Source organism: Rhodococcus sp. NPDC055112 (assembly GCF_053607505.1).
In genome coordinates this window covers 26706-142048 of the sequence record NZ_JBSGTR010000003.1, presented here as the reverse complement: position 1 = coordinate 142048, position 115343 = coordinate 26706, and the positions used below count along the sequence as shown (strand labels likewise).

The following is a 115343-nucleotide window of genomic DNA, read 5'->3' as shown; positions in this document are numbered from 1 at the left end:
TCATGACCACGATGGCGCTGGGCGCCGCGCTGAACGCCGGGCTCCGCATGGCGTTGGAGCGCGACCCGAAGGTACTGCTGATGGGCGAGGACATCGGCAAGCTCGGCGGCGTCTTCCGGGTCACCGACAGGCTGCAGAAGGACTTCGGCGCCGCCCGCGTGATCGACACCCCGCTCGCCGAATCCGGCATCATCGGGACCGCGTTCGGGATGGCGCTGCGCGGCTACCGGCCGGTGTGCGAGATCCAGTTCGACGGATTCGTCTACCCGGCCTTCGACCAGATCGTGTCCCAGGTCGCCAGGATCCACTTCCGCACCGGGGGCCGGGTGCGCGCGCCCCTGACGATCCGGGTGCCCTTCGGCGGTGGAATCGGTGCGGTGGAGCATCATTCGGAGTCCCCGGAGGCGCATTTCGCGCACACACCCGGCCTCCGCGTGGTCACCCCGTCCACCCCGGACGACGCCTTCCACATGATCATGCAGGCCATCGCCGCGGACGATCCGGTGGTGTTCTTCGAACCCAAGCGTCGGTACTGGGACAAGGGCGAGGTGGACCTCGACGCACCCGCCGCGCTCGACCTGTACCGGGCCAGGGTGGCGGCCCCCGGCACCGACGTCACCCTTGTCGCGTACGGGGCGATGGTGGCCACCGCGCTGTCGGCGGCCGAAATCGCCAGGCAGGAGGGGCATTCGATCGAGGTGATCGATCTGCGCTCGCTCTCCCCGATCGACTTCGACACCATCGAAGCCTCCGTCCGCAAGACCGGGCGACTGGTCGTCGCGCACGAGGCACCGGTGTTCCTCGGGCTCGGCTCGGAGATCGCCGCCCGGATCACGCAGCGGTGCTTCTATCAGCTCGAGGCGCCGGTGATCAGGGTCGGCGGATTCGCCACGCCGTACCCACCCGCCAGATTGGAGCGGTACTACCTGCCCGACCCGGACCGCATCCTCGACGCGGTCGACCAGACGCTCGCCGCCTGAAGGGACATGCCCGTGCACCCAGCAAACGAGTTCCGGCTGCCCGACCTCGGCGAGGGCCTGACGGACGCGGAACTGGTCCGCTGGTCGGTCGCTGTGGGCGACACCGTCGCACTCGACCAGGTGATCGCGGAAGTGGAGACGGCAAAGGCATTGGTGGAGTTGCCCTCCCCCTTCGCCGGGACGGTGCTGGCCCTGCTCGCCAAACCAGGCACCATCGTCGAGGTCGGGGCACCGCTGATCCGGATCGGCGAGCCCGGCGGGGGCGACTCCCCCGGTGGAGCGGTGACGCCCGCCGCCGAACCGCCGGATCATCCGGCCACGCTGGTGGGGTACGGCCCGACCGCCGCGCCCGCCAGCCGGAGGCGAGGGGCCACCCCCACCGCCACCCCTGCGCCCCAAGGCCTCGAGCCCGCGCGACCCGACGCGAAGCCCTCCGCGCGCAGGCTGGCCCACGAGCTCGGCATCGACCTGAGCGACGTGCAGGGCACCGGGTTCGGTGGGGCGATCACCTCCGAGGACGTACGCGCGCAGGATGTTTCACGAGAATCGGCTCGCCCCCATGACGCGATGTCGCACCGCGAGACCCGCACCCCGATCCGGGGCGTGCGGCAACAGACCGCGGACGCGGTGACGCGCAGCGCGTTCACCGCGCCGCACGTCACCGAATTCGTCACCGTCGATGTGAGCGCGACGATGGACCTGATCGATCGCCTGCGCGCGAGTCCCGCCTTCGCCGGCCTCGAGCCCACCCCCCTCGCCCTGGTGGCCAAGGTCCTGTTGGTGGCGCTGCGCGAACACCCCTCCCTCAACTCGAGCTGGGACGAGGAGCACCAGGAGATCGTCACCAAGCACTACGTCCACCTCGGGATCGCGACCGCCACCTCGCGCGGACTGCTGGTGCCGTCGGTCAAGGACGCGCATCTGATGAGCCTGCTCGAACTCACGCGGGCGATCCACGAGCTCACCGCGACCGCCCGCGCGGGCCGGTGCACGCCCACCGACCTGTCCGGCGGCACCATCACGATCACCAATGTCGGGGTCTTCGGCGTGGACACCGGAACCCCGATCCTGACCCCGGGCGAGGCGGCGATCCTGTGCCTCGGCGCGATTCGGCCACGCCCGTGGGTGGTCGACGACAGGGTCGTCGTCCGCCAGGTCGTCACCCTGGGTCTGTCGTTCGACCACCGACTGGTCGACGGCGAACAGGGCTCGCGCTTCCTGGCCGACCTCGCCGCGACCCTCACCGATCCGCTCACCCTGCTCTGATACCCGGGGCGCGGTCAGACCAGAGCTGTCCTGTCGCCGGAGGCCGCCGCCGGGGGCTCCGGTATCCGCATCATGCGGAACGAGTTGACCACCCCGACGAGACCGGCGAGGAGCGGAACGAGCAGTGCGATCTGCAGCGCGAGCGGTCGGGCGTCGGTGTTGATGCGGATGATCTCGTCCTGAATCTCCTCTGGTTGCCCGACGAGCAGTTGTTCGAGCTGGGTGTTGCTCATGACCTCGGCGTCGTCCTCGAGCACCTGCGCCACCTGCTGCTGATCGGCGGGCGGGAGCACGGTGCTCGATTCCGCCATTGCGGTGAACGTGAAGGACAGCGTTGCCAGCATGACCGCGCCTGCGAACGCGAGACCGAACGACAGCCCGAAGGACCCCGCCGCCGAATTCACGCCGGCGGCCTCGCTGATCCGCTCCTCCTCGATCGGGGCAAGGGTGTAGTTGTTGAGCTGAGAGACCAACAGCCCCAACCCCGACCCCGCGATCACCAGGGGGATCACGAGGCCCCAGCCGAACTCCTCCCGCGGCACGATCGGGATCAGCGCCACGATCCCGATCGTGAGAAGCACGAATCCCCACCGGATGATGCCGCCCGGACGCCGATCGCCTGCCTTCTTCCCCGCGAGCAGCGCCACCGCGAACATGCTGAGCGAGAGTGGGGCCAGGGACAGGCCCGCCTGCATCGCGTTGTACTCGAGCACCATCTGCAGGTAGATCGGCAGCGCAATCATCGTGCCGCCCAGGGCGATCTGCTGGAGCATCTGTCCGGTGATCCCCAGCCTGAAGACCTTGGAACGGAACAGATCCGGGTCCAGCAGCGCCGGCTTTCCTTCACGCTTACGCCGGATCAGCCAGTAGGCCAGCCCTGCCATCGCAATCGCACCGATCGCCAGGAGCGCCCCGACGGCCTCGCCGCCTTCCTGCCACACCAGGATTCCCAGCACGACGCCGCCCATGCCAAGAACAGAGAGCGCCGCACCGACCTCGTCCACACCCCTTGGCCCCGTGTACGACACATCGCGAACGAGTCCGATGCCCGACAGCACGATCCCGATGATGACGACCTCGAGCACGAAACCGAGGCGCCACGACAGATAGGTGGTGATGAAACCTCCGAGCAGCGGACCGACGGCAGCAGCAATCGCGGCCGCCGCCCCGACGAGCGCATAAACCTTCTTCTGCGCGCCGCCCTCGAAGTTGCCGTGGATGAGGGACTGCATGGCGGGAAGCAGGAGCGACGCGCCGATCCCTCCGAGCACGGCCCAGAAGATGATGACCACGGTCAGGCTCTGTGCGAGCGCCATCGCCGATGCCCCGACCGCGTAGCCGAGCAGACCGAGCACGTACGCCCGCTTGCGTCCGATGAGGTCGCCGACCTTGCCGCCGATCAGGATGAACGCCGCGGACACCAGTGCTTCGAGAGCGATCGCCGCCTGAACGCCGCTGACAGTCGTGTCGAGATCCCGCACCACCGACGAGATCGACACGTTCATGAGCGAGGTGTCGACGACGAGCACGAACATCGCCATCGCCAGCAGCACGGCGAGCAACAGTCGGGGGCCCGTCACCCGTTCTGAATCGCCCACGGCCACCTCCTGGACGCCACCCTCTCCGCCCGTCGAGCCGGCACGGGAACAGGGGTAGCCGAGTTCGATGTCCATCTCTCGAACCGAGTGTGACATGAGTCAGGGCGGTACGGTGCAGGGTGCGCTTTTCCGTCACCGATCTCGTCCGGCTGCGCCGGGCCCGTGCCGCGATCTTCGGCATCTTCGCGATCAACGGATTCCTGTTGGCCGCCTGGGTGGTGCACATCCCGGCCATCTCGGAGCGCACCGGCATCAGCCACGCCACCCTCGGCTGGTTGCTCCTGCTGCTGGCGGGCGGCGCCCTGATCGGCATGCAGGTGGCGGGCCCGCTGGCGGATCGCTACGGCAGCCGACTGATGGTGATCCTGGCCGGGGTGTTCATCTCGTTCGGGGTGATCGGGCCGGGGCTGGCGACGGACGCCGTCTGGCTCGGTGTGGCACTGACCGTGTTCGGGTTCGGCAACGGCGCGCTGGACGTGTCGATGAACTCGCAGGCGGTGCACGCGGAACAGCTGTACCGGCGGCCGATCATGTCGGCCTTCCACGCGTTCTTCTCCATCGGCGGCGTCGTCGGGTCGTTGCTCGGGGCCGCGGCGCTTGCCGCGGGGTGGCCGCCGCTGACCTCGCTGGCCGTCGCGTCCGCGATCGGGTTCGTGACGGTCGGCGCGTGCGGTCCGTTCCTGCTGCCGCATGTCGCCCACGACCGCACCGAGCACGCCGCCCCCGACCAGGCCACCCGCAGGCGCGCCGCCGGGGCCCCGCGCAAGGTGCTGGCCCTCGGCGCGCTCGCGTTCGCGCTGTTCCTGTCCGAGGGGGCCGCGAACGACTGGAGCACGCTGCAGGTCAAGGAGCACCTCGGGACCTCCGACGCGACGGCCGCGCTGGCCTTCGGCGCGTTCGCCCTGATGATGACGATCGGCCGGTTCGGCGCCGACCGGGTCAGCGCCGCGCTCGGACCGGTCGCGGTGGTGCGCTACGGCACGCTGATCGCGGCCGCGGGCATCGGGACGGTGATCGTCTCCGGCTGGGTGTGGCTGACGCTGGCCGGCTGGGCGTTGTTCGGGCTCGGGCTGTCCGGCTGCATCCCGCAGATCTTCACCGCGGCGGGCAACCTGAGCGTCGGATCGGCGGGGGTGAACATGTCGCGCGTGGTGGGCATGGGCTACGTCGGGCTGCTCGCCGGGCCTGCGTTGCTCGGCTGGCTGACCAAGCTGATGCCGCTGACCGCGACCATGGTGGTGCCGCTGGTGTTCGTGTTACTGGCGTCGCGGTACGCGGGACTGGTCGGCCGCCCCCGGGTACCGAGTGAGCTCAACCAGTCGGCCTGAGCCCTCGGCGACTTCGGGCGTTTCGACCACCCCGCCACCGGGCTCCTTGTAAGTTCGGGCCGCGCGCGCCGCCATCTCATCGAGCCAAGGAGCCACGCCCCATGGGCAGCATCAACGACGTCGACCCTCTCGCCATGGTGATCGCGATGATCACCACCGCCCTCATCCCGACCGGGAGCATCATCTACTAGACACCGAGAACACCGAAGGCGCCCTTCCCCGATCGACTCGGGGAAGGGCGCCTTCGTCGGCGAACGCGTCGGGCTAGAGGGCCTTGAGCTCCTCGGTGACCGCGGCGACCATTTTCTTGGCGTCGCCGAACAGCATCGAGGTGGTGTCCGCGAAGAACAGCGGGTTGTCGATGCCTGCGTAGCCCGAGGACATCGACCGCTTGAGGACGATGACGGAGCGGGCCTCGTCGACATTGAGGATCGGCATCCCGTGGATCGGGCTGCTCGGATCGTTGCGCGCCGCGGGGTTGGTCACGTCGTTGGCGCCGATCACGATGGCGACGTCGGTGCGCGAGAACTCACCGTTGATGTCGTCCATCTCCTTCATGGCGTCGTACTCGACGTCCGCCTCGGCGAGCAGCACGTTCATGTGACCGGGCATGCGACCCGCGACCGGGTGGATCGCGTACTTGACCTCGACACCCCTGGCCTCGAGCAGCGCGGCCATCTCCTTGACGGCGTGCTGTGCCTGCGCCACGGCGAGTCCGTAGCCGGGGACGACGATGACCTGGTTGGCGTACGCCATCTGGATCGCCGCATCCGAGGCGGAGGTCGCCTTGACGGTGCCGCCGGTCGCGCTCGCGCCGCCCGCCTCCGCGGCGTCGCCACCGAACGAGCCGAAGATGATCGCCGGGATCGACCGGTTCATCGCCTTCGCCATCAGGTTCGTCAGGATGGTGCCCGACGCGCCGACGATCATGCCTGCGACGATCATCGCCTGGTTGTTCAAGGCCAGACCCGCCGCCGCCGCCGACAGACCGGTCAAAGCGTTGAGCAGCGAGATCACCACGGGCATGTCGGCGCCGCCGATCGGCAACACCACGAACAGGCCCATGACACCGGCCGCGACGAGCAACCCGACGATCAGCAGTGAGGACTGCGGGTCACCGTCGGCATTGATGCCGATGAACACGGCCAGCCCGATCGAGACCAGCGCGAGGATCATGTTCGCGACCTGGAACGCCTTCGCGTTCGAGACGAACACCTTCTCCACGTTCTTGTTGAGCAGTTCCTGCAGCTTCGCGAACGCCACCAGCGAGCCCCAGAACGAGACCGAACCGATGATCGCGGCGAACAGCGATCCGACGATGAACGGTGCCGAGGGCACCGCCTCGACGGCGGTGAAGCCGTCGGAGTTGAGGAACTCGGCCCACGCGATGAGCGCAACGGTGCCACCGCCGACACCGTTGAACAGCGCGACCAGCTGCGGCATCGCCGTCATCTTGGTGCGCAGCGCCGGCGGGACGCCGAGGACGACGCCGACCAGCAGGCCACCGGCGATGAGGGCCCAGTTGTCCGTGTCGCGGATGTCGATCAGGACGGCGACCACCGCGATCAGCATGCCCACCGCGGCGATGTAGTTTCCGCGGACCGCGGTCTTCGGGCCGGTGAGGCCGGACAGACCGTAGATGAACATCGAGAACGCGACGATGTAGAGGATCGTGACGAGGTAGCCCATCAGGCGTCAGCCCCCTTCTTCTCGGCCGCCTTCGGGGCGTCCTTCTTGGGCTTGAACATCGCGAGCATGCGGTCGGTGACGACGAAGCCGCCGACGACGTTCAGGGTGCCGAACACCAGCGCGACGAAAAGGATGATCTTGATGCTCCACGGGGCATCGCCGGGCAGGTGACCGAGCACGACCAGCGCGCCGAGCACGACGATGCCGTGGATGGCGTTGGTGCCCGACATCAGCGGCGTGTGCAGGGTGTTGGGCACCTTGGAGATGACCGCGAAGCCCACGAACCCGGCCAGGACCAGGATCGCGATGTTCGCAAGAAGTTCGTTGTACATCAGGGGGTTGCCTCCTTGCGGGTGACGCACGCGGCGGCGAGCACCTCGTCGTCGAAGTCCGGCGCGAGCGCGCCACTCTCGTCGAGCATCAGCTCGATGAGGGCGTACAGGTTCTTCGAGTACAGCTCGCTCGAGTGCTCCGGCATGGTGGCCGGGAGGTTCAGCGGGGAGCAGATGGTCACGCCGTGCTTGACGACGGTCTGACCGGGCTCGGTGATCTCGCAGTTGCCGCCGGTCTCACCCGCCAGGTCGACGATGACGCTGCCGGGCTTCATGCCCTCGACGGCGGCGGCGGTGACCAGGCGTGGGGCCGGACGGCCGGGCACAAGCGCGGTGGTGATGACCACGTCGAAGCCCTTGATCGCGTCCTCGAGCGCCTGCTGCTGCTGGGCCCGCTCGTCCTCGGTCAGCTCGCGGGCGTAGCCGCCCTCACCGGCCGCGTCGATGCCCAGGTCCAGCCACTGCGCACCGACGGAACGGACCTGGTCCGCCACCTCGGGTCGCACGTCGTAACCGGTGACGCGGCCGCCGAGACGCTTGGCCGTGGCAAGCGCCTGCAGGCCAGCAACGCCGACGCCGAGCACCAGCACGGTGGCCGGCTTGACGGTGCCCGCGGCCGTGGTGAGCATCGGGAAGTACCGGGTGGACTCCGACGCGGCCAGCACGACGGACTTGTAGCCCGCGACGTTGGCCTGTGAGGACAGCGCGTCCATCACCTGGGCGCGGGAGATACGCGGGATCGCCTCGACGGCATACGCCTCGACCCCGGCGTCCGCGAGCGCGGCGATGCCGGTCTCGTTGGTGCGCGGGGCCAGGAAGCCGATCAGCTTCTGGCCGGCGCGCAACCGGGCGGTCTCCTCGGCGTTCGGGGCCGCGACCTTGAGGACGACGTCCGCGGACCATGCGTCGCCGATGGTCGCACCCGCCTCCTCGTACAACTCGTCGGGCATCAGGGCGCCCAGCCCCGCACCGGACTCGACGATGACGTCGAGGCCCTTGCCGCGAAGCGTTGCGACGACCTTGGGTACCAACGCGACCCGGCGCTCGCCGTCGTTCGTTTCCCGAACGACGCCGACCGTTGGGCGCGGCTGCTTAGAGCTCTGCGATGTATCCAACTGCCTATTTACTTCCTGCGGTAGGTGGTTTGGAACCGCGGCGGACGGCGGCACCCGTGCGACTTGCGGATGATGACCCAGCTGGCACGAAGTTCACAACACTAGCCAGAGTGGCGCCACGATAGGGGAATCTCATCCCAGCGGGTGGAAACTGAATCGAATCCGAACAGGACCAATCGCCCAACTCGGACACCGATATGTGGCGCCGATCACACGCGTAGTCTGGGATTCCGACCGCATCGGAGGTGCCGATGAGCAGGCAGACCAAGCCGACCGTCACGATCGAGCGCGTCTACGACCACCCCGAACCCGAGCCGGGTGCACGGATTTTCGTCGACCGGCTCTGGCCACGGGGCATCCGCAAGGACGCATTCCACTACGACGATTGGGCCAAGGACCTCGCGCCGTCGACCGAACTGCGGCGGTGGTACAGCCACGAGGAGGCGCACTTCCGGGAATTCCGGGCGCGCTACCGCGCGGAGCTCGAGTCCGATTTCGGCCAAGAGGCGATCGCCCGCGTCGAGAAGCTCGCGCACGGTCGTCCACTGGTCCTGCTCACCGCCACCAGGGACCTCGAGCACAGCCACGCCGAGGTGCTCGCCGAGTTCCTGCGGGAGTCGGACTCGTGAGCTCCGACGACAACGGCGGCGACCCGGCGTGCTGGCTCGACCGGGTGTGCCCCGAGTGCGGGGCGTTCCGGCCCGACGGGACCGAGGACGGCTGCCCACGGTGCGCGGGCGAGCCACATATCCCCGCGACCGACCTGCCCAGCACCTAGAGTGGCGCCGGTGAGCGATGCGAAGCAGCCGACGCTGATCGACCGTGAGCCGTTGACCGCCGCCCTGTTCGAGGAATGGGACATCCTCGACGGCCTGCTCGCCGGGCTCACCGACGAGCAGTGGTCGAGCCCCACCCCGCTGCCGGGCTGGACGGTGCACGACGTCGTCGCCCACCTGATCGGCATCGAGTCGATGCTGGGCGGCGTCGAGCCGCCGCTCACCGCGGACGAGGTGCCCGCCTCCCCCCACGTGCACAACGCGATCGGCGCCTTCAACGAACGCTGGGTGGCCGGCCTGCGCTCGCACAGCCACGCCGAGGTGCTGTCCGGGTTCCGCGACATCATCCGCACGCGCCGCCAGGCGCTGTCCGCGATGACCCAGGACGACTTCGACGCCCCGTCGATGACGCCGGTCGGTCCCGACAGCTACGGCCGGTTCATGCGCACCCGGCTGTTCGACTGCTGGTTCCACGAGCACGACATCCGGGACGCCATCGGCCTGCCCGGCGAGGAGGGCGGGCCGCGGGCCGAGTACTCGTTCGCGGAATTGGTCGGAGGCCTCGGCTTCGCGGTCGGCAAGAAGGGCGGTGCGCCGGACGGCTCGACCGTGACGTTCGCGCTGACCGGCCCGCTCGCCCGCGACATCCACGTCGCCGTCCGCGGCCGCGCCGCCGTCGTCCCCGCCCTGGACGCCCCGGCGACCACGACGCTGCGGCTCGATTCGCGGCTGTTCACGCGGCTGTGCGGCGGACGGGCGTCCGCCGCGGATCATGCAGGGGAGATCGAGGTGCTCGGCGACGAGGCCCTCGGCCGCCAGATCGCGGCCAACCTCGCCTTCACCATCTGATGCGGCTGTTCCTGTCCTCGTACAGGTTCGGGGCCGACCCCGATCGACTGCTGAGCCTGCTCGGCGAGCCCGGTCCCGTTGCCGTGATCGCGAACGCCGCGGACGCGTGGGAGGTGGGCCGCGACTCGGCGGTGGTCAGCGACGTGACGCCGCTGCGCCGGATGGGCTTCGACGCACGGGAGCTGGACCTGCGCGAGTTCATCGGCGACCGGGAATCCCTGCGCGCGGAGCTGGCGAAGCAGTCGATGGTGTGGGTGCGCGGCGGCAACACCTTCGTCCTGCGCGCCCAGTTCGCGCGCAGCGGCGCCGACGTGGTGCTGCCGGACTTGCTGCGTTCCGACGCGCTGGTCTACGCCGGGTACAGCGCGGGGGCCTGTGTGATGTCGCCGTCGCTGCGGGGGCTCGAACTGCTCGACGATCCGGCGGAGGTCGGGCCGGCCTGCGGGACGTCGGTGATCTGGGAGGGACTCGGCCTGATCGATCAGGCGATCGTGCCGCACTTCCGCTCGCCGGGATACGGGAGCGAGGAGACGGCTCTGATCGACGAGGTCGCGGAGCGCTACCGGCTGGCGGGCACCCCGTATCGGACCCTGTCGGACGACGACGCGATCGTCATCGACACGCGGATATGAGTGGTAGCCGGGCCCGCGGGCCCGGCCACCACTGAGCCGTTGGTCAGCCGAATCCGACGATCCGGTCGGCCGGGATGTGGACCGGCAGGAGGGAGGGACGGCGCATCGTCTTGAGCCTGCGGCGCGAGACCTCATCCGCCCCGTCGAGCAGGGCGTCGACGAGGAGCTCCGGATCCCGCCCCCAGGCCGAACCGATCACCTCCACCGCATTGTCGGTGAACAAACCCGAATCGGTCAGGGCGTCGCGCCACTGCGCGAACTCTCCCCCGCGCACCAGATCGATCGCCCAGGCGTCGATCTCGCCGCCGTCGAACTCGTACGACAGCACTGCGCTGACGAGGTCTTTTGTGTGGGATCCCAGGTCTCTCATCGTGTCGGTCCCTTCGTCAATACTGACGGCTTCTTCGCTGTAACACTATGTGGCGCTGTGGCGATAACTCACGCTATCGCCGATTCCGTGCCCTGGACCTTCGGCTCGCCAACGATCTGGTAACAGAGTGACTGGCGTGACGAATGTGACTCATGAGGCATGCGATGCCGCTATCCGCCGACCCTCACCCCGTCGAGCAACGCGTCGACGAGCAACTCCGGGTCGCGAGACCAGGCGGTCCCGATGGTGTCGACCACCGAGGGGGTGAACATGCCCGAGGACCCGACCGTGTCGAGGAACTCCCCGAACTCGCCCGACCTGATGGCACCGATCACCACCTCGTCGACCACGGCATGGTCCTCGAACTCATAGGCGAAAATCGCGCGGATGATCCCGTCGACTCCACTGGGCAGCCCGCTCATCGCCCACCTCTTCCCGATCCATATCGGACGCCAACCGAAATTGGTCTGCGTCTACGTGTAACGCATTCGCGCTACCGAGCGATAGGGGGAAACCTAACCCAGCGGGCGGGGAGATTGGGTTGCCGTTGTGAGAACCTTCGGTTACGAACCGACAACTCCGACCGTGCACGGGTACACACGCCGTTATAAGCGGTGTTCCTCCAGCGACCTGCAAGCAGTCGCTAGCGGGCTGACTCTCGAGCTCAGATCCCGAGCGAAGCCGACAGCTGCGGCAGCGACTTGCGCAGGTCTTCCTGCCAGTACCCCCACGAATGGGTCCCGTTCGGCCGGAAATCGACGGTGGCCGGGATGTTCAGCTCGCGCAGTCGGTCGGCCAGCTGACGGGTGCACTGGTTGGTGGCGGCCTCGATCGCGCCGCCGATTACGACCTGATCGGCCAGCGGCGGCGACTTCGGGTTGCGCGGCGCGTTCGGATCCTCGTGCGCACCGGGCAGTCCGTTGCCGGTCGAGATGTAGATGGACAGGCCCCGAAGCTTCTCGGCATTGAGGTACGGGTCGTGCTCGCGCCAGGCCGGCGCGTCGTACGGACCCCACATGTTCGTGGTGTTCGCGCCGCCCATCACCTCGACGACCGTGCGGATGTACGCCTGGCCGACCGGGTCGCTCGTCCGCGCGCAACCGCTATAGGAGGCGACACCCTTGTAGAGCCCGGGCGCCTGGATCGCCAGATCGAGGACCGAACCCGCCGACATCGACAGGCCGCCGATCGAGTTCACCTTGTTCGTACCAAGCGCCTTGTCGATCACCGGCGGCAGTTCCTTGGTGAGGAAGGTCTGCCACATGTGTGCGACGCCCAGCTTGGGGTCGACCTTCTGCCAATCGGTGTAATAGCTGAAGATGCCCGCGGCGGGGATCACGACGTTGACGTTCTTGTCGGCGAAGAGCTCGACGATGTCGGTCTGGTTCTCCCAGTCGGCCCCGTCCTCGCCTCCCCCGGCGCCGTTGAGCAGGTACAGGGTGGGCCGCGGCGCGCTGGTGTCCGCGGGCCTGATCACCTGCAGCGGGATCGCGCGGCCCATCGACGGCGAGTAGACGTTGACGTCCCACTGGCGGTCGGTGTGCTTGTCGATGCCCTCGATGCGCGCGGCGGCGGTGCCCTCGGCCCCCGCCGGGGCAGCGGCCGCCGGAGCGATGACGAAGGGGGCAACTGCCATCAGAACCACGGTCGACAACGTCGCCGCCAGCGTTCGTGCACGCACTTAGCTCCCACTTTCGCTCGAGAATCGACCGCCACCCTAGTTCGCTCCCCCGAATTGGACGTACGCCCATTCGATAGAGTGACGCGCATCACGTTTTCCGGATTGGATGCGCGCACACGGTCGAGAAACAGCCGAGCCCGTCGCCATTCGGTGCCATAGACTCCGGCCGTGCTACCCCGACTGGTGTCCGTCATCATCCCCGCATACAACGGTCTTCCGCTGATCGACGAACAGCTCGACGCATTGGCTGCGCAGGACTACACCGGCGCCTTCGAGGTCGTCGTGAGCGACAACGGATCCAGCGACGGCCTTAGGGAGCATCTGGCCCGCCATCCGCTCGCCGATCGCCTGCAGTTGCGGTGGGTCGACAGTTCCGACAAGCAGGGAACTCCGCACGCCCGCAATGTCGGTATCGCCGCCGCGCATGGCGACTTTCTCGCCTTCACCGATCAGGACGACCGGGTCCATCCGGGTTGGCTGACCGCGCTCACTCTCGCCGCACAGGACTTCGACGCGGTCGGCGGTGCGGTGGAAACGGCGTCGATCAACACGGCCGAGGTGGCCTCGTGGCGCCCGATGCCCGCACCCGACGAGCGGTTCGAGGAGGTCGGCTACCTGCCCTACGCGATCGGCTGCACCTTCGGGATCTGGCGCCCCGTCATCGAAAAGGTCGGCGGCTTCGACGAGTCCTTCACCCGCGGCGGCGAGGACACCGCGCTGTCGTGGACCCTCCAGCTCAACGATTTCACCCTGGGACACGCACCCGACGCCCTGGTGGCATACCGATTCCGCACCACCTACCTGGACACCTGGCGGCAGTTGCGCGGGTACGGAGAGAACTCCGTCAAGCTCTATCTGGCCTTCCGCGAGCACGGGCACCCCCGTCACAGCGTCAGAAATCTCGCGCTCTCCTCGATCGGGGTCGTCCTCCTCAACCCGCTCGTGCCCCGATTCATCGCCCGGATCCCGCGCGGCATGTGGTTCGCCCAGACCGGCTTCCTCGCCGGGAAGATCCGCGCGAACATCAAGCACCGGGTCTTCTATGTCTGAGTCGGTATCCGCGCAGGTCGACCGTGGCTATCATCAGGCCGTGACCGCACCGGGCCGCGCACCCACCTTCGTCTCCGTGATCATCCCCGTGTACAACGCACGGCACCTGATCGACGCACAGTTGTCGGCGCTCGCCACCCAGGACTACCCGGGTGAGTTCGAGGTCATCGTCAGCGACAACGGTTCCACCGACGGGCTGCAGGATCACCTCCTCGACCATCCACTGGGACAGGCACTGAGCCTGACGGTTGTCGACAGTTCCACCGCCCCCGGCGCCGCGCATGCCCGCAACGTCGGCATAGACCGCGCGAAGGGCGACTTCCTCGCGTTCTGCGACGCGGACGATCAGGTTCACCGCGAGTGGCTGTCGGCCCTGGTCGAGGCGGCCCCCGGCAGCGACGCGGTCGCGGGCACCGTGGAAACACACACCCTCAACTCGGCCGAGATCCAGCGGTGGCTGCCGATGCCCGACCCGAGCGAGCAACCCATGTTGTTCGGCTGGAAGCCGTCGATCTTCTCGGGTTCCTTCGGAATGTGGCGGACGACGGCGGAAACCGTCGAGGGATTCGACGAGCGCTATGCGCGTGGCGGCGAGGACAACGACCTGGCGTTGCGCATCCACTTCGCCGGGCTGAGCCTCGCCCACGCGCCCGCCGCGCTCGTCTCGGTTCGGCTGCGCGGCACGATCGGCGATGTGTGGCGGCAGATGGTCAAGTACGGCGAAGCCGATGCGAAGGTCTACGCCGCCTACGTCGACCGCGGCGTTCCGCGCCGGCCCCGGCTCGCTGTCGTCGCCGAGGTCATTCGACTGACGCTGACCAACCCCCTTCTACCGCAGCGCATCTCGGGTACTTCACGCGGACACTGGGTGCAGAGCTGTGCACACCTGGTCGGCCGGGCGATCGGAAGCGTCAAGTATCGGACGTACTTCCTCTAGTCGGCCGTGCACGGGCGCAGAGCGAAGCGGCCCCGCCCGGCCGTAGGATCTGCGGGTGACTCGTGATCAGCCGCGCCTGGTGTCCGTCATCATCCCCGCCTTCAATTGCGCTCACCTCATCGACACGCAGTTGACCGCGCTCGCCGAGCAGGACTACACGGGCAATTTCGAGGTGATCGTGAGCGACAACGGGTCAACGGACAACCTTCCCGCGCTCCTCACGAACCATCCCCTGGCGGCACGTCTGGATCTGCGGTGCGTCGACTCCGCGGGGGTCGTGGGCGCCTCGCACGCCCGCAACATCGGGGTCGAACACGCGCGCGGCGATTTCCTCGCGTTCTGCGACGCCGACGACCGGGCACACCCGAACTGGATCACCGAGATGGTCGCGGTGGCGACGACCTCCGACGCGGTGGGCGGCCCCATCGAGACCACGTCCCTCAACGACCCCGACGTCGCGAAGTGGCTGCCCGCCCCGCCGCCCCACGCGCAGGCCGTCGTCCCGGGGATGTACCCCGTCGCGGGAAGCTGCAACTTCGGATTGTGGCGCAGCGTCTTCGACGCCGTCGGCCCATGGGACGAGTCCTACGTCACCGGCAGTGAGGACGCCGACTACTGCTTGCGGCTGCAGCTGGCCGGGTTCGGCCTCGCGCACGCCCCGAACGCACTGATGGGCTACCGCATCCGAAGCTCGCACTCCGAGTTCCGCAAACAACAGTCGGCGTGGGCTCAGGCGCAGGTCCGGTTGTACGCGCAGTATCGCGACCGTGGCGCCGAACGCCCACCACTGACGATGACGCCGATGCAGCTTCTCTTGCTCGCACTCCACAACCCCGCGCTCCCCCGGCCCATCAGAGGACTGTCGTACGGACAGTGGCTGTTCTATGCGGCAGGCATCGCCGGGCGGATCCGCGGCAGTATCCGGCACCGGGTCTATTTCGTCTGACCCACGGGTGGTCACACGGTGGTCTCGGCGCCTGCCAACCTCCGTGCACCCTGCCGGCGGGCTCGCCGCAGCTCACGCCACGGGGATCCGAGCAGGATTTTCGCGCGCGCTGCTCGATCAGGGCCCCGAACCACCGAGGCCAGGAAAAGGTCCGTCCACACCAGCCACCACCATCCGAATCCGCTCGCGCGCAACGACAACGGCAGGGAACTGTCGGCGACCACCTTGGACAGGATCCGGTAGTGGTCCAACCAGTCCTTGTTCTGCGCGGCATTCACGAAGGACTCCGACGCCCCGTGGTGGAATCGAATCGACAGCTCGTCCGGGGTCCACGCCACCGACGACCGTTGCATGATGCGCATCCACAGGTCCATGTCGACGAGCTGATAGATCCCCTCGTCCAGGCCACCGACATCGAGGGCCGTGCTGCGCCGGACCATCACGCAGGTCGGCTCGCCCACCCAGTTCCCCCGCGCACCGCTGCGGACAAACTGCGACACCAGCGCGGCGCCGTCGTTCGTTGACCCCAGGTCCCGGAAGTTCTGCTCGAGCCGCCCGTACCGCTCGCGCCAGCCCACGTCCTCGGTCTCGATGATCCTCGGCGCGAAGGCGAGCCCGACCGCGGCGTCGTCGAACAGCGGCGAGAGGGTCGAAAGGCAGCGCGGCAGCAGGCGGTCGTCGCCGTGCACGAACTGGACAGCCCTGCCCCTCGCCAGGCTAAGACACCGATTGTGGTTGCCGACGAGACCGAGCCTGACCTCGTTGCGAATGACCCGTGCGTCCTCGCCGACCAGCGACCGGGCGATCTCGAAACTGCCGTCGGTGGAGTCGTCGTCGACGATCAGGAGCTCGAAATCGCGGAAGTCCTGACCGGCGATGCTCTCCAGGCAGCGCGCGATGGTGTCGGCGTTGTTGTACATCGGGATGCAGACGCTGACCGCCGGGGCCGAGCCTTCGGATTCGACTGGCACTTCTCTCCCTCACCTGGCTCACGTATCGATCGACGCTCGCGGGCGCCTCGTCGGCCATTCAACCAGCCCGGCCGACCGCGGGCGGCGCCATCGAGAAGCCATGCGGGATCTGAGAGAGCGCGTTCGAGAACTTTGAAGGACGGTAGCGACGCGAACGGGTTACCCTTTCCCCTGGCCCGCGCAGCGCGGGTGGGGAGATGGGGGTCGACTCGGTGGCGCAGCCGCCGTATGTCGCGAACCGTCGGCAAGGGCGGAGCACATGAATCTATTCCGGTTGCGGCGGACCTCGAGGCTCAAGGACATCGAGAAGGTCCAGCGCCTTGGGCTCGGCACCGTCGGAGTGGGAACCTACGGGAACCCGAGGATCCTCACCTTCACCCACGACCCGACGCGCCTGACGATCGGCTCGTACTGCTCCATCGCGGACGAAACGCTGATCGTGCTCGGCGGTCAACACCCCACCGACGAAGTGACGACCTATCCCTTCCGGATCATGCTCCAGCTCCCCGGGGCGGGCGAGGACCGTCACCCCCTGCCGAAGGGCGACATCGTCATCGGCAGCGACGTGTGGATCGGTGCGCGCGTGACCATCCTCAGCGGTGTCGACATCGGGCACGGCGCGATCCTCGGCGCGGGTGCCGTCGTCTCGAAGGACGTGCCTCCCTACTCCATCGTCGGCGGCAATCCGGCCCGCCTCATCAGGAAGCGGTACGACGAGGAGACGATCGACAAGCTGCTGCAGATCTGCTGGTGGGACTGGCCGCAGCAGAAGATCGTCGAGAATCTGGAACTCCTGTCCGCACGCGACCCGTCCGAGTTCCTCGAGCGCCATCTGCCCGCTGCCGGCCGCGACCGGTCGCGAGCCTGAAGCAAATTCATCATCATGAGTCGTGAGGAACGCATGCCAGCACAAAGCCCTGACCTCGTCTCGGTGATCATCCCCGCCTACAACGCGATGGGTGTCATCGATGTGCAGCTGACCGCACTGGCGGAGCAGGACTACCAGGGCACATTCGAGGTCATCGTCAGTGACAACGGTTCCACCGATGGCCTCGCCGAGCACCTCGACGGCCACCCGCTCAGGGGGGTCCTCGACATCCGCCACATAGATTCGTCCGCCACGAAGGGCGCTCCCCACGCCCGCAACGCAGGAGCGGCGGCTGCCCGCGGCGAGTACCTGGTGTTCTGCGACGCCGACGACATGGTGCACCCGGAATGGCTCGGCGCCTTGGTCGCGGCCGGGCAGAAGTACGACTCGGTGAGTGGGCCCGTCGAGACGACCACCCTCAACACCCCGAAGGTCGCCTCCTGGCGACCCGTGCAGCCGCCGGACAAGCCCGAGGAGACACCGGGTTTCCTCAACTTCGGACTGTCGGGGAACCTCGGGCTGTGGCGCAGCGTGTTCGAAGCTGTCGGCGGGTTCGACGAGTCCCTGAACGTCGGCGAGGATGTCGACATCACCTGGCGAATTCAGCTCGCGGGCTTCACTCTCGGCCACGAGCCGAAGGCGATGGTGGCCTACCGGCTCCGCGACAACTACCGCGCCCTGTGGCGTCAGTCGTTCGCATACGGCGAGGCAGGTCCCGAGCTCTACCGGCACTACCGGTGGTACGGCCTGCGGCCAACCAAACCGTTGCACCTGCTCGTGTTCGCGTTGGGCCTGGTGGTCAGGAATCCGGTGGTTCCCAGGTTCATCTCCCGCCTGTCGACGGGCAACTGGATCTACTACACCGCCTTCGCGGCAGGCCGGATCTCCGGCAGCGTGAAATACCGGATCTGGTTCGTCTAGACGAACCAGACGCGGTGTCTGATGCTGCCGCGGACCCGGCCGACCATACGGGCCAGGTAGGTCAACCACTGTCCCCGGGGAAGTCGGGTGAGAGCCTTGGGCAGCAACGGGTTTCGGATCACGAGCAGCACCGCCACCACCGGGAGCGCGAGCGGGTTCCGCCGGAATCCGTCGGCGCGGTACCGCTCGAACAGCACCGGATCGACCTCCCCGTAGGACACGCTCTGGTCCCACAGCGCCCGATAGCTGGTGCGGAGCCGATACGCGGTCATCGCCTCGGCGGCGTGGCCGAGCGTGTATCCGGCCAGCTGGATGCGCCAGGAGAAGTCCATGTCCTCCCCCGCGCGCAGGAGCGACTCGTCCCATCCCCCGACGGCATCGAAGACGTCCCGCCAGACCCCGCAGTTGCTGCCGCTGGCGAAAGCGAGAAACCCCGGGAACGCGAAGCCGTCCTCAGGCGCCGCCATGTCGACGCGCTCCGCGATCTCCGGAGGGTTGATCGAACCGGTCTCCAGTCCGCCGCTCACCATGTCGAACTCGCGGGCGGCCACCACCAGTGCCGACAGCCACCCCGGGTGCGCGCGATCGTCCGCATCGCAGAAGGCCAGGAACTCGCCGTTCGCCGCCGCGACGCCCGCGTTGCGGGCGTGCGACGCGCACTGCGCATCGGTGGCGTCCACGTGCCGCAGTCTCAGCCGCTCCCGTAGGGGATGGTCGGCCAAGTGATCTCCCAGCCCGTCCGTGGAACGGTTGTCTCCGACCACGACCTCCATCGCGCCTGCATAGTCCTGCGCGGCGAGCGCCTCGAGTTGCTCGTCGATCACCCCGCGCGCGTTGTATGCCGGGATGACGACCGACACCAGCTTCGGTTCCTGCCTCACTCGCTCCCCCTGCTCACAGTCGACAGAATCTCCGTGTAGCGCTTCACGATCAGCTCCCCTGCCGCCGTGTCGAACAGATCGGTCGAATACAGCGCGCCACCGGTGATGCCCGCGGGCGCGCCGTCGTCATCGTAGTGATCGTTGAGACTGAACTCGATGTCATGCTTGGCCACCTCGGTGACGAACGGATGCCCCTCGATCCGGAGCCCGCCGAGGTCCACATCGATGCTGCCGCCGCCGGGCTGCAGGATCAGCTCGACCTGGAACACTCGCTCGCGCGTCCCGAGTGCCTCCTGCAGGCGGGTGTTCGAGACGTCCGGGTGCGCGAAGGCACCCAGCGCGACGTCGCGCACCCGGGCGACCAGCTCCGTGAACGGCTCGCCCTCCTCGACCGTCACCGGCATCAGGACGTCGTCGGAGAAGTTGCCGACGACCTCCGCCAGCGCGGCCTCGTCGCGACCCGCGATCGAGGTGGCCAGCGTGACGTCCGCGACCGACGCGAGGTCGCTGACCAGGACCGCGAACGCGGCCTGCATCACCATGAACAGGCTGGCCCGGCTCTCGTGCGCGAGCGCGAGCAGCGCCGCGTGGGTGGTCGCGTCGATCGACACCGGCGCGGTGGCACCGGCGGTCGTCCGCTTCGCCCGCCCCGCGCCCGCGAGTTCGAGGCGCTGCGACCTGCCCTCCAGCGCCTCCAGCCAGTACTGCAGCTGCCGGTGCGCTTCGCTGTCGGTGTCCGACGCGTCGCCGAGCACCTCGTGCTTCCACATCGTGTAGTCGCCGTACTGCACCTCCAGCGCCGGCCACTGCGGTTCGACACCTGCCGCGCGCGCGGCGTAGGCGATCATCACGTCACGGGTGAGCACGCCCATGCTGGCCCCGTCGGCGGCGATGTGGTGCACGACGATCGCCAGCACGTGATCGTCCTCGCCGAGCGCGAACAACCGCATCCGCAGTGGCAGCTCGCGGGTGACGTCGTAGTCCGCCCACAGGTAGCGCTGCACCTGCTCGTCGAGCTCGGCCGCCGACACCTGCACCCGCCGCAGCTCCGGAACCGCGTCCTCGGCGGGCACCAGCACCTGGACCGGCCCCGCCGGGGTGTCCGGGTACACGGTGCGCAGGGCCTCGTGCCGGGTCACCACGTCGGCCGCGGCGGCGCCGAGGACCTCCACGTCGAGCGGGCCGCGAATCCGCAACGCGACCGGGATGTTCCAGTCCCCGTTGCGGGTTTCGTGGTTCGCGAACCAGATCCGCTCCTGCGCGGGGGCCAGCGGGATCTGTGCGGGCCGCGGCCGGGCCCCGAGCCGGGGCCGGTTCGGGTCCTGCACGTCCACCCGGCGGGCCAGCCCGGCGACCGTTGGATCCTCGAAGAACTCGCGGACGCTGACAGTGGTGTCGAAGGCCTCTCCCATCCGCGCGGTGACCCTCGTCGCGAGCAGCGAGTTGCCGCCGACGTCGAAGAAGTTGTCCTCGGCGCCGATCCGCGGGCGGTCGAGCAGGTCCGCGAAGATGCCAGCGATGATCTGTTCGCTCGGCGTCGCCGGTGCGCGGAACATGCTGGAGCTGAGGAACTCCGGCTCGGGCAGCGCCTTCCGGTCGAGCTTGCCGTTCACGTTGAGCGGTAGCTCGCTCAGGAACACGACGACCGAGGGCACCATGTAGCTCGGCACCCGCTCACCGACGAAGGCCAGCAGGGTCTCCACTGTCGGTCCCTCCCCCTCGACCGGCACCGCGTAGGCCACCAGGTTCTCGGCACCGTGCGGACCGCGGTGCACCAGGACCACGGACGCGTCGACCGCCGGGTGTGCGGTCAGCGCCGACTCGATCTCGCCGAGCTCGATCCGGAATCCGCGCAGCTTGACCTGGAAGTCGCTGCGGCCGACGTAGTCGAGCACGCCGTGTTCGCGGCCCAGCCAACGGACCACGTCGCCGGTGCGGTACATCCGGGACCCGCTCGGGCCGAACGGATTCGCGACGAATCGCTCGGCGGTGAGGTCGGCGCGGCCCGTGTAGCCCTGTGCGAGCTGGGCGCCCGCGATGTACAGCTCGCCTGGCACCCCGACGGGCACCGGGTGCAGCCGCGCGTCGAGCACGTAGACCTGGGTGTTCCACTCGGGCACACCGATCGGCACGGTGCGCTCGTCCTCGGGCCCGCAGCGGTGGTGGGTGACGCTCACCGCCGCCTCGGTGGGGCCGTACAGGTTGAACACCGCGGCGTCGCTGAACTCGGCGAACCGGCGCACCGTTTCGGCGGGCAGCGCCTCACCGATGCAGATCACGCGGCGCAGCGACTCGATCGGCTCGGAACCGACCGACGCCAGGAACGCGGTCAGCAGCGACGGCACGAAATGCATGGTGGTGACGCGGCTCTCGCGCATCAACCGGGCCAGGTACACCGGGTCCTGCTCGCCTCCGGGCTTCGCGATCACCAACCGGGCCCCGGCGGTCAGCGCCCACCAGAACTCCCACACCGACAGGTCGAAGGTGGCCGCGGTCTTCAGCATCACCGCATCGTCGGCGCCCAGCCGGTACTCGGACTGCTTCCACAGCAGCTGGTTCGCGATCGCCCGGTGCGGCACGGCCACACCCTTCGGGCGCCCCGTCGAGCCGGACGTGTAGATCACGTAGGCGGTGTTCTCCGGCCGCAGCGGGGCGATCCGGTCCGCATCGGTGATCGGCGCGGGGCTGTGGTCGCCGAGGACACTGCCGAGGCCATCGACCAGCAGCAGCTCCACTCCCTCGGGCGGCGTGACGGCGATGCCGGTCGTGGTCAGCACCACCACCGGCTGCGCCGAGTCGAGCACGTAGGCGGTGCGCTCGGCCGGGTGGTCTGGGTCGATCGGCACGTACACGCCGCCCGCCTTGGCCACCGCGTACATCGCCACGAGCAGCTCCACCGAACGCCGGATCGCCAGCGCCACGCGGGCTTCCGGGCCGACCCCGCGGGCGATGAGCTCGCGGGCCAGCCTGTTGGCCCGCGCGTCGAACTGCGCGTAGGTCAGCTCCGCGCCCTCGAACACCGTCGCGGTCGCCGCCGGGGTCCGGCCGACCTGCGCGTCGAACAACTCGGCGAGCGTGGTTTCGGGCACCGGGTGGGTGGTCTGGTTCCACGCCGTCACCAGCTCCTCGCGGCGGCTGTCGTCGAGGATCGGGATGTCACCGACGACGGTGTCCCGGTCGGCGACCACCGTCCGCAGGATCCGTTCGAACCGGGCCGCGAACTGCCCGACGGTGTCCCTGTCGAACAGGTCGGTCGCGTAGGTGAACGATGCGGCGATCTCGGCCGGATCCCCCGTCTCGTCGTGGCGGTCCACCAGCGTCAGGTGCAGGTCGAACTTCGCAGGCTCGAACCCGGCGTCGAGCGCCTCGATCTCGAGGTCCGGCAGCGCGAACCGGTTGCGCTCGAGGTTGTGGAAGGACAGCGCCACCTGGAACAGCGGGTGCCTGGCGGTCGAACGGGTCGGGTTGAGCACCTCGACGAGCCGCTCGAACGGCACGTCCGCGTGGCCGAAGGCGGCCAGGTCGTTCGCGCGCGCGAGGTCGAGCACCTCGCTGAACCGCTGCTCCGGGCTGACCCGGGTGCGCAGCACCAGGGTGTTGACGAACATGCCGACCAGATCGTCGAGCGCCTCCTCGCCGCGCCCGGCGATGGGCGAGCCGATCGCGATGTCGGACTCGTTGCTCAGCCTGCTCAGCAGCACCGCCAGCGCGGCGTGCATGACCATGAACAGCGTGGCGTCCTGACTTCGGGCGAGATCCACGAGTGCCCGGTGCGTGCGGGCGTCCAGGGTGAACGCGTAGGTGTCGCCGCGGTAGGACTGCTCGGCGGGCCTCGGCCGGTCGGCCGGCAGGTCGAGCTGCTCGGGCAGGCCCGCCAACTCGGCGGTCCAGTACGCGACCTGCCGCGCGGCCACCGAGTCCGGGTCCTGCTCGTCGCCGAGCACCGCCCGCTGCCAGAGGCTGTAGTCCGCGTACTGCACCTCGAGCGGCGCCCACGTCGGCTGCGCGCCGTGCAGGTGCGCCGAGTAGGCGACCATCACGTCCCGCGCCAGCGGTCCCATCGAGAAGCCATCCGCCGAGATGTGGTGCACCACAAGCGCGAGCACGTGTTCGGTCTCGCTGACCCGCAGCAGCCGCACGTGCAACGGGATCTCGGTCGTGACATCGAAGCCGGTTGAGGCCAGCTCGATCACCCGCGCGAGCACCTCGTCCTCGCCGACCGGGACCGGCACCAGCTCCTGGACCGCCTGGTCCGCGGGCAGGATCACCTGGCACGGCCCGGCGTCGGAATCCGGGTAGACGGTGCGCAGCGACTCGTGCCGCTCGACCGCGGCGGCCACCGCGGCGCGCAGCGCCGACGTGTCGAGCCGGCCGGACAACCGCAGGGCGAGCGGGATGTTGTTCACGGCGGAGGCGGTGTCGAAGCGGTTGAGGAACCACATCCGCTGCTGCGCCAGCGACAGCGGAATGCGGGCCGGCCGTGCCATCTTCGTCAGCGGGATGCGACCGACCTCCCGGGATGCGGACTCGGCGTGCACGGCAAGCTCCGCCACCGTCGGGTGCTCGAACACCGCACGGATCGCCAGCGAGGTGCCCAGTGCGGAGTTCACCCGGGCCACCAGCCTGGTCGCCAGCAGCGAGTTCCCGCCGAGCTCGAAGAAGCTGTCGTCCACCGACACCCGCTCCGCGCCGAGCAGCTCGGCGTAGATCCCGGCGATGGCCTCCTCGACCGGGTTCGTGGGGCCGCGGAACTCGCGGTCGGTCACGAACTCCGGCACCGGCAGCGCGCGCCGGTCCAGCTTGCCGGTCGCGTTGATCGGCAGCGCGTCCAGCACCATCACGGCCGACGGCACCATGTAGGCGGGCAACGCGTCGCCGATCGCGGCGCGCAGCTCCTGCGGGTCCAGCTCGGTACCCACCTCGGCGACCACGTACCCGACCAGGTTCTCCCCTGTGTGCGGGTCGCGGTGCAGCGCGACCACCGACTGGGCGACGCCAGGACGGCCGACGAGCGCCGCCTCGATCTCGCCGAGCTCGATGCGCAGGCCGCGCAGCTGGACCTGGGTGTCGGCGCGGCCGATGAAATCCAATGCCCCGTCGCGGGTCCGGCGCACCAGGTCGCCGGTGCGGTACATCCGCTCGCCATCGCCGTACGGATTCGCCACGAAACTCGCCGCCGTCAGCGCGCCGCGGCGATGGTAGCCGCGGGCGAGACCGGGACCGGACAGGTACAACTCGCCGACCACGCCGACCGGGACGGGGCGCAGGCGGCGGTCGAGCACGACGGCCCCGGCACCCTCGAGCGGTGTCCCGATGGTGATCTGTCCACCCTCGTGCAGCGGCTCCGTCACGGTGATGACGATGGTGCTCTCGGTGGGGCCGTAGCTGTTGAAGAAGTTGCGGCCTGGTGCGAACCGGGCCACCAGCTCGGGCGGGCAGACGTCGCCGCCGACAATCACCGAGCGCAGATCCTCGAGCCCCTCCGCGTCGACCGTGCCGAGCGCGGCCGGGGCGGTGAGGATGTGGCTGACCCGCTCGGAGCGCAGCAGCGCGGCCAGCTCGCCGCCGCCGATGATCCCCGGCGCCGCGATGACCATGGTGGCGCCCGCGCTGAAGCCGACGAGCATCTCGAACACCGACGCGTCGAAACTCGACGACGAGAACCGCAGCACCCGAGACGAACTCGTCACGGCCAGCTCCGTGCGCACGTCCGCACAGAAAGTGGACAGGCCGGTGTGGGTGACCACCACGCCCTTCGGGACGCCGGTGGAGCCGGACGTGTAGATCATGTACGCGGCGCTCGCCGGGTCGATCGGCGCGGCGAGCTCGTCGGCCGACACCGGGCCCGCGGGCAGCGCGGGCAGCTCGCCGGTCAGCTCGGCGTCGTCGAGGGCCAGCCACTCGACCGTGCCGGGGAGCCGATCGCGTTCGGCGGTGACGGTCAGGCCGAGGACCGCGCCGGAGTCGGTGAGCATGTGCCGCGCGCGCTCGGCGGGCAGCGCCGGATCGATCGGCACGAAGGCCGCCCCCGTCTTCGCGACCGCCCATAGTGCGACCACGGATTCGGCAGACCGGGCAAAGGCGGTGGCCACGAACGACTCCGGGCCGATGCCCCGACCGAGCAGCACCCGGGCCAGGCGGTTCGACTCGGCGTCCAGCTCCGCATAGGACACCTCGACGTCGCCTGCGCAGCGCAGCGCCGCCGCGTCGGGGTCGATGCTCGCACCGGCCGCGAGGATCTGCGGCAGCGTGCGCACCGGCGGCGCCGGCAGCGCCGGGCCCGCCTGGGCAGCGAGTCGTTCGGCCTCGTCGAGCACCTCGACCTCGCCGACCGGGGTCGCCGGGTCCGCCGCGACGGACTCGAACACCCGCACCAGGCGCCGCGCGAACGCGTCGATCGTGTCCCGGTCGAACAGGTCGGCCGCGTAGGTCACCGAGGCGGCCATGCCGCCGCCTGCGCCGAGCTCGCGGAAGGTGAGCTCCAGGTCGAACTTCGCGACGTCGACGCCAGGGTCGAGCGCGGCCACCTTCAGGCCCGGTAGCTCGAGCGAACCCACGCCCTGGTTCTGCAGGGACAGCCCCACCTGGAACAGCGGCGAGTGTGCCTGCGAACGAGGCGGATTCGCCGCGTCGACGACCTGTTCGAATGGCACGTCGGCGTGGCCGTACGCGGCCAGATCAGTGCTCCTGGTTGCCGTCAGCAGGTCGGCGAAGGACGTCCCCGGCTCGACCTGGGTGCGCAGCACCAGGGTGTTGACGAACATGCCGACGACGTCGTCGAGCGCCTGCTCGCCGCGGCCGGCGATGGGGGTGCCAACCGAGATGTCGGAGCTCCCACTGAGCCGGGCCAGCAGCACCGACAGCGCAGCGTGCAACACCATGAAGAGGGTCGCGTTGTGTTCGCGTGCCAGTGCATTCAGGGCCGCGGCCAGCTCGGCGCCGATCTCCAGGTCGGCGCGGGCGCCGCGGTAGGAGGCGACAGCGGGCCGGGGCCGATCGGTCGGCAGTTCCAGCACGCCAGGGGTGCCGGCGAGCTGGCCCCGCCAGTACGTGAGCTGCCGGGCGGCAACGGACAGCGGGTCGTCCACATCGCCGAGGACCCGTCGCTGCCAGAGCGCGAAGTCGGCGTACTGCACGGGCAGCGGCCGCCAGGACGGCTCCTCACCGATGGTCCGCGCGGAGTACGCGACCATCAGGTCGCGCGCCAGAGGCATGGTCGACGCGCCGTCGCCGCTGATGTGGTGCACCACCAGCACCAGCACGTGCTCGGTGTCTGCCAGCCGGAACAGACTGCCTCGCACCGGAACCGCCGCGGTGACGTCGAAGCCCTGTGACAGCAGCGTCACCATGGCGGTGCGCAGCTCGTCCCTGTCCGACACCGGGACAGGGGTCAGGTCCAGGTCCACCCGAGCCGCGGGCACGATCATCTGGTGCGGGCCCTGCTCCGAGGCGGGGAAGACCGTGCGCAGCGACTCGTGCCGCTCGATCACGTCGCGCACCGCCGCCGCCAGCCCGGGCACATCCAGGGCACCGGTCAGGCTGACTGCCAGCGGGATGTTGTACGCCGGAGACTCCGGGTCGAACTGGTTGAGGAACCACATCCGCTGCTGCGCGGCGGAGAGCGGCACCCACGCGGGGCGCGCCTCGGCCACCAGGTCGGGGCGGACGATCTCGCGCTGCGCGCCGTCGACGCGGGCGGCCAGCGCGGCGACCGTGGTCGCCTCGAACAGCTCACGCACGCCCAGCCCGGTGCCTGCGATCGCGTTGATGCGGGCCATCGCCCTGGTCGCGCTCAGCGAGTTGCCGCCGACCGCGAAGAAGTCGTCCTCCGCACCGACGCGTTCGACGCCGAGCACCTCGGCGAACACGTCGGCCACCGACGTCTCGGTGCGGGTGCGGGGCGCGACGAACTCGCGGACCGTGAACACGGGCTCCGGCAGCGCCCTGGTGTCTACCTTGCCCGCGGGCGTCAGCGGCAGTTCGTCCAGCACGGTGATCGCCGACGGCACCATGTACACCGGCAGCAACTCCCGCGCGTGCGCGGTGAGCGTGTCCGCGTCGGTGGTCCGGCCCGGCACCGCGAGCACGTAGGACACCACGGACACCACACCGTCGGGACCGGTGTGGCCGACGGTGATCGCCGCCTGCACGCTCGCATGGCCGGCCAGCACGGCGTCGATCTCGCCGAGCTCGACCCGGTGTCCACGAACCTTCACCTGGAAGTCGGTGCGGCCCAGGTACTCCAGCTCGCCTGCCGCGTTGGCGCGGACCAGGTCACCGGTGCGGTACAGCCGCGAGCTCGGCTCACCGAACGGGTTCGCGACGAACCGGTCCGCGGTCAGCCCGGAACGGCCGTGATAGCCGCGCGCCAGACTGCCGCCCGCCACGTACAGCTCACCAGCGACCCCCGCGGGCACCGGGTGCAGCCGCTCGTCGAGCACCACCGCGTCCGTTCCGACCACCGGTGCGCCGATCAACACCGGCTCGCCCGGCTCCAGCGGCCCCTGGTGCGTGGCCATGATGGTCGACTCGGTCGGACCGTACGCGTTGAACATCCGGCGTCCCGGCGCCCACCGGCGGACCAGAGCCTGTTCGCAGGCGTCGCCGCCGACGACGACCACGCCGATCGCGTCCAGCCCGTCCGGGTCAAGGGTGGCGAGCGCGCCGGGGGTGACGAAGGCGTGCGTAACACCGCCTGCCCGGAGCACCTCGGCGAGCTCCTCGCCGCCGTAGACGCCGACCGGCACCACGACCATCGCCGCGCCGCCGCCGACCGCCATCAGCAGTTCGAGGATCGATGCGTCGAAGCTGGGCGACGCGAAATGCAATGTGCGCGAATCCGGTCCGACGGCGTAGTTGCCGCGTTGCTCCGCCACGAAGGAGGCGAGCCCGAGGTGGGTCACGACCACGCCCTTGGGCGTGCCCGTGGAGCCGGAGGTGTAGATCATGTACGCCGGGTGCCCCGGCCGCAGCGGCGCGCGTCGGTCTGCGTCGGCGATGGGACCGGCGAGCGCGAGGGACAGCTCCGCCACCGTGGCCTCGTCGTCGAGCGAGAGCCAGGACACCGCGTCCGGGAGCTCGCCACGGTGCGCGGTCAGGGTGACCCCGATGGCCACCGCCGAATCGGCCACCATGTGCGCGATCCGCTCGGCCGGGTAGGTCGGGTCGATCGGCAGGAACGCCGCGCCCGTCTTGGCCACCGCCCACAGCGCCAGCACCGACTCGACCGAGCGCGGGACCGCGAGCGCGACATACGATTCCGGGCCGACACCGCGCGAGATCAGCAGCCGGGCCAGCCGGTTCGAGCGCTCGTCCAGCTCGCCGTAGCTGAGCTGGGCCTCGCCCTCGATCAGGGCGATGTCGCGCGGGTCCCGGATCGATTCGAGGAGCAGCTCGGGCAGGGTGCGGGTCTCGGCGGGCGCCGGACCTGTGACCGGCACCAGCGTCGCGCGCTCGTCGGCGCTCAGCAGGTCGAGGTCGCCGACGGGCCGGGACGGATCGCCCGTGCCGTCGTGCAGGATGGTCAGGAACCGCGCCGCGAAGCCCTCGATCGTGCGGCGGTCGAACAGGTCCCGCGCGTAGGTGAACGCGGCGACCGCACCGGCCGGGTCGCCGCTGCTGTCGAAGTGCTCGGTCACGGTCAGCTGCAGGTCGAACTTGGCGATCCCGAAATCGATCGGCTCCGAGGCGATCTGCAGTCCGGGCAGGGCGACGGCGTGCTCGCGGGCGTCTTCGAGCGCGAGCACCACCTGGAACAGCGGGTGGTGGGCGGTCGAGCGGGCCGGGCTGATCACCTCGACCAGGCGCTCGAACGGCACGTCGGCGTTGCCGTACGCGGCCAGGTCGGTGGCCCGGACCCGCTCCAGCAACGCGCCGAACGACCGGGCCGGATCCACCTCGGTGCGCAGCACCAGGGTGTTGACGAACATGCCGACGACATCGTCGAGCGCCTGCTCACCTCGGCCGGCCACCGGCGTGCCGACCGCGATGTCGCCGGTGCCGCTCATCCGTGCGAGCAGCACCGCGAGTACGGCGTGCAGGACCATGAACGGCGTCGAGTTCGTCGACCGGGCAAGGGCCTTCACCGCGCCGTAGGCGACGGTGTCGAGCTCGCACTCGACGGTGCCGCCCCGGTAGGAAGGCACGGCGGGTCGCCTGCGGTCGGTCGGCAGGGCCAACACCTCGGGCACCCCGGCCAGTGCCGCGGTCCAGTAGTCGATCTGGCGGGCGGCGGTCGAGTCCGGATCGTCTTCCGACCCGAGCACCGCGCGCTTCCACACCGCGTAGTCCGCGTACTGCACCGGCAGCGGCGTCCACGACGGCGCCTGCCCGCCCGTGCGGGCGGAGTAGGCCTGCACCAGGTCCCGGGCCAGCGCCTGGATCGACCATCCGTCGATGCTGATGTGGTGCACCACGACCACCAGCACGTGGTCGTCGGGCCCGGCCGCCAGCAGGGTGAGGTCGAGCGGGATCTCCGCGGTGACGTCGAAGCCGGAGGCCACCGCCGTCCGGACCCGCTCGGCCAGTTCGTCCGCGCCGAGCCGCTCGTCGTCGTGGAGGGCGTCGAGGGCGAGCTCGTCGAGCGCCTCGGACGTGGGCAGGATCTGCTGATAGGGCCCGGTCGGAGAGTCCGGGTACACCGTCCGCAGCGACTCGTGCCGCTCGAGGATGTCGGCGACGGCCTCCGCGAGCGCGGACACATCGAGCGCGCCGGTCATCCGCAGTGCGGCGGCGACGTTGTACGCGCCGGACGCGGGGTCGAACCGGTTGAGGAACCACATCCGGGACTGCGCCGGGGACAACGGGATCGGGTCGGGGCGCGGGCCCGCGAGCAGGTCCGGGCGGTGCACGTGACCGGTGAGCACATCGTCGACGACGGCGGCCAGCCCGGCGACCGTCGGCGCCTCGAACAGCTCGCGCACGCTCACCCGGGTGCCGAACTCGGCGTTCACCCTGGCCAGCAGCCGCGTCGCGGCCAGGGAGTTGCCGCCGAGGTCGAAGAAGCTGTCCGTCGCGCCGACCGGGTGCGCGGATTCGAGTACGCCGCCGAAGATCTCGGCCAGGGCCAGCTCGGTGGGATTGCCTGCGGCCACGAACTCGGCGGTGCCCGCGAACTCGGGGGCGGGCAGCGCCTTGCGGTCCAGCTTGCCGCTCGGGTTCAGCGGCAGCGCGTCGAGGACAGTCAGCACGGACGGCACCATGTAGCGCGGCAGCACCCCGGCGACGGCGTCCAGCACAGCGCCGGTGTCCAGGGCCTGATCGCCGGCGGGCACCGCGTATGCCGCCAGGTAGTCCCCCGCCGGTCCGTCGTCGCGGACCACCACGACGGCCTGGGCCACGCGGTCGTCGCGCAGCAGCGCGGCCTCGATCTCGCCGAGCTCGATGCGCTGGCCGCGCAGCTTGACCTGGAAGTCGGTCCTGCCGATGTACTCCAGTTCCCCGGTTGCGTTCCAGCGCACCAGGTCACCGGTCCGGTACATCCGCGAGCCGGCCTCACCGAACGGGTTCGCCACGAACCGGTCCGCGGTCAGGTCCGGCCGCGCGACGTATCCGCGGGCGAGCTGGGCACCCGCGAGATAGAGCTCTCCCGCGACACCGACCGGCGCGGGTCGCAGCCCGGCGTCGAGCACGTAGGTCTGGGTGTTCCACACCGGCGCACCGATCGGGACGACCGTCTCGCCCGCCACGGTCCGGTGGTAGGTGACGTCGACGGAGGCCTCGGTTGGCCCGTACAGGTTGTGCAGCTCGGCATCGGTGCGTGCGTGCAGCGCCGCGACGGTGCCGGGCGCGAGCGCCTCGCCGCTGGTGAAGATCCGGCGCAGCGAGCCGCATCGGGCGATGTCGGCGCCCATCAGGAACACCTCGAGCATCGACGGCACGAAATGCATGGTGGTGATGCCGTACTCCCGGATCGCCGTCTCGAGGTAGACGGGATCGCGGTGACCATCCGGCTCCGCGATCACCATCCGGGCACCGGTCTGCAACGGCCAGAACAGTTCCCACACCGAGACGTCGAACGTCGCCGGCGTCTTGAGCAGGACCGCGTCGTCCCCACCGAGCGGGTAGGCCTCCTGCATCCATCTCAGCCGGTTGACGATGCCCCGGTGCGGCACCGCGACGCCCTTGGGCCTGCCGGTCGACCCGGACGTGAAGATCACGTACGCGGTGCCCTGCGGTCGCAGCGGCGCCGACCGGTCGACGTCGCGCACCGCCGATGGAGACAGATCGGCGAGGTCCAGCTCGTCGACCGCGACCGTCGCGACGGACGCGGGCATCGACTCGCGGTCGGCGACGGTGCTGAGCACCAGTACCGGGGCGGACAGCCCCGCGACGTACTCGATCCGCTCGTCCGGCTGCTCGGGATCGATCGGCAGGTACGCGCCGCCCGCCTTGAGCACCGCGTAGATCGCGACCACCATCTCCGCCGACCGGCGCATGGCGATCCCGACCAGCGACTCCGGCCCGACGCCCGCGGCGATCAGGTGACGCGCCAACCGGTTCGCCCTGCCGTCGAACTCCGCGTAGGACAGTGCATCGGTGCCGAACACGACGGCGTTCGCGTCGGGGGTGCAGGCCACCTGCGCCTCGAACAGGTCGACCAGGGTCGCGGGCTCGAGTTCGTGGTCGGTCTCGTTCCATGCCCGCAGCACGAGGTCGCGCTCAGCGGGGCCGAGCACGTCGACACCGGCCGCGGTGGCCTCCGGGTTCTCGGCCATCGCGCCGAGGACCAGCGCCAGCCGGTCCGCGAGCGTGGTGGCCGCCACGAGGTCGAAGAGATCGGTGCGGTAGCGCAGGTGCAGGTGCAGCTGCGGGTCGAGGATCGACATCAACGTCAGCGGGTAGTGCGTCGCGTCGCGGCCCTGCAGCTCGGTGACACGCATGCCGGCGATGTCGGTGTTCTCGTCGAACCCGGCGCGGTCCACCGGGTAGGACTCGAAGACGGTCAGGGTGTCGAACAGCGCTCCCAGACCGGTCCGGGCCTGGATGTCGGCGAGCCCCAGCTGATGGTGCTCGAGCAGCGCGGTCTGCTCGTCCTGCACCCGGCGCAGCAGGTCCGAGACGCTCGCGTGCGGATCTACCCGGACCCGCACCGGCACGGTGTTGATGAACAGGCCGAGGATCTCCTCGACGCCGGGCAGCTGAGCGGGCCGACCGGACACCGTCGCGCCGAACAGGATGTCGTCGCGGGAGAGCAAGCGGGACAACAGCAGTCCCCACGCCGTCTGGATGACGGTGTTGAGGGTGACGCCGTGAGCGCGGGCGAGCTCGCCGAGCGCATCGACCAGGCCTGCGGGCAGCGCGACGTCCACCTCGCCGGGCAGACCGAGCCCGGCGGCGGGGGCCTGCGCCGACGCGATCAGCGTCGGCTCGGTGACCCCCTCGAGGACGTCCGCCCAGGCGCGCGCGGACTCCTCGGAGTCCCAGTGCGCGCGCCACTCCAGGTAGTCCCGGTAGCGGCGGGCGTCGGGCAGGGCGGGGCCCGTGCCGCCCGCGGCGTAGCGGACCAGCAACTCGCGCACCAGCAGCGGCATCGACCAGCCGTCGAGGACGATGTGGTGGTTGGTCAGCGCGAGCACGCACCGATCGGCGGACGTGCGGATCAGCAGCATCCGGAGCAGCGGCGGCCTGTCCATCGCGAACCGGGTGAGCCGCTCCTCGTCCAGCAGGCGCTGGAGTTCGGCCTCGCGGTCGTCCGCCGCGACCTCGGTGAGGTCGACCTCCCGGAACGGCACCTCGACCTGATCGAGCACGAGCTGGGCGGCGATTCCGTTGTCGTCGTAGACGAATGCGGTGCGCAGGTTCGGGTGATGGGCCACCAGCGCGTTCACCGCGCCGCGGAGGCGGGCGGGGTCGACGGTGCCTGCCAGGTCCATCACGAGCTGCGCGGTGTAGACGTCGATCGTCTCCGCGGCCAGGGTGGCGTGGAACAGCAGGCCGGACTGCAGCGGGGACAGCGACCACACGTCGGTCAGCGAGGGGTACCGGTGGTGCCAGCGGTCGATCTCGTGCTGGCTGACGGTCACCAACGGGAGGTCCGACGGGGTCAGTCCGCCCGCGTCGGGCTGCTCGGCGTGCCCCGCCAGGCCCTCGAGCGCGCGGCGCCACAGCGCCGCGAACGCATCGACCTCCTCGGCGGTCAGCAGGCCGGGCGCGAAGGCGAACGACGCCTGCAGGATCGGGCCGTCGGCGCCGTCCACGACCATCGCGTTGATGTCCACGGCGACGGCAGCGGTCATCGCGAGTCCGCTGCCCGCGTTCAGGTCCGGAGCCTCGGGGTCGGGGGTGAAGCCGAGGTGCCGCAGCGCCTCGCCCAGGTGGCCGGTGCCGAGCCTGCCGAGGTAGTTGAAGCTGATCTGCGGCGCGGGCAGCGGCGCCAGTACGGCCCCCGCCTCCGCGTCGAGGTGACGCAGCACGCCGAAACCGACACCGCGCGAAGGCACGTCGAGCAGTTGCTCCTTGACCGCCTTGATCACGGTGCCCGCGGCCTGGCCGCCCGCCAGCACGTCGTCCAGGTCCGCGTCCGGCACCTCGAGCCGCACGGGGAAGGCACTGGTGAACCAGCCGACCGTGCGGGACAGGTCCGCCCCCGCGACGGCCTCCTCCTCGCGGCCGTGACCCTCCAGGGTGAGCAGCACCGACGACTCGGCGATCCCGCGGTCACGGCGCCACGCCGTCAGCGCGACGCCGAGCGCGGACAGCAGTCCGTCGTTGACGCCGCAGCCAAAGGCGGCGGGCAGTGTGGTGAGCAGGCTCTGCGTGGCCGCGGCACCGAGCTCGACGTGCACCCGCTCCGCGTCCCCGACGCGATCACGGGCCGGGTCAAGGGCGCGGCGGCCGAGCAGCGGGTCCGGGCCCTCGAGGATCTCGCGCCAGCGCGGCAGCTCCCCGGCGTGCGCCCCAGCGCGTGCCGAGTCCAGCACGCCCTGCGCCCACCGCCGCAGCGTGGTGGCCACCGGCGCCAGCTCCGGTTCGAGTCCCGCCCCGAGCTGGGTCCAGGCGGTCGCGAGGTCCGGAAGCAGGATCCGCCAGGACACCCCGTCGACGGCGAGGTGGTGGATCACCACGAGCAGTCGGCCTGCGGTCTCCTGCGGGTCGAGCCACACGAGCTGGACCATGACCCCGGCGGCGGGATCCAAACGCGCGGCGGCCGAGGCGCATTCGGCGAGAACCAGCTCGTCGAACTCCGCACTGCCGGGCGCGTTCGGCGCCGCCACCCGGGTGATCACCGCGTCGGCGGCGACCGTTCCCGGCGCGCCGGTCTCGAAGAGCCACTCTCCGTCGGCATCGCGCCGCAGGCGCGAGCGGAGCGCATCGTGCCTGTCCAGGACGGCCTGCATCGCCCGTCCCAGCCGGTCGCCGTCGACCTGCTCGGGCAGGGTCAGCAGGACCGACTGGTAGAAGGCGTCGAAGTCGCCGCGGTCGAGGATCGAAGCCACGATCGGGGTCAGCGCGACGGGCCCGACTCCCCCGCCCTCGAGCTCGGTGAGCGCAGGCGCGGACGCCACGGTCACCGGCACCGCGATCTTGGCGATCTCGGCAACGGTCTTGCGTTCGAACACTTCCCGCGCGGTGAAGCTCAGTCCCAGCGCGCGAGTGCGGGCCACGATCTGCATCGCGATGATGCTGTCCGCACCGACCGCGAACAGCGACTCGTCCACGCTCAGCCGGTCCAGACCGAGTGCCTCCTCCACGACGCCCACGATCAGCCGCTCCGCGTCGGTGCTCGGCGCCCGGTACTGCTGGTCGCGCGAGCCGAAGACCGGCTCCGGCAGCGCCCGCCGGTCCAGCTTGCCCGCCGAGGTGAGCGGCACCTGCTCGAGCGGCATCACCGCGGCCGGCACCATGTGCGCGGGCAGGAACTCCGCCAGTCGCGCGGTGGCGGCGGCCGGGTCGATGTCGACGCCCGGTTCCGGCCGCACATACGACACCAGGGCCGTACTGCCGCTGGCGGTCTCGTAGGCGATGGTCACGGCGAAGTCGATGCCGTCCTGGGCGAGCAGGGCCGCGTCGATCTCGCCGAGTTCGATGCGGAAGCCGCGGATCTTGACCTGGAAATCGGATCTGCCGACGAAGTCGAGTTGGCGATCGGCGGTCCAGCGGACCTCGTCGCCGCTGCGGTACATCCGGGATCCGGGCGCACCGAAGGGGTTGGCCACGAACCGATCCGCGGTCAACTCGGGGCGTCGATGGTAGCCGCGGGCCAGCCCGGCGCCCGCCAGATACAGCTCACCCACGACGCCGACCGGAACCGGCCGCAGCTTGCGGTCCAGCACCATCACCTCGGCGCCCTGGATCGGGCGGCCGATCGTGATCGGTGTGCTGCCGTCCAGCGGATCGCCGGTGGTGATGACGATGGTGGTCTCCGTCGGACCGTAGCTGTTGGTGAAACGGCAGACGTCCGCGAACCGGGCGACCAGGTCGGGGGTGCAGATGTCGCCGCCCACCACCACCGCCTCGAGGTGTTCGAGGCCCTTCGTCTCGACGGTGCTGAGCAGGGTCGGCGCCGACAAGATGTGGGTGACCCGCTGCTCCCGCAACAGTTCGGCGAGTTCGTCGCCACCGAACATCTGCTCGGGCGCGACGACCATGGTCGCGCCCGCGCTGAACGCCTGGATCATCTCGAAGACGGAGGCGTCGAAGCTGGCGGAGGAGAACCGCAGCACCCGCGAGGCGGCGGAGACCCGCAGCTCGTCGCGGGAGCCGGCGGCGAAGTCGACGAGCGCGGCGTGGGTGACGAGCACGCCCTTCGGCACACCGGTGGAGCCGGAGGTGTAGATCATGTACGCGGTGTTCTCCACCACGAGCGGCGACACTCGTTCGGCGTCGGAGATCCGTGCCGCCGAACGCGACTCGCACCGGCGCCGGACGGCGCTGTCGTCGAGAACGATCCAGTCGACGAAATCCGGCAGCAGCGACACCTGGTCGGCGCCGGTGAGTCCGAGCAGCACGCCCGAGTCGTCGAGCATGTGGCGGATCCGGTCGGCGGGCAGCTTCGGATCGATCGGGACGAAGGCCGCCCCGGTCTTCGCGACCGCCCAGCACGCGACCAGCGCGTCGGCCGAGCGCGAGAACGCCAGCGCGACGAAGGTCTCGGGCCCGGCGCCGGCGTCGATCAGCAACCGCGCCAACTGGTTCGACTTGGCCTCGAGCTCCCGGTAGCTGACCTCGGTCTCCGATGTCCAGATCGCGACGCCGTCCGGGTTGGCGGCCACGCCCGCGGTCAGCAGGTCCGGCAGCGTGCGGGCCGGCAGCGCCGCCGGGCCGCGGAACGGCACCAGCTCGGCGTACTCGTCCGGGTGCAGCACCTCGAGGGCCGTGACGGCGGCGTCGGGCTCGGCCGCGGCGAAGGCGGCGAGGAACTCGAGGAAGCGCGCGTGGTGCCCACGCAGTTCCGCCTCCGTGTACAGGTTGGGATTGGCCTCGAAGTCGATGTGCGCGCGGCTGCCTGCGACGCTCGGGTAGATGTTCACCGAGATGTCCTCGACCGGCCCTGTGGTGAGCACGTTGAGGCGGCCGATCAGCCCGCCGAGCCGGATCTCGCTGTGGAACATCATGATGTTGATCGCGGGACCGAAGAAGCCGCGCCTGGCCCCGCCCGATCCGGCGTCACGCCTGATGTCCTCGTGCCGGTACCGCTGATGCCGCAGCGCGCCGGTCAGCTCGAGCGCGACCTCACCGATCAGGTCGGCAGAGGTGGTGTCGTCGGCCACCGCCAGCCGCAACGGCACGACGTTGGACACCATGCCGCCGGAGCGGCGGAGCTTGGCGGTGGTACGCGCGGACACCGGCAGGCTCAGCGCGATGTCGTCCTCGCCGGTGAGCCGGGACAGGTAGGCGGCGACGGCGGCGACGGCGACCGTGGCCAGCGAGGCGCCGAGCTGACGGTCCGCGACGCGGGCCACGGCGGCCTCGGCCGCGGCCGGAAGCGGACCGCTGACCACCAGCGAGGAGGAACCGACAGGGCCGGTGCGGCCGGAGAGGCTGATCGCCGGCGGCAGGTCGCGCGCCCGCTCCGCCCAGTGCTCGCGGTCCTTCTCGAACCGACTGGAGGCGCGGTACGTCGCCTCCTCGGCACTGATGTCCGGCAACGCGCTGGCCTTGAGCTCGGCGGGCTCGCGACCCTCGACGACCGCGGTGTACCGCTCGGCGGTTCGACCCATGAAGGTCATCGCGCCGAAGCCGTCGAGCGCGATGTGGTGGATGCGGGAGTACCAGTAATAGTGGTCGTCGCCGACGCGCAGGGTCGCCGACTCGATCAGCCGGTCCGAGAGCAGGTCCATCGGCGCGCTGTATTCGGCGCGCATCCAGGCCTGGGCCGCGGCGTGCGGATCCGCGGAGCCGCGGAAGTCGACATGCGCCATCCGGTCACGGAGTGAATGGTCGATCTGCTGGAACGGCTCGGCGTCCACCTCGATGATGCGGAGCATGCCGGTGCCCATCTCGCGGGCGGCCGTCGCACCGGCATTCGCGAGGGCCTCGACATCGAGGTCGCCGACGATCTCCACGTACTGTGCAATCGCGATCGGGACGTCCCCGAGCAGGTGCTGCGCAAACCAGATACCGCGCTGAGCTGCAGAAAGAGGAAACAGCTCACCCCCTGAGGCTGAGCGCTCCTCGGTGAATCCAGCGGTACCGTGACCCCCGACGGGTCCGCGTTCCAACGACAAAATCTGACCCCTCAATAGAGCAACAACTCGTGCAGGTTAGGCGATCCGCGTGTCGCCGCGCTGGCGGATCGGATGAACGTCCGACCAACTCAGATGCCGAGCATGTTCGCCCGGGGCCTCCCTGCGCTCCCAAATTTGGGCTTCGTTCACATAATCCCAGGTCACCGTTAGTGTGACGTACGTCACATAGTGTTAAACATGTGGGCAACAGGACCGAACATGCGTGCACTCTTCGTCGCCGGCGGCAGGCTGCTCGGCCGCGGCCACGACTGGCTCGCCGAGCACGGCGTCCGGGTCACGGCACTCGACGACGCCCGGTGCGCCGACATGATGACGCGGTTCATCAGTAAGCGACCCGCGCTGTGGGACGGGGACACCGGGGTCGCCGAATAGCCCACCCGCACCAGTGGCCACCGGGGCCCCGAAACCCTGTGCGTGCCCCACCCGACGGGTCCACACTGGCTTTGTGGGCGCTCCGCCGGGCTCCGCGCCTGGGATCGACGTCCACGGGAGGCTCGACGACCGAGGGAGTGCGGGCATGACCGACGGCGTTCCGCAGATACCACCGAGCGCGGTCGACGTCGACCTGTCCGCCGTCGCGGACGGTTGGGACCGGTCGATGTCCGACCTCGAGACCGGCATGTGGCGGATGGAGGAATCCCAACCGCTCTTGCGCACACCCATCGTCGCGGTCGACCTCCTCGATCGCCCGCCGGACTGGGACCGACTGGTGCGGGCGCACGAGTGGGCCTCGCACATCGTGCCCCGGATCCGGATGCGCGCGGTGGAGCCCGCGCTGGGCCTCGGCAACCCGGTGTGGTCGGTGGACCCCGAGTTCGACCTCGGCTATCACCTGCGGCGCATCCGGCTGCCGGAACCGGCCGACTTCAACCACGCGCTGCGGATCTGCAGGCACCTGGGCACCGAGCCGTTCGACAAGGCCCGGCCGCCGTGGGTGGCGATGCTCATCGAGGGCCTCGACGACGGCCGCGCGGTGTACGTCGTCAAGACGCACCACAGCATGACCGACGGCATGGGCGGCATCCAGATGATGACGCTGCTGCACAGCCGCCGATCCGCGCCAAGCCCCAACAAGCCGGACCGGCTGCCCGCGCCGCCCGAGCACCTGTCCAACTTCGAGGCGCTCGGCCAGGACGTGCTGACGGAGGTGCGCAAGACCCCCAGCCGGATCACCGGGCTCATCGCGGGCGCGGCAAGGGCCGCGGTTGGCGCCGTGGCCGACCCGATCGGCACCGCGAGCGACGCCCTCGGCTACGCCAATTCGCTGCGCCGCATCGTCACCCCTCCCCCTGCGACGGGGCTGCCACTGCTGCGCGGTCGCGGACTCGGGCGCTGGTTCGGCGTGCTCGAGGTGGGCCTGCCCGAGTTCAAGGCCGCCGCCCGCGCCGCACGCGGCTCGCTCAACGACGCGTACGTCGCCGCGCTGCTCGGCGGTTTCCGCCGCTACGCCCAGGCCCACGGCCAGCAGATCGGCCCGATCCCGATGGGCATGCCGGTGAACATGCGATCGGCCTCGGACACCTCGGGCGGCAACCGGTTCGCGGCCGTCCGGTTCGCCGGGCCCGCCGCGGAGGCGGACCCGGTCGAGCGGATCAAGAAGGTGCGCGCCATCGTCCTGGGGCTGCGCGAGGAACCGGCGATCGACGCGATCGACCTCGCCGCGCCGGTGCTCAAACGGCTGCCGAACTGGCTGCTGGCGGACTGGTACCTGTCCCAGTCCACCGGCCTCGACCTGCAGGCCAGCAACGTCGCGGGCGTCCCGGTCCCGGTGTACCTCGCGGGGGCCCGGATCGAGCGGATGTTCCCGTTCGGGCCCGCGCCCGGCTGCGCGGTGATGGCCACCCTGGTCTCGCACGTCGGCACCTGCTGCATCGGGGTCAACCTCGACACCGCCGCGGTCACCGCTCCGAAACTGTTCATGCGCTGTCTACAGGAGAGCCTGGACGAGGTTGTCGCACTGGCCGGCCCGACCGAAGGGACGCAACGATGACGAGCACGCAACACCCTCGGGTCTATCTCACCGAGACCGTGACGGCCGCCGAGGACGACGTGTTGCGGTCGTGGCTCAGCAGGCGCCCCACCGAGACCGGGCAGGCCGCGACCGCGGTGCCGATCGGCAGCCAGTCGCTGGCCGAGCTCACCCGCAGGCAGGACGACCCGATGCTCACCCCCGTGCGCGTGGTGTGGCTGCCACCACCCGACAACGGGCATCGACACGGACTGCGGGAGGCGCTGTCCCCACGGGATCCGCTGCATCCGGGCCGCAACGCACAGCGGCGCGTGCTGCGCAGCGACCCGGCGCGCTGCCAGGTGATCGAAGGCGAGCCCGCCCCCCTCAGCGATCTCAAGCGCAGGCTCGACGAGAGCGGCGGCGGCTCGCTCCCGGAATTCATCCGCAGGCAGGCCGCCCTCGCGCTGGAACGGTCCGAGCGCGCCCTGCTCGGCAACCAGTACAAGGTGTCGCGGTTCGTGGTCGAGGAGATCACCGACACCGCCCGCTTCCACGCCGGCGTCAGCGAACTGTCGTTGCGGCTGAACGTCCCGCTGGCGGAGATCGACAAGCGGTCGAGGGACGCGCTGGGCGAGATGGTGGCCGCGCAGAGCAGGCGCGCGATCGCGCTGTGGGACCGCCTGGGCCGCTACTTCTCCCGCGCCTACCGCCTCGACGTCGACACCACGCGCTTCGAGGAGCTGCGCGCACTGAACCGGGAGCACTCGCTGGTGTTCCTGCCGAGTCACCGCTCGTACCTGGACCCGCTGGTGCTGCGGCCGGCACTGTTGGCCAACGACCTCCCGCTCAACCACGTGATGGGCGGGCTGAACGTCAGCTTCTGGCCGATCGGACCGATCAGCAGGCGCAGCGGCACCGTCTTCATCCGCCGCAAGTTCGACGGCGACGAGGTCTACAAGTGGACGCTGCGCGAGTACATGCGCTACCTGCTCACCAAACGGTTCAACCTCGAGTGGTACATCGAGGGCGGGCGCAGCCGCACCGGAAAGCTGCGGCCGCCGCGCTTCGGGCTGATCACCTACCTGACCAAGGCCTACCAGTCCAGCGGGGTCTCGGACGTCTACCTGGTGCCGGTCTCGCTCACCTACGACGAGCTCTACGAGGTGAGCGCGATGGCCGCCGAGGCGCACGGCGAGGCGAAGACGAAGGAGAGCCTGCTCTGGATGGTCGGGTACGTCCGCGCCCAGGGCAAGCGGCACGGCGTCGCGCACGTGACCGTCGGCAGGCCGCTCTCGCTGGCCGAGTCCCTCGGCGGCGAGCAGGACCTGCGGCTCGCCATCCAGAAGACCGCGTTCGAGGTGTGCCATCGGATCAACGAGGTCACCCCGATCACGGTGTCGTCACTGATCATGCTCGCCTTCCTCGGCATCGAGGAACGCGCGCTCACCGTCGCCGAACTGGCCTTCATCCTCACACCGCTGGTCGACTACATCTCCGCCCGCTCGCTGCCGACCGCGGGCGGGGTGGACCTGCAGAACCCGCAGGTGTACCGCAAGGCCCTGGACACGCACGTGGAATCCGGTCTGCTGCAGTGCTTCGACAAGGGCGGCACCCGCGTCTACTACCTCGGCAAGGACCAACACCTGGTTGCGGCGTTCTACCGCAACAACACCATCCATTTCTTCGTGGTCCGGGCGATCACGGAGCTGGTGCTCCGGGCCGCCATCGAGGAGGGGTACACCGACCTGGTGGCCGACGGCTGGATCGAGGCGAAGCGGATCCGCGATCTGCTCAAGTTCGAGTTCTTCTTCAGCGATCGCGACACCTTCGAGCACGACATGCGCCGGGAGATGACGCTGATCTATCCGTCGTGGGAGAGCAACCGCGACGATCCGAAGCTGGCCGAGATCATGCTCGACCGGATCCGCCCCTACCTGGCACACCGGGTCCTGCAACCGTTCCTCGAGGCCTACGGGGTGGTGGCCGATCAGCTGGTGCACACCCCGCTGTCCGGGAAGTTCAACGAGAAGGAGTTCACCACCACGTGTCTCGCGCTGGCCGAACAGCGGCGGCTGCGCCAGCAGATCGCCAGCAGCGAGTCCATCTCGAGCGAGCTGTTCGGCACCGCGCTGAAGCTGGCACGCAACCGCAACCTGGTCGAGCCCGCCGACGGGGATGCCGACGGCGACCTGGCGCGCAGGCGGACGGCGTTCGCCGCCGAGATCCGCACCCTGGTCGGTCGGATACGACACATCCGCGGCCTCACGCAGGAGCGCCTCGACCAGTTCCGGGAGGCCAGCATCGCGCCCGAGGAGCGTGATCTGTGAGCGATGTGGACGCGTTGCACAAGGCCATCGCCGCCGCCGAGCCCGGCCCGCGGACCCTCGCCGCCTTCGACCTCGACGGCACCCTGATCAGCGGATACTCCGCGAGCGTGGTGTACCGGGATCGGCTGCGCCGCTTCGACATCAGCCTCGCCGAGCTGCTGCGCACCACCGGGGCGGCGTTCGACACCCAGTTCCGCGGCGCCGACGTCGGCGGGCTGATGCGGATCGGGGTCCAGTCGCTGGCCGGGCGGATGGACGACGAACTGCGCGAGTGGGGGCAGCGACTGTTCCGGCAGGAGATCGCCGGGATGATCTATCCGGAGGTCCGCGGGCTGCTTGCCGCGCACCGGCGCGCCGGGCACACGATCGTGATGGCCACCTCCGCCACGCCATACCAGGCCCAATGGGTGGCGGCTGATCTCGACATCGCGGACGTGCTGTCGACGGAGCCGGAGGTGGTGGACGGGATGCTCACCGGCGAGCTGACGACGCCACCGCTCTGGGGGCAGGCGAAGGCCGACGCGTTGAGTTCGTACGCCACCAGGAAGAAGGCCGAGCTGTCGCGCAGCTTCGCGTATTCCAACGGCGGCGAGGACATTCCGATGCTGGAGTCGGTGGGTAGTCCGGTGGCGCTGAACCCGGACCGCAAACTGACAGGCGTCGCCCGGGCGAAGGGCTGGCCGGTGGTGAACCTGCGCAAGCCGCAGCTCGGCGCCGATCCGGTGTCGGTGGTGCGGACCTCCACCGCGATCGGCGCGCTGATGGCGACGGCGGCGGTCGGTGGTGCGGCCGGGCTGGTCCTGCGCAACCGGCAGAGCGCGGCGAATCTCGTCGGGACCTTCGGTCCGGATCTGGCCCTGGCGATCTGCGGGATCTCGCTGAAGATCAGCGGCAAGGACAACGCGTGGAGCGATCGGCCCGCCGTGTTCATGTTCAACCACACCAGTTCGCTGGACATGCTGATCGTCGGCGGCGTGATCCGCCGCGACGTGACCGGGGTGGCGAAGATGGAGGCGTCCCGCGATCCGCGGTTCGTGCCGATCGGCGCGCTGCTGGATGTCGCATACATCGACCGGTCGGACAGCGAGAAGGCGAAGGCCGCGCTGGCTCCCGCGGTGAACAAGCTGAAGTCGGGTATCTCGATCGCGATCTCGCCGGAGGGGACCAGGACGGTGACGCCGCGCCTCGGCAGGTTCAAGAAGGGCGGGTTCCACCTGGCGATTCAGGCGGGTGTGCCGATCGTGCCGATCGTCATCCACAACGCCGGAGAACTGATGTGGCGCAACTCACTTGTCGCACATCCGGGCACGGTGTATGTGGACGTGCTGGAGCCGGTGAGCACCGAGAACTGGACACTGGAGACGCTCGACGCGCATGTCGACGAGGTGCGGACGCTGTTCGATGAGCGCCTGCACGACGGGCACCAGTAGAGCCGGATCGCCACCCGGCTTTCCGGTCCGGCGGGGCACCTTTGTGATGTAGAACTCGCCGATTTCGGATTGCCCCAGGCGGGCTTCCATTTCTTAAGGTTCGCTAATAATTCGTCCGTACCTTCGTGCCCGATGTGGGTCGGGGCGGCGCCACTCTCCGCTGGGGCGGCCGCTGCACATCGCACGGACAGGACGGAACCCAGTAGTTTTGATGAGCTTTGCCAGACCACGATGGACCAACCGACTTCTCCAACGCCTGCTCACCGCCACAGCGGCACTGCTCGCGTGCGCGATGCTCGCGGGGATCTCGGGTCAGGCGACCGCGGGCGCCGCGCCCGCGCACCGCGCGCCCTGGGGCGGGTACGAGGAGGTGTGGGTCCCCTCGGAAATGGGCCCGATCAAGGTGCAGATCCAGTGGGCCTCCCGTGGGGGCAATGCCGCGCTGTACCTGCTCGACGGTCTCCGGGCGCGAAATGACCGGAACGCCTGGTCATTCGAGACCAACGCGCTCGATCAGTTCCGCAACGACAACATCACCGTCGTGATGCCGGTCGGTGGCGAGTCCAGCTTCTACACAGACTGGATGGCTCCGTCGAACTTCAACGGACAGCAGACCACCTACAAGTGGGAGACCTTCCTCACCCGCGACCTGCCGAACTACCTCGAGACGCGCGGAGTCTCCCGCCACAACAACGGTGTCCTCGGCTTGTCGATGGGCGGATCCGCAGCGATGACGCTGGCCGCGCACCATCGCGACCAGTTCAAGTTCGCCGGCTCCCTTTCGGGCTACCTCAACCTGTCCGCACCGGGCATGCGTGAGGCCATCCGCGTTTCGATGCTCGACGCCGGTCGCTACAACGTCGATTCCATGTGGGGGCCGCCGTGGTCGCCCCTGTGGTTGCGCAACGACCCGTTCGTCGTGGCTCCACAACTGGCCGGCCTGTCCATGTATGTCTATGCGGCGAGCGGTCTCCCGGGCCATTTCGACCAGCCGCAGGCTCCGATCGACTACTTCAACACGGCGACGGGCATGGCGCTCGAGGCGCTCTCCCTCGCCAACACCCGTGCGTTCCAGGTCCGCCTCGGCTCCCTCGGCATCCCGGCCACCTTCAGTTTCCCGGCCCACGGCACCCATTCGTGGCCCTACTGGTCCGCGGAATTGTGGAAGGCACGCACACAGATTCTGAACACATTGAACGCGTGGTGAGACTGTCCATTCGTTTCGAGAAGCGCCCGGTGGCATGGAATTTCCAGGCCACCGGGCGTTTCCGCTGTTCAGCCCGGATGCGATGCCCGCTGCCAGCCCGTTTCGGGGTCTAACGGAGCTCTAATCTCGGTCACGCACAGTGTGGATATGACATTCGAACCGCGACCGGCGCTTCGCGTCGCCATTGGCGCGGGCGGCACCGGTGGACATATTTATCCGGGCCTTGCCGTCGCCGAGGCCCTGCGCGAACACGCTGATATTCAGATCGAATTCTTTGGCGCCAAAGGCAGACTCGAAGAAACACTCGTGCCCGCGGCGGGCTACCGACTTCATACTTCTGAGGTCTATGGACTGACCGGCGTGCGCGGCAGTGGGAGGGCAGCGGCCCGACTCCGACGCGCCAGCGTGCACTGTGCACGGCAGATCCGTGAACTCGGTATCGATGTCGTCTTCGGCACCGGTGGATATCCGAGTCTGCCGATTGTGCTGGGCGCCCGCCTCGCGGGCATACCGACGCTGATCCATGAATCCAACGCCGTACCGGGACGAGCGAACCGCCTGGGCGCACTCTTGTCGTCCCGGGTGGCAGTCGCATTCCCGGAGACGACGCGGGCATTCACCCGCAACGAGGTTCGGGTGGTCGGCACACCGCTGATGCGCGAGATCGCGAGACTCGACAAGTGGGCGCTTCGAGATCAGGCCCGCACCGTCTTCGGTGCTCGGCCGGACCAGAAACTCGTCATCGTCTGTGGCGGCAGCCTCGGATCTCGCAGCCTGACCGATACCGCACTGTCGCTGGCGCGCGAGTGGCGCGACCGCGACGACGTCCGCCTGGTCGTGAAGACGGGGCCCGAGCACTTCGCCGACGCGTCATCCGCGGTCAGAGACCTCGGAAACGTGCTGGTGCTGCCCTATCTGGACAGGATGGACCTGGTGTACGCGGGCGCCGACGCCTTTGTCGGACGGGCGGGCGCGATCACGGTCGCCGAGCTGTCCCATGTCGGCGTGCCCAGCGTCCTCGTGCCGTACCCACACGCACCCGGTGACCATCAGCGACACAACGCGCAAGCGCTCGTGACCCGCGGCGCCGCCAGGATGCTGGCAGACGGTGACCTGAGCCCGGCAAGCCTCGCGCGGTCGATCGACGACCTTCTCGGCGACACCACTGAGCGCGCGACGATCGCGGACACCGCCCAACCGAGACCGAACGATTCCGCGCAGACGGTGGCGAACTGGCTCCGGCAGCTCGGCGGCCACAAGTCCGCGGCATATGACGCCGTCAACGCATGAACCCATCAATCGCATGAGCACATCAAACGAAGGGTCTATCCGTGAATGAATTCTGGTCCGGCAGAAAAGTCTTGGTCACCGGCGGTGAGGGCTTCATCGGCAGCAGCCTGGTCGAACAATTGCTCGCGCAGGGCGCGCAGGTACGAGTTCTGGCGCACTACAAGCCCTACGCGTCGGCAGGCTTCTTGTCGGAACGCCTGAATGACATCGAGCTGATCGCGGGAGATGTCCGCGACAGCGGACAAGTTCTCGATGCCGCGGAGGGTGTCGACACCATTTTCCACCTCGCTGCGCTGATCGGAATCCCCTACAGCTACCAGGCTCCCCTGACATATCTCGAGACGAATGTGCTGGGCACCCAGAACATCGTCGATGCCGCGCGGCGACGCGATGTGCGAAGGGTTGTCCACACGTCGACGAGCGAGGTATACGGAACCGCGAGAGAGGTGCCCATTTCCGAGACGCACCCGCTGCAACCCCAGTCGCCCTACTCCGCATCGAAGATCGCCGCGGACATGGTCGCGCTGTCGCATTTTCACTCGTTCGACACGCCGGTCTCGGTCTGTCGTCCGTTCAACACCTTCGGCCCGAGGCAATCGACGCGCGCCGTGATTCCCGCGATCCTGCACCAGCTGCATTCCGGCGCGGACGAGATCGCGGTCGGCGCGCTGACCCCGACTCGGGACTTCACCTATGTCGAGGACACCGCTCGCGGCTTCATGGCGATCGCGGAGTCCGAGCGGACTCTCGGACGGACGATGAATCTCGGTACCGGCAAGGAGATCTCGATCCGCGACCTGATCGGTCTACTCATCGAGATCACGGGTTCCTCCGCAACGATCACCACGGAGGACTCGCGTCAACGCCCCGCGGGGAGCGAGGTCCATCGACTGATGTCCGACAACAGCCGGGTGCGGGAACTGACGGACTGGAGCCCGCAGGTCTCCCTGCGCGACGGGCTCGCCCGCACCTCGGAGTGGGTCGAGTCTCATCCGATCGCCGACCCTCGCCGCTACAGCGTGTGAGGTGAGCCGATCACACACCCGAAGTAGCCGGGTTTGACGACCGCGTTCCACGAGTTCCAGTGATATCCGTGTCGGTCTGTAAGGGCCGGTTCAAACTAGTCAGGCTGGGACGGAACAAGCGCCGATCCTGGCAAGGGCGGCCTCGATCAGGTGTCGCTACGGTACGTACGCAGACCGTCTCAGGTGGGTTCGCCGGGCATGTCGGACGATCCATCCGCGATCGAAAACTGCCACAGTCGTAACTTTTTCGGATCCCATTGCGGGGCTTCGGTCTCGGCGAGGGCGAAGGTCTGCATCCAGGCGGTCAACTCGACGGCGAGGCCGCCATCACTCCCCCCGAACGCGCGGCGGGCACCGCGCCGACGCCGCCCGCTTCTGGGTGGTGTCGGGCGGTGCCCTGTGGGTTTCGCTTCAGGCGGCGAAGGGGAGTTGGTTGCGCCGGTTGTGTGCCGGCAGTGGTTTTCGGTGGGGGTCGATCCATGGTGGTGGGGTGAACCAGGGGTGGCCGTCGTCTTTGCTGATGTGGACGGTCCAGTCGCCGCGGTGGATGGTGGTGTGGTGGAAGCGGCAGAGCAGCACCAGGTTTGACAGGTTGGTTGGCCCGCCGTTGGACCAGTGCTGGATGTGGTGGCCTTCGGTCCAGGCGGCGGGTCGTCCGCAGCCGGGGAAGGCGCAGCCGCAGTCACGCGAGTTCAGGGCGCGGCGGAGTTTGCGGGGGATGAGGCGGGTGGTGCGTCCGACGTCGAGGGGGTTGCCGTTGGAGTCCATGGTGATGGGGGTGATGTCGGCGTCGCAGGCGATTTGGGCGGCGAGGTCGAGGGTGATGGGTCCGAGCCAGGGCATCCAAGCGGGTCCTCGCCGTCGGCCCTGGGTGTGGTCCCGTTGGTGGTGGTTGTCGGTGGTGGAGGCGAGGTCGTCGGCGTCGACGAAGACGTTGATGTGGGGGCGTTCGCCGCCTTCGGTGGGTGCCTGTCCGGAGTTCAGGTATGAGCCGACGATGTGGGTGAGGGCGTCGGCGCGGCGTTGGGCGGGGGTGCGTTGGTCTTTGCCGGTTTGTCCGTCGCGGTTGTCGGTTCCGGGGCGGGGCTTGGACAGGGCCGACAGGGCGGTGAGGAGCGATTCGCCGGACGCGGCGTCGAAATGTCCCTTGACGTGGACGCGTCCGCCGAGTCCGGGGGACGCGTAGAACTCGTTGAGTTCGGCGTTCTCGGAATCAGACTTCTTCTTGTCCCCGTTGAGGATCACGTCGAGTGCCTTCGCGCGGCGGGCGAGGGTCGTGGAGTCTTCGGTGCGGGCTGCGTAGAGCAGGTAGCGGGCGCAGGCCTCGGACCGTGTGACGTCGGGCCCGAAGATCACCGACTCGATGTCCGGCTCGTCAGCGGCCTCGGCGCCATCTCCGTCGGCGCGGTGCGCATCGCCTTCGCCATCGTCACCGTTCGGGCCGGCATCCCCGTCACCTTCGGTTTTGGTGTCATCGGGTTCGCCGGAGCTCTCCCCAGCCTTCGCGGCAGCGTTCAGGCCTGCCGGGTCGTCTCCGTCCGGGACCTTCGCGAGGAGTTCGACGATCACGCGGACCTGGTCGTAGTCGATCCTGCCTGCATCAAAGGAGGCGGCAACCTCCGGATGCTCCGCCAGCCCCCGCCCGAGCCGGACGATCTTGTTCGCCTGGCCCGGTATCATGGTGGACGCGCCGGCGAGCCAGTTGCCGGGCGATGAGGCCCCGACCTGTTCAGCCACACAGCGCTGGTCGACCTGATGCATCAGGCGCACCCGCAGCGCCTCGAGCTGCCGCATCCGCAGCGAGAGCGCGGGAATCAGCCGCAGGAGTTCGGCATCGGCGAGCTGCCATGCGGCCACATCCAGTGGCCCGATGAGCATCTCGTTCAGATCCATATTCGAAGCCTACTAGAACACATGTTCGAAGCATGGGAATCGGAGCAATCCATCGAAGATCGATCAAGGCACTAGCATTTGTGATGTCCGATGCCGAAGCGGAGGGGATGTCATGATCCGTACCCGGATAGCCGCCGTACTGCTCGCCACCACTGCGTTGACGCTGGCCGCGTGTAGCAACTCCGACACCGAGGGCAATCCGACGGCCGCACCCCCGCCGTCCACCACCCCGATCACCACCGAGGCGCCTGCCGTGGAGACCACCGCCGCCGGTCCCCCGCCCCCGACGACCGCGCCGGACGATCCGAACACCTGCGCCGCCACCGAGCTGATGCTCACCGCGGGCCAGCCCGAGGGCGCCGCGGGCTCGACGATCATCCCGCTGGTGTTCACCAACACCGGTGGACGCACGTGTCTGCTGGACGGCTTCCCCGGCGTCTCCTATGTGGCGGAGGAGCACGGCCCCGAGGTGGGTGCGCCGGCGACACGATCCGGCGCGAGCCAGGGAAAGGTCGAGCTGGCATCGGACGGCAAGGCGACCGCGCAGGTGCGGGCGATCCAGGTCGCCAACTACCCGCCCGAACTGTGCGACCCGACCCCGGTCGCCGGGCTGCGGGTGTTCCCACCGAACGCCTACGCGTCGCTGTTCCTGCCGTTGCCGGGGACCGGGTGCGCGAAGACCGGGCCGGAGGTCAATCAGCTCGAGGTGACCGCGGTGGTCGCGGGCGGGTAGGCGCCCGCACGCCTGAATGCGGCCGTTGCCCGCTGAGTCGGAAACCTCCGACGACGTCGGCCGGTTTCGGAGCATGATGGGTGTCATGTCGACCGCCGACCTCTCCGAACTCGTCGCCGCGCTGCCCGACGGAGCGGTGCTCACCGACCCGGACCTGACCGAGGGCTACCGCCAGGACTGGGCGGCGGACCCGAACGCCGGGCGCCCGCTGGCGGTGGTCCGCGCGACCTGCACCGAGGACGTGCAGGCGGTGATGCGGTGGGCGTCGGCGCACAGGGTGCCCGTGGTGCCGCGGGGCGCCGGATCCGGGCTGTCCGGCGGCTCGACCGCGGTCAACGGTGGACTCGTGCTCACCACCGAGCGGATGCGGCAGATCAGCGTCGACCCGGTCACCCGGATCGCCGTCGCGCAGCCGGGCCTGTTCAACGCGGAGGTGAAGAAGGCCGCCGCCGAGCACGGGCTCTGGTATCCCCCGGACCCGTCCTCGTTCGAGATCTGTTCCATCGGCGGCAACGCCGCGACCAACGCGGGCGGCCTGTGCTGCGTGAAGTACGGCGTCACCACCGATTACGTCCTCGGCATGCAGGTGGTGTTGGCCGACGGCACCGCCGTGCGGCTCGGCGGCCCGCGCCTCAAGGACGTCGCCGGGCTCTCGCTCACGAAGCTGTTCGTCGGCAGCGAGGGCACCCTCGGGATCATCACCGAGCTGACCCTGCGGCTGATCCCCGCGCAGCCGCCCGCGTCGACCGTGGTCGCATCCTTCGGGTCGGTGCAGGACGCGGCCGACGCGGTCCTCGCGATCACCAGGAACCTGCGGCCGGCGATGCTCGAGTTCATGGACCACGCCAGCATCAACGCGGTCGAGGACTCCGTGCACATGGGCCTCGACCGGAATGCGCGGGCGCTGCTGCTCGCGCAGTCCGACGCGCCGGGCGCGGTGGCCGCCGAGGAGATCGCGGCGATGGTCGCGGCCTGCGAAAAGCACGGCGCCACCGAGGTGTTCGCCACCGACGACCCCGCCGAGGGCGAGGCGTTCACGGTGGCCAGGCGGTCGGTGTTCCCTGCCGTGCAGGCGCTGGGGAGCCTGCTGCTCGAGGACGTCGGCGTGCCGATGGACGCGCTGCCACGCCTGATCACCGGCGTCGAGCAGATCGCCGAGGACTGCGACGTGCTGATCTGCGTGGTCGCGCACGCGGGCGACGGGAACACGCATCCGCTGATCGTGTTCGACCCCACAGACCCCGACGAGACCGACCGGGCGCAGCGCGCCTTCGGTCTGGTGATGGACCTGGCGATCGCGTTGGGCGGCACCATCACCGGTGAGCACGGCGTGGGTCGGCTCAAGCGGGACTGGCTGCCGAGTCAGCTGGGCGAGGACGTGATGGAGCTGAACCGGCGGATCAAGACCGCGCTGGATCCGGACGGGATCCTGAACCCGGGCGCGATGCTCAAGTAGGTCGTCCGGTCAGAGCGGGGCGCCGGCGTTGTCGATGCCTGCGCGGTTGCGTTCCTCCGAGGCCGCGTACATGGCCTCGATCTTCTCGAATAGCTGCTGCATCTCCTGGACCACCGCGATGTGATCGGAGAGCGCCTGGTCGAGGGAGTAGTCGCCGCCGACGGCCTTCTTCTCGAATTTGGTAGCAAGGTCGACGCCGGATTTGAGGCGGTCGCCGAAGCCATCTATCGTCGAGAGCGACTGCGCGCCCTTCTGCAATTCCTTCAACTGCGAGACGAAGTCGGCGCACCGCTGGCCGCAGCGCTGTGCGACCTTTGGCTCGAGGTACAAAGTGCCACTATCTACCGCGGCGCCCAGCCCACGAAAATCTGAAATTCCCTGATCTGACATGGCGATTCCTCAGTTTCTTCGAATCAGCTACTACGACGGGATTTGCGGTGCGAGATCGTGGGCCACGCTTACCGCCACCGCACACGGCTCTTCAACCACGGGATCGACGCCGAGATAGCTGATCCGAATAAGTGCAGCGCCCCCTCGAGACTCGAGAGCGACATCGCATCGTCGACCTTCGGTGTCAGACACTTCCCGATAGGAAACCCCCGGACGACCACCTATGTCCACGTCCTCGAACTTCGTGTTCTTCCTGTTCGACCGAACCTCGTCGATCGTGCGCGTAGTTGCAAACAGGGTGAGGTCATAGGCCGGTCCAGCCCAACTGCACACATTCCAACCCGGCTGCTTGACGCCGATAATGTCGCGGGACTCGGTGGTCGGGTCCATCTCAACAGCACGCAACGCATCGTCAGAAATGTCATCGCACGGACTGAACACCGGCTCCCCGGCCCCAGTCCCCACCGCCTCGGCCTCCCCCGCCACGGTCTCCGAACCACACCCACCCAGCACCAACGCACCAGATACCAGTCCGACCCCGACCAGACCCCGCAACTGCACCCTCACCCGACACTCCCCACTCCCGGCCGATCGATACCGGTCCACCCTAGATAGACGCACCAACCGGCTCCCCGGTTCCGCGGGTCAGCGCACCGAGAACGCTCCCCGAGGCCCACCTCGCCGTCTAGGCCGCTTCCGGATAGTCACGGGTCCGCGCGCGCCCGACGGCCGCCTCCGTGCCCAGCTCCGCCCTCGTGTCTGCATTGTTCGCATAGTGCGTGACGAGATGGAACATCAGCACCTCGTCGATCGCGAACTTGCGGCAGTCCACCTCGATCATGGGAACCGGTGGCAGCCGGTCAATTCTCCAAATCGGGGTCCGGTAGCGGCGTTCCCACGCTGCGTTCGCATACCCGATGACCAGAACCATCCGATACCCGTTGTAAGCGGCTTTCGCTCCGGCCACCGCCTCCCACGGCAGATAGGACTCGAAGCTCCAGCCGCGATGGCGAATCCCGTCACTCGTCAACTGGATGTAACCGGGGCGCAAAAGCCGGGCTGCAACCACAACCAGAAAGGTCGCGAGGAAGATCCCGAACAACCCGAACACCACCGCGGCTCCGGGAACGAACGAGCTCGGCACATTGAGGTAAATCTCGATGGCGCCACCGAGGCTCAGGGTGGTCAAGCATGTCATCAACGCGACGAGCCGAACCCACAGCCGCCGGGACTGCCGCAGCTCGGTCGCTGGAATGCCCCCGACCGCGACGGTTCGAATATCACCATCGCGATGGTTCGAATCCCGCACCGCTACTCCAGTTGCCACGATAAGGAAGAACAAACATGCGATTCCGAAGGAGTACCGCAGAGCTGCGGGGAACCCTCCGGCCCAACCAACCAGGCCGACGAGAACGGCGATCAAACCGAATCCGGTCATCATCGCCATCGCAAGCTTCTCGGTCATCGTGTAGCGGGCTGCGGGCCATTCGGATGGGACCTCCAGGCCTCTAGAAAGCTGCATTCCACGCCCCCTTCGCCAGCCCACCGACAGCGGCTCCGGCGTCGGCGACCGCGTCGACCCCCGACTCCACGGCGTCATCAAGATCGTCAACGCCGTTCTGATACAACGAATCCACTGCTCCAGATGTGAACAATCCGGCGACCACCCCGACGCCGGCGCCGACTGCCGTACCAACTCCGGGAACGACGGACCCCACCACTGCGCCCGCCCCTGCACCCGCAAGGAGAGAAGCCCCGAACCCCGCTGCACCAGAGACGACCGCCTGGCCCGCTGGCTTGCCGTTGTAAATGTCGTATGCGACACCTGCTGCGGCGAGCACTCCACCTGCCTTGAGCCCAAGCTTGCTCGCGCTGGCTTCGGAGCGTGCTGCCGCAGCGGCCGCATCATCGGCTGTGTGGCTCATCAGCCGTGAGGTATCGAAATCTCGATAGATCTGTGAGGCGGGGGTTCCGGCGGGTGCGGTCCGTGCGAGCTCGAGGTACTTGGACGCCTCACCAGCAAAGAACTGCGAGTTCTTCAATAGCGCTGAGGCATGCCGTGCCGCAAGAACCCCGGCGGCACCATTGACGAGATCCCCCACAACGAAGAACCATTTGCTGGTCAGGTCGGCCCAGACGTTCTTGACCGTTTTCACCGCGAACGCCCATAGCTCACGCGCAGCGTCGACACCATGCTGGGCCGAGTCGTACGCCCGCATCAGGGCCTCGCGTCGCTCGACCGCTCCGACCGCAGCGGTGTAAGCGCTCAAGGCTTCCACTGTTGCGTCGGCTCCGCTCGGCGGCGGCCCCGGATGGACGGGCACCGGGCCAGGTTCCTGGATCTGCTCGCCCACGACTGCCAGTCCGGCAGTTGCAGCGGCGGTACGAACCGCACGCATGTCGTCCTGTGCACGTTGAAGCTGAGCTGCTGCCTCGTCAAAGGCCAGGGCTTGGTCAGCGACTGCGGCCGCCAGTTCGTCGGCCTTGCCGGCGGAAATAGTTGCCCTGGTACTGAACCCGTCGCCGGCAGTACCGTCCCATCCGGCGTCGGCGGTGTTTCGCGCGCGGTACAACTGATCGGCAGCAGAGACGACCATCGGCCCCAGACTGGTCCGCAACCAGGCTGCCGCCGCACGGATGCTCTCGGGATTCCCGTCAACGCGGGTGTCAATCGGCATCGGCTACTCCGCCCATTCCGTGTTGAACCCGTCGGCGGTCGCCACGTCTTGTTCTCGATAGCGGGCGTTCGCCTCGGCCACGGCTTCACTCGCCGCGGCCAGAGCCACGACAAGTTGTCCGGCACTCTCACTCATCCGGGCCAAAATCCCCGTCAGAGCTGCCGTCGCGTCCCCAGCGTCAACGACAGTCGGTGCCGAGGCGCCGACCGAGTCGAGATCTGCAGCTGACCGGGCGAGCGAGTCCACGATTCCGTCGAGTGCCTCGGAATCGACGAACAGCGTCATGCGCAGTCACCTGCCGGTGCCGCATTCAATACAACTACCGAGCCCACCATTGTCCCCTCCACATGCCGAACACCGCGGTCCCCCAGGCCCCAAATCAGGCTGTTCAGAGTGCCGCCCCGGAAACTGAGATTCCCCGTGCACCAGCATCATCCGACGCGGCATACATGGCCTCGATCTTCTCGAAGGTCTGCTGCATCTCTTGGACCACGGCTATGTGGTCTGCGATGGCCTGGTCGAGCGAGTAGTCGCCGCCAGTTGCCTTCCTCTCGAATTTGGTGGCGAGGGTGATGCCAGACTGGAGGCGGTCGCCGAAACCTTCGATCTTCCCGAGCGTGCGGCCTTCAGACTGGATTTCCATCAACCGCTCGGCGAACTCAGCGCACCGCTGCGCACACCGATTGGCGACACCACGTTCGAGGTACAGGTCACCTGATTCGACTGCTGACCCGATCGAAGCCCAGGTCGAAGCTGCCTCAGACATAAATCTCCATCCATAAACCTGCAGGGCTATGCGGGGAAATGCGCTTCCAATTGACGAGTTGCGCTTGATGCGACGAAGCAGGGCTCCTCGGTGAGCGGCTCAGTTCCGAGATAGGCGACCGAAACCAAGATCGATCCGCCGCTCGACTCGACGGCAACATCACAACTCCGTCGTTCGTCGTCCGACGCTTCCCGATATGTGAAGCCACTCCGCCCACCCAAATCGACGGGCACGAACTCTTCGTTCTTCTTGTTGGCGCGAACGTCATCAAGGGTGTAGTTCGTCGCGAACACACTCAGGAATTTGTTCCCCTCGTGCCACTTGCAGATGTTCCATCCAGGTTGCTTCACACCCATCACATCGGGTGATTCCGTGGCCGGATCGACCCCCACCGCACGCAGTGCCTCATCCGGGATGTCGTCACACGGACTGAACACCGGCTCACCAGCTCCAGTCCCAACCGCCTCGGCCTCCCCCGCGACACTCTCCGAACCACACCCCACCAGCATCAACGCACCACAAGCCGCGCCCAACGCAACGAGACCCCGTGTTCGTACCCGCACCCGACACTCCCCACTCCCGGCCGATAGATACCGGTCCACCCTAGATAGACGCAGCAACCCGGTCATCGGTTCCACCGAGCGGCCGGATCGAGATGTCCCCGCCGCGCTCGCCTCCCGGACAACGTCGGACCGTCGCGATAGGTTTGCTGGTGTCAGGGGTTCCACGACACGCGACAGGGGGAACGATGACCGAGAGTTTCGACGACAGGATCGAGCAGGCCTGGGCCGACTTCCAGTTGGTCCTCGCCGACCATGTCGCAGCCATGGTCGACGACGACCTCCTCGCGTTGGAGCTGGGCGAGGAGTCCTCGGTGGAGGGCTTCGTACCGTGCGTGCAGTTCCTGGCGTGGGGCGGCGACCAGGTGCGATGCGAGGTCCCGTCCAACGCGTATCTCGATCCCCGGCACCGGCTGTCCCCCGCGGACGAGGCGCGGCTGGTGGAGCTGGGCTGGCATCGCCCGACTCGCGCACCCGAGGACGAGCCGGACGCGGGATCGCCCGCGTTCTTCGTCGACAAGGCCGCGAACTGGGCCGATCAGCTCGCCGCGATGGCGATCACCGTGTTCCGGGAGACGTGGAGCGTGCCGCACCCGAGCTTCCTGCGGACCGAGGCGGTCGGGACGCTGGAGGCGCTCGAGTTCGAGCCGGACCTGCCCGACGAGGAGTCGTTCGCGCTTGACCTCGGCGCCGCGGTGGTGCCGCGCGACGACGAGCACCTCTATGAACTGGTCGGGCTGACGCTGACCCACCTCTTCGACGAGCCGCCCGGCGACGACGGTCACAGCGACTTCATGCTCGCCCTTGGCCGTGTGGTCGGATTCGTCGGGCCGCACCTCGACGGCGGCGAGGTGCAGGTCCGGGTGCCGCTGGTCCGCGAGGTCAGCGACCGGACCCGGGCCAGCGAACTGATCGCCGACCTGAACCGCCGGTGGCCGCACCTGAAGTTCACCCTGGCGACGGACCGCGTGGAGGCGTGGGCGGCCGTGCTCGCGAATCCGTATGTCCCGCAGCATCTCATCGACATGCTCGAGCAGCTGTTCTCGTTCACGCAGACCGTGGACGACGAGTTCGCGGCGCGGTTCGGCGGGCGGCTGGAGGGCTTCCCGGAGCCCGACCCCGTGCCGATGGAGGTCGACCACGGGGAGTTCACCACCCCTCCCCCGGCGCCGACCCCGAAGCCGCTTCGTCAGATGGAACTGTTCACCGACCCCGGCGAGCAGACCCTGTTCGACGAGCCGAGCTGACGGGCGTCACGCCCACCCGTACACCCTGAACCCGGATCGGATCATGCGCACCAAGAAGAAGTCGGACAACGTCGCGACGCTCGTCAACCAGCTCTACAACGAGCGCGAACGCGCCTGGGCCGCGGCGCTGGTCACCGCCCAGACGTTCCTCGACACCCTCGCCGACGACGTGCTCGAGGACCTCGACCGCGACCGGCTCAACGCCAAGACGGCCCGGATCAAGGATCGCGAGCGCACCGCGGACAAGGTCCGGCGCCGGGTCGCCGAGGGCCAGATGGCCCGGCCCACCACCACCGAGGACATCGCGGACGCCATCCACGACCTGGTGGGGATCAAGGTGCTGTGCAAGACGCCGCGGGACCTCTCCGCGTTCACCGAGAAGCTATACGAGGCCTGCACGTCGCCCGCCTGCTCGGTGCGCCTGGCGGTGCCGCCGCGGGACTACGTGGCCAATCCCAAGGACAGCGGCTACCGGGCCTATCACGCGGTCCTGATGATCAAGGTCGCCACCCACGAGGGCGACCTTGGGGTCAAGGTCGAGGTGCAGGTGAAGACACTGCTGCAGGACGCGTGGGGCGAGCTCACCCACGAGGACATGTACAAGCCGGGTAAGGCACTCAAGCCCAACGAGTTTCACCGCGACGTGGCGCGGCAGATGGCCCAGCTGCTGGACAACGTGGACAACATGGCCGACCTGCTCGCGGCCGAGCTGGACCGGCAGACGGCGCAGCTCGACGATGCGGACGGGACGGCGCCGGAGGGTTCGGAGGAGCCGACGGTCTTCGCGCGGGTCACCAGGACCGGCCCGCGCTACGCCCTCGCGGTCACCCTCGACGGCAGGCAGGGCCTGATCCCGGCGCGCTCGGTCCGCAGGCTCGTGGGGTCGAGTGCCCGGATCAACGTCAGCGACTACCTCGACGTCGGCGACATGGTCGACGTCCGGGTCGAGGAGACCGACACCGCGCTGTACTACCACCCGGTCGCGCTGAGCTGACTCAGCGAGGGTCCAGGCGCTCAACGCGCGGAAGCATGATCGACACGATCGGGCTCACATCGTCCGCAGTGCCCGCAGCACCGCGCGGCCGGCGGCGGGGTCGCCGACCGTGATGCGGGCGCTGCCGTCGGGGTAGGACTTGGCCACTATGCCCGCGCGCTGCAGCGCGTCCGCGGTACGCGGACCGCTCAGGTAGAGGAAGTTGGCGTGACTGGACGGCACCCGAAGTCCATGCTGCTGCAGCCGGTTTCGCAACCGTTCGCGTTCGGCGATGATCCGGGCGACTCGGGCCTGCAATTCGTCCTCGGCCGCATAGGATGCGGTCACCGCCGCCACCGCCGCGCAGCTCATTCCGAACGGCAATTGCCGGCGTCGCACGCGCGCCACCAGGTCGTCGGCTCCGAATGCGTAGCCGATGCGCAACCCGGCCAGCCCGAACGCCTTCGAAAATGTCCGCAGCACCAACACATTGGGGTAACGGCGGATGACCTCGTGCACGTCGACCGCTTCGGCGACAACGAACTCGACGTAGGCCTCGTCGAGGATCACCACCACCCGCTGGGGAATCGAGGACAGGAACATCTCCAGGTCGGCCGCGGAGACCAGGGTGCCGGTGGGGTTGTGCGGTCGGCACAGCACCACCAGCCCGGTGCGACCGTCGACCGCCTCGCTCATCGCATGAAGGTCTTGGCGACCACAGCGGTCGAGCGGCACCGTCACTGTCCGCATGCCGATCATGTCGGCCATGATCGGGTAGCCATCGAACGTGGGTGTCGCGAACACCATGGATTCACCGTCGCGGATCGTGGTCTGCATGATCTGCATCGCCACTCCGGTGGCGCCCGATCCGACGACGACCTGGGTCGGCTGCACGCCGATCCGCTGCGCGATGATCTGCGGCAGTCGTTGCGGTAGAAACTCCGGGTACCGATTCGCCTGGGCCATCTGTTCGTGGAGCGCTGCCAGCACCGATGGCAACGGCGGGAACGGGTTTTCGCTCAGCCCGAGCTCGAAATAGCGCGCAGGGCAGGTCCGGCCACCCGCCACCGACGGCGTCGGCATCTTCGCGAGGTCGCCGGTCATGGCGTCGGTCCCGCTCCCCAGCGGACGGCCGCGGCACCGGCGAAGTCGCCTGCGTGGGCAAATGCGGCCATCAACACCAGTGCCCCGTTGCCGATGCGCCCGTCGCGGTTGGCGGTGTCCAGGGTCACCGGAATGCCGGCGCCGAACAGGTTTCCGCATTCGTCGAAGGTGTCCGGATGCCGCTCGGGGGTCAGCTGCATGGCCTCGCGCCAGTTCCGCAGGAACAGCCGGTTGGGTTGGTTGGTGACGAGGGTGTCGACCTCGGTGGACTGCACCCCGATCCGGTCGCAGACCGCCAGCGCGACCTCCGGCACCAGTCGGTTGCCGCGGGCGAACACCTTGGTGATCTTGGACTCGGTGAACCCCACGCAGACCTGCCCGCGCCCCGGCTCCCAGTATTTGCGATCGAAGACCGGAACTGCCTCGAAGGTCATATCGCCACCGAACTCCGGATGGGTCCGGCATTCGATGCCCAGGATCGGCGCGTCGTTGGATTTGGTCAGCAGGCCGACCCCGCAACCGTCGCCGGGGACCGGGGCGTGCGCCAGCCCGCGGATCGCGGTCTGAGTGAAGACCTGTCCCGCACAGTTCTGGGTCGCGGCGATCAACGCCGTGGTGGCATCGGTGCTGTGCAGGATGGTCCGGGCCAGCGCCATCATCTGCACGAAAGACGCGCAGCCGCTGTTGTGCACGTCGATCACCCAGTCCGGTCGCAGCCCCAACCGGCGGGCCACCTCCGGGCCGCTTCCCAGGACGGGATTGTCGGGCAGCTGGGTGTGGGTGAGCAGCACATCCACTCTGGAGATCGCGTCCGCGCCGTGCCTGTCGATCAGGGGCGCCACCGCGCGCTCCACCATGTCGACCGCCGTCTCGTCACGGGCCACGTGGTGCCGGTACCTCGGCGAGCGGAACATGACATTCTTCGCCATCCGGTCCGAGCGGGCGAACTGGGTGAAATACTCTGTGGGAACACGATTTTCCGGCAGGTAGCTGGCGACGTCGATCAGGCTGACCGCAGGCAGGGGCGCTGTCACAGGTGCGTGCACTGTCATGCTCACTTCATCCACTCCGGCTTGATCGGTAGTCCGTGGGCGGCGCGGTACTCGCAGATGGCCTTGAGGTTGTCCATCTCCAACTGATGCCCGGCGGAGAACATGTCCCAGAAGTCGCCGACCCACACCGGGCGGTCCGCCGGCGCCGTCTCCGGGTAGGGGTTCTCGTCGTAGAACGGGTGGCGACAGTTGGTCCACAGCACCACCGATCCGGGCGCGTTCAGCACCACCTCCGCGTCGACCACCCGCATCAGATAGATCATCCAAAGGTGTTGGCCCTGGTCCCACGCGCAGTGGTAGTCCACCGTCATCGCGTCGGAATCGGCGACGGTGCGCACGAAGCATTTCGTCTGGTCGCCGAGTCTGTCCTGGGAGACCCACAGCCCGGGCTCGTCGGTCCCGGTGAACCCGCGGAGGCTGTAGGTCCACTCCTCCAGGCACCGGGTGTCCGCAAGGTACTCGTACACCTGCCGTGGCGGCGCCGCGATGTAGGCGTTGACCGGGCAGAATCGGCCGAACACCTGCTCGTGCGGGTACACCGACCGCAGCATGTCCATGATGACGGGTGTGGTGGCATCCCTGTCGGAATTCTCGATCCGCAGGACACCCGGGATCTCGTCCTCGGTGATGTCGCTGAGAGCGGGAAGGCCTGTCGGGGCGGGAATTTTGATGGTCACGAGTTCTCCTTTGATCAGGGGCTGGTCAGGAACGGCAGGAAGGGTGGTATCTCGTCGGGATCGCAATCCACCGAAACGAACGACGGACCCTCGGTGTGGGCGCTGCGGGCCAGCGAGTCGGTCAAGTCGCCGACGCTTCGCGCGGCGAATGCCGACAGTGTCGGGAACATCGCCGCGATACCCTCGCCGAGCAGGGTCCGCCGGAATCGGTTGAAGCTGTATCGATCGCGGTAGAACAGTTGCTCGCGGGTCACGCACATGGCGTGCGCATTGTTGTTGAAAATGATGAACGTCACCGGCAGGTTGTGCTCGATCGCGGTGTGGATCTCCAGGCCGTGCATGAAGAACGCGCCGTCGCCGGCGATCACGAATGTCCTTCTGTTCCGGGTGAACGCCGAGCCGATCCCGGCGCCGAAGCTATAGCCCATGCCGCCCATCCCGAGGGCGACCACGAATCGCCCGCCGCGGGGCACCGAAAGATGATGCACGACGGACGCGCCCGTGTTCCCGGCGTCGGCGAATACGTCCGACCCGGACGGCAGCATCGCGGCGATCGCATCCACTGCGTCTCGGTAGCGAAGTCCCGGCCCCGAGGAGTCGGGCACCTCCAGCGTCGTCAGGGCCTGCGGGGCTGCAGGTTTCGGTTCGCGGTCGGGGTGGAACACCGCCGCGAGGTCGGCCAGCGTCGAACCGAGGTCCATGCTGACCGCGTGTGTCGTGGGCAGATACGGTGGTTCGGCGCCGATGCTGGCCACAGGCACCGCGGCCAGCGCCCCTTCGAGGCCGGCCCGCGCGGTCATCGGCATCCGGGTCCCCACCAGCAGACACAATGCCGATTGCCGTACCGCGTCGACGAGTTCGGCGTGGCCCATCGTGCCCGCGACACCGCAGAATCCGTGTTCGTCGGGGGTGTAGCAATCCTTCGCATCCGGTGCCACCCCGACCGCCGCGTCCAATGCGACGGCCAGTGCGCGCAGCTTCGCGCGGGCGTCGTTGCGCGCTACCTGACCGCCGACGACAAGCACGATCTTTCCGGTCCTCCTGGCCGCGGCGATCATCTCGGTGACGCGGGCCAGCCCGATGCGATCGTGAACTACCCGGCGGGCGGGTGGGGTGAACCGGGGCACGGTCACGGTGGCTTGCTGAACATCTTTGGGCAACAACAGCACCACCGGACCCCCGCGCCTGGCGGCGGATACCGCTCGCTGCAGGTGCTCGACGATGTCCTCGGGCCGCTCGACCCGCGCGCAGTAGCGGGAGATTTCGGAGAACAACCGCACCGCGTCGATCGATCCGGCCCTGCCGCTGGAATCCTGGAATGCGCCATTGCCCTCCGACGCCGTCGGTGGCTGACCGACGACGGCCAACACCGGCACCCGTGAGGTGAAGGATTCGGCCAGGCCGGCAACCAGGTTCATCGCACCGCCGCCAGAGGTTGCGGCGACGACACCGAGCCCGCTCGTCGAGCGTGCGTACCCGTCGGCCATCGTGACCGCGGAGAACTCGTGTTTCGCCACGACTCCGGTCACGTCCACGCCGGCATCGAAGATGGCGTCGTAGAGGTCCTCGATATTGGCGCCGTCCACCCCGAAGATGTGCCGAACTCCCAGCGCGGTCACGGAGTCGACAAGATAGTCGACGACCCGCCGCTGTGCGTTTCCGTGTGCTCGACCGCTCATGCCCATGCGGTGGTCCTCCCGCAACTCTCGGGCCCGTCCCTGGGCGATAGCCACACCGTGTTGCCGGGGTTATCCTCGAAAGCGCTGGGCCTACCCAGAATCTTTGCCATTGCTAAGTTCCTTTGCTCCAGGGTCGTCCCAAACCATCAGCTCGACTACCCACCCCAAGGTGCAAATCTCTACCCCTCGATGCAAACATCAGGGGTTGACACAGGACGAACCGTGCAGCAGCGATCGCAGGGCGTCTAGGTGAGGGTCGACGTACCGATGACCCGCTGGGCACTGCGAGAAGACGCTTCGATAGCGCGAGGTCGCGGTCGTGCGCGACGTGTCCTACCCGGATTCGACCAGCTCGACGCCACGCCCGAGCTCCGCCGCCTCCCGCGCGAAGGCGGGGTCGAAGAAGAGGAAGCTGAGCAGGTCGCCCCGGTCTGCCGCCTCGCCCCCGATCAGCCGGGCCAGCGCCCACAGCGACGGGTTCTGCGTCCCTCGCAGGCAGGCGAATTGTTCGCGGAAGACCCTGTCCGCGAGCGCGGCGATCTCACCCGCCCGGTCCAGGGACGGACCGGCGAACGTGAAACTGATCGGGCGAGCGATTCCCGGGTAGACACGCGCATATTCGTTGCGGCGTTCGATCGCGCGCAGATCCTCGATCATGCGGTCGGCCAGCATGGCGCGCATGGCGAGCGCCGCGGCCCCGAACACGTCCGGTTGCCCGGTGTGGGTGGGCTGCTCGGACGGCAACCCGGTCCGCCAGGTCCTGGGGTGCGTCGCGACGACACCCAACCGGTCTGCACCGAGAGCGATCGCGGGCTTGAGGGGCGTGTTCAGCAGCAACCCGCCGTCGACGTACCAACCGGACCAGCCGTGCGAATCTCGGACGTGTACCGGACGGAAGAGCGCCGGAACGGCGGCGGAGGCGAGCACGTGGTCGACGGTGAGCATCGTGTCCACGTACGTGATGTTGCGGCTCGCGTCGTAGAGCGGGAGGTCCACGGACGAGTTCCTCTCCACAAACACGACCGTCCCCCGCGTCGCCACGGACGTGGCGGTCACCGCGACGGCGTCGATCGTTCCTGCGGCGATGTTCTCGTGCAGCCTGTCCCACGGCAGCATGCGCTTCAGCGTGTCCCGCAGTGGCTCGGTGTCCAGCAGGCTCGGCAGTCGTACCGGGATTCCGGCGATCTGCGCCAGGTAGCGCAGCCCGCTCCCGACGATGCTGTTCACCGGCCCGAAGACATCGTCCAGCCTCAAGAAACCCCATCGCCGGACGAGTTCGTCCGCCGCCCTCACCAGTCCGAGGTCGCAGAAGCCACCGAGCCCGATCACATTGAGGGCGCCTGCGCTGGTGCCTATCAGGATCGAGGGCGGGGTGTTGTCCGCGGCCATCCGTTTCGCCAGCGTCGCCATCGCGCCCGCTTCGAACGCACCCCGTGCGCCCGCTCCCGCTATGACCAGCCCGATGCGTTCAGCCACGATCCGCCCCCATCGACGCACGCGTTTCGCCTCGCTGACTGACGGTACTCCCGCCGGCGCGACGACACGAGGACGGCGAACAGGAATTCGGGCGGGCACGCGACCTGCGCTGTCTCCCCCACCGACTACCGTCTAGCCATGCTCACGCCCGCCGACCGCGACCACGCCATCACCACCCTGGTGCGGGCGGTCGGGCAGACCACCTACGACCGCGGGGTCCGCTACGCCCGCGGCGGCTCGGTGCTGGAGCTGGACTGGATCGCCGCCGAGCGGCGGGCGGTTGGCCTGGTCGACGGGACCGAGCTGTACCGGACGTCGGCCGTGTTCAGCCTGCGCGCCGAGCGGCTCGAGTTCGCCCGCGGCGAGTGCAGCTGCCCGGTCCGGATGAACTGCAAGCACTCGGTCGCGCTGACGGTCGCCCTCCTCGACCAGCCGGAGACGCAGGCCGTCGCGGCGCCGCCGTCCTGGGAGGACGTGCTGGGCGCCGCCCTCGGCGGCGACGACCGACTCATCGAGGGAACCGTTCCCCTGGCGGTGCAGCTGACGCTGACCCCGGGCCCCCGCTCACAGTTCTGGCGGCTGAACGCGAGGCTGGCCCGGCCCGGCAGGTCCGGCTGGGTCAACGCGAACATGAACTGGGCGAACCTGCCGACCATGCACGAGGTGGACGCCCGGCACCGGGACCTGCTGACCGAGCTGCACACGGTGCACCAGCTGGGCGGGCGCAGGCGGAGCGGATACGGGTCCGCCGAGAAGGACCTCGACCTGACCACGATCACCAGTCCGCGGCTGTGGGCGCTGCTCTACGAGGCCGCCGGGGCGGGCATCGAGCTGCTCTACGGCAGCAAGGAGCTGGGCGCCCTCCCCCATCCGGGCACCGCCGAGCTGTGCGTGGACATCGACGAGACCGGCGGCGACCTCGTCGTCACCCCGACCGTCCGCACCGACGATTCCGACCTCCCCGTGCAGGTGCTCGGGTTCCTCGGCGAGGACGCGCACGGCGTGATCTACCTGCGCCCCGACGACCCGCGCGCGCCCTCGCCCGCGCAGTGGCCCTTCCGGATCGCCCGGCTGTCCGGCACGGCGACGCGCGCGATGCAGGAGCTGGCGATCGCAGGCGCCTCGATCACCGTGCCCGCGTCCGACGCGGACCGGTTCGCGACCTCCTACTACCCGCGACTGAGCCGGGCCGCGAGCGTCCGCTCAAGCAACGGCTCGTTCACCGCCCCGACGATCGAGGGCCCGACGCTGCTGCTGGACGTCGCGTACCAGGCGGGGCACCGGGCCAGGCTGCACTGGCGGTTCCGCTACGCCGTCGGCGCCACCGACCACGAGGTGGAGCTGGCGGCGCCGGGCGCCGACGAGTCGTTCCGCGCCGCGGCCGGGGAACGGGCCCTGCTCGCCGGGCTGGACCTGCCGCTCGAGCGGCACCGGCTGCTCGGCCCCGGCGGCGGGCTGCTGCCGCGGGTGAGCCTCGACGGACTCGACACCGCGCGGCTGACCACCGAGCTGCTGCCGCTGCTGCGCGGGCGCGACGACGTCGAGGTCCGCATCGAGGGCACCGCCGCCGACTACCGCGACGCCGGCGACACCCTGAGCATCGGCGTCGGCACCGACGCCACCGACAGCGGCGACTGGTTCGACCTGTCCATCACGGTCCGCGTCGAGGACGCCCCGGTGCCGTTCCGGGACCTGTTCGCCGCGCTGACCGCGGGCCAGTCGCACCTGCTGCTGCCCGACGGCGCGTACCTCTCGCTGGACAAGCCGGAGCTGCAGCGGCTGAAGGACCTGATCGCCGAGGCCCGCGACCTGCAAGAGCAGGACCCGAACGGGTTGCGGCTGAGCCGGTTCCAGGTGTCGCTGTGGGAGGAGTTCGCGGCGCTCGGCGTGGTCGAGCGGCAGGCCGCCCGCTGGCGCGAGCAGGTGCAGGGGCTGCTGGACGTGGCGGCGTCGTCCACCCTCGACGCACCCGCGTCGCTGCGGGCGACGCTGCGGCCGTACCAGCTCGACGGGTTCCGCTGGCTGAACTTCCTGTGGAGCAACGGCCTCGGCGGCATCCTCGCCGACGACATGGGCCTCGGCAAGACGGTGCAGTCGCTGGCGCTGATCTGCCAGGCGCGGGAGGCGAACCCGTCCGATCCGCCGGTGCTGATCGTGGCGCCGACGTCGGTGGTCTCGAACTGGGCGTCGGAGGCGGCCCGCTTCGCCCCGCACCTGCGGGTGGTCGCGATGTCCGAGACTGCGACGAAACGCGGTGCACCGCTGGTGGAGTCGATCGAGGGCGCCGACGTGGTGGTCACCTCGTACACCCTGGCCCGGCTGGACGACGACGAGTACGCGTCGCACCGCTGGTCGATGCTGCTGCTCGACGAGGCGCAGTTCGTCAAAAACCACCGGTCCAAGGCGTACCTGACCATGCGCCGGATCGAGGCGCCGACGAAGATCGCGATCACCGGCACCCCGATGGAGAACAACCTGATGGAGCTGTGGTCGCTGCTGTCGATCACCGCGCCCGGGCTGTTCCCGAATCCCACGAGGTTCGCCGAGTACTACCGCACCCCGATCGAGAACGGCGGCGACGCCGAGCTTCTCGGCCGGCTGCGGCGGCGGATCAAGCCACTGATCCTGCGCCGCACCAAGGAACAGGTCGCCTCCGACCTGCCCGCCAAGCAGGAGCAGGTGCTCGAGGTGGAGCTGTCGCCGCGGCACCGCAAGCTCTACGACACCCACCTGCAGCGCGAGCGGCAGAAGATCCTCGGGCTGGTCGAGGACGTGGACGCCAACCGGTTCACCATCCTGCAGTCGCTGACGCTGCTGCGCCGGCTGAGCCTGGACGCGTCGCTGATCGACGAGCAGCACGCGTCAATCGCGTCGGCGAAGATCGACGCGCTGCTCGAGCAGCTGGAGGACGTGATCGAGGGCGGCCACCGCGCGCTGGTGTTCAGCCAGTTCACCGGCTTCCTGGACCGGGTGCGCACGCGCCTGGACGCCGAGGGCGTCGGCTACACCTACCTCGACGGCCGCACCCGCGATCGCGCGAAGGTGTTGGGCGAGTTCAAGAACGGCGACGCGCCGGTGTTCCTGATCAGCCTCAAGGCGGGTGGCTTCGGGCTGAACCTGACCGAGGCCGACTACTGCTTCCTGCTCGACCCGTGGTGGAACCCGGCCTCCGAGGCGCAGGCCGTGGACCGCACCCACCGGATCGGGCAGACCAGGAACGTGATGGTGTACCGGCTGATCGCCAAGGACACCATCGAGGAGAAGGTGATGGCGCTGCAGGCCCGCAAGTCGGAGCTGTTCGCCAGCGTGGTGGACGAGGGCGGGGCGTTCAACGCGACGCTGTCCGCGGAGGACATCCGGGAGCTGTTCGGCTAACTCCGGTTCCCGAGGCCCGCGGCCGCCGCCAGCGCCTCGACCACCCAGTCGTCGTAGTCCGTTGCGCTCCAGCCCCGTTCGTCGATGAGCAGGGCGTGCGTCTCGGGGCTCTGCAGTGCGAGCCCGACGTCGACGCAGCGATCCACGTCGAGGCCGTCGACCTTACCGGCGAGCGCGGTCGCCAGGTGCCGCAGCACCGTCTCGTGATGCTCGCAGGTGGTCTGCCACAGCTGCGCGACCTCCGGGTCCGCGCCCGCCGCCGCGCGCACCGCGAGGAGCACCGGGGCCACCCGATCCAGGATCAGCCGCGCGCCGTGGACCTGGATCCGCAGCTGCGCCATCGGGTCCGGCTCGGCGACCGCCTCGGCCACCCACGGCCGGTCCAGCGTCGCGATCGGTTCGTCGTCGCCCGCGATCGAGACGTCGAGCAGCGCGGCCAGCACGCTGCGCTTGTTCCCGAACACGAAGTAGACGGTCTGCACCGCGACGCCGGCCTCGGTCGCGATCGCCTTGATGGTGGTCGCGGCGTAGCCGGCGGTGGTGAACAGGGTGCGGGCGGCGGCGAGGATCTTGCCCCGCGCCGGTGTCTTGTCGTCGTTGATGGGTGTTGCCACGAACTGAAGTGTAGATCTAGAGTGACACACTAGAGCATCACTTTAGCGATTTGGGGAGACGACATGACCTCGGTACTGGTACTCGGCGGATACGGCGCGGTCGGCGCGCACGTGGTCGCACGGCTGCGCGCGGACGGGATCGACGCGCTGGCCGCGGGCCGCGATCCCGTGAGGGCCGACCGGGTGGTCGACCTCGAGGACCCCCGCTCCCTGGGGTCGGGGCTGGACGGGGTATCCGCGGTGGTGAACTGCTCCGGGTCCGAGGAGCCCGCGGTCGCGGCGGCGGTCGCCGGGCGCGGGATCCCGTTCGTCGACATCACCGGGACCTCCGGGTACGCGCGAGAGTTGGAGCGGGTGCAGGGTCCGGTGCTGCTCGGGGTGGGGATCGCGCCCGGCCTGAGCAGCCTGCTCGCCGCCGAGGCGGCGCGGGCGGGCGGACCGGTGGACGTGCTGATCGGGCTCGGCGCCGGCGAGGCGCACGGCCCGGCGGCGACCGCGTGGACGTACGGACTGCTGGGCAAGCGCTTCGACGACCCGGACGGCTCGCGGGTGCGCAACTACACCCGGCCGACGCGTTTCGACCTCCCGGCCGGGGCCGGCTACCCGCGGTTCCCCGCGCTGCGCACCGACTTCGCCGACCAACACCGGCTGACCCAGGACCTCGGCCTGCCGGTGCGCAGCTACCTCCGACTGGACTCGCGGCTCGCGACCGTCGGCCTGGCGTCGTTGACCTGGATGCCCCGTATCGCGTCACTGATCCCGGCAGGCGGCATGCCCGGCGGCGACGGCTGGGTGATCGCCGCCCGCGGCGGCGACGGCCGGTCGTGGTGGGCCACCGGGCGCGGGCAGTCGCGGGCGACGGCGGCGGTCGCGGCGCAGGCGGTTCTGCGGGTGCTGCGAGATCCGATCTCGGCGCCGACGTGGCTGCACGAGACGGCCTCGTTGGACGAGCTCCGGCCGACGCTGGAGGCGGCCGGAATAGCGCTCGGCACCGGATAGTTGACCCTGCTAGTACCCCGCATGGGTAACGTGCGAGGCATCCTCCGACGAAAGGACCCGCCACCGTGGCGCACCGCATCGAGCACAAGCCGGCCGAGAACCGCTTCGAGATCCACGTCGACGACGCCCTCGCCGGGTACGCCGACTACACCGTGATCGACGGCGTCCGGGACTTCGACCACACGGTCACCGATCCCGCGTTCCGCGGGCAGGGGCTGGCCGGCAAGCTGGTCGCGGCCGCGCTGGACGCGACGCGGGCGGACGGGATCTCGATCGCGACGTCGTGCTCGTACGTGGAGAGGTTTGTCGAGCAGAATCCGGAGTACAAGGACCTGCTGGCGGCGTAGCCCTGCGGTCTAGAGGTACGGGTAGTCGCGGGAACGGGCGCGGGAGATTGCCGCGTCCGTGCCGAGCTCGGCACGGGTGTCCGGGTTGTTGGCGTGTAGCTGACCAGGTGATGCAGAAGCACCGGGTCGACGGCGAACTGGAAGGTGTCCACCTCGATCATCGGCACAGGCGGCAGGCGATCGATCGGAAGAAACGCGTCGTGTAGCGCGGCTCCCAATTGCGTTGGCGTATGCGATCACCAGCGTCTCCGGGAACTGGTAATGCACTGTCTTCGCACCGGCAACCGCCGCCCAAGGGAGGTAAGACTCGAAGCTCCACCCCTCGCTGACAGATCCCCTCCGAGGAGAGCATCAGCGACCCGCGTCGCACCCGCCCCGTCAGGACGGCGACCGGGTAGCCGGCGCACCCCACTCCGAAGATGCCGAAGATCAAACTGGCACCGGGAAAATCCTTGTCCTCGGGTGTTGAGGAAGATCGCGATGGCTCCCCCGCCTGTGAGTGCAGTCAAGGCCGCCGTCATCGCGGTCATCAGGTGAAACACCTGTAGCGAGTAGCGGATCTCGGTCACAGCGACCCCGTCGACCGCGGCGGTTCGAATGTCTCCCCCGGCAAGGCCGCATCCGTCGGGACACCACACCGAACACCATCGCCAGCACCCTCAGGAAGCAGAACAGGAAGACGAACGTGGCGGCCGTGAACCATCCCTCTACTACGCATCCGACGCCGATGAGTGAGGCGACGAATGCAACCAAACCGCCAATCACGAGCGAAACGATGACTCGCGCGCCGAGCCGGGCATCACGCCATTCGCTGGGACGCTCCAGAGCCATCTCAGGACACCTCGTTCCACGCATCCTTTGCTAGCCCGCCTTGGCCGCGCCGGTGTCGCCAACAGCATCCACGCCATCGCCGATCGCGTCCCCTAAGTCGTCGACACCGTTTTCGTACAGAGTCGACGATCCCGAGGTGAACAATCCGACTGCCGCGCCGCCCAATGCTCCTGCCGCCGTATCCAGGACCGGCACTGGAATGATGGTGCCGGCGACCGCCCCGCGGCCACTGCCGCCCCGAAACCTGCCGCACCCGAGACGATGGCCTGTTCAGCCGGCTTACCGTGCGCGATGTCGTAGGCCAGCCCCGCACCTTCGGCGACTTGCCCGAGATCTGTCAAAGTAGCGAGGCGTTTCCCGTCAATCTTCGCTGCATCTCGACAGCCAATGTCGAGATGCGACGAAGATTGACGAGCGGGTCGGCTAGTTTAACTATCGCTCGGCAGAGCAACCGGCGTCACGGGACGACTTCGGCTCCGGGACAGGTGTCGTTCATCGAGCCGAGGATGTGGAACCCCAGCCCATACTTCGATTGGGACACCCCCGCGCCGTGGGCTCCACGAACTGTGCAGCCGCCCAATGTGCAACCAGCCGATTGGCCGCCCACTCCTGTGCCATAAAGGGACAGTTCCGAAACTTGCACACGGCTGCATGATCATGCAGAACGCTAATGACGGACATGCCTACGGCAGCTAGCGGTGAACTGCAGCGGTGTTTAACTGTTGTTACCCGGTGGTGTGAATCCATCCGTCCACACGGCTCTCGTCGGAGCGAACCCGGTGAAATCCGTTCCGGTCAAGTACGCGCCGGGTTCATTCGAGACCGTCGCATGGCCTGGCGGTGCGAGAATCCCAGCATGTACTGGACTGCGGGATGGGGCGTCTTGACTGCTGCTGTCGTCAGCATAGTGGGAGTGGGCGGAACGATCACGGGCGTCCTGCTGACGCTCAGCCACTCTCGGAAAGAGCTGGACTCAACCCAAACCCGCTTCAACACCGAGCGAGCAGAGACTAAAGAGCAACTGGCTGACCGCCGTTCTGACGAGGTCAACCGGGATCTACGGGCCCGCTACACCACAGCGTCTGCCCAGCTCGGAGATGATGCACCCGCCGTCAGGCTCGCGGGCGTCTACGGGATGGCCGCTCTGGCCGACGATTGGCATCGCATTAAAGATGACTCTCAACGCCAAGTCTGCATCGATGTTCTCTGCGCCTATCTGCGAATGTACGACCCCACATCCGGGCGCGCAAAAGAAGGGGAGCGCGAGGTACGCCAAACCATCGTTAGTGTAATCAGAAGCCACCTCCAACCGGAGGTCGAATACTCTTGGTCTGATTGCGATTTCGACTTCACCGAGGCTGTACTAGAAGCAGTGAACCTCGACGGGGCTACGTTCGCGAGTAAAGCCATTTTCACCGGGGCAACGTTTCACCTGGGACACCCGATTCCACAAGGCGACATTCGCCGGGGGCACCATGTTCAAAGGTGCAATGTTCGCCGGGGACACCATATTCAAGGGTGCAATGTTCGCCGGGAACACCATATTCAAGGGTGCAACGTTTAGCGGCGAGAAGACCTCGTTCGGCGGCGCGACCTTCAAGGGCGAGAAGACCTCGTTCGGCGGCACGACCTTCAGCGGCGAGAACACCTCGTTCGACGCCACGTTCAGCGGCGAGAGCACCTGGTTCGGCGGCGCGACCTTCATCGGCAAGAACACCTCGTTCGCGGGCGCCACCTTCAGCGGCAAGAACACCTCGTTCGCCGGCGCGAAGTTCAGCTGCGAGAACACCGTGTTCAGATACGCCACCTTCGGCGGCGAGAACACCTCGTTCGACAATGCCACCTTCAGCGGGACGTACACCAATTTCAGCCGCACCACCTTCAGCGGCGAGAACACCTCGTTCGACAATGCCACCTTCAGCGGCGAGAACACCTCGTTCGGCGGCGCAACCTTCAGCGGTGAGAACACCTCGTTCGAGGACGCTACGTTCAACGGCACACTGGTGGACTTCGAGAATTGCCGATGGGATTCAGCACCGAAGTTTGACTGGGATGACACCACACTACCGCCCAATATCCGCCCACAGGACTGGCCACCCACTCCGCAGCAACCGTCGTAAGGTGCCGGACGGCGCCAGTTGTTGTAGAAGCAAGGTCTCGATATGTCGTTCGTCGGGCATCGGCGTGTGCCGGAAACGGACGATTCCTCGACGGACAGACACACGACCAGTCGACGCGAATCCCGCGTCCGGATCCAGTTGATTTCCGGTGCCTCAGCTTCCTTCGCCGCTTGCGTTCGCTGCCTGCTGCGGGAGAAGGAACTCTCGCAGGAGCTTGAGCTGTTCCAGGATCTCGTCGTACGTCACAACCTTCACACTCCGCGAGTTCGCTCGATACAACTCGAACGACTTTTGCTTGGCAGGCTCGTCCGTGGATGGGGTGCGCCCAGCAATCACGAAGCACGAAACCGCGTATGACTCCAGATCCCACTGCCGCGAGTTGTTCTTCATCGTTGGAAAGTTCATCGACAGCTGGTACGCCTGATCTAGCACCTGCGTGATTGCGCCTTCGAGTTCCTTGGAGGGGCCGAACACGCCCGACCGATACTCGGTTGTGCCGAGCAGTGACGTCGTCGGTTTCTTGATCTCCACCAGAGCAACATTGTTGGTCAGCGAGTTCTTGAAGAGGTAGTCGGTAATCTTGCCGCCGCTGCCCGTGAATCCGCCACCGCCGACAGTCGCACCCGACTGAACACTGACCATTGGTGTACCGAATACCTGCTGGAGCGCAAAGGCGTTGTCGTCGAAGAAGTTCTGCCAGAACCCCTCGTTCGCCTGCTTACCCAGAGCGTCCTCATAGGACAGAATGAGCCGATCGAGGTTCACAAGCTCGACGTCACGGTGGAGCTTCAGGAACTTCTCCGGACGTGTCTGTGCAAGCGCAGCCGACTCGGACGCGACCGCGCCGATCAACGCGTCCTGCTCTTGCTCGGTCAGCTCTTCGACGCCATGAGCCGCCTTCGTCAGTACCCGGGACACCGGGTGCCGGCCGAGACTGAATTCCACCGGCTCCAGCTGGATGGTAGAAGCCAAATCGTTGTGAACGAAAGCATCTTTGACACGAGCAGCCGCATCGTGGCCACGACCGTTGATGCGTTGGATCTCCGACCAGAGCGCGTCGAAGCGGTCCAGTCCGAGCCGCAGCGCCTTCCCGTCTACGGCGACATCCGCCCCTCCCATGAACGAAATTTCGTCGCATTTGGTGTGCTTCTCGATCAAGCGCACGAGACGATTGCAGTCCTTTTGCAGCCCCAGTCCATAGGCATAGTCCTTGATGAACCCACGCGGCAACTCCTCGTCGAGTACCGAATAGAAATCGAGATCGTCGACGTCCCTCTCCTCGACGATCAACGTCAAGGTGTGAATCTTCGGGTACTTCGGCAGGAGGTACCCCTCCCTGTCCCGGAGTGTGTTGATCGGGAAGATGCGCAGCTCTGATCTGGCCGGCGAGAAGTTGAGTATCCTCACCCCGTCAGCAGCACTCACGCCCTTCGCTGGTGGATCGACCGGGACGAAGAATCCGTCGACCTCATTGTCACGATGTCGAACCTCAAGTCGGCCGTTGCCATCCTGGTCAAATCCGAATCTCGCCACGAAGTGAGTGTCTCATCCTCAACGTCGGGCGGAGTTCGACTCTCCCCCAGACGACTTGATCCGACCGAGCAGATCGCCGCCCCGATCAGCGATCTGCTAACGGTGACGCATCTACATTGACGAGCACGGACGACGCGTCCGGGATCGGTCAATGTGCAGCGGTGTGTCCTGTCAATCTGCGCTGCATCTCGACATGACGTTGGCCGGCGATGGCTTCGTCGCTCGATCCACGTTGTTCGGGCCGGTAAAGATGCCCATGACGCGATCACCGTCGAAGGTGCGAACGTGGCCATCCAGGTAGCGGATGACCTTCGTGCTGACATTGAGGAAAGCGCGGAAGGTTTGGGCCGCGGCTTCCCTTGTCCGCGGCAGCCTCAAGCCCCGACGAGTTGAGCGTGTCCGTGTAGAGGTAGGTCGCAGAAACGAGCTTGCCCTCGTCACATCGCATCGGCCCATTCCAGGTCCGCCGTAATCCGGCGCCTAACCAGGTCAATGCGACGAGTGCGTCGCGGTCATGTAGCACTCCCGGGTGTAGCCGAGGTCCTTCGCAGTGCCACAGTCCGGACAGAACCGATACACCTCAACCCTCGGAGTATCGGCGCCCACACGGCCGCCGATAGAGCAGCCAGAATTTACGCACGTCTTGAGCCAGAGTCGATCATGTGGAACCCGGCCGACCACCCCGACAGGACACGGACCGATCGGCACGCTCAACACGAGAGACTAAGCTTCGGATCTCGGTCGGTCGAGAACACCGACCCGGCAGCGTCCAGGTCGCCGAGGCGACGGACCAGGCAGGGATCGAACTCACCGACTGCATCGGATGGAACGCCTATCCCTGGTACGAGGACTCGGCAGCATGCCATCCGACCTGCAGGATCCGTACCTGCACTGGTGGGATCCGCCGATCCAGGTGATCGCGGCTTCCGGAATTTCGGTCCGTCTTCGTGTTCGGCCGGGCACCCGAGCGGGCGTGGGACTGTTTTGGGAAGGCATACCCGAGGACTCGGTTGAGCATGCGCTACTTCCCTCACCGCTGCACCGGACCCAAGGGGTATCCAGGGAACCCAGGCGCAGCAGAAGGAATAGCGACGCAAGTTGAACGCGGATATGGCCCGTGCCAAGCGTGGGATCGAGGGACCTCCACGCAGCTGACGATCGAGCCCGGGTTGCACCTCGATTGCGGCAACACTGGCTGATTTGTCGGTCCGGGCTGAGAAGGTATGCGAATGACGCAGATCATTCACCTCTCGATGCGCGTGCCGTGGCGTGACCGGGCCTGGGACGGACACGTGTGCGATCGGCCGCTGGACAACTCGTCGTGCCTGCTGCTGAAGAACATTGGCGACAAGCGGGACGACGCGTACGAGAGCAGAAACGCCGGCTCGTCGATGCAGAATCTGATCGCCGAGCAGCTGCCGTGTCTGAGCGAGCGTGCGACGTTCATGTCTGAGCGGGGCTACTCGATCGTCAAGACACATCCGTACTCGACAAACAAGGTGCTCGCGGGCACGCTGCAGCCGACACCGGTCGTCATGCCGGGGTACGCCTTTGAGGCCGTTCCGTTCCGCTGGCTGAACCGGGAGATGTTCGAGGGCGAACTCGGACCCGACTGGCCGACAGACTATGAGGGTGCCGCCGAGGACCGGATCGGCGATCTGCTCGGCTTCACCCCCCCGTGGATCATGGACGGCGCCAACCAGCAGGCCGTGATCCGGTCGTTCTTCGAGCCGGTAACGCCTGGCGAGTCGCTGGTGTTCGCCTACCTCAAGCACTCGCCATTCCAGGAGGGAAGCACGCGCAAACTTCTTGTTGGCGCCGCCCGGGTCACCGAAGTGCGGACGCCGGGCATGTGGAGAATGCAGGGGTCACCCCCGTTCGAGTCGTCGATGTGGGAAACCGCGGTTGCCCACAGCCTGCGGCAGGAAATGCGGGACGGGATCCTGCTGCCGTACCAGCAACTCGTCCCCCTGCTGGAGAACGGAATCGACGTCGGCGGCGCGTTGGCCTGGGAGCCGGAGGGGCGCGGCATCGAGTTCTCCTACGTCACCGAACACGTCTCCAATGATGCTGCGATCGAGGCGCTGATGAGTCTTGCCACGGCCGCGCGCGAAATCGCCGCGCTGGGCATCGAGATGCCCGCGAGCGCAGTCCAATGGGTGGACGACCAGTTGGGCCGACTGTGGCAGCAGCGCGGCCCGACCCCCGGCCTCGGTTCTGTGCTGGCCCACCTGAACGTGAGGGGCGCGCACGGCGTCAGCCGGCGCGTACTGTCCGAGGTATCCAACACCGAGAGCCCGTGGGAGTACCTCGAGGCCGGCTTTGCGGACCCATCACGGTTCCCCGACGAGCTGCGCTCCGCGATCGGGAAGTCGACCGCGCGCATCTGGAATGCGCAGCCGGATGAGTACCGGGCTGCAATGAGGATGCTCTCGGCGTTCGACGTCACCCCGGCGCAAGTCGAGATGATCATGAGCGGCGACACCGCGGAGCCGCTAACGCTCGAGGAGTTCCTCGACAATCCGTATTACGCCGCGGTGTGCACTTACACCGACCCGCGGCACATCCCGCTCAGCACGATCGACCGCGCGTGCTTCCCGCCCGATCACGTGTTGTGGGCGTCGCCGCTACCCGACTCGGCGACGATGGACGATCACCTCGACGACCGCCGTGTCGGTGCGCTCCTCGTGGACGTGCTCGAACGGGCCGCAGAGAAGGGCAACACGGTTCTCCCACAATCGGAGGTGCTCGCGCGCGTCGCAGAGGTGCCGGTCACGATGCCCTGCCCACTCAATGACCAGATACTTCTGGGTCTGGATCTTAACGCCGCGAGCCTGCCCTCCGAGCTTGATGAATACTGGACACCGATTCTCGGAACCGTTGTCGGAGAAGGGGTTCCCGCGTACAAGCTGTTGCGGTTGGCGGCGGTGGCGGCCGTGATCCGCCAGCAGGTGGACCCAAGGCTTGCCGCGCCGCGGTACGCCAACATGGCGAATGCGCGGGCGGCGATCGACGACGCGATCGACGTTCCGATCGACGACGACCCGGAGGAAGAGGCTGCGCGCAGCGAGAAGGCCGTCGGCCTTGCAGAGCTGTACGCGTCCCCGCTGTCGGTGCTTATAGGCCCGGCGGGCACCGGCAAAACTACGCTACTCAGAGCCCTCGTGTCGCTTCCGGGTGTCGCGGGCAGCGAACCTATCCTGCTGGCGCCGACCGGAAAGGCTCGAGTCCAGCTTCAGCAGAAAGTGGGATTTCCGGCGCGAACTCTGGCCAGTCACCTGAGCCGATCCGGCCGATACGACGGGCACAGTGGCCTGTACCGGGTCGGGGACGATCGATCGGAACGACAACGCGCAGACTTGGTCGTGATCGACGAGGCGTCGATGCTCACCGAGGAGATGCTCGCGGCGACACTGGATTCCTTCTCCAGCATCAAACGTCTCGTACTCGTCGGCGATCCACGGCAGCTCCCGCCGATCGGCGCCGGGCGGCCATTCGTAGACCTTGTGACACACCTGCGCCCCGAAGCATTCGATTCGCCCGTCCGTGTCGGGCCGGGGTACGTCGAACTGCAGGTAACCCGCCGTCAGCGAGATTGCAGTGGGGCGGATCTCGCGCTCGCGAAATGGTTCGGTGGTGGCGAACTCGGGCCAGACGACGACGCGATCTGGGAGCAGCTCGGCAACGACCCTGATCAGAAGTCGGTCCGGTACGTGAGCTGGGCGGGTCTTGGCCCCACAGAGGTGCTCACCGACGTCTTGCGGGAGGAGCTACCGCTCGACGCCCATCCCGACCCGGAGATAGCGTTCGCACTCACCTACGGCGGAACATGGAACGATCCCTACTTGAACTGGGAGCCGGGGCCGAAGGGGGCCGGTGAACGGTCGGAGAACTGGCAGGTACTCACGCCGACCCGGTCCCGGCAGTTCGGTAGCGTCGAGATCAACCGGCACGTCAAGCGCACGTTCCGGACCAGTGACACACAGTTCGCCGCCACGCGGCGGAGCTGGAACATCCCCAAACCGATCGGGCCCGAGCTGATCGTTCGGGGGGACAAGGTTATGCACACCCGGAACAGCAGGATGAAGGCGTGGCCGAAGGGGACCGGCCTCGACTACGTCGCGAACGGTGAGATCGGTGTCGTGGTCGGACGACTCAGCAAGAAGAAGAACGTCCCGGCGAAGGTCGAGTACTCGTCGCAGGTGGGTTGGACGTACAGCTACTGGTCGTCCTCCGCGGAGGACCCGTCGCTTGAGCTCGCATGGGCGGTAACCGTGCACAAGTCGCAAGGGTCGGAGTTCGGCATGACGTTCGTGGTGATTCCGTCACGGGTAACTGTGTCCCGCGAACTGCTGTACACGGCCCTGACACGTCACGTCGATCGGGTGGTCATCCTGCACGAGGGAACGTTGACGGAGTTACGTGACCTGGCCCGGCCGTCGGCCTCGGAGACAGCCGCCCGGCTCACCGACCTATTCCGCCCGCCGACACCGGCTGAGATCACCGTGGCCGGAACCGCGCACCGTGTGGACGCGAACCTCGTTCATGTCACCGGAACTGGCGTCCTCGTGCGGAGCAAGAATGAGGTGATAATCGCTGACATCCTGCACACGGTGGCACCGGGAAGGTGGAAGTACGAGGAGATCCTGACCGGTGCGGACGGGACAGTGCGTTCCCCCGACTTCACGGTCGAGACGATGCTCGGCGGCACCGTGGTCTGGGAGCATCTCGGCATGCTCGACGACCCGCAGTACGCCGCGAAGTGGGCTGCGAAGAAGGATTGGTACGCCCGCAACGGGATCCTTCCGTGGGACAAGGGCGGCGGGCCGAGCGGAGCCCTAGTGTGGACTGACGATCGAGCAGGGGTGAACGTGCCGGAGTGGCGAGCGCTGGCGGAGCGGGTGCTCGCGGGCGAGACCAGCGCGGCGAGACCAGCGCCGACGAAGAAGGCGCCGCCTCGCAGGCGCGCTCGCTGAGTACGCCCGACCGGTGGATAAGCGAACGGGTGGTGAACGGGCAACCCTCACGGCCAATTCTCCGATAGCCCCTGCGCCTACCTTGACACGCTGTCAATTGGATTCGACGGACCCGCGCGGTCAATGGCATTCTGTCGCAGGGTGAGAAGCTCCTGGGCACGTGCTCGAACGACTGGCGCACAGGCGGTGATCGGGTCAGGTTGTTGGCTAGGTGGGGAGGGAGGTGGGTGAGAACTGCGAAGTTAACCAGCTGCAATCGCGGCTAGTGATCTTTGAGTTCTGCGAACGCGCCTTCCTCGACAAGTAGTCGGAACTGAGAGGCAGAAGCGGTAGCCGCGAGCTCGTGTAAGTCATCATTCTTCGACGAGTCCGCGAAATCGCAGATTCCTTTGATTACCGTTACCTTCGCGCCGCGACGCTCGGCCGCTGCCGCAACTCCGAACGATTCCATGTCTATGGCTGCTATCTTCCGATGATGGTTCAGCAATTCGTCACGATAATCTCCTCCTGCAACTACCTTTTCGCCACAAGCCATTACAACGTCGGTATGCAGTTGCACATGTGAAGCCTGGCGACTGTTCAATCCGCCGAGGAACGGGACGACAGAGGCTCGGCGCCTGACAGGCTCATATGTGGGCTTCCACGTTGGCGCACCCGCATTCGTGAGGTCAGTTACCTTCTGGCCCTCGTAGTAGACGACCTGGGCGGGCATGACCACATCCCCTAGTTTCACCCGTTCAGGAATACCGGCCGCGATCCCGAGTAGAACAGCGTGAGGCGCTTTTGTCCGGCGCAGGCCGTCGAGCGTGCTCATTGCGGCACTGACGGACCCCATACTGTTGACGAGTTCGAGTTCGATGAGCCACGGATTTCCATCTCGGTCGTCCAGCTCCACCCGTGCTCTGTCGCCGAATTGGTCGGCGCGCAGCGCCGCTACGGCAGCCCGGAACTCCTCGGGAAGAGCCGTGACAGCCAATATGTCCGCACGGCCGGCCGGCGGAACTGTACCCAAGTCATACATGTCCGCCGCCGTTGCACTGGGAATCCGTTCAGCGAGAACGGGTTGAAACCGATGCGGCTCGGCTTCGTCCTGCCAAGCGCCGCCTAAGAAGATGGGGATCGCTTCGAGCATCTCCAGCAATGAGTTCCGGTCGGTGTTTCTGATTGTGGACTCGTTGACGATGCTCTGCACGGAGCTATCGGAACCGTGGAAGATATCGAGATAGGGTTCGGTTTCCCAGATATCTTCGGCATTGGCTCGCGTTATCCGTCCGTCATGGAATACGAGGAGGTCGATATCGGATCGGGTGCTTCCCGTTCGAAACCTACGAGATCCAAACAGGTACACGTCAAAATGGATGCCTTTCAGGATCTCGCCGAGTTCGATCATTACGGCGGCGAGGTCTACCGATCTGACGCCCGGCCCCTTGGCACCTCTGCGGAGTGACATGCCCGGAAGCATACGTGCGCCTGCGCGCAACCCCGAGTGAGGATATGCCCCCGGGCTTCTCGCCGTTCGTATGCTGGCGACGTCTCCGGCGCTCCCTGCAACGTCGCGATCGCAAGCGATTCACGAGTTGGCCCCGACGTAGTCGCCGGGGCTGGGCAGTGTGATGCCGGTCTTGTGGGGGTAGCCATTGCGGTATAGCCGGGCGTTGACTTTCGGCCCACACCCATTGTGCCGCTGCTGGTCTACGGGCGACCCTCAACGATCAGCGCCGGCTGCGTCCGGGTAAGCAGGGCCTGCGGTCAGCGGGTGAAGATCCCTCGTGAGGCGTAGGACGATTTCACGAGGAGCGGAACAGCCCCGGTCGCGGTGAACTGCGCTGGCAGCAGCAGACGTTGGCGGCCAGAGTCGAACGCCCGCAGGGTGCCCACGCCGATGCGCTGCCGGACCCGGGCTGGTGTGACGCCGAGGCGGGTTGCGGCGTCGGCGACAGACAGAGACGTCGCGACCAGGGTCACCATGCGGATGTCGCGGTCTAGGCGCACGGCTGCTGCCGCGCGGGATCGGCACTGAGCCCGGCCTCGGCGACCATCTGGCGTCGTGCTCGGGTAGCGCGGGGATGGCCGCGTGCGGTGTGTGCCGTCCCTGCAGGATCCGCACGAGTTCGTCGCGGCCGATTTCGGTGCCTGCCACGTCCCGCAGCGCGTCCTTGAAGTCGAGGTCTCCCCGCAAGTAGCGGGTTTCCACAGCTTCAGCATCGTTCACGACGACCATCTGCCGTCTCGTTGACCTTCGCCTTGTGCCACAAACCTCCGACACGGTCGCCGAAGTCAAGGCAGGCGGGGGGAGTCCTGACTGGTGTGTGACCGAAGCGCAGCAGGAATTCACAGGGCCCCCGGTGGCGCCACCGGTCCCGAACCCCGGACGGGAGCATCTCTGTCGTAATCCAGCGCCTTTGGAGCCGGCCGACCCGCCAAACCGGGCGCATCGCCCGGTCCCGGTAACCGCCGATATGACATTCAGCCTGGTCGTGGATGTTGCCACCCTTGGGTGAGCGTCCGGCAGAAGCGCACCGCCGCGCGAGGTCGAGCGCGGGTCAGGAATACAGACCCGGGCCGAATTGGTCAGGGTCGAAGAGTTTCTGAGAACCGCTGCTGCAACCGAGGAAGCGCGGCCACTGACGGCGCGTGAGCATGAGCTGGTTTCGAAGGCCCGCCGGCTACGACGCTTGCCATACACGCGGATCGGCCCCAAGGCCCAGCCTGCCAAACGCTCCGTGCGCGCTGGCCGGCCAGCGCCTAGCGGAGGCGGGCGCTCGGTCGAATCGGGCGGCTGCCGGGGCAGGGGCGAGGCGCCTAGGAACCGAACCGAACGAGTCGGCGTTCGGGCGGCGAAAGCGGGGATTACAACATCTCTTTGGCCCGAGAGTGGTTCACACCGCATTGATCATCCTTCGACCACCGGTGAGATGACCCGCGCCTCCTCTCGACACTGCCAGGATTTTGTCGGGTGGGGCAGCCGGCACCTGCTGGGTGCGCCGCGTGGGGAGTTGCCTGTGGTGTGGCGGCCGCCACCGACGCCAGCATGTAAGTTGGGTACCCGTCCCAGGTCAGTCGCTCGGAGCCAACGGCAGACCGATCATCTCCTCGAGCTCGGCTCGTCGTCGCGGCTCCAACCTGTTCCAAAGGTCTCGATTCAAGTACCAGTAGAGCCCGTCGGCATGGACGCCGGCATGCTCGCCCCAGTGTCCGTCCGCGAGTTGGTCTTTGAACGTGGTCTCGTCTTCGCCACTGATGAAACGCATCAGTGGGACGTCGACGCGATGGGGCACGACCGTGAAGTTCGTGAACGTCACAGCGTCGGGATCGATGTACCACTCAGCGTGGCGGCGGCGGATTGCGTCGAGGGCTTCTTCGAGGGATGACCCGGATCCGAAGTCCTGTAGAAGCGAGTGAGCCGCAGTTGATCCCCGCAGGTCGCGTATTGCGTCGAGCGGTGCCACGACCTCCACCACCGCTGGCGGGTCCATCAGACGGTGCGCGAGCACCCACAGGTGCCCCTCGTAGGACTGGTTCCAGTCGAAGCCGACGTGTGGATGCCGGATCCGGTAAACCGCCCACAACGCCTCCCACGTCGCTTCGGGTGCCCGATCAACCCAGCTCCCTGCACGATCCGCGTCACCGACGACATAGACCCTGTTCGGTCGGGGATCGAGAATCGCGAACCGGTGGTGCTTCTCCAGGTCGGCGATCACCTCATCGGCCTGGAGCCCGTGATCCTCCGCGACAGCTCGCACCTGCTCCGTCACCGGGCACTGAGTAGCGGCTCCGCGAGACATCGAGACATCGAAACACGCACTACAGCACAGCGAGCTGCCGATCCACGATCGGGCGCCGAAGGGGCTCCTATGTCAACCGAGCACTGCGTATTGCATCTGACGAACCAGCAACACCGAGCGCGCACGAACGGGGCTCGCCACCCCCTGCAGCCCAACATGCCGTCATGCGGTGACGAGCTGCATGAGTTCGGTGTAGTCGGTGACGACGTCGTAGACGACGCCCTCGCCGTTCTTCTCGTTGAGGGATGCGAAGAACTTGCGGGCGCATTCGATCTTCGCCTGTTCGACCCCCTTCAGTTGCATTGTCGAGAGAGAGCCCTTCGTCTCGGCGACGAAGTAGACGTGCTTGACACTGCCCTCGGTGAACGCGATGGCCCAGTCGGGGTTGTAGTCGCCGACTGGGGTCGGGATGAAGAAGCCCCGCGGCAGCTTCGCGTAGACCGCAACCTCATTGCTGCTGTCGATCTCGTTCACGAAGTCGCGTTCGACCTTGGAGTCGGTGACGACGTAGTCGTAGATGTGCTTCTTCAGCTTGCCGCCGGCTTGGGCGAAGTCTTGCTTGGTCTGGTTCTCCGTGAAGATCGCCGAGTCAAACCTGTCTTCCAGCGCGTCGTAGGTCAGGTGCTCGACGATCACGGTCGCCTTCTGCTCGTTGATGAGCCGGGCGGCCTCGGTGATGAACTGCTCCGGATTGAGTCGGAACTTCGCGAACGTCGCCGGCGTGACCCCGCCCAGAATGGCAGCCGCGGTACGCCGGGTGAGCTGTGTCTTCTCGGTGATCTCGCCGAGTAGGTCGTACTTCACCTGCGACCCGGCGGTGACCGACTCGGTATGGGTCTGCGTGCTCGACACATCGAATCCGGCTGCGTTGGTGAGGTCATCAGCTTCGAGGGAGTCCCTCTGCTGGCCGGCCTGGACGACGTACTGCATCGCGGACACGTTGAGGTTCTTGTCGAGCGCCTGAATGCACTTGCGGATCAACTCATTCGAGTCGAACTCGACCTGGTAGACGGCCTTGTGGTTGATCCGACGCCAGAGCGCCTGAAACTCCTTCTTCGCGAAATTCGTCTCGTTGAACGGAATCTTCTTGGGCTTGCGGTCATCGGTCGGTACGGGCAAATCGAGGTAGAGCGCGTCCACGAGCGGCCAAACGGAGTCGATGACCGGTCGTAGAACCTCGGACGCGGGTTCGGCGAGCGTGCCGGCCTCTCGCGCCTCCATGTACGTCTCGGAGATCGTGTCGTCGTCGTTGAGGTAGTCGTTCTTGATGAGGTACTTGTACAGCGCCTGCGCGAGCGCCTCCTCGACGACGGATTCGCCGCTGGGCGTCTGGATTGTCTTGCCGGTGAAGAACTTGACGCTCGCCTTGCGCGGCCGTGCAGCCAGGGACTTCGAGATCTCCTGCTGGAGCCCGGTGACGAAGTCGGTGTAGGACTCATCGGTGACGACCGTCAGCTCGTTGATGTCGTGCACGGTGACCGGGTTGTCCATGCGCTCGCCGTGCTGGTCGACAGCCAGCCGCAGGCCGCGCCCGATCTCCTGGCGGCGCGAGACCGTGTTGTCGCTCTTCTTGAGCATGCCCATCACGAACACGTTGGGGTTGTCCCAGCCCTCGCGGAGCGCGGAGTGGGAGAAGATGAACCGCACCGGCTCCGCGAACGAGAGCAGACGCTCCTTGTTCTTGAGGATCAGGTCGTAGGCGTCGGTGTCGGTGGACTGTCCCTTGTCGTCGCCCCGACCGCTGACTTTGCCGTCGACCTGCCGTGTGGACTTCTTGTCGATGGAGAAGTATCCCTCGTGTACTGTGCGGACCTCGTCGCGGAGCAGGTATTCCTGGTGCGCAGCGGTTGAATCGTCGAGTGCGAGCTCACCGAGGACCTCGTCGCGGATCGTCCGGTACTCCTCTTCGAAGAGGCGGGCGTAGTCGCCGAGGGTGTCCTCACGGTCGTAGTCGCGGTACTTCGCGACCTCGTCGATGAAAAACAAGGAGAGCACCTTGATCCCCCGACTGAACAGCTCCCGCTCCTTGTCGAGGTGAGCGCGAACGACTTCGCGAATCTGGATGCGGCGCTTGGTCTCCTCGGTCACGTCACGGTCGGCGAGCTGGCCGGCAACGACAACGTCGCCGTTGCTGAGTTCGATGACATCGCGGGTGGCGTCGATGTCGGTGATGAACAGCCCCTTATAGGCCTCGATGCCGTTGGAGATGTCGTGCAGGTTGGTGCCGACGTCGAGGCGTTTGACCTGGCGTTTAATGTCGGCCTTGGTCTGGACTTCGATCTCGATCCGGGCACGGGGCTTGGCGCCCTTGGCGATCTCGATGGCGTCGAGGTAGAGGTATGCGGTGGAGCCAGCGAGCCCCTTGACCGTGATGCCTCGGACGGCGATCTTCTTGACCAGCTTCTGATTGTAGGCGTCGAGTGCGTCGAGGCGGTGGACCTTGGTGTGCTCGACCTTGTGGGTGGCCGAGTAGCGCAGCATCATTAGCGCGTTGAACTCGGCCAGTGACGTGAGCGACTTGTCCGCGCCGATCTTCTGCGGCTCGTCGATGATCACGACCGGGCGGTTGGCCTTGATGACGTCGATGGGGCGGCGGGACTGGAAGTCGTCGAGCACGTCGTAGATTCGCCGGTTGTCCTTGCCGGACGAGTTGAACGCCTGGATGTTGATGATCATCACTTGCACACCGGCGTCGGAGCTGAACCGCTCCAACTCGTGGAGCTGTGACGAGTTGTAGATGAACGAGCGCGGCTTGGTGCCGTAGAGCTGCTGGAAGTGCTCGGCCGTCACCGCGAATGACTTGTGCACGCCCTCGCGGATCGCAACCGACGGTACGACGATGATGAACTTCGACCAGCCGTACCGCTTGTGCAACTCCATAATCGTCTTGATGTAAACGTACGTCTTGCCCGTGCCGGTCTCCATCTCGACATCAAGGTTCGGGGCCTCAGGCGCCGCCTTGCTGTCGGCCAATTTGGTTGACTGTGGGAGGTTACGGGACCGCTGGACCTTGTGGATGTTCTCCAGCAGTTGCGCACCGGTGAGCGCGATCTCGGCGTTCCGCAGGCCGGAGTCCGGGGCCTTGTCCGCTTCGAACAGTCTCGGGTTGACGACCGGCTTCGCCTTGCCAGGGTCGATTCGGTACGCGACACCGTCGTGCTTGGGCTGGCCGGCGAATACCTCGACGACCGAGTCGACGGCATCGGTTTGGTACTGCTGGACCTTGAACTGAAGTTTCATCGGGTCAGATCGCCTTCACATCCGTCGCGGGCGACACTTCACGGAAGATCTGCTCGGCGTTAATCCGGGCGTCGTCCGATGCGAAGCTGGAATCACGGAAGACTGCGCGCAGTGGCTCACGCTTGGCGATGGCGCGCACAAGCTCGGGGCTCACCGCAGCGTCAAAGCAGGCGATCAGTGCATCGTCTTCAACGACAAGGACCTCATGACCGTCGATCTGCTCAACGCGGATGGGCATCGTAAGGTCGAGGCCCCAGTCGAGCATCACCTGGAACAGCAGGTCCTCTCCCGAACGGCCCGGCTTCACACTGCCTTCCAACTCAGCGAGAGCAAGCTGATCAGTCTCGTCAGGTGCGCGCAACACATCAGCTGTGTTGGTCGTGTCAACGTTCAGGGCGCGGAAGCCCAGGTCCGTCGCACCGCTGAGTTGCTCGCTGCTTTCCGATGCAAAACGCGATGCGACGCGCCGAATACGGTCTCGCGCGATGTCAGCGATCGTTTCGTAACCGGCCGCCGCCGCTGGACTCTTCATCGGAACCATTTCGTCGAGCTGCACCATAATGAAACGTCGCGAGCTGCCACTTTTCGCGTTCAGGTCGAGGATGGCGTGCGCTGTCGAGGCAGACCCAGCGAAGAAGTCCAGAACGATGTCGTTCGGTCCGGTGAGGTATTCAATAAGTCGACGGAGGTCCTTCCAATACTTCGGATTGTCAAAGACACGAGCACCCATTAGGTCGTTAAAGTCCACTGTCGCCGTCTGCGCATAACTGTAGTGAACTGAACCCATGACAAGGCCTGAAGACTCAAAGAGGTATCGCACCACTCTTGGCATCGTGCTCTCATCTGCCCCAAAGACGATACGACCACTTGCAACTTCCTCGCCGAACCGCTCCTTTGTGGGAAAACGCCAGCCGCTCGTTGGCTGCTTGCAAGGAAGGTGCGTTTCGGGGTGGATCACCTCGTAGCGCGGCCCCCCACCACCCGGCCAGGAGATATCGCCGTCGTCCCTGTAGGGGCCGCGAGGACCCGCCTTGCTGTATCGCCCCAGTTTCCGACGCTCATCGCTGGCGGGAAAGTCGGATGTGTACTTACGCCATGCTTGCTGTACTGTCTCCCAGTCTCCCTCAAAACTCCGGCAGAGACCCTCGTAGAAGACTCGCGCTTCGGCAATTCCCGACTGTGGCTCCTTAAGGCGAATCCCTAGTTCGTCAAGATTAGCTTTGTTACGTGCATATATGAGCATATATTCATGGCCGACTGAAACATACTTTGCGTCGTTCTTACGATTTCGATCCCACACAAGTACCGCAATCTCATTTGCTGAGCCCATCACCTCATCGAGTACGGCATGCAAACTCCCAAACTCCGCGTCATCGATGCTGACAATTAAAAATCCATCGTCGGCAAGCAGGTTCCGAGCAAGCTTGAGCCGGGGATAAATCATGCTTAGCCAGTTGGAGTGGAATCTTCCATTCGATTCCGGATTCGAAATCAGTCGTGCACCATCGGCGTCACTTTGCTCTGACCTGAACAGATACTCTTCGGTGGTCTCCGCGAAGTCGTCGTTGTAGACGAAGTCATTGCCGGTGTTGTACGGAGGGTCGATGTAGATCAGCTTGACCTTGCCGAGGTATGACTCCTGGAGCAGCTTCAGCGCTTCGAGGTTGTCCCCTTCGATGAACAGGTTCTTGGTGGTGTCGAAGTCGACCGACTTCTCTCGCACGGGTCGAAGGGTCTTCGCGATCGGGGCGTTGGCTGCGAACGCGGCAGCACGCTTGCCGGGCCAGTCCAGCTGAAAGCGTTCCTGCGGTCCCTCAACCACGTGATCGGAAAGCTCTTGCCGCAGAAGGTCGAAGTCGATGGCCTTCTTCGGGTTGCCGTCGACGTCGAGCGTCTCGGTGACGACGTTCGGGAACAGCTTGGCGAGCTTGTCAATGTTGGCGTCGGTCAGGTTGGGCGACGTCATGCGAAGTTTCTCCACGGTTACTCTCTGCCTATCTTTCAACCAGCACAGTTAGTTCGGCTTGCCTTGTCTTCAGTGCACGCCTCAGCTCGATCTTGCGGTTGAGTTGAGGCTCGGTGCGGAGTTTGCGCTCCAGAGAGGCGATCTCGCGTTCGAGCTTGCGCACCTTCTCCAGTCTTGCTGCGACCTCTGACATGCCCTCACCCGGCCGCGTCGCCACCGGCGTCAGGGGATCCAGGAGGGCGAAGTAGAGGGCGGGCAGTGTAATCGAGGTCGGGAGCGGCTGCCGCTCAATCTCGGCCGACTGCCAGGCTGTGCTGTAGTAGGCGCTGAGCTTCGGCGCACCGGAGCTCAATAGTTTGTGCGCGGCCACCATTCGAATGGTCCGCGTCTGCCCCTCGCAGCTGCCGATCTCGAAGATTATGGGGAACGGGATTGCCCTGTCGATCGCGGTCAACACCGGTTCGGAGACATCATTGCCCTTCGCGTCGATCTCGAAGACCTGGATCTCGGGGACCGCAGTGCTGCCTGCCAGGTTGATCGTGCTCTCGGCGAGCTTGTACGCCCAGGTGATGCGTTGTACCTCGGTGATGAACTTCTCGCGTACCGCTGTGGAGACGGTGCCGTGGGAGTAGAACTTCTCCTTCGGTACTCGCCTGCCGAACTGCGCAGCGGTGGGCCAGCGGTATAGCGGGTTCACGCCGGGGTCACCCATCGGCCGGTGCCTCGTCGTTGGAGTCGACGACGGCGATGAAGGCGACTAGTTCGAAGTCGTCGAGGCCTGCGATGGTCTGGGTGAGCGCGGTGGTGCGGCCGCCGGTGAACAGGCTGTCGATGTCGCGTTCCTCTGTGACGTCGATCATCGAGTGGATCGCATCGGTGAGCAGCGCGGAGTACCTGCCCATGTCCGCACCCTCGCCGGTTGCGGCGTTGAAGGTACGGACGACGTCGGCGACGGGCTGGTCGTAGGGGCGGCATCCCGCGCGGATGAGGTCGAGCAGGTGCTTGGCCTCGGTGTGGTCGGCGATGACGTTGCCGTCCTCGTCGAGGTAGACGAGGTAGTGCGGGTGGAGTCGGTTGCCCCGGTTGATGTTCTCGTCGGCGTTCACGTTGCGAAGCGCGAAGATCACGCCTGGCTTCAACCCCTTGGCGGGGTCCGCCGGCACGACGGCGTGCAGGCCCTTCGGTGCAGCGGCAAGGTCGCCGTACTCCTTGAGGTAGCCGAGAAGGTCCATGCGGAAATCGTTGAGGCCGAGGTCGGTGATGGACACTCCGGTGCGGACGTCTTCGAGTTCGATGACCTCATCCTGCAGCTTACGGAGCTGTTCCTTGCGGAACGCCGAGTCACCGTCCTCGAGGGTGAGGACGTTGTCATCGGCGGTGCCGGCCAGGTCGGCGATGACCATCCGATTCTCGACGCGCTCCTTGAGGTTGATGTACTCGTCGAGCGAGATGTCTGGCCAGAAATTCACCAGCTGAATCAGGGTGTTGGTCGAGCCGATGCGGTCGATGCGGCCGAAGCGCTGGACAATCCGGACCGGGTTCCAGTGAATGTCGTAGTTGATCAGGTAGTCGCAGTCCTGGAGGTTCTGGCCCTCGCTGATGACGTCAGTGCCTATGAGTACGTCGACCTCGCGTGTCTCCTTCGGCATGGTGAGGTGGCGCTGCTTCGACCGGGGCGAGAACATCGACATGACCTGCTGGAAGTCGAACCCGATGCCGAGTGTCGTCTTCGCGCCGTGGCCGCCACCGGTGATGAGGGCTGTCTCCAGCCCCGCCTCGGTTAGAGCGGGCGCGAGCTCGCGGTAGAGGTAGTTCGCGGTGTCGGCGAACGCGGAGAACACCAGGACTTTGCGGTTGCCCGGGTTGATCGGGTGGGCGGCCTTGCCCTCGACGAGCCGCTTGAGCGTTTGGAGTTTGAGGTCACGCTCCGGGGTGACCTTGCACATCTCGTCAACCAGCTTGCGGAGGGTTTCGCGGTCGTTCCACAGATCCCAGCGCCAGGACTCGATGTCGATATCGTCGAGGTCGATCTTGATCTTTTTCCCGATGGACAGCGCCTCGAGGTTCGCGTCGTCTTCGTCGTCCACATCGAGGTCGAGGTCCGAAAGGTCGGTGCCGAGATCGGCGGTGGAGCTGCTGTGGGTGTCGAGGAGACTCAGGGTCCGGTCAACGGTGAGTTCGATCTTGTTCAGGGTCAGGCGGAAGGCGTCGACCGAGCTCTCCAACCGCTTGAGGAGGTTGACGGTCATGAGCTTCTTGAGGCCTTGTTCGCGCCCACTCTGGCCGAGGTTCGATCGTGCGTTGCCGGCGGTGACGTTGTACAGGTCTTCGTACTTGCCGATGCGGCTCGGGAAGACGTATGTCAGCGGCGTGTAGACGGCGAGTGTGAGTGCCTGGAGTTGCTCAAAAATGTCGTTGAATCCGGGCACGTCGCGCAGGTCAGTGAGGGGCTCGCGGATCGATCTCGGTGGGAGCCGCTCGGGGAACGCGCCGACTTCCGTTGTGTCGTAGAACGCCTGAATGTGTTTGCGCGACCGGGCAATCGTGACGGCGTCGAGCAGCTCGAAGAAGTCGAAGTCGAGCATCTGCAGGATGCGATCGGTCGTGCGGTCCTCCGGGTCGAGCTTGGACCACTCGTTGAACACTGTCTGCGCATCCTTGAAGACCTTCTCGACCGTGGTCGAGGTGTTCAGGTGCCGGGAGAGGTTCTCCGACTCACCCTCGTATGCAAGCTGGAGTTGGTTCTTCAGATCGTTGAACCGGTTGTTGACCGGGGTGGCCGAGAGCATCAGCACCTTGGTCTTCACGCCCTCACTGATTACCTGGCGCATGAGTCGCTGATAGCGGGACTCCTTCTCCTCGGCGTAGTCGGCGTTGCGGAAGTTGTGCGACTCGTCGATCACGACGAGGTCGTAGTTACCCCAGTTGACCCGGTCCAGCCTGAGCCCCAACGACTCTCCGCGGGTGCGGGACAGGTCGGTGTGGGCGAGGACGTCGTAGTTGAAGCGGTCGCCGGCGAAAATGTTGGTGGTCAGGTTCGCGTTGTAGTTCGTCCAGTTCTCGGCGAGCTTCTTCGGGCACAGCACGAGCGCCGACTTGTTGCGCAGCTCGTAGTACTTGATGACCGCCAATGCGGTGAACGTCTTCCCGAGCCCGACGCTGTCGGCAAGGATGCAGCCGTTGTAGGTCTCCAGCTTGTTGATGATCCCGGTCGCCGCATCGCGTTGGAAATTATAGAGGCTGTGCCAGACCTTCGTGTCCTGGTAGCCGGTCCGGTCGTTGGGCAGTACATCCTCGTTGATGTCGTCGAGGAACTCGGCGAACAGATTGTACAGGATCAAGAAGTAGATTCGGGCCGGAGAGTTCTCCGCGTACACGCTGGCGATGTGTTCGTAGACCGCGTCGGTGACGTCATCGAGCTGATCCGGGTTGTTCCAGATCTGGTCAAACAGCTGGACGTACTGCGCGGTCGCCGGCGCCTGGTCAAACCTATTCACGAGGTTCGAGACAGCATTGCCCCGCTCGTAGCCGAGATCTGCGGTAGTGAAGCCCTGAAGGGGCATGTAGGCGGCCGTGTCATCCACCACCGCGAACTGCTGCATCGGGTTGCCGGTGGCGTTCGACCGGAACGTCACCTTCCGGCGCACCCAGTCGGCACACTCCTTGGCAATCGCACGCTGGGTGAGCTTGTTGCGCAGCCTGATCTCAAACTCCGAGCCGTACAAACTCGACTCGGCGTTCTCAGGCGGGATGAAGTACTCTCGACGCTCCTTCCGGAGCTTGTCTGTCACTTTGTCGGTCACGAACGACGGGGAGGTGAAGATGAACTCCAGTTCGGAGACCAGCTCGAGCTCTTTGCGCAGCGCCTCGAACGCGAAGATTGAGAAGGTGGATGCCGCGATGCGCACCTTCGAAGCAGGCGTTATCTCGGCCTTGAGGTCGTCTCCGAGCAGGTCGTTGACGTTGTCGATGAGCATGCTTAGTTCCCTGCCGTGTCTCGGGCAGAGTCCGCTCCGCCGCCTCGCACCCAGTCGTCGACGTCGCTGGTCTGGAACTTCCACAGGCGGCCGACCTTGTGGGCGGGCATGCCCTTCTCTGCGATCCAGGTGTAAACGGTGTCCTTGGTGACCCCGAGGTGGGTAGCGATGTCGTCAGCGGACAACCATGGTTCAGGCACAGGCGTCCTCCGGTTCGTCGACTCGGGGTGCGCCGAGCTGCCCGATGTTACGACAGACGGATCCGGTTTAGTCGGACTTAGCCCCGTTAAGCCGGAAACCACCGCGTTTGAACACGACGAAGCCGAAGTAGGCGGCCTCGGTCACACCGGAGCTGGTCGGCAGGGGTTCGCGAACGTCGACATAGCCGTCAGCACTCGCGGCGCTGGCGTCGGACGCTTGCCCACACTGATCCCACGGATCGGATCGGAGCCCGGGTTGAGCCACCCGAAATACGATGTCGCACACTCTTTCGAGGTCGTAGCCTCGTTCGTCGCAGTTCGTAGAACTGCACATATTGCTTGGAATAGGGACGGTGCACACCCGAGCTCCCAGACGGTGACCATTCACCAACCCAGTGGCCTCGCGACCGACGCACGTTTGGTTGCTCGCAGTACACCAAGTAGTCACTGCGCCGGAGACCCTCGCCGCGAGATATCGTGGGCGAGCAATCCGCCGATGCAGGACAGAGGAACCATGAGCGACCACGACACCACCGACGACCAGCCGCTGCGGATCGACGGCGCACTCGCCGTGGTCACCGAGCAGCACGACCAGCTGCACGCCCTGTGCGTGCGCACCCTGGCCGAGCTGCTGGGTTCCGAACCGGACACCGACGAGGACGGCGACATCGCGGTCCCCGTGCACGGCTTCGCGGTGTACGTGACCGTCGCAGACGACGGACCGCAGCTGCACGTGTGGTCCTCGATCGTCACCGGCATCACCGACCGCACGCAGGCCACCACGCAGCTGGTCGCACTGTCGGAGGAGTGGCCGCGGCTGCGCTTCTCGCTCAGCGAGGAGCACCTGCTGGTCTCGACGCTCGTCGACGCGGATCCGTTCGCGCCGCAGCACCTGATCAACCTGATCGACGAGATCCACGACCTCACCCACGACCTCGACGACGACTTCGCCTCCCAGTTCGGCGGCACCCTCGACTGCGACGCCGACGATGACAGCTACGCCGGCGACTGCGATGGCGGGGGCTGCGGCGGCGACTGCGCCTGCGGCGACGCCGGCGAGCACGTCGAGGGCGACCTCGGCGTCACCCCGGCCACCAACTAGCCGAACCCGACGGGAGCAGGCGTTCGGCGACACCGCCGCACGTCTGCTCCGTCGCGTCCTGGGCCAGAATGTCGGTCCCTCGCGTTACCCTGCTTGCCGACGGTCGGGACTGCGGCCGGGCACGCTGCAGATGGGACCACACCGTTGCCGGACCTCGAAAAGTTCGACCAGGCCGTCGAACTGGCGTGGCGCGAGTTCCGCGGCACCCTCGCCGACCACATCGGCACGATGCGCGGCGAGGACATCCTGGTAGTCGAGCTCGCGGAGGAACCGGGCGTCGGCGGCTACCTCCCCTGCGTGCAGTTCCTGGCCTGGGCCGAGGACCTGGTGCGCTGCGAGGTGCCCTCCAACGCGTTCCTCGACCCCCGCTTCGCCCTGTCCCCCGCCGACGAGGCGCTGCTGATCGAGCTGGGCTGGCAGCACCCCACCTGCGCGCCCGACGCCGACCCCGGGGACGGCTCGCCCGCCCACTTCCTCGACCGCACCGTCCGCTGGTCCGACCAGCTCGCGTCGATGGCCGTCGCGGCGTTCCGCGACGTGTGGAGCGTGCCGCACCCGAGCTTCCTGAGGGCCGAGGCCATCGGCAGCCGTGGCGCCAATCTCGCTGGGCCCACCGTGCGGGACTGGCTCGCCTCGGACGTCGACCCGATGCTGGCCGTCGCCCCGCGCGACCCGGACCACCTGCGCGATCTCGTCGAGGCCGCCCTCACCGACCTGCTCGGTGATCAGCCGCAGGTCGACAGCGACGGCGACTTCGTCCTGACCCTCGAGGGCCACGCGGTGTTCGTGATCCCGCACGCCACCGAACCCGTGGTCCGGCTGTGGGTGCCGCTGCTCTACCGGATCGGGGGCCGCACCCGTGCCGCCGAGACGGTCGCCGACCTCACCGCACGCTGGTCGCACCTGCGCTTCGTCCTCCGCGAGGATCGCCTGAACGCGGTGATCGAGGTGCCCGGATTCCCCTTCGTGCCACGACATCTGACCGATCTGCTCGATCGGATCACCGCCTTCCTCGCGACCGTGGACCGAGCGTTCGCCGCCCGCTTCGACGCCGTCGGCTACCGCACCACCCCCTCGCCCGCCGCGGACCACGAATGCGTCCCGGACGTGCCGCCGTCGCTGATGGCGGTGATGCAGCTGGTGCTCTTCGGGGAGGGCGACCTCGACGCCGAGACGGCCGCCGACGTCTGCGAACGCGACCGCACCACCATCCTCGAGTACATGCGGATCAGCGCCGAACGCGCGGCGGAGTGGCGTGGCTCGCTGGAAAAGGCTCGCGCCGAGGCGGACCCGGACGAGATCGCCCTGTGCGAAGGTGAGACCACGGCCTGGTCCGACACGCTCGCCGCGCTGAGCGGCGCGCTGCGGGTCGTCAGCTTCTCCCGGCCCGGGCTGCTGGCCCCCGAGCCCGCGGAGCCCCCGCTGCAGTTGGAACTGTTCGACGAACCGCACGAGCTCACGCTGTTCGACGACCCCCGCTGAGCTATCCCCGCCGCAACCCACTCGCCCGCAACACCCACCGCCGCACCCCGGCCCGCACCGACGACTCGTCCCCGACGATCCGCACGTGCCCGGGTGATGGTGGTGTACAACAGCTCCCGGGGCAGCGTGTCGAGTACGAGCCACCCGCCGCGGCCACGTCTCTAGCCCACCATCTGGAAACGTCCCCGTCGCCGGGCGGTGCAACACGAGCAGCTTCACTAGGACACCCCTTAATCCCGCGCACACACAAAGCGTTACACGAATCCAACCGCAGGTTGGGTCAGGCCGACATCAAGGTATGGGTGTAGCCTGACGAGAAACGACCGATTGTACGGCCGAGCACCGGGGGGCGCTATCACATCCATCATCTACCTGTCGCGTGCAAAACTTGCGCGGTTCCCGTTGCAGTCCGAGGTCAGCCGCCAGCGGCGTAACAAATACAAATCGAAGGCCAGTGTCAAACCATTCGAATTCGAAGTTGAGTCGATTCCCAACGAGGCCAATCCTCCATCGCTGGCCGATTCTGTTCGTAAATACGAACAAGTTGTCGACCTAATTTCGACCACTCCGGGCGCATCCTTTGCCGTCAACGACCCTGAGATTGAAAATTCGGGGTGGGCCTTCTTCGACGCAGAGTTTAAGTTTGGCCGCGTTCATCGAGATACTAGCGCAGCCCACCTACCGTCAGCCAATATCGTGATGTTCGCCGGGACCACTACTCACGATAACCGAGTCATCAAAATCTTGATGACGGGCTGGGTAGGGCACATGCTTACCGAAACAATCCTGAGCGAACCATCCATACGGTCTGGTTCGAGAACTGAACACCTTTACGATCTACTGTTTCAACTCGCGGAGGAAGAGCAGCGCGGATCGTTCCTAATCCCCGACGAGTTCAGAAGACTCCCACGCGAAACAAGTCCAGGCGACAACGTTCCGCTCGACGAAGTCGCCAACTGGGCCTATGGAATGGTCGCCGGAACCCATCAATTCTCTACCCAGCGACTGAAAGGACTGGGCGAAATTCTCTCTGTTTCAAAAGATACACAGGGAAACATCGATCTAATCATTCTCACACCGCTGTATGCTGAGCAGTCATACGTCGACAAACTCTTGGCACCAAAACCTGCCAAACGGCCGCGGCACAGCCTAAGGCGACTATTCCGCATCCAAAGGAGCACCGAGGGAAGTAGGCCAGCGTGCGACTAGGACGCCGGAGCAAGCTCGCAGCGGTATTCGAAGCTGGAAGGCGGAGCGGTCTCGCCGAAGGGCGTCTACTGGGCCAGCTGGATCAGCTACCATTCGCCGGCGTCCACGGCATTGCACCGTTCCCAACATCCGGCGACATCCACGCACGTGTCGCAGAGTACGAGACGCGCCTCCTCCATGCTATTCCTATCGCCCACGCCCTCGAAGAGCTCGCTCGTCGAGAGACCGCATCTATAACCGGTTCATCCACATTGCCGGATGCCTGGCCAATCGAAATGGTCCGCGCCCGCTTAATTCGTGAATCGCCATCATTTCGACCAGAATCGCCTCAGAATATTCACGCGCATCCGGCAACCGTTGAATCAATTCTAGCGGAGCTGGAGAACGCTCGCCAATGGTTGGACGAGTTCGTATTGTTCGCGAAGGGCTACAACAAAGAACGACCGAACCGACGCGTAACACAGTCTCCTGCAAACCCTCCCAGCGAGGTAGTCCAGTACCAATCAGTGGAGGTTTTCGTCGCCGAGGATTCCCGCCGCGAAGCGCGTCGCGACGGCAAATCAATTGTTTTGGATGGCAGCGATTTCGGCTATAACTGGAGTCACATCGAAGCTTCAGCACCTTGGATCACAACCAAATGGCGCGTGTCGTATATCGACAAACTTGGCGAACTGTATGCGGAGCGGACCTCGAAGGTGGACCTTCTCGAATATGCGTGGACCGAAGAAAACTGGTCAGAAACACTTCCGAGAGTCTGGTTGCTGGCCCGTGGTAAACCGCAGAAGAGGACCTCCCTCCTGTCCGAAAACGAGGTGTGGAAAGAACTGATCTCTTTGGAACGCAAATATATGCGCGAGAATAACAGCCTCATCCTGCTCGCAGAGGCAACGAAGTCCGGATTGCCCGGACCTCGGTAGTCACCGTGGTGGGGGTGGTCAACAATCGGCTCGAGGATGAGGTGCTCCATGCCCCGGAGAGCCGGCTTCTCCCGTACGCGCAGAACACAAGGTGCCTGTACCAGGCAGGTTCGCTGAGCCCGTCAGCGCGCCAGGATGTGCAGCTGGCCACAAACGGACATCGACATCCCGTAGCGACCGCTTTGGTCGAGTGTGTCCAACCGATAGGCTTGTTGGTCACCCCCTCCGCAACCCGCTCGCCCGCAACACCCGTCGCCTTACCCCGGCCCGCACCGACGCCTCGTCCCCGACGATCCGCACGTGCCCGCGCGCCCGGGTAATGGCCGTGTACAACAACTCCCGCGTCAGCAGCGACGACTCCTCGCCGGGCAACACCACGGACACCGTGTCGTACTGGCTGCCCTGGCTGCGGTGGATCGTCATCGCGTACACCGTCTGCACGGCGGACAGCCTGCTCGGGTGCAGCAGCAGCGGCTCCTCGCCTCGGGCGAACGCGGCCACCAGCTCGCCCTCGCCGCGGTCCACCACGACGCCGGTGTCGCCGTTGTAGATCCGCACCTCGTGGTCGTTCGCGGTCACCAGCAGCGGCTGTCCGACGTACCAGCGGTCCGGGTCCAGCCGGGTCCCGGTGGCCGCGCCGATCCACTCCATCGACGACCGCGCCCACCACGCCGCACCGAACGGGCCGTCGCGGTGTGCGCACAGCAGCCGTTGCGACTCCGACGCCCGCAGTGCCGCCACCGCATCGCCGGCCGCGGCGGCCTCGGTCACTGCCGCCGCGCTGGACACCACGTCGGAGCGCAGCGCGGCCAAGTCGTCCAGCGCCACGAAGGACACCTCATCCGCCCCGGACCGCAGGATCGCCAGCACCGCGTCCTCGTCGCCGTCCCGCACCGCGACCGCCAGCCGGGCGATCTCGCCGCCGAAGCGGCGCCCGCGGCTGAGCCGAACCACGCCGCCGCGCAACCGGTCCCGCTCCCCCGCGCTGAGCGCGGCCTCGTCGGGATCGTCGGCCGCGTCCAGGTCCGCGCCCACCACCCGCGCCAGCACCGGGTTCTCCGTCCCGGTCACCGGCCGCGCCACCAGGTCCGCCAGCACCGCGCCCGCGTCCACCGAGGTCAGCTGGTCCGGGTCCCCCACCAGCACCAGCCGGGTGTCGGGGCGCAGCGCCTCGAGCAGCCGGCACATCATCGTCAGCGAGACCATCGAGGTCTCGTCGACCACCACCACGTCGTAGGGCAGGTGGTTGCCGGCGTTGTAGCGGTACCGGCTCGCGCCCACCCGCTGCCAGCCGAGCATCCGGTGCAGCGTCATCGCCGCCAGCCCGGCGGGCAGCCCGATCTGCTCGGCCTGCTCGCGCACCGCCTCCTGCAGCCGGGCGGCCGCCTTGCCGGTCGGCGCGGCCAGCCCGATCCGCAGCCCGGCGCCGTGCTCGGCAGCCAGTAGCGCCAGCACGCGCGCCACCGTGTGCGTCTTGCCGGTGCCCGGCCCGCCGGCGATCACCGCCGTCCGGTGCGTCGCGGCCACCGCCGCGCCGATCCGCTGCCGGTCCGGGGCGGCCGCGCCCCCGAACAGCTCCGCGAGCCCCGCCCGCAGCCGGTCCTCGTCCACCGCGGGATGGCCGAGGGCGCGCTCGTCGAGCACCCGCCGGATCGTCTGCTCCTGCCGAAAGTACTTCTCCAGGTACAGTAGCCCGCCCTCGTCGGTGTCGACGAGCCGCAGCGGGCGCAGCGGCCCGGCGTCGCCGCCGATCACCAGGGGGCTGCGCCGCAGCGCCGCCAGCACGTCGGCGTCCTCGGGCCAGGGCAGCGCCTCCAAGTCCACCTGCTCCCCGTCCGCGGGCTCATCGACGGTTATCTCCCGGATCCGGCTCAGGTCCAGGCACACCGAGCCGGAGCGCACCGCGCGCACCGCGAGCGCCGTCGCCAGCAGCGCCTCCTCGGCCGCCTCCCCGCCGAGCGCGCCGAGCCGCAGCGCGACGTGCACGTCCGCGGCGGCGAGTACCCCGGCCTCGTTGAACACCCGCAGCGCGCCCTTGCCGCGCTGCGCCACCTGCACCTCGGTCACGGCGTCACCTCGATTCCGGCCAACAGGTCCGACAGCTCGGTCACCAGCGCGGCGGGCGGCTCCCAGTCGAAGACGCCAGCGCCGGCCGGGCTGTCCGGGCCCGCCATGCCGCGCACGAACAGGTACTGCACCCCGCCCAGGTGGGTGGCCGGGTCGTAGCCGGGCAGCCGCCAGCGCAGGTAGCGGTGCAGCGCAACGGCATACAGCAGCGCCTGCAGCGGGTAGTGGGCCCGCATCATCTCCGCGGCCATCGCCTCGGCGGTGAAATCGGCGGTGGTCAGGTCGCCCGGCGCCAGCCGGTTCGTCTTGTAGTCCACCACCACAAAGCGTGGCCCGGGCAGCCGCAGCACCGCGTCGATGCTGCCGGTGAGGTAGCCGCGCAGCGGCGCCGCGCCGAGGGTCTCGAACAGAGCCGCGTAGTCGGCGAGCGGGTCGTTGGCGGGGAGGTGCCTGCGCAGCAGCGGCGCGACCCCGGCGAGGGTCACCTCCGCGTCGGCGTCCTCGCCGCCGGCGAGCGGCAGCTCGAAGTCCAGCTCCGGCAACCGGTCCGACGGCGGGATCGACGCCAGGGTGTGGCCACCACCCAACGGTGTGTGCAGCACCGGCACCAGCGCCGCCGCCAGCGCGTCCGGGTCGACGCCCGAGTACCCGGCGGCCACCGTCTCGCGGCAGCAGCGGACCAGCTCGGCCCCCAGGTCAGCCGCGGCGGTGTCGACCTCCTCCAGGACCGCGTGCACCAGGGTGCCGAACGCGGCCCCGGCGGGCAGCCCGTTCATCGGCGATGGCAGGCCGACGGCGTCGGTGGGTGAGACCAGCGGCGGCTCGTCCGGCTCGTCGTCGAGCTCGGGTTCCTCGGCCTCGCTGCCCACGCTGGGCGGGGCGTCGTGCGCGTGCGCGGTCAGCGCCGAGTAGGAGGTGCGCCGCCAGGCGGCGTCGAGGTCGCGGTCGAAGCGCGCCGCGGCCAGCTCCCCCACCTCCTCCTGCGGCGGCGTCCACTCCGGCACCACGATCGGGTCGGCGCCGACGGCCTCCACCCGCACCAACTCGGAGTCGCCCGCCCACGCCGAGAGCCGCTGCGCGACATCCGGATCGGCGGGCACCCGCTCCTGCGCCGGGACCTCCAGCTCGCCCGGCCGCCGGGCCAGCAGCATCCGGTGCAGCGGCGCCGCCCTGGTCGAGAAGGCGGGCGCCCACCACAGCACCAGCTGGCACATGGCCCGAGTCAGCGCGACGTACAGCAGCCGCAGCTCCTCCCCGGCCTCCTCGTCGTCGTGCCGCTTCTTGCGCTCGTTGTAGCCGGGGCCCTCCGGCCCGCCGACGTCGAGGATGCGGCGGCCGTCCGCGTCGTGCAGCAGCAGCTTGTCGGGCTTGGGGTTCTTCGCCGCGTCCCAGGCGTACGGCAGGTACACCAGCGGGTACTCGAGGCCCTTGGTGGCGTGCACGGTGGCGATCTGCACGGCCGCGGCGTCGCTGTCGAGGCGGCGGCTGCGGTCGACGCCACCGACCGCGGGGTCGCGCATCCGGTCGGTGAGCCAGCGGGTGAGCGCGGTGAGCCCAAGGGTCTCGGCGACGGCGGCCTCGTTGAGCAGCTGCGCGACGTGCCGCAGGTCGGTCAGGCGCCGCTCGCCCGCGGCGCGCGACAGCATCCGGGCCTCGAGCCCGCTCCAGGCGGCGAGCCGCTCGAACAGCGCCGCGAAGCCGGACTGCGCGAACACCGCCGACAGGTCCCGCAGCCGCCCGCCGATCTCCGCGACCGCGTCGTCTCCGGCGCCGTCGAGCTCGGCGGCGGTGCGCCCGAGCAGCGGGGTGAGCGCCGCGAGCCGCACCCGGTCCGATCGATGCGGCTGTTCGATCGCCTGCAGCAGCCACAGCCAGTCGCGTGCGGCGGGGGTGAGGAACACGCTGAGCCCGCCGACGGTGACGGCGGGTACCCCGGCCCGGTCCAGCGCGTCGTGCACCAGGGCGACCTGCGCGTTGGTGCGCACCAGCACCGCGATGTCGCCGGGTTCAATCGGCTGCGGTCCGGGCTTGCGGTCCGCGGCGTCGATGTCCACCGTCTGACCGCCGCCGAGCAGCCGCGCGATGTCGGCGGCGAGGTCCGCGGCGACCCGACCGCGCAGCGGCCCGACCGCGGGAAAGCCGTTCTTGCCCAACGGTCCCGCGCCCGCGCGCGGCAGGTGCCGCAGCCGCAGCGGCACCGCCCCGCCGACCCGCGACCCCGTCTTTGCTGCATCGACGGGGTGCACCACGATCTGCGGGTGGCCAAGAGCCGCACCGCCGTGCAGGTGCGCGAGCGCGTCCAGCAGCGGGCCGTCGCTGCGCCAGTTGGTGGTGAGCTCCTGGTGGCTGTCGGCGGCCCCGACCGCGTCCAGGTAGGCCAACACCTCCGCGCCGCGGAAGGCGTAGATGGCCTGCTTGGGGTCGCCGACGAGGATCAGCGTCGACTGCCCGTGGAAGGCGCTGCGCAGGATCCCCCACTGCAGCGGGTCGGTGTCCTGGAACTCGTCGACCAGCACCACCGAGTAGCGGTCCCGGACCCGGCGGCAGGCGGCCGGGCCGTGCACGGGGTCGGTGAGCACGCCGTGCAGCAGGGCGGGCAGGTCGTCGAAGTCGCGCAGGCCGACCGCGCGCTTGCGGCGGCGCGCCTCGGCGCGCACGGCGGCGGCAAACGCGACCGCGTCGCCCGCCGCTGAGCCGAAGGCGTTGTCGGGCCCAGCGCCCTCGGCGTCGTCGGGCGCCAGCGCGGCCTGCGGGTCGAAGATGGCCGCCCGCGCCGCCTTTCGCGCCTCGCCCGGGGTCAGCGAGGGCGACCCACCGCGCCCGAAGGTGCTCAGGTACAGATCGCCGATCACCTCGGCGTTCAGATCGGCGGCCTCCTCGACCAGCACCGCGTCGGGGTCGCGTTCCCCGGCGATGCCGAGACCGTCGAGCATGCGCTGGCAGAAGCTGTGGGTGGTGGCGATGGTGGCGGCGTCGAAGTCGGACAGCGCCTGCAGCAGGCGGCGCCTGCGCAGCGCCACGGTGTCGGGGTCGGCGTCGGCGAGGTGCGTGACGAGCGGGTCCCGGCTGCCCGACGGGTCCGCGAGCCCGGCCGCGGCGGAGGCGAACCGCTCCCGGGTCCGTTCGCGCAGCTCCTTCGTCGCGGCCCGGCTGAACGTGACGAGCAGCAGGCTCGCCGGGTCCACCCCGGCCTCGGCGACGAAGCGCGCGGCCAGCCCGACGATGGCGAAGGTCTTGCCGGTTCCGGCGCTCGCCTCGAGCACCGTGGTGCCCTTCGGCAGCGGGCCGAGCAGGTCGAATGCAGTGCGCCCGTTCACGGCTCTCCCAACGTCTCGGCCGCCAGCAGCGGATCCCACAGCTCGCGGGCCACCGCGCCGAAGACGCTGCCCTCCAACGGATCCGGCGCCTCGGTGAGCACGGACAGCCCGGGCGCGGCCCCGTACACGTAGCCGAGGTGTCGGTCGGTGGCGTCGCCGAAGGTGCCGCCCCACTCCTTGCCCGCGGCCTCCATCGCCATCTCGACGGATGCGCCGCCGGAGCGGCGTTCCGCGTAGGCCGCCGACGCGCCGGTCGCCATCGGCGGCGGAGCCTGCAGGCCCCGGTCGCGCAGTTCGACGAGTCGCACCAGCAGGGCCAGCGCGTCCTCCGGCGCGGTGAGGGTGGACTGCCAGGTGGGTCGGCGGTACTGGCCGCGGCCGGTGGTCACCGCCCGCCACTGTGTGCCCTGCGCGGCTCGCCGCGGTGTCTCGCGCGGCCCGGCCGACGCGGCGACCGCCAGCAGCTGCGCCCACGCCGTCAGCCGGTGCTTGGGCGCCAGCCGCGAGAACGTGGTCCGCGCGATCACGGTCCCGTACACACCGCCGACGGTCCCGGTGAGCCGTCGACCGGATCCGAGATCGACGTCCACGTCGATCGTGTCGGCGCGGCCGGGCTGGCGTCCGGCGGCGGCGAGGGAGCGCACCGTCGCCTCGATCTCGCCGAGCGCACCATCCCCCAGGCCGAACGGCGGCAGCGTGCCTCGGCGCCACTCGGCGGCCCGGAAGTCGGCGACGCCCTCCGCGAAGTCCCGGCCGTCGGCGAGCAGCGTCGCGAGCATGCGTTCGCCGATGTCCCACTTCGCCAGCGGGTCCAGCTCCAGGTCCAGCGCATCGGCGATGTCCTCGTCCAGCTCGGGCACCCGCAGCCCGAGCCGCTGCCGCAGGAACGCCTGGGTGGGGTGGACGAGGAACGCGACCATCTCGGCGAGGTCGACGTCGCCCGGGGTGACCGGGGGCAACGGCTCCGCGAGGAACGCGGCCTCCGGTTCGGGCGGGCGCTGCGCGGCCCGGGCCCCGGCCAGCGCGGCGGCGTCGAAGCTGAACGGGCCCTCGGGCCGGAAGTTGCGGGCGTCGAAGGGCTGCAACGGATGCCGCGTCAGCGCCGCGTCCCCGCGCCGCCCCACCATGGTGTCCAGGACGTCGCACAGCTCGCTGAGCGGGATCGCGGGCGGCCGCCGGGAGCCGCTGACCGGGTCGGCCCCCGTGTAGAACAGCACCAGCTTCTCGCTCGCGGACATCACCGCGTCGAGCAGGAGCTGGCGGTCCTCGCTGCGCGGATCCCGTTCCCCCGGCAGCGGTCTCCGCGCGAGGACGTCGTCGCCGTCGACGCCCGCGCCGCGCGGGAAGACCTCGTCGTCGAGCCCAAGCAGCACCACCACGCGGTGCGGCACCGAGCGCATCGGCACCATCGTGCACACGGTCAGCTCGCCGGTGCGGAAATTGGCGCGGGTCGGCCGCCCGGCCAGCCGCGCGCGGAGCATCGCGCGCACGTCGGCCAGCCGCAGCTCGCGGTCCTCGCCGTGTTCGACGGCGGCGGCGAGCTCACGCTGCGCCTGCCCCAGCTGCCAGGCGTCGCGCTCGCACACATCGACGAGCAGGTCCAGGGCGCGGGCCAGCCCCGCCGACCACCGGTCGGTCGGCTGCGATCCCCGCAGCCCGCGCAGGGACACGTCGAGCCGGTCCACGAACTCGGCGAGCCTGCCGGTGAGGTCGATGTCGTTGCTGTCGACGTCGTCGAGCGGCAGCGCCAGCGCGAGCCACTGGGCTTGCCCGTTGGCTCCTTCGCCGGAGACGCCGTCCGCGGCGGCGCCCAGCAGGATGCGGTCCAGCGCCGACCGCACGGTGTTCTGAGGGAAGTCGCCGAGCCCGAAGTCGGTGCGCTGCAACGGCCCGATCCCCCACCGCGCCCCGGCGGCCGTGGTCCACTCGCGCAGCCGCTCGAGGTCGTCGTCGCTGAACCGGAAGCGGCGGCGCACGGGTTCGGCGGCGGCGAGATCGAGCACCTGGCTGGCGGTGACGCGGCCGTCGGCCAGCCCGAGCAGCGAGGCGACGACGGCGAGCACCGGATTGGTCTGGTGCAGTGCGCGATCGGCGAGGCGCACGCGCAGCCGGTGCCCGGGGTGGCCCACCGATTCCTGACCGAACGCGGCCCGCACCAGCGGCGCGTAGGTCTCCACGTCCGGGCACATGATCAGCACATCGCGCGGCTCGAGCGTCGGATCGTCTTGGAACAGGTGCAGCAGGGATTCGCGTAGCACCTCCACCTGCCGGGCCGGGCCGTGACAGGAGTGCACCTGCACGCTGCCGTCGGCCGCGGCTCCGGCGGTGGGCGCGCGGTCGGCGGCGACGTCGGCCTGCAACCGGCCGAGCAGGGTGTCCGGGGTCGGGGCGGCGCGGTGGTGCGCGTGTTCGATGCCGGGGCGGCTGAGCCGGACCTGCAGCTCGCGGACGTCGCGGGCCAGGCCGGCCAGCAGCGGGTGCGTGACGGCGAGCGCGCCGTCGTCCTCGGCGCGGGTCGCCGCCTGCGCGCGATCCGCCAGCGCCGACCACATGCCGGGGCTGGGGTGCGGAACCCACAGGTGCACATCGCGATTCGCGGCGATCGCGGACAGCACGTCGATCTGGGCGGTGGTGAGCCGGGTGGGTCCGAACACCGAGATCCGGTCCGGCAGATCGACCACACCCGGCTCGGCGACCAGCCGGGCGCAGGCGCCGACCAGCCGCTCGGCCGGGCTCGGGCTGCCGACGCGCCCGCGCAGCCTGCGCCACAGCTCCGCCTGCCAGTGCAGATCGTCGTCGAGCGGGCCGCCGGCGCCGTCGGTGTCGCGCCCAGCAGCCCAGTCCCGCAACATCGCGGGGCGCTGCGCGCCGTAGCTGCGGAACAGCTCGGTCAGGTGCGCGGCGGTGCCGTACCGGCGGCCGCGCCGGTGGTCGTCGGTGCCGCGGCCCAGGTGTCGCGCGAGCACGGACGCCCACGGCTCGTCGAGCACCTCGTCGATGACGCCGAGCACCGTCCAAAGCAGTCGGGCCGGGTTCCACGGGTCCTCGTCCGCGGTCATCCCGGTCGCCGCGGCCAGCGCCTCGTCCACCAGCCGGGTCGGCGACGGGAACTCGATGTTGGCCGCGACCCCGTCGCCGTCGACGGCGCCGAGGGTGGCCGAGAGCCGCTGGGTGAGCCAGCGCTCGACACCCTTCGCGGGGACCGCGATCACCTCGCGGGCGAACGGGTCGGCCAGCGGACTCCTCAGGACGTCGGCGAGCGCGGCCGCCAGGGTGTCGGAGCGTTCGGCGCGGTGCAGCGTCAGCACGTACTCCCCCTAGGTTCGAAACTCCCCGATGGTCGGCTCAGGCTTATCACAGCGCACCGACGACCCGGGTGGGGCGCGCACGATCGCTGGTAGACCGCCCCGGACCGGTGGCACTATGGAGTTCCGGAGCAAGGCCGGATCTGCTGCCGAGGTGAGTGCCGTGCCGCATCGTCCAGGACGCAACACACGCGACAGGTCGACGTGACCGATGGCAGGCGACGATCCGTCCGCGACTGAGCGCGATGTGACCGGCTCGGTGACATCGGAGCTGGCCGCCGCCGGGTTCAGCCACGCGACCGAGATCGGCCACGGCGGCTTCGGCATCGTCTACCGCTGCACGGAGACGACCCTGGACCGCACCGTGGCCGTGAAGGTGCTCACCGCCGGCCTCGACGAGGAGAACCTCACCCGGTTCTTCCGGGAACAGCGGGCGATGGGCAGGCTCACCGGGCACCCCAACATCGTCAACGTGCTGCAGGTCGGGACCACCGCTACCGGTCATCCCTACCTGGTGATGCCCTATCACCCGCGACGGTCGCTGGACATGCGCATCCGCGACCACGGTCCCGTGCCGCTCGAACAGGCACTGCAACTCGGCGTGAGGCTGGCGGGCGCGGTGGAATCGGCGAACCGCATCGGCATCCTGCATCGCGACATCAAGCCGGCGAACGTCATCCTCACCGACTACGGCGAACCGGCACTGGCCGACTTCGGCATCGCACACATCCCCGACGAGTTCGAGCCCGCTACCGGCACCGGCACCGGCACCGGCACGCTCACCGCCACCCCGGCCTACACCGCGCCCGAGGTGCTCGGCGGCGGCCCGCCCAGTGCCGCCGCCGACGTGTACGGGCTCGGCGCGACGGTGTTCTGCGCCCTCGCCGGCCACGCGGCCTTCGAGGCTCGCTCCGGCGAAGAGGCCGTCGCGCAGTTCGTGCGGTCAACCACCCAGCCGGTGCCGGACCTGCGCGAACTCGATGTTCCCGACGACGTGGCCGCCGCCGTCGAGCGCGCCATGTCCGCGGATCCGGACGCCCGCCCCACGGCCGCCGAGCTCGGCGACGTCCTGCGCGAGATCCAGTTCCGCCACGGGCTTCCGGTCGACGAGATGGCCCTGAAGTCCGGAGCCACTCCGAAGCGCGGCGGTCGTCGTCCGTCGACGAGCGACACACGCCAGTTGACCGGGTACTCGACGCGGGGCACCAGGGGAAATCTTCCCGCGGACCTGACGAGCTTCGTCAACCGTCGCAGTGAACTGACCGAGGTGAAGGAGATGCTGTCGACCTCACGCCTGGTGACGCTCACCGGAATCGGCGGCGTCGGGAAGACCCGCCTCGCGCTGCGGATCGCGACGAGCACCCAGCGCGCCTTCCACGACGGGGCGTGGCTCGTCGAGCTGGGCGAGCTACAGGACGAGTCGCTGCTCGCAGGCACGATCGCGGCCGCCCTCGGACTGAAGTCCGCCTCTGCCCAGCCCCTGCAGACGGTCCTCGCGGAGTTCCTCGAGCCGCGCCAGACCCTGCTGGTTCTCGACAACTGCGAACAGCTTGTCGACGCGGTGGCTGACCTGGCCCGCACCCTGCTGCAGCGCTGCCCTGAGCTGCGCATAGTGGCCACCAGCCGGGAATCACTCGGCATCGGTGGGGAGGCAACACTTCGGGTGCCCTCGCTCAGCGCGCCAGCCCCCGACCGCCGGCTCGAATTGGGGGCGCTGCCCAGCTACGACGCGGTGACCTTGTTCGCCGAACGTGCCGCCGCGGTCGTGTCGGGATTCGCGCTCACCGAGGACAACATGGCCGCCGTGGCCGGGATCTGCCACCGGCTCGAGGGATTGCCGCTGCCGATCGAACTGGCGGCGGGGCGCATGCGGGCGCTGTCACCGGAGCAGATCCTGCAGCGGCTCACCGACCGCTACGCGCTCCTGACCGGCGGCGGGCGCACCGCCCCGACTCGGCAGCAGGCCCTCCGACTGTCCGTCGACTGGAGCCACGAGTTGTGCACGCCCCAGGAACAACAGTTGTGGGCTCGCCTGTCGGTGTTCGCGGGCAGCTTCGAGCTCGCCGCGGTGGAACACATCTGCGGCGTCGACCTGACGCCGGAGGCGCTGCTCGATCTGGTCGCGTCGCTGGTGGAGAAGTCGATTCTGATTCACGAGGAATCGGCGGCCACCGGCCGGTACGGACTCCTCGACACCATCCGCGAATACGGTCTCGAGAAGCTGGCGGAATCCGGCGAGTACGAGCAGATGCGGCGCCGCCACCGGCACTGGTTCCAACGCCTGGCGCTGCGGGCGGAAGCCGACTGGATCGGACCCCGCCAGCTGGACTGGATCGCCCGACTGAAGCTGGACCAGAAGAACTTTCGTGAGGCATTGGACGCCAGCATGGCGGAGCCGGGCGACGCGGCGGCGGGTCTGCGCATCACGGCCGCGCTGTTCCCGTTCTGGCTTGCCAGCGGCCAGCTCAACGAGGGCGCGCACTGGACCGAACGACTGCTGACCGTCGAGGGCGTTCCGCGGGGCCCGGAGTGGGTGCGCGCCGTTGGCCTCGGCGCCGTGCTCAACGGGTTCCGTGGCGACATCGGCACCGGCACGGAATGGGTCGGATGGGCGCGCGCCGCAGCGAATACGGACGACCCGCTCGCCGCCGCGACCACCGATTACGCCGCGGCACTTCTCGCGTTGACATCGAATGATGCACCCACCGCAGCAACATATTTCGACTCCGCTTTGGAGACATGCCCCGCCGACAACGACCTCCTGCGGCTCGCCGTTCTGACCGGTGTCGAGGTGACCCGCGGACTACTGGGACGGACTGCGGAGGCGGCCGACTGCCTCCGGCAGATGCTGGACATCACCGAGCCGCGCGGTGAGGTCGTGTTCCGGGCGTGGGCCCTGCAGACACTCGGGTTGACGGTGTGGTCGACCGATCCACGGCGGGCGATGGTGCTGGTGGAACGGGCACTGCAACTGTCCCGGTCCTTCGATGATGCGTACGGCTCCTCACTGTGTCTCGACTGCCTGGCCTGGACCGCCGGGGCGGGCGGCGACCACACGAGATCCGCGGTGTTGCTCGGCTGCGCGCAGGCCATGCGGCAGATGGGGGGCGTGCAAGACATCGCGATCCCGAGCTGGCGCGCACACCACGACGAATGCGAGCGAGCGACCCGCCAGGCACTCGGGCCGAAGTCGTACGAGACGAGCTATCGGAACGGACATTCCATGAGCTTCGGGAAGGCCGTCGCGTACGCACTGACCGAGACCTCCGGGTCCGCCGAGCCGCCTCGACCACGGGGCGCCACCGCGGACAAACCCACCTTGACCCGACGCGAGCGACAGGTCGCGGGGCTCGTCGCCGAGGGACTGACCAACAGCGCCATCGCGGCCAAGCTCTTCATCGCGCAACGGACCGCCGAGGGACACGTCGAGCGGATCCTCGCCAAGCTGGGATTCACCTCGCGAACGCAGGTCGCCGCCTGGATGGTCGAACAGAACCAGGGCTGAGACCACGAATCAGCTTCCCCGGTGGAGCGCGCGTGATCGCTGGTAGGGCGCCCGGGGCTGGTGGCACTATGGAGTTCCGGGGCCAGGCCAGCTCTCGCGGTCGGCCACGTCCGCTCCCGGTAGCTGCCCGTGAGGTGAGTGCCGTGCCGCATTGCCGAGAACGCGACCGATCGGCATGACCGATGGCCGGTGACGATCCGTTGGCGACTCAGCGCGGTGTGCCCCCGTCGGTGACATCGGGGCTGGCCGCCGCCGGGTTCACCGACGCGACCGAGATCGGGCGAGGCGGCTTCGGCGTCGTGTACCGCTGCACGGAGGCGACCCTGGACCGTGCGGTCGCCGTGAAGGTGCTCGACGCCGCCCTCGACGACGACAATCGGACGCGCTTCGTCCGGGAGCAGCGGGCGATGGGACGGCTCACCGGGCATCCCAACATCGTCAACGTGCTGCAGGTCGGCACCACCACGGGCGGCCATCCCTACATCGTGATGCCCTATCACGCGCGGCGTTCGCTCGATATGCGCATCCGCGACAGCGGCCCCGTGTCGCTCGAGCAGGCACTGCAACTCGGCGTGAAGCTGGCGGGCGCGGTGGAGTCCGCGCACCGGCTCGGCATCCTGCATCGCGACGTCAAGCCTGCGAACGTCATCCTCACCGACTACGGCGAGTCGGCGCTGTCCGATTTCGGTATCGCGCACATCCCCAACGGGTTCGAGACCACCAGCGACACGTTGACCGCCACCCCGGCCTTCACCGCGCCCGAGGTGCTCGGCGGTGGCCCGCCCAGTGCCTCCGCGGACGTCTACGCCCTCGGCGCCACGGTGTTCTGCGCCCTCACCGGCCACGCGGCCTTCGAACGTCGCACCGGCGAGCAGGTCGTCGCGCAGTTCGTGCGCATCACCTCGGAGGCCGTTCCCGACCTCCGCGAACGCGACATTCCCGACGACGTGGCCGCCGCAATCGAGCGCGCCATGTCCGCGGATCCGGAGGCCCGCCCCACGGCCGCACAGCTCGGCGACGAGCTCCGTGAGATCCAGTTCCGCCACGGTCTCCCCGTCGACGAGATGGCACTGCAATCCATCGCCGTCCCGAAGGGCGGCGATCGTCGTCCGTCGACCGGCGGCGGGCCCGCGCCGACCGGGCCTTCGACGCGGGGCCGGAAGGGAAACCTGCCCGCGGAGCTGACGAGCTTCGTCAACCGTCGCAGCGAACTGACCGAAGCGAAGGAGATGCTGTCGTCCTCCCGGCTGGTGACGCTCACCGGCATCGGCGGCGTCGGGAAGACGCGCCTCTCGCTGCGGATCGCGACGAGCGTCCAGCGTGCCTTTCGCGACGGGGCCTGGCTGGTCGAGTTGGCTGACCTGCACGACGAGTCGCTGGTGGTCGGCGTGGTGGCGGCCGCACTGGGACTACAGTCCTTCTCCCGCGAGCCGCTGCCGAGGGCCCTCGCGGACTTCCTCGAGCCGCGCCAGATCCTGCTGGTTCTCGACAACTGCGAGCAGGTGATCAACGCGGTCGCGGAACTCGCCGAAACACTGCTCAGGTACTGCCCCGAGCTGCGCATCGTGGCCACCAGCCGGGAGGCCCTCGGCATCGGCGGCGAGGCGACGCTGCGGGTTCCGCCGCTCAATGCACCCGCCCCCGACCCTCAGCTCGACCTGGGTGCACTGCCCAGCTACGACGCCGTCACCTTGTTCACCGAACGCGCCGTCTCGGTCCTTCCCGGATTCGCGCTCACCGAGGACAACATGGCAGCCGTGGCCGGGATCTGCCACCGGCTCGAGGGACTGCCGCTGCCGATCGAGCTGGCGGCCGGTCGATTGCCCGCCCTGTCACCCGAGCAGATCCTGCAACGGCTCACCGACCGCTTCACGCTCCTGACCCAGGGCAGACGCACCGCCCCGACTCGGCAGCAGACCCTCCGACTGTCCGTCGACTGGAGCCACGAGCTGTGCACACCCGAGGAACAACAGCTGTGGGCTCGCCTGTCCGTGTTCGCGGGCAGCTTCGAGCTCACCGCGGTGGAACATGTCTGCGGCGTCGACCTGACGCCGGGCGCGCTGCTCGATCTGGTCGCGTCGTTGGTGGAGAAGTCGATTCTGATTCACGAGGAATCGGCCACGGCGGGGCGGTACGGACTCCTGGACACCATCCGCGAGTACGGTCTCGAGAAGCTGGCGGAGTCCGGCGAGTTCGCGGAAATGCGGCGCCGCCACCGGCACTGGTTCCAACGCCTGGCGCTGCGGGCGGAAGCCGACTGGATCGGCCCCCGCCAGCTGGACTGGATCGCCCACCTGAAACTGGATCAGCAGAACTTCCGTGAGGCACTGGATGCCAGCATGGCCGAGTCGGCCGACGTGGCGGTCGGCCTGCGCATCACCGCCGCCCTGTACCCGTTCTGGCTTGCCAGCGGACAGGTCAACGAGGGCGCCCGCTGGACCGAACGACTGCTGACCGTCGAGGGCGTTCCCCGCGGCCCGGAGTGGGTGCGCGCCGTGAGCCTCGGCGGGGCGCTCAGCGGGTTTCGGAGCGACATCGCGACCGGCGCCGAACGGATCGGATGGGCGCGCGCGGCTGCGGCGGAGACGGGCGACCCGGACGTCGCCGCGACCGCGCTGTACGCGGCGGGCGTTCTGGCGCTGGGCTCCCATGATGTGTCCACCGCAGCAAGTCATTTCGACGCCGTCCTGCAAATGTGTCCGCCCGACGACCTCCTCCTGCGGGTCATCACACTGACGGGCGCAGAGGTGGCCAGTGGGCTGCTCGGGCAGACAGCGAGGGCGGCCGACTACCTCCAACAGGTGCTGGACATCACCGAACCGCGCGGCGAGCTCGTGTTCCGGGCGTGGGCCGTGCGGACGCTCGGGTTGGCGGTGTGGTCGACCGAACCGAAGAGGGCGATCGCGCTGCTGGAACAGGCCTTGCGGCTGTCCCGGTCCGTCGACAATTCGTTCGGTTCCGCTCCGAGCCTCGAGGGCCTGGCCTGGATCGCCGCGGCCGATGGGGACTACACGAGGTCCGCGGTGTTACTGGGCTGCGCGCAGGCCATGCGGCAGACGGGGGCTCTGCCCGACATCGCGATCCCTGGCCTGCGCGCACAGCACGACGAGTGTGAGCAACGGACCCGCCGGGCACTCACACCGAAGTCGTTCGACGCGAGCTACCGGAAGGGCGCGTCCGCGAGTTTCGGAGAGGCCGTCGCCTACGCACTGGGCGAGTCCACCGAGTCGTCTCGGGAGCCGGCGGCCACGGGCAAGACCACCCTGACCCGACGCGAGCGCCAGGTCGCCGGCCTCGTCGCGGAGGGTCTGACCAACAGCGCCATCGCCGCGAGGCTGGTGATCTCGAAACGGACCGCCGAGGGACACGTCGAGCGAATCCTCGCCAAGCTGGGCTTCACCTCGCGGGCGCAGGTCGCCGCCTGGATGGTCGATCAGAACCGGGGCTGACATCGACCCTCGCACCGTCGGGCCGGATTCCGCCGCCCGGGACCCGGGTATGGACCGGCGCGACGACGTCCGGTAATGATGAGGACAAAGAGTTGAAACCAATTTCACTAGTGACGAGGTATCCCATGCTCGACGCGGCCGCCATCGGCGATGGCATCTTTCAGATTCCCGTTCCCATGTCCCACAATCCCCTGGGCACCACCCTCGTCTACGCGATGGAGTCGCCCGGCGGCCTGATCCTGGTCGACGCCGGCTGGGATGGCGACGAGGGGTGGGAGGGCCTGACCAGCGGACTCGAGTCGGTCGGGCACTCGATCTCCGAGGTCGAGGGCGTCGTGCTCACCCACTTCCACCCGGACCACACCGGTTTGTGCGGGCGGGTGCGGGAGGCCTCCGGGGCCTGGATCGCGATGCACGCCGATGACATGGACATGTTCGGGAAGATGTCCTCCCCCCACGACGAGGTCTGGCTCGCGGACCAGCAGGTGAACCTGACCCGCGCGGGCGCGACGCAGGCGGACCTCGACGCGTTCGCAGCCGTGGCGAACGGCAAGGCTCCGGCCGGCCCGGAATCGACTCCCGACCGGATCCTCGCCGACGACGAGGTGATCGCGTTGACCGGGCGCGGGCTGCGGGTGGTGTTCACACCGGGCCACACCCCCGGCCACGCCTGCTTCTACCTTGAGGACGCCAACGTGATGTTCACCGGCGACCACGTGCTGCAGAAGACCACACCGCACGTCGGCAACTTCATCTACCCGCTCGAGGAGCGGGACGCGCTCGCCGAGTTCCTGGACTCGCTGCGCCGGGTGCAGACGATGGACATCACCCGCGGCCTCGGCGCGCACGGCATCCCGATCGACGACGTCGCGGGCCGGGCCGGCGAGCTGATCGAGCACCACGAGGAGCGGCTCGAGCACCTGCTCGACGCGTTCGGGGACGACCGGATCACCGTCTGGGAGGTGGCGCAGCGGATGAAGTGGTACCGCCCGTGGACCGACTTCCACCCGATGGCGAAGGGCATGGCGCTGTCCGAGGCCGCCGCGCACCTGCGGCACCTCGTCGCGCGCGAGCAGGTCGCGCAGGTGCCGGGCACCGAGCCCGCGGTGTTCGCGCGGCGGTAGCCGGCACCGAAAATCGGTCGCCGGGCCCGGGCGCCGCCACCACCGGGGCGCTCGGCTTCGGCGTCGTCGATTCGCTCGGTGTGCGGATCATCGCGCTCGACCGCACAGGTCTCCGCCGGTCGACGCCGATGCCCGGTAAGAACTTTCGCGGCTTCGCCGCGGATGCCGGCGAGTTCGTGGCGCTGCGCGGGCTCGACCGCGGCGACACTGCCGACGCGGTTACAGAACAACCGAGAGAGCTGTCCGGTTCCGGCGGCGAGCCGTGAGCGGGGAACCCCGGGCTATCTGCCATCCTCGCGCACATTCAGAGGGCGAGCGTCGCGACCAACACAGACCAACCGCCGAACCGAACAAAGGTTGCGATAATCGGCCGCTCCAACCAACGGGCGGTCGCTGCCATGATCGCGTAGACAATCGCAGCCACGACGGCCATTGTGATCATGATCCACATCGTCTGCAGTATCCACCCATTCCGGGATCCGGTGGGCCCGGTGCACACCACTGACGCCACTGGGTCATGCCGGTTTCGTCACGAGGGTACACAGAGCTTTCGGTAGAAGCCTGCTTTGTTGCCTCCTCACCGAATTGAGTTAGACGAATAGCGTTCTGGCGACGTTGACGAGAGCTCGGCAATGTCGGTCGAACATCAGATTCTGTGGGACACCGAGGACGTGTTTCAACACCGTGAACCGATGCCCCCGTAGCCCGAGGAAATAAATACAGAATTTTCCGACGCGGTCCTCCGGTTTGCGTTGTACCCTTCGCCGCACTCCACAGCCCCGACGGCCCCGCCGTTTACGCCACCAGCAAGGAGAGACCATGAGCTCACGCGCCCTATGCCTGACCACGCTCGTCGGATTGGCGGCCGGCGCCGCCGTCGTGACCGCCACCACCGCCAGCGCCGCACCCATCACCACCACATCGACATTCCAGGTGACATGCCGCGCGGTTCCCAGCAAGTTCGCAGGCCCGCAATCGGAGAGCAAGTCCGTGACCGTGAGGGTGACGGCACCCCCGACCGTGGCCCCCGGCGAGACCTTCGACGTCGAGATCGATCCGGGCGCCGTTCAGGTCCCGAACAGCACCAGCGGCGCAAACTTGAAGGAGATCTCCCGCGCGAAGATCGATTTCGCGATTCCACTGAACGCACAGTTCGTCACGGCCACCGTCTCCGATCCAGGCAACACCACCGCCGGCACGCCCGCATCGATGATCCGGGTCGACGAATCCGGTGCACCCTCTGATACCGGCCAGATCCTGCGCCTGTCCGGCGACAACGTGACCATCGGCAACGGTCCCTCCTCGTCCACCACCTCGACGGGCGGCATGACCCTCAATCCGGACTCCGGTGGCACCACCACGATCAGGTTCCCGAAGTCCCGCATCACGCTCAAGGCCGGCAAGGCCGGCACCATCGAACCGAAGCTGCGCACCTCCGGTGCCGCCGGGACGTTCGGCAGCCCGGAGTCCTTCCTGACCCTGCTCCCTCGGTTCGGGCAATTTTTCGTCGGCGACATCTGGGCCCCGACCTCCTGCTCGCCGCGCGACGGGGCGGGAGCCGGACTCAACACCGGCGCGGGACCGCTGGCCTCCATCGCGATCGGTGCCGTCGACCCCGGCCCGCAGGTGTCCGCGGCGATCGAGGGCCCCGCGACCGGTGCGACCGGCGCCAAGCTCCCCTTCACCGTGAGAGTCACACCCGACACCGCCACCGGGACAGTGCAGTTCAAGGTCGACGGCCAGGCGGTGGGTGACCCCCGGCCCGTGAACGCCGGAGTCGCACGCCTCGACCTGAGCTTCGACCAGGCGGGCACCAAGTCCGTCACCGCCGTCCTCACCACCGAAGGCGGCAAGCAGCACACCACGGCAGCACACACCGTCACCATCACCGCGAGCCCGCAGGTGTCCGCGGCGATCGAGGGCCCCGCGACCGGCGCGACCGGCGCCAAGCTCCCCTTCACCGTGAGGATCACACCCGACACCGCCACCGCCACCGGGACAGTGCAGTTCAAAGTCGACGGCCAGGCGGTGGGTGACCCCCGGCCCGTGAACGCCGGAGTCGCACGCCTCGACCTGAGCTTCGACCAGGCGGGCACCAAGTCCGTCACCG

76 protein-coding genes and 2 pseudogenes (1 of these 78 only partly in view) are annotated in these 115343 nt (G+C 68.0%); 40 read left to right on the top strand and 38 right to left on the bottom strand.

Annotated elements, in window-relative coordinates:
- The 3 genes in view from pdhA to ACWFRB_RS03195 are tightly spaced (at most 6 nt apart) and all read left to right on the top strand, a layout consistent with a single transcriptional unit that may run on beyond the window.
- Positions 1-6 carry the final stretch of a pyruvate dehydrogenase (acetyl-transferring) E1 component subunit alpha gene (pdhA, locus tag ACWFRB_RS03205; RefSeq protein WP_452638789.1) on the top strand. The gene continues 1083 nt to the left of window position 1, outside the view, so 6 of the gene's 1089 nt are visible here — the last part of the coding sequence; its start codon lies off the left edge, out of view; it ends in the stop codon at positions 4-6.
- A complete protein-coding gene (locus ACWFRB_RS03200) occupies positions 3-980 on the top strand; it encodes an alpha-ketoacid dehydrogenase subunit beta (protein ID WP_452638787.1) in 978 nt (325 codons plus the stop codon). Before pdhA ends, ACWFRB_RS03200 begins: the two co-directional genes overlap by 4 nt.
- Positions 981-986: 6 nt before the next feature.
- On the top strand, positions 987-2246 hold the full coding sequence (locus ACWFRB_RS03195) for a dihydrolipoamide acetyltransferase family protein (protein WP_452638786.1): 1260 nt from the start codon (positions 987-989) through the stop codon (positions 2244-2246).
- Between the two features lie 14 nt (positions 2247-2260).
- On the opposite strand, the gene ACWFRB_RS03190 is transcribed toward ACWFRB_RS03195, so the two are convergent.
- A complete protein-coding gene (locus ACWFRB_RS03190; protein ID WP_452638832.1) occupies positions 2261-3787 on the bottom strand; it encodes an MFS transporter in 1527 nt (508 codons plus the stop codon).
- Between the two features lie 176 nt (positions 3788-3963).
- Between ACWFRB_RS03190 and ACWFRB_RS03185 the strand changes: the two genes are divergently transcribed.
- On the top strand, positions 3964-5172 hold the full coding sequence (locus tag ACWFRB_RS03185; RefSeq protein WP_452638785.1) for an MFS transporter: 1209 nt from the start codon (positions 3964-3966) through the stop codon (positions 5170-5172).
- A 264-nt stretch (positions 5173-5436) separates the two neighbouring features.
- Here ACWFRB_RS03185 and ACWFRB_RS03180 read toward each other — a convergent pair whose 3' ends face one another.
- Genes ACWFRB_RS03180 through ACWFRB_RS03170 form a run of 3 tightly spaced genes read right to left on the bottom strand, consistent with a single transcriptional unit; the run spans position 5437 to position 8308 of the window.
- Entirely contained in the window at positions 5437-6861 is a 1425-nt protein-coding gene (locus tag ACWFRB_RS03180) for an NAD(P)(+) transhydrogenase (Re/Si-specific) subunit beta (protein ID WP_072751815.1), read from the bottom strand.
- Positions 6861-7193, bottom strand: coding sequence for an NAD(P) transhydrogenase subunit alpha (locus tag ACWFRB_RS03175; protein WP_027501548.1), 333 nt, complete (start codon positions 7191-7193; stop codon positions 6861-6863). Before ACWFRB_RS03175 ends, ACWFRB_RS03180 begins: the two co-directional genes overlap by 1 nt.
- Positions 7193-8308, bottom strand: coding sequence for a Re/Si-specific NAD(P)(+) transhydrogenase subunit alpha (locus ACWFRB_RS03170; RefSeq protein WP_452638784.1), 1116 nt, complete (start codon positions 8306-8308; stop codon positions 7193-7195). Before ACWFRB_RS03170 ends, ACWFRB_RS03175 begins: the two co-directional genes overlap by 1 nt.
- Positions 8309-8559: 251 nt before the next feature.
- On the opposite strand from ACWFRB_RS03170, the gene ACWFRB_RS03165 reads away from it, so the two are divergent.
- The 4 genes from ACWFRB_RS03165 to ACWFRB_RS03150 are packed head-to-tail and all read left to right on the top strand — an operon-like array spanning position 8560 to position 10565.
- Positions 8560-8937, top strand: coding sequence for a DUF488 domain-containing protein (locus ACWFRB_RS03165; RefSeq protein WP_452638782.1), 378 nt, complete (start codon positions 8560-8562; stop codon positions 8935-8937).
- Positions 8934-9086, top strand: a complete 153-nt coding sequence (locus ACWFRB_RS03160) for a hypothetical protein (protein ID WP_452638781.1) — start codon at positions 8934-8936, stop codon at positions 9084-9086. The genes ACWFRB_RS03165 and ACWFRB_RS03160 overlap by 4 nt, the downstream gene beginning before the upstream one ends.
- A 10-nt stretch (positions 9087-9096) precedes the next feature.
- Positions 9097-9933 (top strand): maleylpyruvate isomerase family mycothiol-dependent enzyme, encoded by an 837-nt coding sequence (locus ACWFRB_RS03155; protein WP_452638779.1) that lies wholly within the window; start codon positions 9097-9099, stop codon positions 9931-9933.
- Entirely contained in the window at positions 9933-10565 is a 633-nt protein-coding gene (locus ACWFRB_RS03150) for a Type 1 glutamine amidotransferase-like domain-containing protein (RefSeq protein WP_452638777.1), read from the top strand. The genes ACWFRB_RS03155 and ACWFRB_RS03150 overlap by 1 nt, the downstream gene beginning before the upstream one ends.
- A gap of 43 nt (positions 10566-10608) precedes the next feature.
- On the opposite strand, the gene ACWFRB_RS03145 is transcribed toward ACWFRB_RS03150, so the two are convergent.
- The 3 genes from ACWFRB_RS03145 to ACWFRB_RS03135 all read right to left on the bottom strand — a co-directional run bounded on the left by ACWFRB_RS03145 (position 10609) and on the right by ACWFRB_RS03135 (position 12571).
- Entirely contained in the window at positions 10609-10935 is a 327-nt protein-coding gene (locus ACWFRB_RS03145) for a hypothetical protein (protein WP_452638776.1), read from the bottom strand.
- 170 nt (positions 10936-11105) lie between these two features.
- On the bottom strand, positions 11106-11357 hold the full coding sequence (locus ACWFRB_RS03140; RefSeq protein ID WP_452638775.1) for a hypothetical protein: 252 nt from the start codon (positions 11355-11357) through the stop codon (positions 11106-11108).
- 242 nt (positions 11358-11599) lie between these two features.
- Complete coding sequence (locus tag ACWFRB_RS03135; protein WP_452638773.1) at positions 11600-12571, bottom strand: alpha/beta hydrolase; 972 nt, start codon at positions 12569-12571, stop codon at positions 11600-11602.
- Between the two features lie 213 nt (positions 12572-12784).
- Here ACWFRB_RS03135 and ACWFRB_RS03130 point away from each other — a divergent pair, with 213 nt between their 5' ends.
- Genes ACWFRB_RS03130 through ACWFRB_RS03120 form a run of 3 tightly spaced genes read left to right on the top strand, consistent with a single transcriptional unit; the run spans position 12785 to position 15549 of the window.
- Positions 12785-13666, top strand: coding sequence for a glycosyltransferase (locus ACWFRB_RS03130; protein ID WP_452638771.1), 882 nt, complete (start codon positions 12785-12787; stop codon positions 13664-13666).
- Positions 13667-13706: 40 nt separating this feature from the next.
- Entirely contained in the window at positions 13707-14603 is an 897-nt protein-coding gene (locus ACWFRB_RS03125; protein WP_452638769.1) for a glycosyltransferase, read from the top strand.
- Positions 14604-14658: 55 nt separating this feature from the next.
- Positions 14659-15549, top strand: coding sequence for a glycosyltransferase (locus tag ACWFRB_RS03120; RefSeq protein WP_452638767.1), 891 nt, complete (start codon positions 14659-14661; stop codon positions 15547-15549).
- 11 nt (positions 15550-15560) lie between these two features.
- On the opposite strand, the gene ACWFRB_RS03115 is transcribed toward ACWFRB_RS03120, so the two are convergent.
- Positions 15561-16520, bottom strand: a complete 960-nt coding sequence (locus ACWFRB_RS03115) for a glycosyltransferase family 2 protein (RefSeq protein ID WP_452638766.1) — start codon at positions 16518-16520, stop codon at positions 15561-15563.
- A 259-nt stretch (positions 16521-16779) separates the two neighbouring features.
- On the opposite strand from ACWFRB_RS03115, the gene ACWFRB_RS03110 reads away from it, so the two are divergent.
- Entirely contained in the window at positions 16780-17388 is a 609-nt protein-coding gene (locus tag ACWFRB_RS03110; RefSeq protein WP_452638764.1) for a CatB-related O-acetyltransferase, read from the top strand.
- A gap of 33 nt (positions 17389-17421) precedes the next feature.
- Positions 17422-18309 carry a glycosyltransferase gene (locus tag ACWFRB_RS03105; protein ID WP_452638762.1) on the top strand — a complete coding sequence of 296 codons (888 nt, stop codon included), beginning with the start codon at positions 17422-17424 and terminating at the stop codon, positions 18307-18309.
- Here the strand turns inward: ACWFRB_RS03105 and ACWFRB_RS03100 are convergent.
- Entirely contained in the window at positions 18306-19190 is an 885-nt protein-coding gene (locus ACWFRB_RS03100) for a glycosyltransferase (RefSeq protein WP_452638761.1), read from the bottom strand. The genes ACWFRB_RS03105 and ACWFRB_RS03100 overlap by 4 nt on opposite strands.
- Positions 19187-37780: a non-ribosomal peptide synthase/polyketide synthase gene (locus ACWFRB_RS03095; RefSeq protein ID WP_452638830.1), complete on the bottom strand. Its 18594-nt coding sequence runs from the start codon at positions 37778-37780 to the stop codon at positions 19187-19189. Before ACWFRB_RS03095 ends, ACWFRB_RS03100 begins: the two co-directional genes overlap by 4 nt.
- 297 nt (positions 37781-38077) lie before the next feature.
- Between ACWFRB_RS03095 and ACWFRB_RS03090 the strand changes: the two genes are divergently transcribed.
- The 8 genes and pseudogenes from ACWFRB_RS03090 to ACWFRB_RS03055 all read left to right on the top strand — a co-directional run bounded on the left by ACWFRB_RS03090 (position 38078) and on the right by ACWFRB_RS03055 (position 47109).
- On the top strand, positions 38078-38251 hold the full coding sequence (locus tag ACWFRB_RS03090; RefSeq protein WP_452638759.1) for a hypothetical protein: 174 nt from the start codon (positions 38078-38080) through the stop codon (positions 38249-38251).
- Positions 38252-38396: 145 nt separating this feature from the next.
- The gene (locus ACWFRB_RS03085) at positions 38397-39869 is read left to right on the top strand and encodes a wax ester/triacylglycerol synthase domain-containing protein (RefSeq protein ID WP_452638757.1); all 1473 of its coding nucleotides are present in this window, start codon (positions 38397-38399) and stop codon (positions 39867-39869) included.
- Positions 39866-42157, top strand: a complete 2292-nt coding sequence (locus ACWFRB_RS03080; protein WP_452638756.1) for a glycerol-3-phosphate 1-O-acyltransferase — start codon at positions 39866-39868, stop codon at positions 42155-42157. The genes ACWFRB_RS03085 and ACWFRB_RS03080 overlap by 4 nt, the downstream gene beginning before the upstream one ends.
- A complete protein-coding gene (locus ACWFRB_RS03075; protein ID WP_452638754.1) occupies positions 42154-43587 on the top strand; it encodes an HAD-IB family hydrolase in 1434 nt (477 codons plus the stop codon). Before ACWFRB_RS03080 ends, ACWFRB_RS03075 begins: the two co-directional genes overlap by 4 nt.
- Positions 43588-43798: 211 nt before the next feature.
- Positions 43799-44794, top strand: a complete 996-nt coding sequence (locus ACWFRB_RS03070; RefSeq protein ID WP_452638752.1) for an alpha/beta hydrolase — start codon at positions 43799-43801, stop codon at positions 44792-44794.
- A 147-nt stretch (positions 44795-44941) separates the two neighbouring features.
- Positions 44942-45319 (top strand): annotated as a pseudogene (locus ACWFRB_RS03065) (UDP-N-acetylglucosamine--N-acetylmuramyl-(pentapeptide) pyrophosphoryl-undecaprenol N-acetylglucosamine transferase); the annotation flags it as partial.
- Positions 45320-45376: 57 nt separating this feature from the next.
- The gene (locus ACWFRB_RS03060) at positions 45377-46084 is read left to right on the top strand and encodes a UDP-N-acetylglucosamine--N-acetylmuramyl-(pentapeptide) pyrophosphoryl-undecaprenol N-acetylglucosamine transferase (RefSeq protein ID WP_452638829.1); all 708 of its coding nucleotides are present in this window, start codon (positions 45377-45379) and stop codon (positions 46082-46084) included.
- 41 nt (positions 46085-46125) lie between these two features.
- Positions 46126-47109, top strand: coding sequence for a GDP-mannose 4,6-dehydratase (locus ACWFRB_RS03055; protein ID WP_452638750.1), 984 nt, complete (start codon positions 46126-46128; stop codon positions 47107-47109).
- Positions 47110-47520: 411 nt separating this feature from the next.
- Here ACWFRB_RS03055 and ACWFRB_RS03050 read toward each other — a convergent pair whose 3' ends face one another.
- A complete protein-coding gene (locus ACWFRB_RS03050; protein WP_452638749.1) occupies positions 47521-49002 on the bottom strand; it encodes a DUF222 domain-containing protein in 1482 nt (493 codons plus the stop codon).
- A 112-nt stretch (positions 49003-49114) separates the two neighbouring features.
- On the opposite strand from ACWFRB_RS03050, the gene ACWFRB_RS03045 reads away from it, so the two are divergent.
- Positions 49115-49735: a DUF4232 domain-containing protein gene (locus ACWFRB_RS03045; protein WP_452638748.1), complete on the top strand. Its 621-nt coding sequence runs from the start codon at positions 49115-49117 to the stop codon at positions 49733-49735.
- Between the two features lie 76 nt (positions 49736-49811).
- Positions 49812-51191 (top strand): FAD-binding oxidoreductase, encoded by a 1380-nt coding sequence (locus ACWFRB_RS03040; RefSeq protein ID WP_452638746.1) that lies wholly within the window; start codon positions 49812-49814, stop codon positions 51189-51191.
- 9 nt (positions 51192-51200) lie between these two features.
- Here ACWFRB_RS03040 and ACWFRB_RS03035 read toward each other — a convergent pair whose 3' ends face one another.
- The 7 genes from ACWFRB_RS03035 to ACWFRB_RS03005 all read right to left on the bottom strand — a co-directional run bounded on the left by ACWFRB_RS03035 (position 51201) and on the right by ACWFRB_RS03005 (position 55534).
- Positions 51201-51581 carry a hypothetical protein gene (locus tag ACWFRB_RS03035; RefSeq protein ID WP_452638745.1) on the bottom strand — a complete coding sequence of 127 codons (381 nt, stop codon included), beginning with the start codon at positions 51579-51581 and terminating at the stop codon, positions 51201-51203.
- Between the two features lie 30 nt (positions 51582-51611).
- Positions 51612-52148 carry a DUF3558 domain-containing protein gene (locus ACWFRB_RS03030; RefSeq protein ID WP_452638743.1) on the bottom strand — a complete coding sequence of 179 codons (537 nt, stop codon included), beginning with the start codon at positions 52146-52148 and terminating at the stop codon, positions 51612-51614.
- A gap of 118 nt (positions 52149-52266) precedes the next feature.
- A complete protein-coding gene (locus ACWFRB_RS03025) occupies positions 52267-53046 on the bottom strand; it encodes a hypothetical protein (protein WP_452638742.1) in 780 nt (259 codons plus the stop codon).
- 43 nt (positions 53047-53089) lie between these two features.
- Entirely contained in the window at positions 53090-54259 is a 1170-nt protein-coding gene (locus ACWFRB_RS03020; protein WP_452638740.1) for a hypothetical protein, read from the bottom strand.
- Between the two features lie 3 nt (positions 54260-54262).
- Positions 54263-54544, bottom strand: coding sequence for a hypothetical protein (locus tag ACWFRB_RS03015; RefSeq protein ID WP_452638739.1), 282 nt, complete (start codon positions 54542-54544; stop codon positions 54263-54265).
- A 103-nt stretch (positions 54545-54647) separates the two neighbouring features.
- Complete coding sequence (locus tag ACWFRB_RS03010; RefSeq protein ID WP_452638737.1) at positions 54648-55025, bottom strand: hypothetical protein; 378 nt, start codon at positions 55023-55025, stop codon at positions 54648-54650.
- A 26-nt stretch (positions 55026-55051) separates the two neighbouring features.
- Complete coding sequence (locus tag ACWFRB_RS03005; protein WP_452638736.1) at positions 55052-55534, bottom strand: DUF3558 domain-containing protein; 483 nt, start codon at positions 55532-55534, stop codon at positions 55052-55054.
- Positions 55535-55773: 239 nt separating this feature from the next.
- On the opposite strand from ACWFRB_RS03005, the gene ACWFRB_RS03000 reads away from it, so the two are divergent.
- Together ACWFRB_RS03000 and ACWFRB_RS02995 are read left to right on the top strand one after the other, a co-directional pair.
- Entirely contained in the window at positions 55774-56832 is a 1059-nt protein-coding gene (locus tag ACWFRB_RS03000; protein ID WP_452638734.1) for a TY-Chap domain-containing protein, read from the top strand.
- Between the two features lie 43 nt (positions 56833-56875).
- Positions 56876-57826, top strand: a complete 951-nt coding sequence (locus ACWFRB_RS02995; RefSeq protein WP_452638732.1) for a GTP pyrophosphokinase — start codon at positions 56876-56878, stop codon at positions 57824-57826.
- Positions 57827-57880: 54 nt separating this feature from the next.
- On the opposite strand, the gene ACWFRB_RS02990 is transcribed toward ACWFRB_RS02995, so the two are convergent.
- The 5 genes from ACWFRB_RS02990 to ACWFRB_RS02970 all read right to left on the bottom strand — a co-directional run bounded on the left by ACWFRB_RS02990 (position 57881) and on the right by ACWFRB_RS02970 (position 63793).
- On the bottom strand, positions 57881-58888 hold the full coding sequence (locus ACWFRB_RS02990; RefSeq protein ID WP_452638828.1) for a pyridoxal phosphate-dependent aminotransferase: 1008 nt from the start codon (positions 58886-58888) through the stop codon (positions 57881-57883).
- Positions 58889-58905: 17 nt separating this feature from the next.
- Complete coding sequence (locus ACWFRB_RS02985; RefSeq protein WP_452638730.1) at positions 58906-59961, bottom strand: 3-oxoacyl-ACP synthase III family protein; 1056 nt, start codon at positions 59959-59961, stop codon at positions 58906-58908.
- Positions 59962-59963: 2 nt separating this feature from the next.
- A complete protein-coding gene (locus ACWFRB_RS02980) occupies positions 59964-60638 on the bottom strand; it encodes an SRPBCC family protein (protein ID WP_452638729.1) in 675 nt (224 codons plus the stop codon).
- Positions 60639-60652: 14 nt separating this feature from the next.
- Positions 60653-62323, bottom strand: a complete 1671-nt coding sequence (locus ACWFRB_RS02975; protein ID WP_452638727.1) for a thiamine pyrophosphate-binding protein — start codon at positions 62321-62323, stop codon at positions 60653-60655.
- A gap of 327 nt (positions 62324-62650) precedes the next feature.
- Positions 62651-63793 carry a patatin-like phospholipase family protein gene (locus ACWFRB_RS02970; protein ID WP_452638725.1) on the bottom strand — a complete coding sequence of 381 codons (1143 nt, stop codon included), beginning with the start codon at positions 63791-63793 and terminating at the stop codon, positions 62651-62653.
- Between the two features lie 138 nt (positions 63794-63931).
- Here ACWFRB_RS02970 and ACWFRB_RS02965 point away from each other — a divergent pair, with 138 nt between their 5' ends.
- Positions 63932-67168 (top strand): DEAD/DEAH box helicase, encoded by a 3237-nt coding sequence (locus tag ACWFRB_RS02965; RefSeq protein WP_452638723.1) that lies wholly within the window; start codon positions 63932-63934, stop codon positions 67166-67168.
- Here ACWFRB_RS02965 and ACWFRB_RS02960 read toward each other — a convergent pair.
- On the bottom strand, positions 67165-67782 hold the full coding sequence (locus ACWFRB_RS02960; protein WP_452638722.1) for a TetR/AcrR family transcriptional regulator: 618 nt from the start codon (positions 67780-67782) through the stop codon (positions 67165-67167). The two genes, ACWFRB_RS02965 and ACWFRB_RS02960, sit on opposite strands and share 4 nt — an antisense overlap.
- A gap of 63 nt (positions 67783-67845) precedes the next feature.
- On the opposite strand from ACWFRB_RS02960, the gene ACWFRB_RS02955 reads away from it, so the two are divergent.
- Positions 67846-68781 (top strand): hypothetical protein, encoded by a 936-nt coding sequence (locus ACWFRB_RS02955; RefSeq protein WP_452638720.1) that lies wholly within the window; start codon positions 67846-67848, stop codon positions 68779-68781.
- A gap of 65 nt (positions 68782-68846) precedes the next feature.
- Positions 68847-69128, top strand: coding sequence for a GNAT family N-acetyltransferase (locus ACWFRB_RS02950; protein WP_452638719.1), 282 nt, complete (start codon positions 68847-68849; stop codon positions 69126-69128).
- 861 nt (positions 69129-69989) lie between these two features.
- Here the strand turns inward: ACWFRB_RS02950 and ACWFRB_RS02945 are convergent.
- Positions 69990-70154, bottom strand: a complete 165-nt coding sequence (locus ACWFRB_RS02945) for a hypothetical protein (protein WP_452638717.1) — start codon at positions 70152-70154, stop codon at positions 69990-69992.
- Between the two features lie 1241 nt (positions 70155-71395).
- Between ACWFRB_RS02945 and ACWFRB_RS02940 the strand changes: the two are divergent.
- Positions 71396-71608: pseudogene (locus tag ACWFRB_RS02940) on the top strand (pentapeptide repeat-containing protein); the annotation flags it as partial.
- A 141-nt stretch (positions 71609-71749) separates the two neighbouring features.
- Positions 71750-72079 carry a pentapeptide repeat-containing protein gene (locus ACWFRB_RS02935; RefSeq protein ID WP_452638826.1) on the top strand — a complete coding sequence of 110 codons (330 nt, stop codon included), beginning with the start codon at positions 71750-71752 and terminating at the stop codon, positions 72077-72079.
- Positions 72080-72232: 153 nt separating this feature from the next.
- Here ACWFRB_RS02935 and ACWFRB_RS02930 read toward each other — a convergent pair whose 3' ends face one another.
- Entirely contained in the window at positions 72233-73612 is a 1380-nt protein-coding gene (locus tag ACWFRB_RS02930; RefSeq protein WP_452638715.1) for a Shedu immune nuclease family protein, read from the bottom strand.
- A gap of 1229 nt (positions 73613-74841) precedes the next feature.
- Here ACWFRB_RS02930 and ACWFRB_RS02925 point away from each other — a divergent pair.
- Entirely contained in the window at positions 74842-78588 is a 3747-nt protein-coding gene (locus ACWFRB_RS02925; RefSeq protein ID WP_452638713.1) for an AAA family ATPase, read from the top strand.
- Positions 78589-78850: 262 nt separating this feature from the next.
- Here the strand turns inward: ACWFRB_RS02925 and ACWFRB_RS02920 are convergent, their stop codons facing one another.
- The 8 genes from ACWFRB_RS02920 to ACWFRB_RS02885 all read right to left on the bottom strand — a co-directional run bounded on the left by ACWFRB_RS02920 (position 78851) and on the right by ACWFRB_RS02885 (position 91756).
- Positions 78851-80038 carry a phosphorylase family protein gene (locus ACWFRB_RS02920; protein ID WP_452638711.1) on the bottom strand — a complete coding sequence of 396 codons (1188 nt, stop codon included), beginning with the start codon at positions 80036-80038 and terminating at the stop codon, positions 78851-78853.
- Positions 80039-80337: 299 nt separating this feature from the next.
- A complete protein-coding gene (locus tag ACWFRB_RS02915) occupies positions 80338-80556 on the bottom strand; it encodes a hypothetical protein (protein WP_452638710.1) in 219 nt (72 codons plus the stop codon).
- A gap of 1088 nt (positions 80557-81644) precedes the next feature.
- A complete protein-coding gene (locus ACWFRB_RS02910) occupies positions 81645-82343 on the bottom strand; it encodes a hypothetical protein (protein ID WP_452638708.1) in 699 nt (232 codons plus the stop codon).
- 192 nt (positions 82344-82535) lie between these two features.
- Positions 82536-85613, bottom strand: a complete 3078-nt coding sequence (locus ACWFRB_RS02905; protein WP_452638706.1) for a type III restriction-modification system endonuclease — start codon at positions 85611-85613, stop codon at positions 82536-82538.
- A gap of 4 nt (positions 85614-85617) precedes the next feature.
- Positions 85618-87579, bottom strand: coding sequence for a site-specific DNA-methyltransferase (locus tag ACWFRB_RS02900; protein ID WP_452638704.1), 1962 nt, complete (start codon positions 87577-87579; stop codon positions 85618-85620).
- A gap of 28 nt (positions 87580-87607) precedes the next feature.
- Complete coding sequence (locus tag ACWFRB_RS02895) at positions 87608-88291, bottom strand: DUF4391 domain-containing protein (RefSeq protein WP_452638703.1); 684 nt, start codon at positions 88289-88291, stop codon at positions 87608-87610.
- Positions 88284-91556 (bottom strand): helicase-related protein, encoded by a 3273-nt coding sequence (locus ACWFRB_RS02890; RefSeq protein WP_452638702.1) that lies wholly within the window; start codon positions 91554-91556, stop codon positions 88284-88286. Before ACWFRB_RS02890 ends, ACWFRB_RS02895 begins: the two co-directional genes overlap by 8 nt.
- Before the next feature lie 2 nt (positions 91557-91558).
- Complete coding sequence (locus tag ACWFRB_RS02885; protein ID WP_452638700.1) at positions 91559-91756, bottom strand: helix-turn-helix domain-containing protein; 198 nt, start codon at positions 91754-91756, stop codon at positions 91559-91561.
- Between the two features lie 514 nt (positions 91757-92270).
- Between ACWFRB_RS02885 and ACWFRB_RS02880 the strand changes: the two genes are divergently transcribed.
- From ACWFRB_RS02880 to ACWFRB_RS02865, 4 genes are all read left to right on the top strand, one after another.
- Positions 92271-92858, top strand: coding sequence for a T3SS (YopN, CesT) and YbjN peptide-binding chaperone 1 (locus ACWFRB_RS02880; protein WP_452638699.1), 588 nt, complete (start codon positions 92271-92273; stop codon positions 92856-92858).
- 144 nt (positions 92859-93002) lie between these two features.
- A complete protein-coding gene (locus ACWFRB_RS02875) occupies positions 93003-94340 on the top strand; it encodes a T3SS (YopN, CesT) and YbjN peptide-binding chaperone 1 (RefSeq protein ID WP_452638697.1) in 1338 nt (445 codons plus the stop codon).
- Positions 94341-94742: 402 nt separating this feature from the next.
- Positions 94743-95549, top strand: coding sequence for a hypothetical protein (locus ACWFRB_RS02870; RefSeq protein WP_452638695.1), 807 nt, complete (start codon positions 94743-94745; stop codon positions 95547-95549).
- On the top strand, positions 95540-96466 hold the full coding sequence (locus ACWFRB_RS02865) for a hypothetical protein (RefSeq protein ID WP_452638694.1): 927 nt from the start codon (positions 95540-95542) through the stop codon (positions 96464-96466). The genes ACWFRB_RS02870 and ACWFRB_RS02865 overlap by 10 nt, the downstream gene beginning before the upstream one ends.
- A gap of 216 nt (positions 96467-96682) precedes the next feature.
- Here ACWFRB_RS02865 and recD read toward each other — a convergent pair whose 3' ends face one another.
- The 3 genes from recD to recC are packed head-to-tail and all read right to left on the bottom strand — an operon-like array spanning position 96683 to position 105158.
- Positions 96683-98533, bottom strand: coding sequence for an exodeoxyribonuclease V subunit alpha (recD, locus tag ACWFRB_RS02860; RefSeq protein ID WP_452638692.1), 1851 nt, complete (start codon positions 98531-98533; stop codon positions 96683-96685).
- Positions 98530-101889 (bottom strand): UvrD-helicase domain-containing protein, encoded by a 3360-nt coding sequence (locus ACWFRB_RS02855; RefSeq protein ID WP_452638690.1) that lies wholly within the window; start codon positions 101887-101889, stop codon positions 98530-98532. The genes recD and ACWFRB_RS02855 overlap by 4 nt, the downstream gene beginning before the upstream one ends.
- Positions 101847-105158 carry an exodeoxyribonuclease V subunit gamma gene (recC, locus tag ACWFRB_RS02850; RefSeq protein WP_452638689.1) on the bottom strand — a complete coding sequence of 1104 codons (3312 nt, stop codon included), beginning with the start codon at positions 105156-105158 and terminating at the stop codon, positions 101847-101849. Before recC ends, ACWFRB_RS02855 begins: the two co-directional genes overlap by 43 nt.
- A gap of 208 nt (positions 105159-105366) precedes the next feature.
- Between recC and ACWFRB_RS02845 the strand changes: the two genes are divergently transcribed.
- From ACWFRB_RS02845 to ACWFRB_RS02830, 4 genes are all read left to right on the top strand, one after another.
- A complete protein-coding gene (locus ACWFRB_RS02845; RefSeq protein WP_452638687.1) occupies positions 105367-108660 on the top strand; it encodes a protein kinase domain-containing protein in 3294 nt (1097 codons plus the stop codon).
- A gap of 182 nt (positions 108661-108842) precedes the next feature.
- A complete protein-coding gene (locus tag ACWFRB_RS02840) occupies positions 108843-112109 on the top strand; it encodes a protein kinase domain-containing protein (protein ID WP_452638686.1) in 3267 nt (1088 codons plus the stop codon).
- A 125-nt stretch (positions 112110-112234) separates the two neighbouring features.
- Positions 112235-113233 (top strand): MBL fold metallo-hydrolase, encoded by a 999-nt coding sequence (locus tag ACWFRB_RS02835; protein WP_452638684.1) that lies wholly within the window; start codon positions 112235-112237, stop codon positions 113231-113233.
- A 128-nt stretch (positions 113234-113361) separates the two neighbouring features.
- Positions 113362-113499 (top strand): hypothetical protein, encoded by a 138-nt coding sequence (locus ACWFRB_RS02830; protein WP_452638682.1) that lies wholly within the window; start codon positions 113362-113364, stop codon positions 113497-113499.
- Between the two features lie 38 nt (positions 113500-113537).
- Here ACWFRB_RS02830 and ACWFRB_RS02825 read toward each other — a convergent pair whose 3' ends face one another.
- Positions 113538-113684, bottom strand: a complete 147-nt coding sequence (locus tag ACWFRB_RS02825) for a hypothetical protein (protein WP_452638680.1) — start codon at positions 113682-113684, stop codon at positions 113538-113540.
- A 368-nt stretch (positions 113685-114052) separates the two neighbouring features.
- Here ACWFRB_RS02825 and ACWFRB_RS02820 point away from each other — a divergent pair.
- On the top strand, positions 114053-115343 hold a 1291-nt coding region (locus ACWFRB_RS02820), incomplete at its 3' end, for an Ig-like domain-containing protein (RefSeq protein ID WP_452638679.1).

What these genes read in the sequence shown, in the direction of transcription:
- ACWFRB_RS03200 (WP_452638787.1), top strand. Translation starts at nt 3, where the DNA reads ATGACCACGATGGCGCTGGGCGCCGCGCTGAACGCCGGGCTCCGCATG.
- ACWFRB_RS03195 (WP_452638786.1), top strand. Translation starts at nt 987, where the DNA reads ATGCCCGTGCACCCAGCAAACGAGTTCCGGCTGCCCGACCTCGGCGAG.
- ACWFRB_RS03190 (WP_452638832.1), bottom strand. Translation starts at nt 3,787, where the DNA reads ATGGCGATGTTCGTGCTCGTCGTCGACACCTCGCTCATGAACGTGTCG.
- ACWFRB_RS03180 (WP_072751815.1), bottom strand. Translation starts at nt 6,861, where the DNA reads ATGGGCTACCTCGTCACGATCCTCTACATCGTCGCGTTCTCGATGTTC.
- ACWFRB_RS03175 (WP_027501548.1), bottom strand. Translation starts at nt 7,193, where the DNA reads ATGTACAACGAACTTCTTGCGAACATCGCGATCCTGGTCCTGGCCGGG.
- ACWFRB_RS03165 (WP_452638782.1), top strand. Translation starts at nt 8,560, where the DNA reads ATGAGCAGGCAGACCAAGCCGACCGTCACGATCGAGCGCGTCTACGAC.
- ACWFRB_RS03150 (WP_452638777.1), top strand. Translation starts at nt 9,933, where the DNA reads ATGCGGCTGTTCCTGTCCTCGTACAGGTTCGGGGCCGACCCCGATCGA.
- ACWFRB_RS03145 (WP_452638776.1), bottom strand. Translation starts at nt 10,935, where the DNA reads ATGAGAGACCTGGGATCCCACACAAAAGACCTCGTCAGCGCAGTGCTG.
- ACWFRB_RS03140 (WP_452638775.1), bottom strand. Translation starts at nt 11,357, where the DNA reads ATGAGCGGGCTGCCCAGTGGAGTCGACGGGATCATCCGCGCGATTTTC.
- ACWFRB_RS03135 (WP_452638773.1), bottom strand. Translation starts at nt 12,571, where the DNA reads ATGGCAGTTGCCCCCTTCGTCATCGCTCCGGCGGCCGCTGCCCCGGCG.
- ACWFRB_RS03110 (WP_452638764.1), top strand. Translation starts at nt 16,780, where the DNA reads ATGAATCTATTCCGGTTGCGGCGGACCTCGAGGCTCAAGGACATCGAG.
- ACWFRB_RS03105 (WP_452638762.1), top strand. Translation starts at nt 17,422, where the DNA reads ATGCCAGCACAAAGCCCTGACCTCGTCTCGGTGATCATCCCCGCCTAC.
- ACWFRB_RS03090 (WP_452638759.1), top strand. Translation starts at nt 38,078, where the DNA reads ATGCGTGCACTCTTCGTCGCCGGCGGCAGGCTGCTCGGCCGCGGCCAC.
- ACWFRB_RS03085 (WP_452638757.1), top strand. Translation starts at nt 38,397, where the DNA reads ATGACCGACGGCGTTCCGCAGATACCACCGAGCGCGGTCGACGTCGAC.
- ACWFRB_RS03080 (WP_452638756.1), top strand. Translation starts at nt 39,866, where the DNA reads ATGACGAGCACGCAACACCCTCGGGTCTATCTCACCGAGACCGTGACG.
- ACWFRB_RS03070 (WP_452638752.1), top strand. Translation starts at nt 43,799, where the DNA reads ATGAGCTTTGCCAGACCACGATGGACCAACCGACTTCTCCAACGCCTG.
- ACWFRB_RS03050 (WP_452638749.1), bottom strand. Translation starts at nt 49,002, where the DNA reads ATGGATCTGAACGAGATGCTCATCGGGCCACTGGATGTGGCCGCATGG.
- ACWFRB_RS03045 (WP_452638748.1), top strand. Translation starts at nt 49,115, where the DNA reads ATGATCCGTACCCGGATAGCCGCCGTACTGCTCGCCACCACTGCGTTG.
- ACWFRB_RS03040 (WP_452638746.1), top strand. Translation starts at nt 49,812, where the DNA reads ATGGGTGTCATGTCGACCGCCGACCTCTCCGAACTCGTCGCCGCGCTG.
- ACWFRB_RS03035 (WP_452638745.1), bottom strand. Translation starts at nt 51,581, where the DNA reads ATGTCAGATCAGGGAATTTCAGATTTTCGTGGGCTGGGCGCCGCGGTA.
- ACWFRB_RS03025 (WP_452638742.1), bottom strand. Translation starts at nt 53,046, where the DNA reads ATGACCGAGAAGCTTGCGATGGCGATGATGACCGGATTCGGTTTGATC.
- ACWFRB_RS03020 (WP_452638740.1), bottom strand. Translation starts at nt 54,259, where the DNA reads ATGCCGATTGACACCCGCGTTGACGGGAATCCCGAGAGCATCCGTGCG.
- ACWFRB_RS03015 (WP_452638739.1), bottom strand. Translation starts at nt 54,544, where the DNA reads ATGACGCTGTTCGTCGATTCCGAGGCACTCGACGGAATCGTGGACTCG.
- ACWFRB_RS03010 (WP_452638737.1), bottom strand. Translation starts at nt 55,025, where the DNA reads ATGTCTGAGGCAGCTTCGACCTGGGCTTCGATCGGGTCAGCAGTCGAA.
- ACWFRB_RS03005 (WP_452638736.1), bottom strand. Translation starts at nt 55,534, where the DNA reads ATGCTGGTGGGGTGTGGTTCGGAGAGTGTCGCGGGGGAGGCCGAGGCG.
- ACWFRB_RS03000 (WP_452638734.1), top strand. Translation starts at nt 55,774, where the DNA reads ATGACCGAGAGTTTCGACGACAGGATCGAGCAGGCCTGGGCCGACTTC.
- ACWFRB_RS02995 (WP_452638732.1), top strand. Translation starts at nt 56,876, where the DNA reads ATGCGCACCAAGAAGAAGTCGGACAACGTCGCGACGCTCGTCAACCAG.
- ACWFRB_RS02990 (WP_452638828.1), bottom strand. Translation starts at nt 58,888, where the DNA reads ATGCCGACGCCGTCGGTGGCGGGTGGCCGGACCTGCCCTGCGCGCTAT.
- ACWFRB_RS02985 (WP_452638730.1), bottom strand. Translation starts at nt 59,961, where the DNA reads ATGACAGTGCACGCACCTGTGACAGCGCCCCTGCCTGCGGTCAGCCTG.
- ACWFRB_RS02975 (WP_452638727.1), bottom strand. Translation starts at nt 62,323, where the DNA reads ATGGGCATGAGCGGTCGAGCACACGGAAACGCACAGCGGCGGGTCGTC.
- ACWFRB_RS02965 (WP_452638723.1), top strand. Translation starts at nt 63,932, where the DNA reads ATGCTCACGCCCGCCGACCGCGACCACGCCATCACCACCCTGGTGCGG.
- ACWFRB_RS02955 (WP_452638720.1), top strand. Translation starts at nt 67,846, where the DNA reads ATGACCTCGGTACTGGTACTCGGCGGATACGGCGCGGTCGGCGCGCAC.
- ACWFRB_RS02925 (WP_452638713.1), top strand. Translation starts at nt 74,842, where the DNA reads ATGACGCAGATCATTCACCTCTCGATGCGCGTGCCGTGGCGTGACCGG.
- ACWFRB_RS02920 (WP_452638711.1), bottom strand. Translation starts at nt 80,038, where the DNA reads ATGTCACTCCGCAGAGGTGCCAAGGGGCCGGGCGTCAGATCGGTAGAC.
- ACWFRB_RS02915 (WP_452638710.1), bottom strand. Translation starts at nt 80,556, where the DNA reads ATGGTGACCCTGGTCGCGACGTCTCTGTCTGTCGCCGACGCCGCAACC.
- ACWFRB_RS02905 (WP_452638706.1), bottom strand. Translation starts at nt 85,613, where the DNA reads ATGAAACTTCAGTTCAAGGTCCAGCAGTACCAAACCGATGCCGTCGAC.
- ACWFRB_RS02900 (WP_452638704.1), bottom strand. Translation starts at nt 87,579, where the DNA reads ATGACGTCGCCCAACCTGACCGACGCCAACATTGACAAGCTCGCCAAG.
- ACWFRB_RS02895 (WP_452638703.1), bottom strand. Translation starts at nt 88,291, where the DNA reads ATGGGTGACCCCGGCGTGAACCCGCTATACCGCTGGCCCACCGCTGCG.
- ACWFRB_RS02890 (WP_452638702.1), bottom strand. Translation starts at nt 91,556, where the DNA reads ATGCTCATCGACAACGTCAACGACCTGCTCGGAGACGACCTCAAGGCC.
- ACWFRB_RS02880 (WP_452638699.1), top strand. Translation starts at nt 92,271, where the DNA reads ATGAGCGACCACGACACCACCGACGACCAGCCGCTGCGGATCGACGGC.
- ACWFRB_RS02845 (WP_452638687.1), top strand. Translation starts at nt 105,367, where the DNA reads ATGGCAGGCGACGATCCGTCCGCGACTGAGCGCGATGTGACCGGCTCG.
- ACWFRB_RS02840 (WP_452638686.1), top strand. Translation starts at nt 108,843, where the DNA reads ATGGCCGGTGACGATCCGTTGGCGACTCAGCGCGGTGTGCCCCCGTCG.
- ACWFRB_RS02835 (WP_452638684.1), top strand. Translation starts at nt 112,235, where the DNA reads ATGCTCGACGCGGCCGCCATCGGCGATGGCATCTTTCAGATTCCCGTT.
- ACWFRB_RS02830 (WP_452638682.1), top strand. Translation starts at nt 113,362, where the DNA reads ATGCCCGGTAAGAACTTTCGCGGCTTCGCCGCGGATGCCGGCGAGTTC.
- ACWFRB_RS02825 (WP_452638680.1), bottom strand. Translation starts at nt 113,684, where the DNA reads ATGTGGATCATGATCACAATGGCCGTCGTGGCTGCGATTGTCTACGCG.